The organism is Saccharothrix longispora, assembly GCF_030852425.1.
In the GTDB taxonomy this organism is placed as follows: domain Bacteria; phylum Actinomycetota; class Actinomycetes; order Mycobacteriales; family Pseudonocardiaceae; genus Actinosynnema; species Actinosynnema longispora.
Window position 1 is genome coordinate 115,344 of record NZ_NSDM01000012.1, and the last position, 111,714, is coordinate 227,057.

Genomic DNA, 111,714 nt, shown 5'->3' on the forward strand with positions numbered 1-111,714 from the left:
TCCTGCTCGGCCTGCGCGAGCAGATGGGCGGCCACCCGGACCACATCCGGGTCGAACACGTCGTGGACCCGACGTTGTCGGACGGCACGGACAACCACGAGGCGATTCTGCTGCACGACGCGGTAGCGGGAGGCACCGGCTACCTCGCCGAGAACGCCGACCCCGCCCGCCTGCGCGAGTTGCTCGTGCTGGCGTGGAACAGGGTCCGCGACTGCGAGTGCCGGCACGAGGAGCGACTCGCCTGTCACCGGTGCTTGCTGCCGTTCGCCGCCCCCGGTGCGATCCGGCGCGCCTCCCGCGCGTCGGCCGACCGGCACCTGCGCACCCTGCTCTCATTGACTCCCGACGCTTCGACCGCCGAAGGGATTGCGTGGACCGTGACCGAGGTGGCGCCCCACGAGGAGCCGGAGTCGCACCTGGAACGTGCCTTCCACCGGCTGCTTGTCGGCCGGTTGCGCCGCAGTGGCGCCGCCGTCACCGAGACACCGGGACCGACCGGCAACGTCGTCCGCTTCACGTTCCCCGGCGCGCACCGGCAGTGGACGCTCACCCCGCAGGTGAACGTCGCCGACTCGCGACCGGACTTCCTGTTGCAGACCACCGACATGAATGTGCCCGACGTGGCGATCTTCACCGACGGTCGGGCCTACCACGCCAGTCCCGCCTGCAACCGCCTCGCCGACGACGCGGCCAAGCGGGCGAACCTGCGCGACGCCGGCCTGATCGTCCTCGCCGTCACCATTCACGACCTCGCCACTGACGATGTCGTCCGCCATCCGGCGTGGTACAGCCCCGACCTCGCCGGCAATCTGATGAACGTGCCGCAATTCCAGGCGCCGCCGGAGGCGTACCGGGCGCTCGGCCGAGGGCCGGTGGACTGGCTCGTCGACTGGGTGACCGCTCCCAACCCGGACGCGGTCCGTGCCGTCGCCCGGGCCGTACCGATGTTCCTGTCCCCAGGAGCACAGGCGGTGCAGGTCCCCGACACCGCAAGTTTGGAGGAGGTGGCCCGGGCTGTCCTGCTCGACGAGCACCTCCCGAGCGGGGATCGCAAGGTCTACCTCCACCGCGCGGGTGCCCTCGCTGCCGTTATCGAGATGCTGCCCACGATGGTGGTGCGCGCAGCCTTTGTGCTCGACGACCGCGACGAGGTCCTCGACGACGCGCACACTGCCGCCTGGCGGGGCTGGCTGCGGCTGTCCAACGCCCTCGCGGCGCGGGACTGGCCCACCGTGGTGACCACGACCAGCCTCACCGCCCCGGCGGACAGCGCCGAAGAAGAAACCGACCAGCACGGCAGCCGACCGGCCGGTGCGTGGGCCGACGTGTACGACGCCGCCCAACCGGGGGTGGAACGCACGCTCGTGGCAGCCCTCGCCGCTCATGCGATCACTCCGCCCGTGGTCGGTGCTGAAGGCCCCGACGGCATTCCGCTCGACGTGTCCTGGCCCCGGTTGCGGGTCGTCGTCGGCTTCCCGCACATGACGCCGCAGGACCGTGCCGACCTGGCCGCAGCGGGTTGGCTGGTCGTGGACCCCTCACCAGAACTCGTCGTCGCCGCGGTAGCGGACGCCATCTCACACCGATCCGGGGAGCGATAGTGCCGACTATCATCATGGGCAAGCTCGCCAGCAAGATCGACGGCTCGATCCGTGCCAAGGCCATGACGTTCCTGCAGAAGCTCGGTGCTGACGACACCACTCCCGGTCTGCACGTCGAACCCATCCAGAAGGCCTCCGACCCTAGGGTCCGGACCGGTCGGGTCGACGGCTCCTGGCGGGCTGTCATGTTCCGCCTCGACAGCGGCGGCGAGCGCCACTACGTCATCCACGGCATCTGGCCGCACGACGACGCGAACGCCGTGGCGCAGCGCGTGCGGCTGAGCGTCAACCCGATCAACGGCCTGCCGCAGATCGAGGAAATCACCGTGCCGGTCGTGCCGGTCACACCCGGCACGACGCCACCGGTGAATCAGCCGCTGTTCGCCCGCATAGGTCACGACCGCAGCGCCCTGGTCGACACCCTCGGCCTGCCCGAGGAGGTCGTTGACCAGGCCTTCGCCGCCGCTGACGAGGACGCCGTGCTCGATCTCGCGCAGCGCCATGACGGGTGGATCGGCACCATCCTGGTCGACCTTGCCGCCGGTGACACGGTGGAGGCGATCGTCGCGCGCATGCAGCTGGAGAAGGCTCCTCCGTCCGGCGACACCGATACCGACGTCCTGAACTCGTTCAAACGGCCTGCCGCGGCACTCCAGTATGCCTTCATCGGTGACCAGGAGGAGCTGCGTCGTGTCATCGAGCAGGGCGACTTCGGTGCGTGGCGGATTTTCCTGCACCCCGAGCAGCGCCGTTACGTCGAACGCAGCTACAGCGGCCCGTTCCGACTGTCCGGGGGCGCGGGCACCGGCAAGACGGTGGTGCTCGTCCACCGGGCCCGCGCGCTGGCCCGGCGCGACCCGCAAGCCCGGATCGTGCTGACCACGTTCACCACCAACCTCGCCGAGGCGCTCGGCGACAGCCTCGCGCAGCTCGACCCGCGCATCCCTCGGACCAAGGCATTCGGCCAACCCGGCGTGCACGTCACGGGAGTGGACGCTCTCGCCTCCGCTGTGCTGCGCGGCGCGGGCAGCGGTCTGGCCACCGCCATGCGCGAGGTCCTCGGCGAGGAGCGCTCCGCACCGATCGTCCGCACTCCGGGGACCCGGTGGCGGGAGGCCATCGAGTCGACTGACACGTCGCTGCCGCACGAGCTGGTAAACGAGACGTTCCTGTCCACCGAATACGCCCACATCGTGTTGCCCAACAAAGTCCACGACGAGGCCGGTTACCTCCGGGTGCGCCGCCCCGGGCGAGGCGTGGCCCTCGACCGCGCCAAGCGCTCGGCGGTGTGGGCGCTGATCGCGGCGTACCGGGCGCAGAGCCGCATCGACGGCAGCCTCGACTTCACCGAGGCCGCTGCCGTCGCCGCCGCACACCTCGCCCATCAGGCCGAGAAGCACGCCGATCACGTCCTCGTCGACGAAGGCCAGGACCTCTCACCCAGCCACTGGCAGCTACTGCGCTCCCTCGTCGGACAGCACCCTGACGACCTCTTCATCGCTGAGGACACGCACCAGCGCATCTACGGCACTCGGGTGGTCCTCGGCCGGTACGGCGTGGCCATCGTCGGTCGCTCGCAGCGACTCACCCTGAACTACCGCACCACCGCCCAGAACCTGCAGTACGCGATGAGCATCATCGACAACGGGCAGTACGTCGATCTCGAAGACCAGCCCGAGGCCACCGGCTATCGCTCCGCCCGCACCGGCCCCGCCCCGACCATCGAAACCGTCGACTCCCTCGGCCAGGAGTTGCAGGCCATCGTCGGCCACGTCAAAGCCTGGCTGGAGGCTGGAGACACCCCTGACACCGTAGGGGTCCTCGTCCAGGACCGCTTCCACCGCGACCGAGTGGTGACGGCGCTGACCGAACAGGGCATCGACGCACGGGCGGTCGATCGTGAACGGCCACCCTCGGGACGGGTGCCGATCATGACCATGCACCGGGCCAAGGGCACCGAATTTTCCAAGGTTGTGCTGGCGGCCGGTCGGCCTTCGCCCGCAGAACTGGCCCGTTTGGAAGCGCTGGAGCCCTCTGAGCGGGCCGATGCCGAGCTGCGAGCCCGATCGTTGCGCTACGTGGCGGCGACCCGCGCTCGAGACGAACTTGTGGTTGTGAGTCGTTTGTGACGCCTGCACCATTGAATCGGTGTCGTTAATGCAGGCGCCGTGCGACAAACAAGGTCGAGTGTTCGACGGTTGAGTCCGGCATTGTTTCCGTCATTCATGCCACTACGCTGGAGCAGATCTGGAGCAGGCGGTGGAGTTGTGACGTTCAGGCTCGAGGCGCCGCAACCCACTGCGGACCGACCTCAGTGTGCAGGCGAGGACTGTAGGTGCGAACTGAACAGGTCGATCGCGGATGGGTAGACAAGCATGCGAAGCTCATGTCGATCGCCTTGCGCTTGGTCGGTAAGTCATTTACCGGGAGCTCCACCATGTCTCCGCCAATCGCAGCTCCACGTCACCAGGTTGGGAAAGGTCAACTGACCTTTATCTCAACCCAATTCACGATGGTTGGCGGGGGCGGTCGCGGTGTCACTCACAACCGCGCCGGTGAGCTGGAACACGGCATCCCGTAGGCGCAGTGCCGCTGAGACTGCTCGCTGTTGTTGTTCGATGTGGATGTCGGCAGCGTCGACCGTGCCCGCGATCTCTCGTTGCACCGTCATCGGCGGCAGCGGCACCACTAGCTCTCGCATGGTGCTCGTGCTGATGTTCGGGATTGCGGTGCCGTGGGAGCGGTTTCTGATCCACTCCTGGGCTTCGGGGGAGTTCAGGTAGTGCACGAGATATTTGGGATCGACCTCGTCGACCGACGGTCGTAGGCGAATGCGCATGCAACTTGGACCTAGGAGCCATCCGGCCTCTGTCTCTCGGACGAGTCCGTGCCGGCCGAGCGTTCCTGATCGTATGCATACAACGTCACCTGGGCGGAGTACGTACTTCGCAAGCTTGACGGCAGTCTTGGGGTCCACGGTGTCCAGGTCCTCATGGCTGAGGTAGCCGACTTTGATGTTGCGGGGCAACACAAGCCGCGTCCAGTTCTCGGTGAAGTGACCACGTGTGCGATCCACTGTGCCAGGTCCTGCCTGGACGTCGCAGATGTCGCCGAGAGGAACGTTCAGCCTCTCCTTGGAAGCATTATTGTGAAGCGTGGAAATGCGTATGGCGATGTCACGGCGGACCAAGTCCACCCGACTCGCTAGCTCGTCCAACTCTCGCTGCAAGGACTCGAACGCGGTTGACGCCGTAGCGGCAGGTGGGGCAGTTCCCTCGCTCATGTAGCGCCGAGGTTCGAGGTTGTAATTCTCCTGCTGAATCTCGGCGATGCCGACTGATCGACTGAAACCCTCGGAATCGCCGTGCTTCCATGAGTCGCCGAAGTCGTGCCAGTCGCGATAAGCTTGCACGATCTTGGTGCGAAGCTCGGTGTGTAGGATACCGCGGCCGTCTCTGTTCACCTCACCGCGAGCGGTCGTGGCGTCGATGAAGAGAATCTCTGATCTCTTCGGCTGGCTGGATTCCGGTCGTTGGAGTAGCCAGAGCGACACCGGAATCCCGGTGTTGATGAACAGGCCTGCGGGCAACGCGATGATACTCACGATCATGCCCGCATCGACCATCGCTCGTCTGATCTTGGCGTTTACTCCGCCGGTAAATGATGCGCCATTTGGCATGAGTACACCTGCGCGCCCGCCGGGCTTCAGGCGCATCACCGCGAGCTGGAGCCACGCGAAGTTGGCGTCACTCTTCGGTGGTGGGCCGAAGGGCCACGAGTTCCGCTTTGCCTCGTCGGACATTGGTAGGTTGAAAGGTGGATTAGCGAGAACGAGGTCGAACTGCTTGTCGGTGAACGCTCCGTCCCTCGTCAGAGGGTCACCAAGCCGCACGTCCGCCTTGCTGCCGTGCAAGGCAATGTTGAACAGCGACAGCCGCTGCGACCGGTCGTTCAGCGCTTGTCCGGACACCGATGCCGCTCCCCGCTGCGCCGCAGCCACCAAGAGCTCGCCGGAACCGCACGCCGGGTCGTACACCGTGTTCGATTCACGAGGATCGAGGACTTCGATCATGAAGTGAACCAGCGAATCAGGGGTGAAGTGACCGCCCCGACGTCCGAGATCCCGATGAAAGCTATTCAGCAAGGCATCGAAGAGAGTTTCTGGACCGACGGCTTGTAGATCGATCTGGTTAAAGAGATCGATCACCTGTAGCCACTGCTGTCCGCGGAGAGTGTCCTTGCCGTCAGGTATCAGCAGCGGAGTGCCCAGGTCGTCTGTCGGGGCGGAACGCAGCAGTCCACTCGCGTCGTTCCAGTGTCCTTGGGCGGTGACTTCCCGCCATAGTGCCGGGGCAGTGGAGCGAACGTAGAGGAGGCTCATCACGAACTCGGCAGCCGACGCTTGGTCCAGGTCGCCGCGCACCAGGTCCACGATCTGCCACAGCAGAGCAGGCGTGTCCCGAGGGACATCTGGCCGCGCCTGCGATGCCGTCGGCTGCCCAACCGGGACGGGCGCCCCACTGTTACGTCTGAACCTGTCTCCGTAGGTGGTGCCGGGAGTCTCCTCGGGTTGGAGTCCGTTGCGGGGGATCTTCCTCTGGTCGAGCCAGCGCGCGACCTCGGTGAGAGAGAACAGCTCCTGGCCGGCCACCACAACAGGGCTAGGGAAGTCGGTGTGCCGCTTGCGCCAGTTGCTGGCCGCGCTCACACCTACTCCCGCCAGTTTCGCGATGTCGGTGAGGGGAAGCCCTTGGCCACTCTCAGTCATGGATGCATCCTCGCTGATCAACGGAGCCAGAGCACATTCGGGACCTGGTCGATCTCGCGCATGGCCTGGCTCAGACCAGACGACAAGTAGTCGTACAGCCGGTAGAGTGCAACGTGATCGGCACGCAGATCACGTTCGTTGAGCGGCGCGTAGTGCATCACGAGATTGCGTAGATTCCGCAGGTTCTCGAGCTCAGCGTAAAGGTCGTCCCTGCGTTGTCCATAGTGCGGGAACGCGCGGTGCAGGGCCGGAACCCACAGGTCGCGGTCGTATGTTTCGCTGACAAGTGAGACCCAGAAGCCGAGCGTCAGCTTGGCCACGACCTTATTGGCGTTCTGTGCTGACTTCCGAACCGAGACCTTCTCTTGCGCCTTCTTCACCAGGTTCTGGCCGTGGCCGGTGAGTGGAGCCACCGCCCACCAGTCCTCGCGACCGAACTGAGCGGCCAGTTCGCTGTGCAAAGCGTTGCGCAGGGTGATCTCGGCGAAGTGCAGCAGCGGATAAAATGCCCCGCAGACGCGGACGGTCCACACGTACAAGCGGAAGGCAGCAGCTACATCACCCCCACATGCCTCCATGTACTTGCCGAAGCGCGCATCGGAGAGCGCCTTGGGGATCCAAGCGTGCGAGTCGTTGGTAGCGGTCATGGTGATCCCCCAAAATGCGCAGCACGGCAGCCCACGCCGTGGTATGGTGGTTAAGTAGGCCCCAGGTTCGCCTCTGCTTCGGCATGCCGCCTGGGGCATCGTCTTGCAACGGCACTCTGTTCAGAGTTGCCGATGACTTAACTGCGTTGGCCCAACGATAGCCAGGCGTGGGACGTATGGCAAGTACTTACCCGTACTCTAATCTGTGAAGTCGACTCTGTACGGCGTGGTACACCACGTGTATCGGCTGGTTGCGGAGTCTGTCAATGGCTCGCCGTCGAGTCAGTTCTCCTCGATTACCGCAGCTCAGAGGGGTCTCGCGACGCTCTGAGGCTGGCTAGTTCGATCACGTGACCGGCTAGATGCGAGATCAGAGTGCACACCAGGACGTCTTGAAACCTGCGTCCGACCGGTCGAAGTGTGAAGTGTCAGCGGTCCCTGCACACGCAACCACCATCTACGCTCGGATGACCCATGGACTCCAGGGTCCCAGGCGAGGTGAGGACGGCGGCATGCTATGGCCGGGCCCGCAGTTGGCCGAGAGGCTGACTGCGGCGTTGCAGGTCCGGCTCAAGTTTCGCACCGTGTGTGAGGGTTGAGTGTTCGACGGTTGAGTCGGTGCCTGTCGCCGTTTCACACTGGGGTGTGTGGAGCAAATCTGGAGCAACTGGCAGAGCCCGATGACGTGCGACGGCCTCGAACGGCGGTGAACGGCACCGGCTGACGTGCACGTTCTCTGTTTGCCCTGGTCAGGGAAACGGCCGGACCGCGCTGGCGGAGTGAGGCTCTGCTTCCTGTTGGCTGCACTTCTCCGCGGTCGGCGTGCATTGGCGGGTGTTGGGCGCGGTTCGTTGATGTGGTGGGGTCCGTGCGTCTCGGTTATGACTGAGCCATTTTCATCGTGACGGTGCAGGTCACGGTGCGGGCTGAGCAGTGGGGAGCGTGGTGGGCGAGGCTCTCGGTAAGACAGCAGTCGACCAAGATCTGATGCCCCAACCGGGAGCCTCGCCGTGCTGTCTTACCCTGCCGCGATTCCGCTGTCCAACCGCACCCTCGTCCGCCTGGCCGATCTCATCCGCGCCGAGCGGGCACGGCGCCGGTCCCGGTGGCGGCGGCTCGATCCCGGTCGTCAAGCACTGCTCGTGCTCGCGCACCTGCGCAACGGCGACACCCACACCCGCCTCGCCGTCGGGTTCGACATCTCCTGCAGCACCGCCTGGCGCTACGTCCGTGAAGCGGTGGACCTGCTCGCCGTCCTGGCCGACGACCTCCACGCCGCCGGCGAACGGGCCGCCCGCCTGGCCTACGCGATCCTGGACGGAACCCTGGTGCCAATCGACCGCGTCGCCGACCAGAAGCCGTACTACTCGGGCAAGCACCATCGCCACGGCGTCAACGTCCAAGTCCTCGCCGATCCGGCCGGGCGGCTGGTGTGGGCCTCGGCCGCGCTGCTCGGCGCCGTCCACGATCTGACCGCGGCCCGCACCCACGGCCTCGTCGAAGTGCTGTCAGCCAACAAGGTCACCACGTTCGCCGACAAGGCGTATCAGGGCGCGGGTGGCACGGTGCGCACGCCGTTCAAGCGCCACGCCACACGCCCCCACCTGTCACGCGGGCAGAAGGCGGTCAACCGGGCCCACGCCCGCATCCGCGCACTCGGCGAACGCGCCGTCTCGCTGCTCAAGGGCTGGAAGGTACTGGCCAAGCTGCGCTGCTGCCCACGTCGGGCCACCGCGATAGTCGCGGCCATCCTGGTCCTGCACCACATCGAGACCCGTCGCCACCCAGGATGAAAAGCGTTCACTGCAGCGCGCGGATTGTCTGGCTGACCGGACCCGGTAGGTGTGCTGAACCGCGCATCCCAATCTGCGGGGCGGTGGTCAGGTCGTGGGCGTGTCGTCGGTGGGAGGCCGGTGCAGGGCTTCGACCTTGGCGTGCAGGTGGCGCGCCGCCGGGTCGTCGTAGGTCGCGAGCAGGGCTGCTGCCTCGTCCAGGTGGGTTGCTGCGGCCTGTGAGTCACCAGTGGTGAGCAGGGCCGTCGCCAGGTTGTGCAGTGCGACGGCCAGTGCCCATCTCTCGTTGAATCGCCGGAACGTGTCCACCGCGTACCGGTGGAACTCGGTGGCGTCCTCGTGCCGGCCCAGGGCCTGGTACGCCTCGCCGGTCGCGTCGAGGGCGGCGGCCTCCCGGACGCGGTCGTCCAGACGCCGTTGAAGCGATGCGGCACGTTGGTAGGGCGCCAGGGCCTGGGCGGGAGTGTCGAGCGCGACCAGCACCCGGCCCTCCTCCAGTGACCAGAACGCCTCCCAGGCCGGGTTGCGGTGGTCGCGGGCGATGGTCAGTGCGTCCTGGATGAACTCGCGGGCTCGTGCGGCGTCGCCGAGGAGTCGGTGGGCGTGGCTCAGGCCGCGCAGCGCGTCGCCCTCGCCACCGGCGATGGACAGGCGGCGGTACCCGTCCAGTGCCGCGGTCAACAGTGGGACGGCTTCGGAGGGGCGGTCCAGGTCGATGAGGGCGTTGGCCGTGTTGGTGGAGACGGCGAGTCTGTAGTCGTCGTTCAGTTCGGCCGCGATCTCACCGGCGCGTTGGAAGAAGTCGAGTGCCGCTCGCGGTTGGTGGTCGCGCAGGAGTGCCAGGCCGAGCGCGTTGGTCGAGACCGCCTCGCCCCGGCGGTCGCCGATCTCGCGTCTGATCGTCAGTGCCCGCTTCTGGAGCTCGACGCCCTGCCTGCGGTCACCGTGTTGGACGTGGGCTTTGCCCAGGCTTTCCAAGGCGGTGGCCTCGCGTCCGGGGTCGCCGAGTCGGCGGGCCGCTGACAGCGCTGCCGTCGCGGTGGCGGTCCAGTCGTCGAAGTGGTTGTAGCGCGCGTGGACCTTGCGCAGGACGTCCGCCAGGAGCCACACCAGGTCGTCGGCCTCCCGTCGTTGCAGGGAGCGGACGAGGAAGGTCAGGTTCCGGCGTTCGCGCTCGTACCAGAGGACGGCCTGCTCGTGATCGGGGAACACCGGAGCCGGCAGCGGCCCGGGCAGGGCGGGCAGTTCGCGCTCGGCGGTCTCGGGGGCGAGTACACGGACCGCGTTGGCGGCGGTGTGGAGGTACCACAGCGCCAGGCGGTCGAGCGCTTCGGTGGTCGATCCGGGTGGTTCCTCGGCTCTTGCCTGGTCGTGTGCGTAGAGCCGGAGCAGGTCGTGGAACTCGTACCGGTCGGGTGCGGTGGGTTCGAGCAGGTGTGCTCCGGCGAGGTCGTCGAGCAGGCGGCGGGCGGTCGCCGCGGTGTCGCCGAGCAGCGCCGCGACCGCGTGCGGGCCGAAGTCCTCGCCGGGGTAGAGGCCGAGCAGTCGGAACAGGCGGCTCGCCGGCTGCGACAGCGCCCGGTACGACCACGCGAACACCGTCCGCACGGCGTCGGAGTCGTCGTCCGATGCGAGGGCGTCCCACAGGCTCGACTCGTCGCGCAGTTCGTCGACCAGGTCGCGCAGGGGTGTCCGGGGTCTGCCGGCGGCCCGCTCCGCCGCGATCCGCAGGGCCAGCGGCAAGCGGGCGCACAGCCTGGCGAGCTCTGCCAGGTCTCCTTCGTCGTCGTGGGGGCGGTGCTCGGCGAGCAGTTCGCGCAGCAGCGCGGTGGCTTCGTCGAGGGGAAGGACGTCCAGGCGCACCCGGTGCGCGCCGTCCCTGGAGACCAGGCCGGCGAGCGTGCTGCGGCTGGTGACCAGCACCAGGCAGCCGGCCGTGCCGGGCAGCAGCGGGCGAATCTGTCCCGGGGTTGCGGCGTTGTCCAGCAGAATCAGGAAGCGCTTGCCCGCCAGGAAGGACCGGAACAACGCCGATCGCGCGTCCAGGTCCGCGGGCACCCGGTTGCCGGGCACAGCCAAGGCGCGCAGGAAACGGTCCAGCGCCTCCGCCGGGCCGACCGGCGGCCCGGCGTCGTAGCCGCGCAGGTTGACGTACAACTGGCCGTCCGGGAAGTCGTCCGCCACCTGATGCGACCAGCGCACCGCCAGGGACGTCTTGCCCACACCAGCGGTGCCCGCCACGACGCACACCACGACGCGCCTCGCGGCCTCGGCGGACAGCTGCGTGAGCAGGTCGAGGGCTTCGGAGCGGTTGACGAAGCCCCGGACGTCGGCGGGCAGTTGGCGCGGCACCGGCGTGGGAGTCCGCCCGGCGCGGTGGAAGTGGACGCCCCCGCTGACGTCGCGGGCCAGCACCACGTCGTCCGCGGAGCCGCTCAGCTCGTTGCGGGACTCGTCGCCGGCGCGTGCGGCGTGCTCGTTCACGACGCGGTCAGCCGGTCGACGGCAGCCGCCGGGCCACCTCTCGGTGGAAGAACGCGCTGAGTTCCTCGCCCCGGTCGTACAGATCGGCGACGAGCGCCTTCCAGCGCCCGACCTCGTCGGGGACGACGCACTTCACCGCTCCGGCCAGTGCGCCCTGCTCGTCGTAGAGGACCTGGTAGGCGATCGGCCGCGCCAGCAGGAAGAGTTCGGGCAGCGTTGTCCTGCCGCTTTCGAACGGCTCGATCTGCTCGGGACCGACCACCCGGATTCTCCCGCCCACCTGGTGGCGGACGTGGAGGGAACTCAGCTCCCAGAGCAGGTAGGAGCTGATCGGCTGCTCCACCACCCGGACCCGCCGGACCTCCATGCCGTTGTCGGTGATCCTGCGCTCGTAGTCCGCGAGCTTCGCCCGGCGCTTCTCCAACAGGTCCAGGGAGGTCGTCCAGTCATTGCGGCGGGACGCCTCCCAGCTCGCGTTGTCGGACTCGACGAATTCCTGACGGCGTTCCAGCTTCCAACTCACGCCGCTGTTGTCGTGCCAGAACTCACGGTTGAAATCGGCGAGGTACTCGTCCGGGGTCAGTTTGGTCCCGGGGAACACGGTGGTCAGCTCACTCATCGGGGATGTCCGCCTTCGCGGCGCGGAGCATGACGCCCGGGATCACGACGAGCCTCTCGTCCGCGCCGATGTGCACGCCGTCGGGCAGCCGTGCGGCGTAGTCGTCGGTGAGGTCGCGACCGATGACCGCCACGTCGCCGTTGGTCAACTCCCAGACATCCGGGCAGGTGGGGTCTTCATCGGTGACGCCCAGTTGCAACGGGGATTTGCCCAGCCGTTTCTTGAACTGGGCCACTGGATCGGCTTCCCAGGCGCGACTCATGACATCCCCTTGCAATCTGGTGTAAACCAGGAACACTATGCGCGTGTAGTTGGGGTCGGACAACCTCGGCCCCTCACGGTAGAGCGTAGTGATCACCAGTCGCGGTCAGTCCGCAGAAATGCGGTTACCTCTACGTTTGGTCAGTATTCCACTACTGTGTGACAGTTCTCCGTGTTCCCTTGAGTGGAGACTTCGGCAAAAGCTCCATGCACCGGGTGGAGTCTGTTTAGATTTTTGGTCCAGTCAGGTGACACCCGGTTGGGACAAGTGGCCGGGCGGCGGTAGTGGTGCCAATCGTCCAGGAGAAGTCGTGGACGCCGACATCGGAACCCCGGACGGGCTGTGCGGCAGCCACGTCCGTTGCGTGGCTTCGCCGTTCCAGCGCCCGTACGCATGGGACGACGAGAACCGGTGGCGGCCGCTGTGGGACGGCATCGCCCGCGCCGCCGAGCTGCTCGACGACAGGACCGCCACGCCATAGGTGCCGTGCGCCGCATGCCCTTGGTGTCGTCCTGCGGCAGGAGGAGAGCGGCACAGGATTCGTCGGATCGCACTCGGTGATCGGCGAGGACGTCTCACTCGCTTGATCGCCTCGATCGGCAGCGCAGGTGTTCAGGAGTGGGTGACCGCTCGTTCGTGGATCAGGCCCACGTGCTGGCGTCCAGTTCGGCGAAGGCGAGCAGTTCGTCGACCGATTGGAAGGGAACGGGGTGTTGTCGGCGGGCGCGTTCGATCTGCTCGGCTGCGCGGTCGTCGAGTCCGCAGCACTGCGCGATGACGGAGGGTGGCGCGGTGTTGATGTCGACCAGGCCGCCGTCGTCGTACTGCCGTGGCAGGTCCGGTCGGCCGATCCGGAGGTCCCGTGCGAGTGCCGGGTCGCGTGCGACGAGCGTGCGGGCTTCCTCTCTCGTTTGGTCCGCAGGGCCAGTGCCGCGGTGACAGCGGTGACGCTTGGGGGGAGGAGTTCCGGGCTGTTCTATGACCAGGACGATCCAGCGGGCTTTCGATTTCCGGACGAGGCGACAGCCGCGGCATGGCACGAGCGAGGCTCGCGGTTGGTCGGGCGGTTGGCGTCGGCGCTGCGGTTGCGGACCGAGCTTCACGCTGCATGTGGGGGAACGCGTGTTCGACGGTTGAGTCCGGCCTCTTCGGCTATTCATGCCGCGGTGGGTGGAGCAGATCTGGAGCAGGCGGTGGAGTTGAACGACGTGCGACGGCTGCGAACGGCGGTGAACGGCACCGGCTGACGTGCTGGTTCTCTGTTTGTGCTGGTCAGGGCGTTTCTCGGACCGCGCTGGCAGAGTGAGGCTCTGCTTCCTGTTGGCTGCACTTCTCCGCGGTTGGCATGCATTGGCGCGTGTTGGGCGCAGTTCATTGATGTGGTGAGGGGACTTCACCCAAGGCCGGGTAGTCAGCGTTTTGCTGGTCACGCGACCGAGCTGCAGGAATCACGACGCAGGACAACGGAGTTCGTTGGTACAGGAAGTCGACCAGGACAGCTTGTCCCAAGGAGTTCCGTTGCCCTCTCATTGTGTCCTGCCGCCTGCGCTGACGGCCATCACCCGCACGATCACCGTGGCAGCGGGCCGGTTCGCTCCGGGCACCCGGGGGAACTGACGCGGGTGGTCCCGTTCGAACTCGTCGACGCGATCCCGGGGAAACCCGGCGCGTACAGCGTCGGGTACGGGACCTGCCCTCGCGGGTCGGTGTCTACTTCCTGCGCACCGTCATGGTTGACACCGCGCAATCCCGGCCCGGCACCGATCCCGACCGCTGCGGGTTCACCATCGCCCCGCACGCCGCCCGCGGCCAGGCCGTCCAGGCGACAGGAATCATCGTCGACGGCAACGAAGAATCCGGGGTCATCGCGCATCGTCTCCTGGCCGCGCTCCTTCCGCCCCGACACCCACGCGTGAGCACCCGCAAGGGCAGATCCCCGATCTCCCGCTACAGCGAACGCCGCGCCGACGGCAGACCCCACCGAAACCGCACCGTCACCGCCCTCGACATCGACGTCCTGGAACCCCCGGATCCGCAGCCCGCGCTACCCACCGCTTCCCGGGACGACCGCCATATCACCCCCCCGCCGAACGTCGCAGACACCGGATTCCGGTCCTGCCACAGGAAGATTCCACCCGTCTCCGGCGACCCCGCGACATCGCGGCCCACTTCGGCGACACCACCCTCGACACCATGTGCAGACAGCTCTCCCGATGGGCCGACAGCGGACTCATCCACAAGATCGGCCCCGGCCTCTACGCCGCCACGACATGGTCGCCGACTTCCCTGCAGGAGCACGGAAATCCTCAACTACCCGGCCTTGGGTCAAGTCCCTCTCGAGCGGAAGGGTCGACGGGTGGAGGGAATCGGCACGAGGCTCGATCACCTCCGGAAGCCGGGCGGGGACTTCGCGCCGGTCACGGCTGAGCCCCCGCGCCCACTGCGGCCACGTGGTCGGCTTCGGACGCCCTGCGTGCGGGACCGAGCGAGGCCAGCACGCCGGCCGACACCATCGTGACCAGGGCGACGCCCACTGCCTGCCAGGGGACCGTGGTGGCGGTCAAGGCTCGGTCCAGCATCAGGTGCTGCACCACCGCGCCGAGCCCCAGACCGGTCGACACGCCCAGCAGGCCACCGCAACCGGACAGGACGAGGCTTTCGGTGCGGATCAGGCGGCGGATGAGGGCCGGGGTGGCTCCGACGACGCGCAGCAGGCCGATCTCGCCGCGCCGCTCGACCACGGAGAGCGTCAGGGTGTTGACCACGCCGAGCAGCGCGATCAGCCCGGAGGCCGCGAGCAGTCCGTAGACGGCCAGCAGCAGTTGGTCCGTCGCCGCCGCCGTGATCTCGACCAGGCCCGCGACGTCGGTGACCAGGACTTCCTCCGCGTCGGCGAAGGCCCGGTCGGCCGAGGTGCGCAGCTGTGCGGGGGGTGTGTCCGCGGCGAGGGCCAGGTAGACGGCCTGGTACTCGTCGGACAGGCCGGAACCGGCTGTGGAGTCGGCCAGCAGGACGCCGTCCAGGACGTCGGTGGACCGGTAGACGCCGGTCACCGGGAGCCGTAGCGCGGTGTCGCCGACGCGGATGGCCAGCTCGTCGCCCACACCCAGGCCCAGTTGCCCGGCGTAGCCCTGCGGGAGGACCGCTCCTGTCGCCACGTCCGCCCGTCCGCTCACCACGGGAGGGTGGACGGCCGTGCCGATGCTGTCGGGGTCGACTCCGGTGACCGGCACGCGCACCTCGCCGACCAGCCCATCACCGAGGCGAAGGGCCGCCACCGGTCCCCGGCCGGGAAGTCCGCGGGCCCGCACCACGGTGTCGTGGTCGAGCCTGCTCCCGCCCGCGGGCAGCAGCACGACGCTCGTGGCGGGTAGTACCTCCTCGACTTCCTCTGCCGACGCGGCGGTGGCGGACTCGCCGAAGGTGGCGAAGGCGCAGACGAGGGTGAGTCCGATGGCCAGGGTGACGACAGTGGCCGCGCCGCGACGAGGATCCCGGGCGATGCCGCGGCCCACGAGCTTGGGAACGGTCCGGCGGGTCCGCTGCAGGGGGATCACGACCACCGACAGCAGAACGGGGGTGAGCAGGAGCAGCCCGAGCCAGGCCGACAACGCCGCGCCGACGCCCACGGCCGTGGCGTCGGAACCGGAGGCGACCGCCACACCGCCCACGCCGAGCGCGACCAGCCCGACTCCGACCCACACCGCCGCTCGGCGTGGGCGTGCCACCCCGTCGGTGGACGTGCTCACCGGGGGCACCGAGGCGCCGCGTCGAGCCGCACCGAGGGCGGCGAGCACCGTGACGAGCACCCCGACCGCGTACCCGGACACGACGGCCGTTGGGGGTACCGCGAATACGAGTGCCTGACCAGGAGGTCGCACCGCGACCGCCACGGGGTACGCCGCGGCCACGCCCACGGCCGTGCCGAGCGTGGCACCGGACAGGCCCACGGCGACCGCCTCCAGCAAAACCGCCCCCAGCACCTGCCCGCGCGTCGCGCCGACGGCACGGAGCAGGGCCAGCCGCCGGGTCCGCTGGGCGACCTGCACCGCGAACGCGTTGGCGATGACCAGCGCGGCGACCAGCGCCGCGATCGCGCCGAAGGCCAGCAGCGGCCCTCGGACCTCGTTGGACTTCCGCTGTGCCCACGACGCCACGCCGGCGGCGGCCTGGTCCCGCGTCACCACGCGGGTATTCGGCAGCGCCGCGGTCAGGTCGACGGCCACCCGGGCGGCGTCCGCGTCGGAGGACAGGACGACCTGTGCTTCCCGGTGGCGCTCGCCGAACAGGACACGGGCAGTGCCGGGGTCGAACGCCACGTCGGGGGAGATGTCGAAGCCGAACGGTCGGAACGCGAACACGCCCACGACGGTCGCCTCGTGCACGCGCCCGCCCCCGAGCCGCACGGTGGCGCGGGTTCCCGGGGCGAGACCTGTCAGCTCGTTCACGGCGACCTCGTCGCGCGAGCCGGGCGCCCGCCCCGTGACCAGCGCGAAGGCGGGGGAGTCGGTCCACCCGATCCCGCCGTTCTCGCCGCTGTCGGAGACGAGCTTGCCGTTCGCGCCCGGCACCGTGGCGTACCCGCGCGTGACAGCGGTCGCCGAGACCACCCCGCGGTGGGCGCGAACGCGGTCGAGGTCGGATTGGGTGAGCCCTTCGGTGGCGGGGGCGAACACCACCAGGTCGACGTCGGTGCGGTGGGCGCCACCGGTCAGGGAGCGCTCGGTGGAGTCCCCGACCACCCAGGCCAGCACGACGAGGGCCACGCTCGTCGCCACCGCGAGCAGCGTCAGCACCGTGCGCGTCCGGTGCGCCAGGAGTTCCCGCAGCGCGAGCCGCCTCATCGGACCACCTGCTCGTCGAACGCGCGCAGGCGCGTGAGCACCGCTGCCGCGGTCGGCTCGGCCATGTCCTCGACCACGCGGCCGTCGGCGAGGAACACCACCCGGTCGGCGTAGCCGGCGGCGACCGGGTCGTGCGTGACCATGACGACGGTCTGCCCCGCCGCGTCCACGCTGTCGCGCAGCAGCCGCAGCACCCCCGCGGAGGCCCGCGAGTCCAACGACCCGGTGGGTTCGTCGGCGAACACGACGTCCGGCCGCCCCACCAGCGCGCGGGCGCAGGCCACGCGCTGCCGCTGACCGCCGGAGAGCTGCGAGGGACGGTGGTCGAGCCGGTCGAGCACCCCGACCGCCCCGGCCACCGAGGTCAAGTCCTGCGGGGGCACGTCGCGTCCGGCGAGGTCCGCGGGCAGGGTGATGTTCTCGGCGGCGGTCAGCGTGGGCACCAGGTTGAACGACTGGAACACGAAACCGACGCGGTCACGGCGGAAGTGCGTCAACGCCGGCTCGCCCAGCCCGGTCACCTCGACGTCGTCGATCCACACCTGCCCCGCGTCGGGTCGGTCGAGTCCGGCCGCGCAGTGCAGCAGCGTCGACTTGCCCGAACCGGACGGTCCCATGACCGCGGTGAACCGGCCGCGGTCGAAGGCCACGTCCACGGCGTCCAGCGCCAGGACTTCGGCGTCCCCACCGCCGTAGCGCCTGGTCAGCCCGGTGACCCGAACCATGCTCGATGAATTGGTCATGCGGCGAGCCTGGAGCCGCGGCGACCGGCGGGCATCGGCCGGCCGGTCATCGGGGGCTTCGACAAAAGTCGCAGTCCGCGCGTGGTGACCCACGACGAACGGCTGAGGTGCGCACCCCGAGCCCGCGCTTAGGCTCGAGCTGTGGTCACCACGGATGCGGGTGGGACACCGGCGTCGCCTCGGTGGACCCGCCCACTCGTACCGGTCGTCGTCGTCGCCTGCTCGTTCGCCGGCCCCTTGACGCCCGCGGTCACCGTCAAGGCCGGGCTCACCCCGCACGTGCTGGTGCTGCTGTGCGCGGTGGCCTCCGGATTGGCCGCGACCGCGGTGCGGCGGGTTTGGTGGCCCGTGGCGGTGGTCGGATCGTTGGCGTGGCTGACGGCATCGATGTGGCCCGCTCTGGTGCTGGCCTCCTACACGGTCGGCACACGACAGCGGCGGACGAGTGCGCTGGTGGTCTGCGGAGCGCTGGGCGGCCTGGTGGTGGGCGCACCCCTCACCATCGGTTCCCTGGCCAAGAACAAGTACCTCTGGGAGGCGCCGCTGGTCTCGGTCGGACTCGCCGCGCTCGTGGTGTGGCTGCCGATGCTGCTGGGCTCCTGGCGGGTCGCCCGGAGGGAACTGCTGGACCAGTTCCGGGAACGCGCCGAGCGTGCCGAGCGCGAGCAGATCCTGCTGGCCCAGCAGGCGCGTGCGGACGAGCGGGCCCGCATCGGGCGGGAGCTGCACGACGTGGTCGCCCACCGGGTGAGCCTCATGGTGCTGCAAGCCGGAGCGCTGGAGGTCGGCACCGGCGACGAGCGGGCAGCGCACTGCGCGCAGGTGATCCGCGAGACCGGCCGTGACGTGCTCACCGAACTGCGCCAGGTCCTCGGCCTGTTGCGGACGCCCGGCGGTGACGTCCCCCTGACCCCGCTGCCCACGCTGGCCGACCTGGACGCGCTGCTGCGCGAGTCGAGGGCGGCGGGCATCCCGGTGGTCAGGCGGGAGGTCGGTGAGCTCACGGGCATCCCGGCCGCGATCGGCCGCACCGCCTACCGGGTGGTCCAGGAAGGGCTGACCAACGTGGCCAAGCACGCGGGCACCGCGGCGACCGCGGTGGAACTGCGCAGGACGCCCACCGAACTGGAGGTAGTCGTGCGCAACGACCGACCGGCCGTGGCCGTGGCCGCACCGCCCACGAGCGGCTACGGGCTGGTCGGGCTGCGCGAGCGCGTGGAGCTGCTGGGCGGGTGGCTGCGAGCCGAACCCGTTCCGGACGGCGGGTTCACCGTCTCGGCGCGCCTGCCGCTCGGGGCGCGGCCGTGATCCGGGTCGTCGTGGTCGACGACGAAGCCCTGATCCGCTCCGGCCTGCGGATGATCCTGGAGGCTTCCGGGGACATCAGCGTGGTCGCCGAGGCGGGCGACGGGGCCGAAGCGGTGCGCGTGGCCCGGAGCCACCGCCCGCACGTGGTGCTCCTGGATGTGCGGATGCCGGTCATGGACGGGTTGGCCGCCACCAGTCGGCTGATGCGCCTCGACCCGGCGCCCAAGGTGGTCATCCTGACCACCTTCGACCTCGACGAGTACGTGCACACCGCGCTGCGGCACGGCGCGGTCGGCTTCCTGCTCAAGGACACCCCGCCCCGCGACCTGGCCGAGGCCGTGCGCACGGTCGCCGCGGGCAACGCGATGCTGGCACCCGGCGTCACCCGCCGCCTCATCGCGGCCTTCGCCGCGCGGGAACCGGACGGTCGGGAACTGGCGAGCCGCCGGTTGGCCGCGTTGACCGCGCGGGAATTGCAGGTGGCGCGCCAGGTCGCCGCCGGCCACTCGAACGTCGGGATCGGAGCGCGGCTGACGATGTCGGAAGCCACGGTCAAGGCTCACATCAGCCGCGCCCTGGCCAAGCTGTCCCTGGCCAACCGCGTCCAACTCGCCATGCTCGTCCACGACGCGGGTCTTGATCGCGAGCCCGACCGGGGCTGAGCACCCCCGACGCCCCACCGCCGGGGGCGTACCAGCCGAACCGCCGACAGCCCTGAGCTTCCGGCGAGGTCGGCCCGGTGCCGGACCGCACTCGATGCGGTCCACTGCCCGATCACGACCAGGCGGGAAGGTACCCGGGGGTGGTGCGCCGAGCCGCCGGCGAAGGGAACGCACGTGCTACCACCGAGGCAGGCGGTCACCTGGCCGGCCGGTCTTCGGTGCCGAGCGCGACACCTGGACCCGGTCGGGCAACCAGCTCGCCACCTTCAACGACGCGATCGGCAAGGCGATCACGGTGAGCGGGGCCGACTGGGGCGGCGGGGTGGGCGACAAGGCCCGGCGCGCGTTGGCGGACACGGGCGACCGGGCCGGCGGGACGGGGACGACGGCGCGGCTCGCGGGCACGTTGTTCGCCCGGCAGTCGCGCGCCCTGAGCACGGCCAGGGCGACCGTGCCGCCACCGCCCGCCCACCCGTTCGACGCCCGCACCGTCCACGAACGACTGATGACGATCACCGATCCGGTGGTGTTCGGGCAGCAGCCGGCGGCCGATCGGGCGGCGTTCGACCGGCAGCGCGAGGACCACCCGGCCGCCGCGCGGGTCGTGGAGGCGTACGACCGGACGGTGGCGCGGACCGCTGCCGCGCAACCCGCGTTCGCCCCGTCACCCGAGGCCCCGCCCCGGCCGGAACCCGCGGCCCCGGCCGCGACCGGGGGACCCGTCGAAGCCGATCCGGGTCGAGGAGCGGGAGCGCGGCGCGGTGCCCCCCGCCGGTCGGGGGTCTTCCGGGTGACGACGACGATCCGGGCTCGGCGCGGGAACCGGTGCCGGACCGGGCGCGGGGTCCCGGGGAATCCCGGGCGGCGGGTCCACCGGGTTGCTCCCGCACGGCGGTGACGCCCAGGCCGGCCGAGCCGGCGGCACGGGCGCGGGCGGCACGGGCGCGCCCGGCCGTGGGGGTGCGGGAGCCGGGGTGGCGGGCGGCGCGGGCGGCGGCGCCGCGAGGGGGCAGGGCGACGAGGACGTCGAGCGGAACGCGCCGTCGTACCTCCTGGAGCCCGACCCCGACGGCATCGTCGGCAACGACCAGGTGGTCGCACCGCCCACGATCGGCGGGTAGGCGAGCGGCACCCGGACGTCGCCGCGCGTCCGGGTGCCTGCCGGTTAGTCCGCTCGGAGTAGCGGGTAGGCCGTCGGTGGTGCCGATCCAGGAAGGACTACCCGACGGTCATGACTGATGTGGCGAGCAAGGGACCCGAGCAGGGTGACGACCGCCCGGTGCTGACCAACCGGCAGGGGCACGAGGTCTACGACAACCAGAACCAGCGGACGGTCGGGGCGCGCGGGCCGGCCACGTTGGAGAACTACCAGTTCCTGGAGAAGATCAGCCACTTCGACCGTGAGCGGATTCCCGAACGGGTGGTGCACGCACGCGGGGTCACCGCCTTCGGGTACTTCGAGAGCTACGGGGCGTGGGGGGACGAGCCCGTGGAGAAGTACACGCGGGCGAAGTTGTTCCGGGGACGGGGCAAGCGGACCGACGTCGCGGTCCGGTTCTCCACGGTCATCGGCGGGCGGGACTCGTCGGAGTGCTCGCGGGACCCGCGCGGGTTCGCGGTGAAGTTCTACACCGAGGACGGGAACTGGGACCTGGTCGGCAACAACCTGGCCGTGTTCTTCATCCGCGACGCCATCAAGTTCCCCGATGTCATCCACGCCCTCAAGCCCGACCCGGTGACCTTCCGGCAGGAGCCGAACCGGATCTTCGACTTCATGTCGCAGACGCCGGAGTGCATGCACATGCTGGTCAACCTGTTCAGCCCGCGCGGCATCCCCGCCGACTACCGGCACATGCAGGGCTTCGGGGTGAACACCTACAAGTGGATCGACGCAGACGGCGGCTCGCACCTGGTCAAGTACCACTGGATGCCCAAGGTGGGCGTCAGGAGCATGACCGAGGCGGACGCGGCGGTCCTCCAGGCCACCGAGCTGGGCCACGCCACCAAGGACCTCTTCGACTCGATCGGGCGCGGCGAGCACCCGGAGTGGGAGCTGCTCGTCCAGCTGATGACCGACGACGAGCACGACGAGCTGGACTTCGACCCGCTGGACGACACGAAGGTGTGGCCGGAGGACCAGTTCCCGGCCAGGCCGGTCGGCCGCATGGTGCTCGACCGCACCGTCGACGACTTCTTCGCGGACAACGAGCAGATCGCGTTCGGCACCGGCGTGCTGGTCGACGGCCTGGACTTCTCCGACGACAAGATGCTGGTCGGCCGCACGTTCTCCTACAGCGACACGCAGCGCTACCGGGTCGGCCCCAACTACCTCCAGCTGCCGGTGAACCAGGCGCGCCACGCCGAGGTGCGCACGAACCAGCGCGACGGCCAGATGTCCTACGGCGTGGACGGCGGCGGCGGCAACCCGCACGTCAACTACGAGCCGTCGATCATCGACGGCCTGCGGGAGGGGCAGTACCCGACCCACGACGAGCAGGGGCCGGAGATCCGGGGCAGGTTGACCCGCAAGCGCATCCCCCGCACCGACGACTACCGCCAGGCCGGGCAGCGCTACCTGCTGATGGACGACTGGGAGCGCGACGACCTGGTGCACAACTTCGTGACCCTGCTGTCGCAGTGCGACCGGCCCATCCAGGAGCGGATGGTCTGGCACTTCCTCCTGGTCGAGGACGACCTGGGGCTGCGCGTCGGCGAGGGTCTGGGGATCGGCCCGAAGGACGTCGCGCACCTCGAACCGCTGGCGAGCCAGGACCTCACCGCGGAGGACCGCGGGAGGCTGGCGAACCTGGGCGCCAACGGTTCGAGGGACGTGTCCGGGCTCCGGATGACCCACTGCGTGCCGAACGAGCGGGTCCGCTTCAGCTGAGGCCCGCGGGTCTCAGCCGGTCGGCACCACCGACGGCACCACCGGCGAGGACTGCTGCGGGGCGGACTGCTGCGGGGCGGACTGCTGCGGGGCGGACGGGTCCACCGACGGGGCCGGCGTCGCGGACGGCGACCCGCTCGGGGTGGTGGTCGTCGGCACGACCACGGCGAACGGCGCGCCGCTCACCTCGCGGCAGCCGTTCTCGTCGCGCACCACGCGCGGACGGGGGTAGCGGTTGTCCTCGCGGTACTCGTCGCACCCCGACCACGACGTGTCGAGCGGCCGGCCGTCCTCGTCGTAGAGGTGGACGCCGGTGAGCGGTCGGCCGTTCTCGTCGAACACGTACACGTTGGTGGGCAGCACGGGCGCCGGGGCGTAGGAGACCTGGGTGGGCGGCCCGTCCGAGCGGTGGGCCAGGGAACCGAGGATGAGCAGCAGCACGCCGAGGGCGAAGCCGGAGGCGGGCACGCTGATCCACAGCCAGCGCCGGTCGGTGCGGGACTTGGGGCCCGCCAGCAGGCACAGGGCGCCGAACGCCAGGGACACCAGGATCGCCGACGGCTCGCTGAAGACCAGCGCGCCCGAGGCGGCCACCACCAGCGCGCGGACCACCCACCAGGCGGGTTGCAGCCCGCGCAGCGACTGCACGAGGCGCTCCGGGTCGGTGCGGGCGAGGGCCCGCCGCGCCGCCGCCAGCTCGGGCAGGCGCGCGGCCTTGTCCACGAGGTCGCGGCGGGTGAACACCAGGACCAGGGAGACGAGGCCGCACAGGCAGGCCAGGGCCAGGAGCAGTTCGCGCTCGAAGGCGCCGACGCCGATGACGAACGCGGCCGCGGTGCCCGCGGCGAGGCTCCACAGCGCGAACCTCGCGTCGGCCACCGCGCCGGTGGTGGTCGGCGGCGGGGTGGCGGTGCGGTCGGGGTAGCCGGCGGCGGCGCGCAGCTCCCGCGCGTACGCCTGCGGGGTGCCCAGCCGCCCGGTCAGCGCGGCGGTGGAGGAGGCGTCGCCCAGTTCCTCGGCGACCTCGGCCACGTGCGCCTCGGCGTCGTCCATGATCTCGCCCACCTCGGCCGGGGGCAGGTCGGACAGCTCGTCGCGCATGCGGGCCAGGTAGTCCCGCACCTCGGTGTTCGTCTGCGTGTTCATGCGGATTCCCCCACAAGGTCGTCGAGCGCCTGTGCGAACGACCTCCAGGTCCGGCCCGATTCGAGCAGGCGGGCCCGGCCGGGTTCGTTGAGGCTGTAGTACTTGCGGTGCGGGCCCTCTTCGCTGGGCACGACGTACGAGGTGAGCAGGCCGGCGTTGTAGAGCCGGCGCAGGGTGCCGTAGACCGACGCGTCGCCCACGCCGTCCAGCCCGCCCTGGCGCAGGCGGCGCAGCACGTCGTAGCCGTAGCCGTCCTCCTTGCGGAGCACGGCGAGGACGGCGAGGTCCAGCACCCCCTTGAGCAGCTGACTGGTGTCCATGACCCTCCCCGGTGGTGTGCGTCGGATACTACTACGGAATGCGCAGTACCGTGTAGAGGGTAGTAGAGCGGGGTGGGTGCTCCGTCCCGTCGGCGGACCCGGGTCAGCGGTCGACGGTCAGCGGCCGATGGTCAGCGGTCGATGGTCAGCGGTCGGCGGCGTGCGGGTGGGGGCCGTCGAACACGTCCACCTGCGGCAGGTCGTGACCCAGGCGGTCGCGCTTCGCGGTCAGGTAGGCGATGTTGTGGCGGTTCGGGGGCATCAGCAGCGGCACGCGGGCGGTCACCCGGATGCCGTGCGCCTCCAGCGCGGCGAGCTTGTCCGGGTTGTTCGACATGAGGCGCACCGAGCGCACGCGGAGGTGGCGCAGGACGTGCGCGGCGGGGGTGTAGTCGCGGACGTCCACCGGCAGGCCGAGCGTGGTCGCCGAGTCGAGGGTGTCGAGGCCCTGGTCCTGGAGCACGTGCGTGCGGACCTTGGACACCAAACCGATGCCGCGCCCCTCGTGACCGCGCAGGTACACCAGGATGCCGCCTCCCGCGGTGACGATGCGGTCCAGCGCCGCGTCGAGCTGGTCGCCGCACTCGCAGCGCATCGCGCGGAAGATGTCACCGGTCATGCACTCGGAGTGCACCCGTACCAGGACGTCGTCACGGGAACGGAGATCCCCGTGCACCAGCGCCATGTGCTCGTGACCGCTGTGCCGGAACGCGATCGCGCGGAACACGCCCCGGCGCGTGACCAGTTCGGACTCCGCGACGTCGGCCTCGTCGAAGACCCCGCCGTTCAAGGCTTGCTCGTGCATCCGGCTCCTCGTTCCCCGACACCGCCCGCGCCGTTCACTAGGCTCGGCGGCACTGCACCGTAACCCCCTCACCGGCGGAGGTCACCCTGTTCAGCATCACCGTTCGCGACCACGTGATGGTCGCCCACAGCTTCCGCGGCGAGGTGTTCGGTCCGGCACAGCGCCTGCACGGGGCGACGTTCGTGGTGGACGCGAGGTTCAAGCGGACCGATCTCGATCCGGACAACATCGTCGTCGACATCGGACTCGCGACCGAGGAGCTGCGGTCCGTCCTCGGTGCGCTGAACTACCGCAACCTCGACGAGGTCCCGGAGTTCGCCGGGATCAACACCTCCACGGAGTTCCTGGCCAAGCACATCGCGGACAGGCTCGTGGAGAGGGTGCACGCGGGGCGGCTCGGCGAGGGCGCGAAGGGCCTGAGCGGCGTCGAGGTGTCGCTGCACGAGTCGCACGTGGCGTGGGCGAGCTACGAACGGGCCCTGTGACGGTCCGCTTCGCGGTGCCGGCGGGCATCGACGACCCGGCGCGGCCCAGCGGCGGCAACGCCTACGACCGCCGGGTCGCCGACCTGCTCGGGCTGCGGGTGGTCGAGGTCGGCGGCGACCTGCCCCGGCCCGCGCGGGCGGACGACCTCGAGCGCGTGCTGCGGGACGTGCCGGACGGGGACGTCGTGCTGCTGGACGGGCTGGTGGCGTGCGGGGTGCCCGAGGTCGTCGTGCCGCACTCCCGGCGGGTGCGGGTCGTCGTCCTGGTGCACCTGCCGTTGGCCGACGAGACCGGGTTGCCCGCCGCGGTGGCGGCGGACCTCGACGCGCGCGAGCGGCGGGTGCTGCGGGCCGCGTCGGCGGTGGTCGCGACCGGTCCCGGGGCGGCGAGGGGGGTCGCCGCGCGCCACGGGCTCGGGCACGTGCACGTGGCGCCGCCCGGTGTCGACCCGGCTCCCGCGTCCCGCGGCACGGACGGTGCCTCGCGGTTGCTGTGCGTCGCCTCGCTGACCCCGCGCAAGGGTCACGACGTGCTGCTCGACGCGCTGGCGGGGAACGCCGACGCGCCGTGGACGTGCGCGTTCGTCGGCGCGGGGAGCCTGGGGCACGACCTGGGCGACCGGGTCGAGCTGCCCGGTCCGCTCACCGGTGACGCGCTGGCCGCGCAGTACGACCGGGCGGACCTGTTCGTGCTGGCCTCGCGCGCCGAGACCTACGGCATGGTGGTGACCGAGGCGCTGGCGCGCGGCGTGCCGGTCATCGCGAGTGCCGTGCCGGACGCGCTCGGTGACGGCGGTGTGCTGCTGCCCGCCGGTGACGCCGAGGCGTTCACGGGGGCGTTGCGGCGGTGGTTCGCGGACGCCGGGTGGCGCGCCGAGCTGCGGGGACGGGCCCTGCGCCGCCGAGCCGCACTGTCCACTTGGGAGGAAACGGCGGACGCGCTGGCGGGGGTGCTGGCTAGTCTGCGGCCATGAGCACCCCTGGCTTCGCCCCGGAATGGCTGGCACTGCGCGAGGGGGCCGACGCCGACGCGCGCTCGACGGCCCTGGTGGACCGACTCGTCGGGATCCATCTGAACCGGGACCCCCTCGTGGTACGTGATCTCGGGTGTGGGACGGGATCGCAGGGACGGTGGCTCGGCCGGCGGCTGGGCGGGGCGCAGCACTGGGTGCTGCACGACCGCGACCCCCGCCTGCTCGACCTGGCGAGGTCGGGCGTGACGGGGCCGGGGGTGACCGCCGAGACGCGGGAGGGCGACCTGACCGCGCTCACCGCCGCCGACCTGGCGGGCACGTCGCTCGTCACCGCGTCGGCGCTGCTCGACCTGCTGACGGCGGACCAGGTGCGCGGCCTCGCCGGGGCGTGCGCGGGAGCCGGGTGCCCGGCGCTGTTCACGCTGTCCGTGGTGGGCCGGGTCGAGTTCGCGGCGGCCGAGGCGCTGGACGCCGCGTTCGAGGCCGCGTTCAACGACCACCAGCGGCGCGGCGGGCTGCTCGGCCCGGACGCGGTGGGCGCCGCCGCGGCCGCGTTCGGGGAGCTGGGCGCGACCGTGACGACGAGCCCGAGCCCGTGGCGGCTGGGGCCGGAACGGGCGGCGCTGGCGCGGGAGTGGCTGCGCGGCTGGGTGGGCGCGGCCGTCGAGCAGGAACCCGGGCTGGCCGACGAAGCCCCCGACTACCTGCGGCGCAAGGCCGCCGACCCGCGCGTGGTCGTGCACCACGCGGACCTGCTGGCGGTGCCGTCGTGACGCGCCTGTGGCCGTGGCTGCGGCTCGTCCTCGCGGTCGGCGTCCTGGCGGCGCTGGGGTGGCGGCTCGGCACGGACGCGTTCCTCGACGGGTTGCGCGCCGTCACCGGCTGGTCGGTGGTGACGGCGCTGGGCATCGGGCTGCTGACGACGGTGCTCAGCGCGTGGCGGTGGTGCCTGATCGCCCGCCGGCTCGGCCTGCCGCTGACGCTGCGCGCGGCCGTCCCCGACTACTACCGGGGCCTGCTGCTCAACGCCGTGCTGCCCGCCGGGGTGCTCGGCGACGTGCACCGGGCGGTCGACCACGGCCGCCAGTCCGGCGACGTGGCGCGCGGCGTGCGGGCGGTGCTGTTCGAGCGGTCCGCCGGCCAGGTGGTGCTCGTCGCCGCCGGCCTGGTGGTGCTGGTGGCCGGCACGGCGGACGTCGACCTCTCCGGACCGGTGGCCGCCGGACCGGTGGTGGCCGGGCTGGTGGTGGCGGTCCTCCTCGCGACCGGGTCGCGGCGGGCGCGGCGGGCGCTGGCGGCGGTGTGGGCGGACGCGCGGGTCGGCCTGCTCGCGCCGGCCGTGCTGCCGAAGGTGCTGCTGGCCTCGGCGGCGACCCTCGCCGGGCACGTGGCGCTGTTCGCGGTCGCCGCCGACGCCGCCGGGGTGGACGCCCCCCTCGGCCAGGTGGCGGCGCTGGCCGTCCTCGCGCTGCTGGTGATGGCGGTGCCGGTCAACGTCGGCGGGTTCGGGCCGCGCGAGGCGTTCCTCGCGGTCGCGTTCGGCGCGGCCGGGCTGGGCGCCGCGCAGGGCCTGACCACCGGCGTGGTCTACGGCGCGCTCGCGCTGGTGGCCGGCCTGCCCGGCGTCGTGCCGCTGCTGCGCACCCGGTCAGAACAGCGCCAGGTAGCCCCCGAACGCCTCGACGAGCGCCGCGACGACCAGCTCGCCCTTGCGGGCCGACGCCAGTGACGGCCTGCCCACGACCCCCGACGCGGTGTACGCGGACATGCCGAGCGTCAGCAGGTGCCGGCGGTCGTCGGCGAGGTGGTCGGCCCCCTCGAAGCCGGGGCGGACCAGCTCCGGGTGGGCGTGCAGCAGGATCGACGTCTCCAGCTCGCCCGCGTGCATGTCGGCGTGGTTGGACGTCTCCACGCCCGCCGCGGCACGCGCCGCCGCCCAGTCCGCGCCGCTCGGGAACAGCGCCATGCCCTCGGACTCCTGCACGACGTTCGACAGGACGTAGTTGCCGCCGTGCGCGTTGACCAGCACCAGGTTCGGCACCCCCGACCGGCGCAGGGACTCCGCCACGTCCCCCACGACCGCGTGCAGGGTGCGGGCGGAGATGCTCACCGTGCCGGGCCACGCCCCGTGCTCGTGCGAGCAGGAGATCGTGACCGGCGGCAGCACCAGCACGGGGTGCGCGTCCGCGACGGCGCGGGCGACCGCGCACGCGACCAGCGTGTCCGTGGCCAGCGGCAGGTGCGGGCCGTGCTGCTCGTGGCTGCCGACGGGCAGCAGCGCGACGGTCGCCCCGCGGTCCCGCACGTCGGTCGTGGTGTCAGTCGGGAACATGCGCCGAACCGTAGCCAACACCGGTGGTCAGCGCCGGTAGTCCACGCGGTGGCACAGCGCGGGCAGCTCGCCGCTCGCCAGGCGCGGCAGCACGTCCGGCAGTTCGTCGAAGCTGCTCTCCCCGGTGATCAGCGCGTCGAACGCGGGGTCGGCGAGCAGTTCCAGCGCCAGCGCCATCCGCTCCGCGTACGTGCGGTCCGGGCGCGCCACCGTGCCGACCTGGCTGGCCCGCAACCGCAACCGCCGCGAGTGGAACGCCTCGCCCAGCGGCACCGACACCGGCCGGTCGCCGTACCAGCTCAGCTCCACCACCTCGCCCTCCGCCGCCGACAGCCGCAGCGACGTCGCCAGCCCGGCCCCGGTGGCCGACGCGTGCAGCACGAGGTCGAGGTCGCCCCGCGCGTCGTCGGGCAGCGCGAACGGCACGCCCAACGCCTCCGCCACCGCCGCCCGCGCCGGGTCGGTGTCCACCAGCTCCAGGCGCACGCCCGGGACGCGCCGCAGCAGCGCCGCCACCGCGCACCCCACCATCCCCGCGCCGACCACCGCGACCCGGTCGCCCACGCGCGGGCGGGCGTCCCACAGCGCGTTCACCGCCGTCTCCACGGTCCCCGCCAGCACGGCGCGCCCGGCGGGCACGTCGTCCGGCACGGGCGTCACCGCGTCGGCGGGCACCACGTAGTGCGTCTGGTGTGGATGGAGGCAGAACACCGTGCGCCCCAGGAGGGGACCCTCCTCGACGACGCCCACGTTCAGGTAGCCGTACTTGACCGGCCACGGGAACTCGCCGTCCTGGAACGGCGCGCGCATCACCGCGTGCTGGCTCTCCGGCACGCCACCGCGCAGCACCAGCGCTTCCGTGCCCCGGCTCACGCCCGAGAACAGCGTCCGCACCAGCACGTCACCGGGTCCGGGTCCGGGCAGTTCCGCGGACCGGATCTCACTTTTTCCCGATCCGGTGAACCACAGGGCCCTCCCGACGCGTGTCATCCAACAACCTCCGGAAAACGGGGCCCACAGCGACGAGGGGCACGATGACCACACTTCAGCACAGCGCGGCGCCGGCCGTGCGCGAACCCGCGCTCGGGAAGCCCTTGATGCGGGAACCTTCCCTCTGGGCGGGTGCGCAGGTGCTCCTGCTCGGCGTGCTGGACGGCACCGCCGGCCTCGGCCCGGTGGGCTGGGTCGCGGGCATCGCCCACGCCGTCGCCACCGCGACCCTGCTCGGCGGCGCGCTCCAGCGGTCCGCCACCGGCCTGGGGCCCGCCGACCGCGTCACGCTGGGGCGCGGCCTGCTGGTGGGCGGGGTGACCGCGCTCGTCGCCGGCGGTTCCGGCGCGACCGCGCTGCTCGTCGCGCTCGCCGCCGTGGCGCTGTCGCTGGACTTCGTCGACGGCCGGGTCGCCCGGCGCACCGGCACCGCGTCCGAGCTGGGCGCGCGGTTCGACATGGAGGTCGACGCGTTCCTCATCCTCGTGCTGAGCCTGCACGTCGCGCTCGCGCTCGGGCCGTGGGTGCTCGCGATCGGCGTGCTGAGGTACGCGTTCGTCGCCGCCTCGTGGGGGCTGACCTGGCTGCGCGCGCCGCTGCCGCCGAGCCGCGCGCGCAAGGTCGTGGCCGCCGTGCAGGGGATCGTGCTGGTGGTCGCCGCGTCCGGCCTCGCGCCGCCGGCCGGCGTCCTGGTGGGACTCGCGCTCGGCGCGCTCGTCTGGTCGTTCGGCCGTGATGTCGCCCGGCTGCGGCGGGACGCCGCCGTCCGGGTCGTGGGAAGGGGAGTGGCCCGTGTCTGACCGTGCCTCGACCGCGCGCGTCGCGGGCGACGTGGTGCTCTGGGTGGTCCAGGTGCTGCTGGCCGCGTACTTCGTCCACAGCGGGCTGTCGCTGTTCGGCGACGGGTACGTCGGCAAGTTCGAGAAGATCGGGTTCGGCCAGTGGCTGCGGTACGCGACGGGGGTGCTGGAGGTCGCCGGGGCGCTGGGCCTGCTCGTGCCGCGGCTGTGCGGCCCGGCGGCGCTCGGGCTGGTGGGCGTGATGGCGGGCGCGGTGTGCACCGAGCTGTTCGTCCTCGGGGACACCGGGGGCGCCGTGCTGCCGGCCGAGCTGCTCGTGGTGGCGGCGGTGATCGCGTTCTTCCGCCGCGACACCGTGCGCGACCTGGTCGGGGGGCCGCGGTCTCAGCGCTTGGGGAAGTAGCGCAGGACGGCGACGTCACCGAGCCTGGCGACCTCTTCGAGGTGGAAGCGGCGGGCCGGGCCGCCGGGGAACCCGGCCGGCTGGAGGAAGCGCGGGGCGGTGGCCTGCCCGATCAGCATGGGTGCGACCGCCATGCGGATCTCGTCGGCCAGCCCGGCGGAGAGGAAGCCGGTGTGGATCGCGCTGCCGCCCTCCACCATGAGCCGCCCCACGCCCCGGCCGCCCAGGTCGTCGAGCAGCGCGCCGAAGTCGACGCTCGGGCCGAGGGGCACGACGTCGGCGAGGTCGGCCAGCGCCGAGGCCGTCCGGTGGCCGGAATCCGTGGTGTAGACGACCTTGTCGCCGCCGCAGTGCCAGAACGCGCGGTCCCGGTCGAGCTCCCCGCTGCCGGTCACGACGACCTTGAGCGGGAACTCCGGCCGCCCGGCCCCGACGCGCCCGGCCCGCCGCTCGGGGCTGTTGACCAGCAGGCGGGGGTTGTCGCGGCGCACGGTGGCCGCGCCGACGAGGATCGCGTCGGACTCGGCGCGGACCCGGTCGACGTGGTCGAAGTCCTCGGCGTTGGACAGCGGGAACCGCTCGGTCCCGTCGTCGTCGATGTGGCCGTCCACGCTGACCGCGACGCTGAGCAGGACGTACGGGCGAGTCACGCCCCCAACCTACCCACGCGGGTCGTTCGCCGAACCCCCTCGACGAGAGCCGAGTGCCGAACCAGGAGGACCGCATGGCGGTGGCCGAGCCCGACCCCGGGTCCACGCCCGACCCCGGGGCCGCCCCCGGGTCGGGGACCGTCGGACCGGGGACCGCGGGCGTCGCCCGGGAAGCGCGGCCGGGGCGGGGGAGGCGGGTGGCGTCCGCCGCGCTGACCGGGTCCGCCGCGCTGCTGGTGGTGTTCGCCCTCCTCGCGCCGGCCGACCTCGACCGGTTCACCGCCGCCGCGTTCCTGCGCATCCCGGTGGAGGGCCTGCTGTTCGCGCTGCTCCTCCTGGTCCTCCCGCCGCGCGCCCGCGGCCCGGTGGCGTCGCTCGGCGGGGTCCTGCTGGGGCTGCTGCTCGTGGTCAAGGTCGCGGACATCGGGTTCGACCTGGTGCTGTACCGGCCGTTCGACCTCGTCCTCGACTGGCCGCTGCTCGCCCCCGCCGTCGACTACGTGGACGTCACCGCGGGTCGGTTCGCGGCCGTCGCGGCCGTGGTGGGGACCGTGCTGCTGATCGGCGCGGTGGTGCTGCTGACGGCCCGGTCGGTGCTGCGGCTGGGCCGCCGTGCCGCCGCGCACCGGGTGGGCGTGACGCGGGCGCTGGTCGCGGTGGCCGTCCTGTGGGTCGGGTTCGCGGCGCCCGGCGTGGGCTTCGAGCCCGGCGTGCCGGTGGCCTCGCGCAGCGCGGCGGCCTTCGTGGGCGACCACGCCCGCGCGGTGCGGGTCGGGCTGCGCGACCGGGAGGCGTTCGCGGCCGAGGCGTCGACCGACGCGTTCCGCGACGTGCCCGCCGACGAGCTGCTGACCTCGTTGCGCGGCAAGGACGTCGTGCTCGCGTTCGTGGAGAGCTACGGGCGCTCGGCGGTGGAGGACCCGGCGCTGGCGCCGGTCGTCGGGGCAGCCCTGGACGACGGCACGCGCCGCCTCGCCGCCGCCGGGTACGCCGCGCGCAGCGCCTACCTGACCTCGCCCACGGCGGGCGGCGGCAGCTGGCTCGCCCAGGCGACCCTGCTGTCCGGGCTGTGGGTGGACAACCAGCAGCGCTACCGCACCCTCGTGTCGAGCGACCGGCTCACGCTCAACGGCGCGTTCCGGCGCGCGGGATGGCGCTCGGTGGGCGTCGTCCCGGGCATCACCCGCGCCTGGCCGGAGGGGGAGTTCTTCCGCCACCACCGGATCTACGCCGCCGACGACCTCGGCTACCGGGGACCCCGGTTCGGCTACGCGACCATGCCCGACCAGTACGCCCTGTCGGCGTTCCAGGAGCGCGAGCGGCAACCCGGTCACGAGCCGGTGGTGGCCGTGGTCCCGCTGCTGTCCAGCCACGCCCCGTGGACGCCCCTGCCGACCCGGCTGCCGTGGGAGGACGTGGGCGACGGCGCGGTGTTCGCCGACATGGCGGCGGGCGAGGAGCCGCCGGACGCCGTCTTCGGCCGCGACCCGGACGTGGTGCGCGCCGACTACGCGAGGTCCGTCGCGTACGCGGTGGACACGGTGGTGTCCTACGTGGAGACCTACGGCGACGACGACACCGTGCTCGTCTTCCTCGGCGACCACCAGCCGGCGCAGGTGGTGACCGGGGAAGGCGCCTCGAAGGACGTGCCGATCACCGTCGTCACCCGCGACGCGTCCCTCCTGGCGCGCACCGACCCGTGGGGCTGGACCGACGGCCTCACGCCCGCGCCGGACGCGCCGGTGCGCCCGATGGACGCCTTCCGCGACCAGTTCCTCACCGCCTTCCGCTGACCCGCCGAGCCGGAGCGGCCCCGTGGTCCGGCCACCGGGTCGCGCCGGGCGTGAGGGGCGGTGGCCGGCGGCTACGTGCGCATCTCCTGCGTGCGCCACAGCACCAGCACGAAGTACGGCGTGCCGATCAGCGAGATCACCAGGCCGGCCGGGATCTGGGCGGGCGAGATGACGGTGCGGCCGACCGTGTCGGCGACGCTGACCAGCACCGCGCCGAGCACCGCCGCCACCGGCAGGACCCGCGCGTGCCGCCCGCCGACCAGCGAGCGCGCCAGGTGCGGCGCGACGAGCCCCACGAAGCCGACCACGCCGATCGCGGACACCGCGGTGGCCGCCAGCACGCCGGACGCCACCAGGACCACCAGCCGCGACCGCTCGACCCGCAGGCCGAGCACGCGCGGCGTGTCGTCGTCGAGGCTGTGCAGGTCCAGCTCGCGGTGCCGCGACCACAGCAGCGGCAGGAGCAGCGCCAGCGCCAGCAGGGTCGGCACGACCTGCTCCGGCGTGCGCCCGTAGGTGGACCCGGACATCCAGGTCAGCGCCTTCGCCGTGTTCCACGGGTCGGAGGTGGTGATGAGCAGGGTGATCAGGGCCGTTCCACCGGACCAGGTCGCGATGCCGATGACGACCAACCGGTCCGAGTCGAGCCCGGCCCGCCACGCCAGGCCGTAGACCAGCGCGAACGCGAGCGTCGCGCCCACCCCGGCGGCCCCGGCGACCTGCCACGCGCCGGCCACCGGCACCAGCGTGATCAACCCGATCGCGCCCAGGCCCGCGCCCGCCGTGATGCCGAGCAGGCCGGGTTCGGCGAGCGGGTTGCGGCTCACCGACTGGATGCCGCAGCCGGCCACGGCCAGCGCCGCGCCGGCCACCAGCGCCGCGAGCACCCTCGGCAGGCGCTGGTCCACCACGAACGTCAGGGCCGTCCCGGTGCGCCCGGACACCCAGTTCGCCAGGTCGCCCAGCAGCACCAGGCGGTCGCCGAGCATCAGCCCGACGACGGGCGCGGCCACCAGCAGCGCGCCCAGCGCCACCCACGTCACGACGAGCCGCCGCGTCGAACCGGCCACGCCGACCCGACCGGCGGGCGCCTGCCGCGGCGCGGCGCTCGACCGGGTGCGCCGCGCCAGCCACACCAGCACGACCGCGCCGAGCACGGTCGTGGTCACGCCGGTCGGCACGCGCACCGCCGCCGCCGAGCCCATCACGGCCCGCAGCAGCACGTCCGCGCCGAGCACGATCAGCACGCCGACCAGGCCCGACACCGGCACCAGCACGCGGTGCCGCCCGAAGCCCGGGACGAACCGCACCAGCAGCCGGGTGATCACCGGCGCGCTCAGCCCGACGAACCCGAGCGGCCCGGCCACGGTCACCGCCGCCGCCGTGAGCGCCACCGTCAGCAGCACCGCGCCGACGCGGGTGCGCCGCACCCTCAACCCGAGCACGGTGGCGTTGTCGTCGCCCAGGGCGAGGACGTCCAGCGACTTGCCCATCGCGACCAGCGCGACGACGGCGACCGCCACGACCGGCGTCATCTGCGCGGTCGCGTCCAGGTCGCTCACGGTCAGCGACCCGCTGCCCCAGCCGAACAGGCCGGTCGTCTCCTGCTCGAACAGGAGCAGCAGCAGGTACGTCGCCGACTGGAGGGTCAGCGCGACCGCCGACCCGACGAGCACCAGCCGGGGGCCGGCCGAACCGCCGCCGGACAGGGCCAGCACCACCACCGCCGCCGCGAGGCCGCCGACGAACGCCGCCGCGCCCGAGGACAGCACGGGCAGGCTCAGCCCGAACGCCGCGGTGGCGACCACGGCCAGGTGCGCGCCCGCGTTCACGGCGAGCGTGTCGGGCGAGGCCAGCGGGTTGCGCGCCACGGACTGCATGCCGGCGCCCGCGACGCCGAGGGCCACGCCGAGCAGCAGCGCGGTCAGCAGGCGCGGGACGCGGGAGCCCTCCAGCACGGCGAGGGTCTGCGCGTCACCGTCGCCCAGGACCGCGGCGAGCACGTCGAGCACGCCGGTGGACGACGTGCCCTGGGTGAGGTGGACGGCGGAGAGGACGGCGATGGCCGCCACGATCCCCGCCGTCGCGGCGGCGGTGCGGAACATCAGCCGGCGAGCGCGCTCGACAGTTGGTCGGCGACGCGCTCGACCGACTTGGGCCCGCCGAACGTCCAGGTGCCGGGCTCCAGCTTGTGGACCTTGCCCGAGGTGACGAACGGCAGCCGCTGCCACACCGGGTTGTCCGCGAGGCCGGTGGTGAACACGTCGTCCTCGGAGGCGCTGTAGAACAGGACGGTCTTCGGGTCGGTGAGCGCGGTCAGGCCCTCGACGTCGGTCTGCCCGAGGCCCCACTGGGCGTCGACCTCGCCGGTCCAGGCGTTGACCAGGCCCATCCGCTCGGCGACGTCGGAGACCAGCGAGCCCTTGCCGAACGGGCGGATGTTGACCGTGCTGCCCTTGAGCCAGCCGTCGGCCACGAGGAACGGGGTGCCCGCCAGGCCGCGCTCCTCGACGGACGCCTTCCCCTCGTCCAACGCGATGTTCATGTCGGCGAGGAGCTTGTCGCCCTCGGCCTCCTTGCCGACGGCCTTGGCGACGATCTCCAGGTCGTCGGCGAGCCGGTCGAAGTTGCGCGCCGCGTCGCTGCCCTTGGTGACGACGACCGGGACGTACTTCTCCAGTTGGCCGGCGAGCGTCGCGTCACGGCCCTCGGGCATCACGACGACGTCCGGGTCGAGCGCGACGATGGCGTCCACGCTCGGTTCGTTGCGCGTGCCGACGTCCTTGACGGTGTCGGCGAGCGGGACGGAGGCGTTCCACGTCTTGTAGCCGGCGACGTCGGCGACGCCCACCGGCATGACGCCCAGCGAGGCGGCGACCTCGGCCTCGGCCCACTCCAGGGCGACGACCTTCACGGCGGGCGCTTCCAGCTCCACGGCCTTGCCGCGGGCGTCGGTGACGGTGACCGGTCCGCCCGCGCTCGCGGTCGGCGTGCTCTCGGCCGGTGGCTCGGTGGTGCCGCACGCGGACAGCAGCACGGCCGCCGTCACGAGGGCAGGGGTCAGCAGGCGCATGGCGCTTACCTCTCTCGGGGGTTTCGGGATCAGGCGTGGCGGGGCGCGTGCCGGCCGAGCGGGCGGCAGTGGACGGCCCCGGTGACGGGGTCCTCGGCGACGTGCACCGCGACGCCGTAGGCGCGGGAGAGGTGGTCGGTGGTCAGCACGTCGCGCACGCCGCCCGCGGCGACCACGCGGCCCTCCGACAGCAGGACCACCTCGTCGGCGATGATCGCCGCGTGGTCGAGGTCGTGGAGCACCACGCCGACCGCCACGCCGTGGTCGTCGGCCAGGTCGCGCACCACGTCCAGCACCTCGACCTGGTAGCGCAGGTCGAGGTGGTTGGTCGGTTCGTCGAGCAGCAGCACGGAGGTCCGCTGGGCCAGGCACGAGGCGAGCCAGACGCGTTGCAGCTCGCCGCCGGACAGCTCGTCCACGCCGCGCCCGGCCATCGCGGAGACGCCGGTCAGCTCCATCGCGCGGGTGATCGCGGCGCTGCCGTCGGGGTCGACCCCGCGCCAGCCGGTCCGGTAGGGGTGGCGCCCGTAGGAGACGACGTCGCGCACCGACACCCCGGACGGCGTGGGCCGCTGCTGGGTCAGCAGGGTGACGTTGCGGGCGAACTCCTTGCCGGACAGCGCGGCGTGCCCCCACACCGACCGCTCGCCGAGCCGGACCTGCCCGTCGCGGGGCTTGTGGAGCCGCGCGAGCGAGCGCAGGACGGTCGACTTGCCGGACCCGTTGGGCCCCACCAGCGCCGTCACCGCTCCCGCGCGCAACTCCAGCGAGACCCCCTCGACCACCGCCCGGTCGTGGTGCGCGAGCACCAGCGACTCCCCGGCGAGCAGCGTGTCTCCCATTGACATGAGGCGAGCCTAACCTAAGCCGAACCTCACCCGTCCGGGCGTGATCCACCGCACTCGGCGGTTCGTCCGGGTGACGCGCGGGGTCAGCCGCGGAAGTGGCGGCGCGTGTCGGCCGCCAACGACGCGAACACCCGGTCGTCGAGCGCGGCCCCGGCGCGGCCGGCGCGCACGCCGGGCTCGTAGGCGAACGTCCAGGTGAACCGGCACCCGCCGCCCGCCGGCTCCACCAGGTAGTCCTCGCCGAACCGGCGGAACACCGGCAGGTTCGCCCCGTCCACCGTGAACGTCTGCCGCCGCCCCTCCTCCCAGCGGAAGAAGCGCTCGCGCAACCGCAGCACGCCCAGCACCGACGCCTGGCGCGTCGTGCCCACGCCGAACGGGCGCGGCGACGTGTACTCGACCGACGACATCAGCCGGCACCACCACAACGGGTTCGTCGCGGTCAGGCCGCGCCAGACACGTTCGGGTGACACCGGCAGGTCCAGCACGAAGGTGCGGCGCTCCGGCGCGGTCTCGAAGAACTCCGCGTCCACCGGCTCCATCAGGGGCACACCACCCAGTGTGCACCCGAACCCGGTCGGGCACCCGCTGCGCGGAGCGCGCGCACCGGGAGCACCAGCGCGTTGCGCCACCAGGGGGACGGGTGCGCTCGAACGTGTGGATCAGTGCGCCGAGGTCTTGGCCGCCCGGCCCGGCACTGGTTGCGTACACCCCCGACGCCACACGACCGAGAGGTGCGAGCAGATGCCGCAGCCGTTCCAGTTGCCGCACTTCTACACGCCCTACCCGGCGCGGCTGAACCCCAGCCTGGAACGCGCCCGCGCACACACCAAGGCGTGGGCCCACGAGATGGACATGATCGACGTGCCCCAGCACGGCACGGTGATCTGGACCGACGACGACCTCGACTCCCACGACTACGCCCTGCTGTGCGCCTACACGCACCCGGACGCGTCACCGGACGACCTCGACCTGGTCACCGACTGGTACGTGTGGGTCTTCTACTTCGACGACCACTTCGTCGAGCTCTACAAGCGCAACCCCGACGTCGCGGGCGCGAAGGCGTACCTCGACCGGTTGCCGCTGTTCATGCCGGTCGACGGCCCGATCACCGAGGAGCCGGCCAACCCGGTCGAGAAGGGCCTCAAGGACCTCTGGGAGCGCACCGTCCCGGCCCACTCGGCCGACTGGCGGCGCCGGTTCGCCGACAACACCGAGCACCTGCTCGACGAGTCGATGTGGGAGCTGCTGAACATCTCCGAGGGCCGCCTGTCCAACCCGATCGAGTACATCGAGATGCGCCGCAAGGTGGGTGGCGCGCCGTGGTCGGCCAACCTCGTCGAGCACGTCACCGGAATGGAGGTCCCGGCGCGCATCGCGCTGTCGCGGCCGATCGGCGTGCTGCGCGACACCTTCTCCGACGCCGTGCACCTGCGCAACGACCTGTTCTCCTACGAGCGCGAGGTGCTCGACGAGGGCGAGCTGAGCAACGGCGTGCTGGTGCTGGAGAAGTTCCTCGGCATCCCCACCCAGGAGGCCGCCGAGGCGGTCAACGACCTGCTCACGTCCCGCCTGCACCAGTTCGAGCACACCGCCGTCACCGAGGTCCCGCCGCTGCTCGACGAGCACGGCGTCGACCCGGCGGGCCGGCTCGCGGTGCTCGCCTACGTGAAGGGGTTGCAGGACTGGCAGGCCGGCGGCCACGAGTGGCACGCCCGCTCCAGCCGCTACATGAACGAGGGCGCGGTGACCGCCTCGCCCGTGCTCGGCGGCCCCACGGGCCTGGGCACCTCCGCGCTGCGCTCGCTCGTCGCCACCGCGCCGCGGCGGCTGCGCGGCTTCGTCCACGTCCCGTTCCGCGAGGTGCCGTCGCTGCCGAGGCCCGCGCTGGAGATGCCGTTCCCGCTGCGGGTCAGCCCGCACTGGAAGGAGGTGCTGGAGCGGGGGGTGGCCTGGACGCGCGAGACGGGCGCGTTCGACGACGTGCCGAGGGTGTGGACCGAGGAGCGGTACCGCGACATGGACCTCGCGCTGTGCTCGGCGGGCATCGACCCGGACGGCACCCCGGAGGAGCTGACCACGTCGGTGATGTGGCTGACCTTCGGCACGTACGGGGACGACCTCTACCCGGTCGTGCACGGCCGCACGCCCGACATGGCGGGCGCGAGGGCCACCGACGCGCGCCTGCGCCTGATGATGCCGCTGGAGGGACCGGCCCCGGTGGCGGTGACCCCGCTGGAGCGGATGCTCGCCTCGGCGTGGGCGCGCACCACGGAGGGGATGCCGGTGGAGAACCGGCGGCAGCTGTCCGACGCGGTGGGGGTCATGCTCGACGCCTGGCTGTGGGAGCTGAAGAACCAGCACGAGAACCGCGTGCCCGACCCGGTGGACTACGTCGAGATGCGGCGGCAGACGTTCGGGTCCGACCTGACGATGAGCCTGGCGAGGCTCGGCCACGGCCGCCTGGTGCCGCCGGAGATCTACCGGACGCGCGCCGTCAGGAACATCGAGAACTCGGCCATCGACTACGCGACGCTGCTCAACGACCTGTACTCGTACCGCAAGGAGGTGCAGTACGAGGGCGAGGTCCACAACCTCGGGGTGGTCGTGGAGAACTTCCTGGACGTCGACCGCGACCGGGCGCGGGCCGTCGTGACCGACCTGGCCAACGCGCGCCTGCGCCAGTTCCGGCACTCGGTGGCGCACGAGCTGCCCGCCCTGTTCGAGGAGTTCGCCCTGGACGGGGAGGCCCGCGCCGCGCTCACCGCCCACGTCGCCGAGCTGGAGGACTGGATGGCGGGAATCCTGAACTGGCACGAGAACGTGGTGCGGTACCACGACGCGGACCTGCTGAAGCACCACGGCCGGCCGCGGGTGGCGCTGTCGCCGACGGCGCTGCGCGGCCCGACGGGACTCGGCACGGCCTCCACGCGCCTGCTGGTCGGCAAGGGCTGACCCGCCCGGGTCCGCCGGGGTCAGCCCACGACCCTGGCGGCGGCCACCGGCCGCCGGTCCGCGGGGTAGGTGCCCGCGGACGAGGTGTTGACGCTCCACCGGTAGCGGGTGAACTCGCCGGTCTCGTCCGAGGCGTAGAACATCATGTGCCCGTAGCCAGCGCCGTCGGTCCGCGCGCCCGCGTTGAAGATCCGGTTGTCCGGGTACCGCCGGTAGTCGCCCACCCCGTACAGGCCGTGCGGCTCGGACGTGCAGTCGGCCACCTCCACCGCGTACTGCGTCTCGCCGGGGAAGTTCAGCCTGCGGCCCGGCGCGGTGTAGGTGCCCTTGAGCGAGCGCACCATCACCACGTGCCCGGTGTTGGTGTCCTGGTCGTTGCGGTAGTCCACCGCGATCAGGTCACCCGGCCGCAGGTCCGCGACCCGGGTGACCCGCTCGAAGTGCGGCACGTCCCGCTCGGCGAACACCCGGCGGTAGTCGCGCGCGAACGGGCTGGCCAGGCCGAAGTGGGTGCGGAAGAACCGGCCCGTCGCCCACCGGTAGGTGCGCTTGAGCACCGCGGTCTGGAACGACGCGCACTGGCTCCGGTTGACCCAGTCCGCGGCGTCGCCGGGGGCGCCCCAGCGGACCACGTTCGGCTGGTGCGGCTCCTTGTAGGTGTTGTTGGCCAGCGGGCACGTGGGCAGCGACAGGTAGCCGATCAGCTGCTCGGCCTCCAGCAGGTGCGGTGTGGACGTCCGGTGTGGACGCCGGTCGGGGAGCGGCACCGCCCTGGTGGCGACGGCCGTTCCCCCGCGCGGCGCTCTGCCAGACAGGTCCATCGTGCGACTCCCCTTCCGATCACGGGCCCGCACACCGTAGTCGAAGGGGAGCCGCGGCACCGGGATGTCGGCGCCCGTGCACGCGCCGGTCAGCGGAGGTACACCAGCATGACCGTGGTGAGGACCGAGCAGAAGGCGAGCACGGTGGCGAACCCGGTCAGGACGGCCCCGGCCGAGACGAGCAGCTTCGTCAGGATGCCGAGCACCCGGCGCAGCAACCGGGCCATGCCCAGGACCAGCGCCATGGCGCCCGTCATGATCATCACGGCCAGCGGCGTGTAGGAGGTGGTCGCGGTGGACTGTGCTAAGGCGGCGAGCGTGTTCATGGCAACCCCCGGATGGCTTCCTGGGTGAACTTCAGCTATGCCTACTGAAGTTCAGTGAACCTCAGTAAGTTGAGAGTAAGACCACATGTGCTTGATTGACAAGGCCCTTTCCGGGTTCCGGCTCGTTGTTTTTTCCGGTGTGGTGTATGTTCTCCGCTTCAGCTACTGAGCTGAAGTTCACTGAAGGGCGTGCGGACGTGGTCGTTCCGGGTGATCCCAGCTCACTGGCTCGCCGTCTGAAGGCGCTGCGCAAGGCCGAGTGGCCCGAGGTGGGCATCACGCAGAGCGAGCTGGCGACCGCCTTCAGCGCCGAGAAACCGACGAGCGTGCCCCTGCTGTCCTCGTGGGAGAGCAGCTCGAAGCCCAAGGTCCCGCCCCTGTCGCGACTGGCCGCCTACGCCACGTTCTTCGCGACCCGGCGCTCCGTCGCCACCCGCCCCTACCGGCTGCTCCCGCCCCACGAGCTGACCGAGGACGAGCTGGCCCGCCGCGAGGAGCTGCTGGAGGAGCTGACCGACCTCCACGAGAGCACCGGGCGGGGCGGGGCGCGGCCGGACGGCGCAGGCGGCGAACGCGGGTTCTGGTACTTCGACGACCGGTACGACATCACCATCGTGGTCGCGCAGCTGCCGGAGGAGATGCGGGCGAGGATGCCCTACTCCGACCCCACGCAACCGGACTACGTCGAGCTGTACACCTACGCCGACCTGGACGCGCTGATCGAGCTGTACGGCCACATCCGGGCCGTGAACCCGAACAGCCAGGTCAACTTCCGCACCGCCTCCAGCCTCACGCACGACGACTACACCACGCACCTGGTGCTGCTCGGCGGCGTGGACTGGAACCTGGCCACCCGTGAGCTGCTGGACCGCCTCGACATGCCGATCGCCCAGGTGGGCAGGCACGACGAGTCCGACGCCGGCGGTTTCCTGGTGCGCGAGCCGGACGGCGGGGAACGCCTCTTCGCGCCGAAGCTCGGCGGGGGAGCGGGCCGCGAGGAGCTGCAGGAGGACGTCGCGCACTTCTACCGCGGCGTCAACCCGCTCAACGCCAGGCGCACCGTGACCATCTGCAACGGCATGTACGGCCGGGGGACCCTCGGCGTCGTGCGCACCCTGACCGACACCCGGTTCCGCGACCGCAACACCGCCTACCTGGTGGAGCGCTTCGGGGACAGCGATTCCTACAGCATCCTGACCAGGGTGTTCGTGGTGAACGGCCAGGTCGTCACCCCTGATTGGACCCAGTCGGCGTTCCGGCTCTTCGAATGGCCGGAGGGCCGGGGTTGACCGTCGCGACGCGCGCGCCCGTGAAGCACCACGAGTCGCACGGGAAGCTCCTGACCACCGTGGACGTGGGCGACTGCCCACCCGGCTCGGTGGACGCGATCGTCGTGCCGACGAACCGCCCGGCGTCCTGCCTGGACACCGCCCTGGGGGTGGCGGCCGACCTGGGGCGCCCGCTCGTGGTGCTCACCAGCGGCAGCGCGCAGCCCGAGCGCCTGGCGAAGTCGGCACGCGCCGGGGGCGTCGAACTGCTCGTCGTCGACGTGACCGCCCTGCCGCGCACCGCCCTGCCCCGGTTGGCGACCACCGAGGTGCTGCGCGGCACCGAGTTCGAACGCGGCACCGACACCAGCCTCAAGCGCAACCTCGGGTTGCTCGTCGCGCGCGTCGCGGGTTGGCGGCGGGTGGCCTTCCTGGACGACGACATCAAGGTGCCCGCACCCGGCGACCTCGACGCGGCGGCCGGGCTGCTGTCGGCCGGGTACGCGGCGGTCGGCCTCGCCGTCGGCGGGTTCCCCGACAACTCGGTCGTCTGCCACGCCCACCGCGCCACCGGCGGCGCGCAGGACACGTTCATCGGCGGGGGAGCGCTCGTCATCGGCCGGGAGTCGATGTCGTCGTTCTTCCCGACGATCTACAACGAGGACTGGTTCTTCCTGCTGGACGACGAGGGCCTGCGCCGCTCCGCGATCACCGGGCGGGTCGTGCAGAAGCCCTACGACCCGTTCGCGAACGAGGTCCGCGCGCAGGTCGAGGAGTTCGGCGACTGCCTGGCCGAGGGCGTGTTCGCGCTGCTGGACGACGACGGCGGCTTCGGCGCGGCGACCGACGAGGACTACTGGTGGGACTTCCTGCTGGGCCGGCTCGACCTCATCGACGGCATCCTGGGGCGGATCAAGGTCCGCGACCACGAGTCGATGCGGATGGAGATCGCCCTGCGGGCCGCCCGCAAGCGCTGCGACGCGATCCCGCCGTCGCTGTGCGTGCGGTACCTCGAGGCACTGGCGCAGGACCGCCGCACCTGGGCCGCGCACGTCGCCACCCGCCCGGTCGGCGCGACCGACCTCAGGGGCGCGCTCCCCACCCTCGGTCTGGCGGCGCACGGCACGTACGTCGCCCGTTGACCGGCGCTCCCACGTGGCGGAACGCCCGGCTCGGGCCGCCGACCGCCGGTTAAGCTCGTCCGCCGGGACCGCGGACGCGCAGGAGGCAGTGGATGACGAGCACCGATGGCCGGCAGAAGTGGCTGACCGTCGCCGAGGAGCTGGCCACCGGGCTGCGGGTCGACGCGGCCGAGCGCGACCGGCGGGGCGCCGAACCCGTCGCCGAGGTCGAGGCGCTGCGGAGGTCCGGGGTGCTCGGCATCCGCGAGTGGCCCGTGCAGCAGGCGGTCACCAGGGTCGTCGGCGCGGCGGACGCCAACATCGGGCACCTGCTCGGCTACCACTACCTCCAGGTGTGGCGGCAGGGCCTGTTCGACGGCCCGCCCGCCGAGGCGCCCGACGACATCTCCGGCGCGGACCTCTTGTGGGCCGGGGTCAGCAACCCCCTCGACGCCGCCCTCCGGTTGACCCCGGTCGACGGCGGGTTCGCGGTCGGCGGGCGCAAGACGTTCGCCACCGGGGCGTCCGTGGCCGACCGGCTGGTGGTCAGCGCGACCCGGGCCGACACCGGCGACAAGCTGACCTTCACGGTCGACGCGAAGGCCGACGGCATCACCTACGCGGGCGACTGGGACAACATCGGCCAGCGCCTCACCGCCAGCGGCGGCGTCGTGTTCGACGAGGTCTTCGTGCCCGCCGGGCGGGTGCTCGGCGGCGAGGCCACCACCCCGCGGCTGTCGCTGGCCGCGCTCGGCTTCCAGCTCGTCCTCGCCCAGCTCTACGTGGCGCTGGCCGAGGGCGCCCTCGCCGAGGCCGCCCGCTACACCCGCACCACCACCCGCCCGTGGTTCCTCAGCGGTGTCGACGCGGCGACCGACGACCCGTACATCCTCGCCGCCTACGGCGAGCTGGTCGCCGACGCCAGGGCCGCCGGCCTCCTCGCCGACCACGCCTCGGCGCTGCTGCACGCGGCCTCCGAGCGCGGAGCCGACCTCACCGCCGACGAACGCGCCGACGCCGCCGTCGCCGTCTCCTCGGCCAAGGTCGTGGCCACCCGGGTCGCCAACACCACCACCGCCCGCGTGTTCGAGCTGTGCGGGGCCCGCGCCACGGCCGCCGGCTACGCGTTCGACCGCTTCTGGCGCAACGCCCGCACGCTCACCCTGCACGACCCCGTCGCCTACAAGGCCCGCGAGGTCGGCGCGCACTTCCTCACCGGCGAGCAGCCGCCGTTCACCGGGTACAGCTGATGGAGCCGCTCCTCGCCCGCAGCGTGCGCCTGGAGGACGACGGCGTGCACGTCCTCGACCGCCGCGACTTCCCGTTCGAGCGCACGTGGGTCCGCTGCACGACGGTCGCCGAGGTCGCCAAGGCCATCGAGGACATGGTCACCCAGTCCTCCGGCCCGTACTTCGCCGCCCTGTGGGGCATGGTGCTCGCCGCCCGCGAGGCCCGCGGCCTGCCGCGCGACGAGGCCCGCGCCCACCTGGACAGGGCCGGACGGCTGCTGGTGGAGACCCGCAGGACCAACAACCACCTGCGCAAGGCCGTCGCCGCGGTGCTCGACGGCGTGGACGCGCACGACGACCTCGAAGCCGGGGCGCTGGCGGGCGCGCGGGCGGGCGACGAGCGCTACCGGGCGCGCAGCCGCAGCCTGGGCCGGCACACCGCCGCCCTGCTGCCCGACGACGGCGCGGTGCTCACCCACTGCTGGGCCGACCTGTACCTGACCGAGACCGTCACCGCCGCCCGGGGCATGGGCAAGCGCTTGCGGTTCGTCTGCACCGAGACCCGCCCGTACCTCCAGGGCGCCCGCCTCACCGCCGAGACGCTGGGCGAGATGGGCGTCGACACCACCCTGATCACCGACGGCATGGGCGCGGCCGTGATGTCCACCGGCGACGTCGACGTGCTGCTCACCGCCGCCGACCGGGTCACCATGGACGGGCACGTGGTGAACAAGGTCGGCACGCTCGGCCTCGCCGTCGCCGCGCACGCGTTCGACGTGCCGTTCCTCGCCATGGTGCAGGCGCCCGACCGGCTCGCGCCGACGAAGGACGACGTGCCGATCGAGCACCGGTCCGGCGACGACGTGCTGCACACCCTGGGCCGCCGCACGGCCACCGACCGGGCGCGCGGCCTGTACCCGGCGTTCGACGTCACCCCGCCGCGGTTCGTGACGAGCGTGGTCACCGACCGCGGTGCGTACCCTCCCGGTCGGCTGGCCGACTACTACGACGAGGACGTTCATGACTGAGTGGGTTGTGCTGGACATCGAGGGCACGCTCAGTGCCACCGACCAGGTCCTGGTGACCCTGTACGACTACGCGCGGCCCCGGCTCGGCCCGTGGATCGACGAGCACGGCGACGACCCGGCCGTGCGCGAGGCCGTGGCGCAGGTCCGCGAGCTGTCCGGGGTGGCCGGCGGCACGGACGAGCTGGTCGCCGTCCTGCACGGCTGGATGGACGCGGACCGCAAGGTCACGCCGCTGAAGGCGTTGCAGGGCCTGATCTGGCAGCGCGGCTACGCCGAGGGCGACCTGGTGGCCGAGTTCTTCCCCGACGTCGTGCCCGCGCTGCGGAAGTGGCACGACGAGGGCGTGCGGCTCGCCGTGTTCTCCTCCGGCTCGGTCGCCGGCCAGGTGGCGTTCTTCGCCCACACCACCGACGGGGACCTGACGCCGCTGTTCGAGCACCACTTCGACACCGCGAACGCGGGACCGAAGCGCGAGGCGTCCTCGTACCTGGAGATCGCCTCCGTGCTCGGGGCCGAGGACCCCGGCACGATCACCTTCTACTCCGACGTCCCGGCCGAGCTGCACGCCGCCGCCGAGGCCGGCTGGCGGACCGTCGGCGTGGCGCGCGAGGGCGAGCCGCACGGCGGCGACGACTTCGCCCCGCACCGCACCGTGGCCGCCCTGTGACGGCCGACGTCCGCGCGGCGGGGGAGGCGCTGGCCGCCGAGTGCGCCCGCTACACCGCGATGGGCTGGATGCGCGGCACGTCCGGCAACCTGTCGGTGGTCGTGGGCCGCGACCCGCTGACCCTCGCGGTGACCGTCAGCGGCAAGGACAAGGGCGAGCTGACCGCCGACGACGTCGTGCTGGTCGACGCGCGCGGCGGGACGGACGACCCGGTGCGGGTGCCGTCCGCCGAGGCCGGTCTGCACGGCCGGATCGCGGCGGTCTCCGGCGCGGGCGCCGTCGTCCACGTGCACGCGCTGGCGCCCGTGGTGGCCGCCGAGCGCTGGCCGGGCGGCGTCGAGCTGCGCGACCTGGAGATGCTCAAGGGCTTCGGCCGGCGCGCGGACGACGTGGTGACCGTGCCCGTCGTGCCGAACAGCCAGGACATGGGCGTGCTCGGCGACGCGTTCGAGGCCGGGTTCCGCGCGGACGTGCCCGCCTTGCTCGTGGCGCGGCACGGGGTGTACGTGTGGGGTGACGACCTCTCCCGGGCCCGGCACCGGCTGGAGTGCCTGGAGTGGCTGCTGCGCTTCAAGGTCGAGACAGGAGGCGTGCGATGACGTTGCTCACCGTGTGGCCGGACACCGATCCCGCGAACCCGGTGCTCCGCACCTCCGACCCGGTGGAGGTCGCCGACGCGTTGAAGCGGCTCGGCGTGCGGTACGAGCGGTGGCCCGTCGTGCCCGGTGTCACCCGGGAGAACGCCCTGGAGGTGTACGCCGAGCAGGTCGCGCGCGTCACCGAGACCGAGGGCTACGTGCTGGTCGACGCCATGGAGATGGCCCCGTCGGACGACCCGGCGTGGCTGGAGGAGGCCGGGCGGGCGCGGCTGAGGTTCCTCGCCGAGCACACCCACGACGACGACGAGGACCGGTTCTTCGCGCGCGGCGCCGGCGTGTTCTACCTGCACGTCGGGGGCAGGGTGCACGGCGTGCTGTGCGAGGAGGGCGACCTGCTCAGCGTCCCCGCGAACACCACCCACTGGTTCGACATGGGGACCCGGCCCGACTACGTGTCGATCCGGTTCTTCCACGACGACGACGGCTGGGTCGGCAACTTCACCGGCAGCGACGTGGCCGCGTCCTTCCCCACGTTCGACCAGCTCATGGCGGGTCACCGAGCGAGCTGAGCTCGGCGGCCAGGTTGACCCGGGCGCGCCGCCCCCACCGGTCGCGCGCCCGCGCCGTCGCGTAGAGCGGGTCGCGGTCCAGCAGCGAGCGCAGCACCCGGCCCCGGCCCGCGCGCCACGCCGCGTCGTCCACGTGCGCGTACTCGGCCCGGACGGCCGCCCGGTACCGCTCGTAGGCGTCCGGGGCCGAGCCGAGGACCGCCAGGTCGGCGTCGAGGAGCAGGCGGGTCAGGTCGTCGTCCGACGCGTGGTCGGTGGTGGCGAGCACGATCCCCGCCACCCGGTCGGCCGCCGGCAGCCCCGCGAGGCGTGCGCGCGCCCACTCGGCGCTGCGCCGCTCGTCCTCGCCGGGCACGCCGTCGTAGACCACGTCGTGCGCCAGGGCCGCGAGGGTGAGCACGGCCCGCTCGCGGTCGGTCCGGCCGGCCGCCAGGTCCAGCACGTCGCGCACGACGGCCAGCACGTGCGCCGTGCCGTGGTAGCCGCGGTGCGGTTCGGCGTACCGCTCGTCCAGGTCGACCGGCTCCGGCCCCACGTCCCCGCCCAGCACGCGCACGGCGTCGCGCCACAGCCCCGCCAGCTCACCCACCCGGCACCCCCTCGACGGCCGCCCCGGCCCCGGCGCCGATCGTGCCACGGCGCAGGTCGAGCACCCGTGACCAGCCGACCGCGAACAGCCGCCGCAGCTCCGTCCAGAACTCCGGGTCCGCGGCCCCGAGGGGGAGCACCCCGGCGGACGACGGGCTCGGGTTCGCGCACGCCACGTCCCAGCCGACCGGCCCGCGCCCGGTGTCCTCGAAGTCGTTCCAGACCGGCCCGGACGCGGTGACCAGCAGGTTGCGCGGGTGCGCGTCGCCGTGCAGCTCGGCGAGCGCCGCCGCGAACGACGCCGGGTCGAGCAGCGCGCCCGGCTCGTGCGGCACGTGCCGGGCGAACGCGACGACCAGCCCGTCGTGCCGGACCACGCCCGGTCCGACGGGCTCGACCACCGGCACGCCCCGCGCGGCGAGGAACCGGCTCACCGCGTCGGCCCGCCGGAAGTGCCCGGCCACGTCCGGGCGAACGGCCGCCGTGACCGCGGCCACCCGGGCGACCACCGGCGCGAGCCGCAGGTGCACGAGCAGGTTGCCGCCGTTCCGCAGCACCACCGGGTCGTCGCACGGCAGCCCCGACCGGTGGGCCAGGACCCGGAGCCGCGCCAGGGCGGAGACGACGTCCACACCCGAGGTTGGCACGCCGCCGCGCCGCGGCATAACGAATTGGTGGAGCGTGAATCACCCGGATGGTCCTGGGCGATGATTCGGCGGACGGTCCAGTACCGTCCGCCGATCGGCCCCTCGACCGCACGGAGCGCACCATGAACCTGATCGTCCGCGGCCTGACCGGAGCAGCGCTCCTGCTGGCCCTGGTGACCGGCACCGCCGCCGCCACCCCGCCCGGGCAGGCCCCGCCCCAACCGGGGGACGACCGGGCGACCGCCCACGTGGACAACGTCGACATCGGCCGGCCCGGGAACGCCTGCGAGGTCGTGGGCCTGCCGGGTGGCGAGGGCACCCTGCCCGCCGGCACGTTCACCAGCGACGGGACGTACCTCGACGTCATCGCCCTGCCCGAGGGCTTCACCATCACCGGCGTGGTGGTGAAGGGCGGCGACGCCTACAACGTCTACCCGAACCTCGGCGACCTGCCGTGGGCCGACCTGCACGCCCCCCTGAACAACGGCGGCAACGTGCCGGAGATCAGCCACTGGTTCGCCTGCTTGTCCGAGCGGACCACCACCACGACCACCACCGCCCCCACCACCACGACCGCCGGCTCCACGACCGCCACCACCACGACGACCACGACCGCCGCGGCCGGTACGACCACGGACGTCGCGGGCACCACCACGACCACGCCCGCCCCGGCCGTCGTGCCCGGTGAGTCGCCCGACGAGCTGGCCTCCACCGGCTTCGACGGCACGTGGCTCCTGATCTCGGGCCTCGTCCTGGTCGCGGCCGGTCTCGCGGTCGTGCTCACGCTGCGGTCCCGCCGCCGGCCCTGACCGCGCATAACGAATCGATCGCACATCGAAGCGCGCGGACGGCGGCGAGCGATTGCACGGTCGGGAGCGGTTTCCCCGCGCCGATCAGCTCACCCAGTCGTGCGGAGCGTGTGCGATGCACCTGACAACCCGCGTCCTCGGCGGAACGGCACTCCTGCTCGCCCTCGGACTGGTCGGCGGCCCCGCCGCCCTGGCCGATCCGGGGCCGAGCGCACCGGTGTCCGCCGTCCGGTCCGAGGACCCGACCCCCACGCCCGAGCCGGGCCCGGAGCTGCCCGAGCCCGGTCCCGACCTGCCGACGGCCGAGCCGGGAGCCGAGGTGTCGGAGCGGCCCCCCGACCCGGGCACGGCGGAACCGGACGTCCCGGCCCCGCCTCCGCCGCCCGCCGTCGTGTCCGGCGACAGACCCGTGACCAGCCCCGGCTCACCGGTCGGCGGCACCGCACCCGGCCCGCGCGAGGCGACGCGGGCCACGTCGCCACCCCCGACGCCGGCCCTGGCCACCACGCCGGCGGCGGCCCCGGTCGCCGAGGCGCCGCCGGCGGGCCCGCCGGCGGCGGGCCACCGGTCCGGCGCCCTGGCCCGCACGGGGGCGGACCCGTTCGTCCCGCTGCTGCTGTCCCTGGTCCTGATCGGCACGGGCACGACCCTGGTGGCCGCCACCCGCCCGCGTCGACCCTGACCCGTTCGGGCACCCGCGGCCGGGTCCGCCGCGCCCGACGGACCCGACCGCGGCGTGCCCGCTCCACGCGGTCGACGCTTGTGACCTGCGCTACCTCACTTGATCCAGCAGCCGGCCCAGCCGAGACCCCCGGAACGCAGCCGTCTACGATCCGGGGAGCCGGTGGCGCTCCCCGCCGGTCAAGCCAGTACCAGACAGTGCAGGAGGCACCGTGACGGCCGTAGCCCCGCAGCCGATCGCTACGCGGCCCTTCGGGACTCGCAAGGCGGTCAAGGGTTCGTTCCTGCTGCGGATGTTCCGCACCACGGACCACAAGCAGATCGGGTTGATGTACCTGGTCACCTCGTTCGCCTTCTTCATGGTGGGCGGCGCGATGGCCATGCTGATGAGGACCGAACTGGCCCGACCGGGCATGCAGTTCCTCTCGTCCGAGCAGTACAACCAGCTGTTCACCATGCACGGCACGGTGATGCTGCTGCTCTACGCGACCCCGATCGTGTTCGGTTTCGCCAACTTCATCCTGCCGCTCCAGATCGGCTCGCCCGACGTGGCGTTCCCGCGGCTCAACGCGTTCTCGTACTGGCTGTACCTGTTCGGCGGCCTGATCGTCATGGCGGGCTTCATCACGCCGGGCGGCGCGGCCGACTTCGGCTGGTTCGCCTACACGCCGCTGTCGAACGCCATCCACTCGCCCGGCGCCGGCGCCGACCTGTGGATCTCCGGCCTGGTCGTCGGTGGTCTCGGCACCATCCTCGGCGCGGTCAACATGATCACCACGGTGGTCTGCCTCCGGGCGCCCGGCATGACCATGTTCCGCATGCCGATCTTCACCTGGAACATCCTGGTGACCTCGGTGCTCGTGCTGCTGGCGTTCCCGATCCTGACCGCCGCGCTGCTGGGCCTGCTGGCCGACCGCCACCTGGGCGCCCACGTGTTCGACCCCGCCAACGGCGGCGTGATCCTGTGGCAGCACCTGTTCTGGTTCTTCGGCCACCCCGAGGTCTACATCGTCGCGCTGCCGTTCTTCGGCATCGTGTCCGAGATCTTCCCGGTGTTCAGCCGCAAGCCGATCTTCGGCTACAACGGCCTGGTCTACGCGACGCTCGGCATCGCGGCCCTCTCGGTCGCCGTGTGGGCGCACCACATGTACGCCACCGGCGCCGTGCTGCTGCCGTTCTTCGCGTTCATGACGTTCCTCATCGCCGTGCCGACCGGCATCAAGTTCTTCAACTGGATCGGCACGATGTGGAAGGGGCAGTTGACGTTCGAGACGCCCATGCTGTTCAGCATCGGCTTCATCGTCACGTTCCTCTTCGGCGGTCTGTCGGGCATCCTGCTGGCCGCGCCGGCGATCGACTTCCACGTGTCGGACACGTACTTCGTGGTCGCCCACTTCCACTACGTGCTCTACGGCACGATCGTGTTCGCCACGTTCGCGGGCATCTACTTCTGGTTCCCGAAGTTCACCGGCCGGATGATGGACGAGCCGCTGGGCAAGCTCCACTTCTGGACCACGTTCATCGGCTTCCACGGCACGTTCCTGGTGCAGCACTGGCTGGGCAACGAGGGCATGCCGCGCCGGTACGCCGACTACCTGGCGACCGACGGCTTCACCACGCTGAACGTGATCTCCACGATCGGCGCGTACGTCCTGGGCGCCTCGACGCTGCCGTTCATCTGGAACGTGTTCAAGTCCTACCGCTACGGCGAGACCGTGCACGTGGACGACCCGTGGGGCTTCGGCAACTCGCTGGAGTGGGCGACGTCCTGCCCGCCGCCGCGGCACAACTTCACCGAGCTGCCCCGCATCCGCTCGGCCCGCCCGGCGTTCGAGCTGCACTACCCGCACATGATCGAGCGCCTGCACGACGAGGCGCACGTGACGTTCACCGGCAAGGCCATCTCGCACGAGAAGGCCCTGAAGGCGCCGTCCGAGAAGGCCGCCGAGGCGGTCCAGTCGGGTACCGCGTCCGAGGGCACCGAGGGCGACCACCGGTAACCTGATCGCAGGTTCGACGACGAGCCCCGACGACCGCCGCCGGTCGCCGGGGCTCGCCGCTGTCCGCCCCCAGCCCACCGCTGTCCCGGCACAGGCATAGGAGCCGTCGTGACCAAGCCCAGCGCCACGCCCGTCCTGATCACGGTCACCGGACCGGACAAGCCGGGGGTGTCCTCGGTGCTGTTCGCGGTGCTCACCCGGCACGGCGTGGAGATCCTCGACGTCGAGCAGGTCGTCATCCGCGGTCGGCTGGTGCTCGGGGTGCTCGTCGCCGCCGACCGCGACCCGGAGGGCCTCCAGGAGGCCGTCGAGCAGGCCATGGCGACGGTGTCCATGCAGGTGGAGGTGGAGGTCGGGGCCGACTCGAAGCGCACCGCCCGGCTGGAGTCGAGCCACGTGGTCATCGTGATCGGCCGGCCGGTGACGGCGCGCGCGTTCACCGGGGTGGCGCGGCGCCTCGCGGCGCTCGGCGTGAACATCGACGCCATCCGCGGCGTCGCGGACTACCCGGTGACCGGTCTGGAGCTGCGGGTGTCGGTGGCGCACGACACCGAGGAGAGCGACGCGGACCTGCGCTCGGCGCTGGCCGAGGTGTCGTCGCGCAACGGGCTGGACGTCGCCGTGGAGCGGGCGGGCCTGACCCGGCGGGCGAAGCGGCTGGTCGTGTTCGACGTCGACTCCACGCTCATCCAGGGCGAGGTGATCGAGATGCTCGCCGCGCACGTCGGGGTGGAACCGCAGGTCAAGGAGATCACCGAGGCCGCGATGCGCGGTGAGCTGGACTTCACGGAGTCGCTGCGGCGCCGGGTGGCGCTGCTGGAGGGCCTCGACGAGTCGGTGCTGGACGAGGTGGCGGCGTCGCTGGAGCTGACGCCGGGCGCGCGCACGACCGTGCGGACGCTCAAGAGGCTCGGCTTCACCTGCGGCGTGGTGTCCGGCGGGTTCACCCGGGTCATCCGGAGCCTCGTGGAGGAGCTGGACCTGGACTTCTGCGCTGCCAACGAGCTGGAGGTCGTCGACGGCAAGCTCACCGGGCGGGTCGTGGGCGAGGTCGTGGACCGGGCGGGCAAGGCGGTGGCGCTGCGGCGGTTCGCCGAGCGGCAGGGCATCCCGCTGGCGCAGACCGTGGCCGTCGGCGACGGCGCGAACGACATCGACATGCTCGGCGCGGCCGGGCTGGGCATCGCGTTCAACGCCAAGCCCGCGCTGCGGGAGGTCGCGGACACCGCGCTGTCGCACCCCTTCCTGGACGCGGTGCTGTTCGTCCTCGGCGTCACCAGGGCCGAGGTGGAGGCCGCGGACGCGGCGGACGGGCTGGAGCTGAACCGGCTGTGAACGACGTCCTGCGGATGCTCGTCGACCGGCACTACGCCACCGACGAGGAGGACCCGGCCGCGGTGCGGGCCATGCCGGTCGTGCTGCGGATCGAGAAGGCCGACCCGCCGTCGCGGACCGAGGTGCTGGAGGCCGCCGCCGCGGCGGCGGTCGCGGTGTGCCTGGACGAGCGCGCCGCGCCCGGCGGCGAGTGGCACGACGAGCTGGTGGCGTGGGTGCGCGGGCGCATCCGGAAGGTGTCGCGGCGGGCGCGGGGCGCGCACTGGGAGGCCGTGCTGGCGCTGCCCGGTGTGACGGTCACCGTGGGCGGCGCGCAGGTGCGGGCGTTCGTGCCGGGGAAGGTGTCCGAGCTGCCCCGGGAGCTGAGCCGGTTGCAGGTCTCCGGCAGCGAGCTGCCCGCCGACGAGCCGGGGCCGGTGCCGCCCGGCGCGCACGAGCTGTGGCTGAACCCGCGGGTGGGGATGACGGCGGGGAAGGCCGCGGCGCAGGTCGGGCACGCCTCGATGCTCCTCGCGCCGCACCTGTCGCCGGTCGAGCTGGAGGAGTGGGCGGAGCTGGAGTACCGGTGCGCCGTGCGCACGCCGTCCGCCGCGGACTGGGACGCCCTGGTGGCCCGTCCGGACGTGGTGGTCGTCCGTGACGCGGGGTACACGGAGGTCGCTCCCGGCACCGCCACCGTGGCGGTCAACCGCGCGTAGGTGTTTCGTTTGTCCGCATTGCGGCAACCATGGGTGACGTGGGCCTGCTGGATGTTGTGGACGAGAAGCTCGGCGACGGGCTGGAGACCCTGCTGTGCGCGCACCACTCGCGGAGGCTGCGCAAGCTGGGCTGGGACGTGACCTCCGGTGACGGCTGGTGGACGCCCCACCGGCCGGTGCGGACCGGCAACCGGGTCGAGGTGCTGGTCGACGGGCACGAGGTGCTCCCGGCCATCGCCGAGGCGATCACGTCGGCGAAGCGGTTCGTGCACATCGCGGGCTGGTGCACCAGCCCCGACTTCCGGTTGACCCGCGAGGAGGGCTCGCCGACGCTGCGCGACCTGCTCGCCTCGGTGGCGACCCGCGTGCCCGTGCGGCTGCTGCTGTGGGCGGGGCCGCCGGTGCCGATGTTCCAGCCCACCCGCAAGCGGGTCCTCGCCCACCAGGCCGAGTTCACCCGCGACAGCGCCGTGTCGTGCGTGATCGACGCGCGGGAGCGCACGCTGCACTGCCACCACGAGAAGATCGTGGTGGTGGACGACGAGGTGGCGTTCGTCGGCGGCATGGACCTCACCGCGATCGAGGGCGACCGCCACGACACGTCCCGGCACCCCGCCCGCGACCCCATCGGCTGGCACGACCTGGGCACCCGGCTGCGCGGCCCGGTCGTCGCGGACGTCGCCGACCACTTCCGCTCCCGGTGGCAGGAGATCGCCGGGGAGGAGCTGCCCGAGCCGTCCGTGCCGGAACCGGCGGGCACGTCGTCCGCGCAGCTCGTGCGCACCATCCCGGAGCGCACCTACGACTTCGCGGCCAACGGCGAGTTCAGCCTGCTCGACTCCTACCTGCGCGCGCTGCGGTCCGCCGAGCGCCTGGTGTACCTGGAGAACCAGTTCCTCTGGTCGCCCGAGGTCACCGAGGTGCTGATCGAGAAGCTGGCGAACCCGCCGCACCCCGACTTCCGGGTCGTCCTCGTGCTGCCGCGCAAGCCCAGCAACGGCGCGGACACCACCCGCGGCCAGCTCGGCCGCCTGCTCGACGCCGACGACGGCGGGCGGCGACTCGTCGCGGGCACGCTCACCTCGCACGACGGCGAGACCTCGTGCCCGGTGTACGTGCACGCCAAGCTGGCCATCGTGGACGACCGCTGGCTCAGCCTCGGGTCGGCCAACCTCAACGAGCACTCGCTGTTCAACGACACCGAGGTCAACGTCGTGACCGACGACGACGCCGTGGCCCGCGACACCCGCCTGCGGCTGTGGTCCGAGCACCTCCAGCGCCCGGTGGAGGACGTGTCCGGCCCGGCGCACGAGGTCGTCGACGGGCTGTGGCGCGAGGTCCTGGAGTCGGACGGCGAGCACCGGGTGACCGCCCTGCCCGGCGTGTCACGCCGCGCGGGCCGCCTCCAGGGACCGCTGCGGGGCCTGCTCGTCGACGGCTGACCGGTCGTGTGACGTCACCCCGCGGGCGACCAGGCGGGCCCGCCTGGTCGCCCGCGGACCGGGCCGGCCCCCGTCCTGCTGCTCCGGACCGCCCGCGCCGCCGCCACGCCCCCGTGCCGAGCACCGGACCGACGACCGCCACCGACGACGTGACCCGTGACCCGCGTCCACCGACCGCTACGGGTTCGCGGCGTCCAGGCGCTTGAGCGCCGCCCGCACGACCTCCGGGTCGTAGGTGGTCCAGAACGGCGGCAGCGAGGCGCGCAGGAAACCGCCGTAGCGGGCGGTCGCCAGGCGCGGGTCCAGGACGGCCACCACGCCCTTGTCGCTCATCGAGCGCAGCAGGCGGCCCGCGCCCTGCGCCAGCAGCAGGGCGGCGTGCGTGGCGGCCACGGTGAGGAAACCGTTGCCGCCGCGCGACTCCACGGCCTTCTGCCGCGCGGAGGCCAGCGGGTCGTCCGGGCGCGGGAACGGGATGCGGTCCATGATCACGAGCTGGAGCGCCGGACCGGGCACGTCCACGCCCTGCCACAGCGACAGCGTGCCGAACAGGCACGTCTCCGGGCTCTCCGAGAACCGCTTCACCAGCTGGCCGGTCGAGTCGTCGCCCTGGCACAGCACCGGGTAGGACAGCTTGCCGCGCAACGCCTCCGCCGCCGCCTTCGCCGCGCGCATCGACGAGAACAGGCCCAGCGTGCGCCCGCCCGCGGCGTTGACCAGGCCCTCGATCTCGTCCACGTACGCCGGGGGCAGGCCGTCGCGGCCCGGCGGCGGCAGGTGGCGGGCGACGTAGAGGATGCCGCTGCTGCCGTGCTCGAACGGCGAGCCCACGTCCAGGCCGGTCCACTTCACCGCGCCCAGGTCGGACGGCGGCTCCTTGTCGGTCGCCGTGCCCCCGGCCTTCACCGCCTGCGACGAGGCGGGCAGCCCCCACTGCCGGGCCAGCGTGTCGAACGTGCCGCCGAGGGTGAGCGTCGCCGACGTCAGCACGGTCGTGCGCTTGCCGAACAGCCGCTCCCGCAGCAGCCCGCCGACGCCCAGCGGCGCGACCCGCAGCGACGGCGCCTTGCCGCGGTCGGCGAAGTCGCCCGACACCCAGACCACGTCGTGGTCGTCGTCGAACGCCCCCAGCACGCGCGCCGCGCAGTCGTGCACCTCGTCGAGCAGGGACAGCGCCAGCTTGCGCGCCGTCGCGCCCTCCGGGTCCTCCTTGCGCTCCGGCCCCAGCGACGTGATGCACGCGTGCGCGGCGTCCTTGGTGGCGCGCAGCGCGCCCGCCAGCGCCTGCGGCAGCGAGTCCAGCCTGCCCGGCGGCACGTCCTCCAGGATCATCGCGAGCCCGTCGGACGCCTCCGCCATCCGGTCGGCCACGGACTGGTCGATGAGCCGGCCGCAGCGGCGGGCGGCGGTGGCCACCAGCGCCCCGCTCAGCTCCTCGGTCGCGACCGAGGTGACCCGGTCGACCAGGTCGTGCGCCTCGTCGATCACCACCACGTCGTGGTCGGGCAGCACCTGGTAGCCCTCCAGGGCGTCCACGGCGAGCATCGCGTGGTTGGTGACGACGACGTCCGCCCGGCCCGCCTCGGCACGCGCCCTCTCCGCGAAGCAGTCCGTGCCGATCGGGCACTTGGCCACCCCCAGGCACTCGCGCGCGGTCACCGACACCTGCCGCCACGCCTGGTCGGTGACGCCCGGCACCAGCTCGTCGCGGTCACCGGTCTCGGTGTCGGAGGACCACTCGTGCAGCCGCTTCACCTCGCGGCCCACCCTGGACACCGCGAACGGGTCGAACAGGGCCGCTTCCCCGGGCTCCTCGGGCGCGCCGGTGTGCAGGCGGTGCATGCACAGGTAGTTGCGGCGCCCCTTGAGGATCGCGAAGCGCGGCTCGCGGCCCAGTTCCTTCTTCAGCGCCTTCGCGAGCCTCGGCAGGTCGCGGTCCACCAGCTGCCGCTGGAGCGCGATCGTGGCGGTGGAGATGACGACCGTGGACTCCTCGGCCACGGCGTGCCGCAGCGACGGCACGAGGTAGGCCAGGGACTTGCCGGTGCCGGTGCCCGCCTGCACGGCCAGGTGCTCGCCGGTCCGGATCGCGCGCTCGACGGCCTCGGCCATGTCGACCTGGCCTGGTCGCTCGGCCCCGCCCACGGCCTCCACGGCCACGGCGAGCAGGGTGCGGGTGTCGGGGATGGAGGCGGTGGCGGGCACGGCGAAGACCGTACCCGCCGGCACCGTCAGACCTCGGCGAGCACCCGCCTGCCCAGTTCCACGGCCGCTTCCCGGTGCGCGGCGGTCAGCTCCACGTCCGCGCCCCGCCGCGCCGCGACCAGGTCGAGCAGTTCCCCGGCCAGGTCCGGCCAGTGCGCGGCGGCCAGCTCGCCCGCCCGGGACTTGGACACGATCCCCCCGGTGCGGATGGTGTGCCACTGCCGCGCCGGGCCGAACGCGATCCACAGCACGCCCTGCGGGAAGCCCGGTCCGGTCGCGGCGGCGGCCAGCTCCACCAGCGGCCGCCAGTACTCGACGAGGTTGCGCCGGCAGTAGTCCTCGACCTCGGCGCGGGTCACCTCGAACGACGGCCGCGCGCCGCGCAGCGTGGTCGAGTGCTCGTTGAGCTGGAGCAGCACCACGGGCGTGACCTCGCCGCCGGACACGCGGAACTCGCCGTCCCGCGCCCACGGCCCGGGCTCGCCGTCGACGAGGTAGACGACGTCGAGGTCGAGGGTCTGCGCGGCGGCCAGCGCGGCGAGGTCGGCGGGCGTCGGCGGGCGGGACAGCTCGACCACGAGGTCGAGGTCGGAGCCCGGCTGGTGGTCGTCGAGCGCGGCGGAACCCACCACGTGCGCGGCGGCCACCAGGCCGGGGGCCGACTCGTCCAGCGCCCTTAAGTGCGCGTCGTTCACTTGCGCTTGACCAGCTTCACCAGCGCCCACGCGGCGGGCAGCAGGCCGGCGGCCAGGGCGATCTTGAGCACGTCGCCCAGCAGGAACGGGGTCACGCCGAGCTGGAGCGCCTTGCCGAACCCGACGCCGGCGGCGGCCATCAGCCACGGCACGCCGCACGCGTAGATCGCGAGGTTGCCCAGGGCCATCGTGCCGACGGTCCGCAGCGGGGTCCGGTCGCCGCCGCGCGCCGCGAGGTGGCCGACCAGCGCGCCCGCGAGCACGAAGCCGACGACGTAGCCGAGGGAGGCGGGCAGGCCGGAGGAGGCGCCCTGGAACCACGGCACGCCGGCGACGCCCGCCACCAGGTACAGCGCCATCGACGCGCCGCCGCGCCGCCAGCCCAGGGCCGCGCCGACGAGCAGGGCGGCGAACGTCTGGCCGGTGATCGGCACGGGGCTGCCCGGCACCGGCAGCGCCACCTGGGCGGCCAGGCCGGTCAGGCCGGCGCCCGCCACGACCAGGGCGATGTCGCGCGCGAGCGCGCCGGGGACCAGGTCGGCGAGCACCGCGCGACGGCCGGGAACGGCGAGGACGGACACTTGGGGACCTCCAGAGGATCGACTTCGTCCCGGAGGTTAACCGGCGGTCACAGCTCCGGTCTTCGTCGGAAGCCGACAAAGTCGGGCACGTCACGCGGTGCGTCCCACACCGTGGTCGGTCCGGTCGGCAGGGGCCGCCCCAAGGTCATCGGACGCCCGTACGGCGAACCCGGTCCCGGATCGGGTGAGGACGCGACGTCCACCGAGGGGCGACGTCCACCGACCGTGGGCGTGGCTGGGCGCATCGGGTGGAGTCGATCATCCATTAAGGGCAGTAACCCTTAATGCGATCGAAGGAAAGCCGATAGGGGCAATTGCTCGGCAGATCATCCGGAGGAGGGGGCACAACGTGGAGGAAGTCCTGCTGCTCGCGGGGACCCGTCCCGAAGCGGTGAAGATCGCACCGGTGGCCCTGGCGCTGGCCGACCACCCGGTGCTGCGGCCCGTCATCGTCCGCGGCGGACAGCACGCCGGCGTGGTCGACCAGGCGCTGCGCGCGTTCGGCCTGCGCCCCGACGTGGAGCTGGACGTGCCGCGGCCCACCGGCGGCCAGGCCGAGCCGGTGGCCGGCCTGCTGCCCGAGCTGGACCGGGTGCTGACCACCCGCGAGCCGTCCGCCGTCCTCGTGCAGGGCGGCACGACCTCGGCGAAGGGCTGGCGACCGCGCCATCGTGGTCACCGGCAGCACCGCCGTGGACGCCGTCCAGCGCACCGCCGTCGCCGACCCGCCCGCCCGCGACCCCCGCCTCGCCCTGCTGGAGCAGGTCCTCGACGAGCGCTCCGAGCGGCTCGTGCTGGTCACCGCGCACCGGCGCGAGTCGTGGGGCGAACCGCCGGAGCGCGTGCTGCGCGCCGTGCGGGCCGTCGTCGACCGGCACCCCGACGTGCGCGTGCTGCTGCCCCCGCACCCGAACCCGGCCGTCCGCCCGGCGCTCGTGGACGTCCTGGGCGGCCACGAGCGGATCGTGGTGACCGGCCCGCTGGACCACTCCGACCTGGTGCGCGCCCTGCGGCGGGCCGCGCTCGTGCTCACCGACTCCGGCGGTCTCCCGGAGGAGGCGCCGTCGTTCGGCGTGCCCCGTGCCGGTGCTGCGCGACAGGACCGAGCGGACGTCGGCGGTCGACTCGGGCTCCGCGTGCTCGTCGGCACCCATCCCGTCCGCGTCCTCGCCCGCCGGACGGCTTCTCCGCCGCACCGCTCCCGGTCCGCGTCCCCGTTCGCGGCCCACGGTCATTCCTCACCCGACCGGGTATCGGACTTTCCTCGACCAGGTGATGTACGGGCGAGATCCGCCGCACACGCGGGCCGGTCTCCGATCATTCGAGCACGAGACGAAGGGCATCCACCATGAACCACTACCGAGCGCGCCGGGTCGGGGCGCTGACCGCGGCGCTCGCGCTCGGCCTGCTCACGGCACCGCCGGCGTGGGCCACCCCGGCGGGCGTCGCGTCCGTCGGCTCCGCCGACTTCACCAAGGCGGGCACCCGCATCGCGATCGCACCCCTGGCCGCCTGCGCCGTGGACGGCACCACCACCGCCGCGTCCGAGCCCGTGACCCGCGCCGGAATCCGCTTCGGGGAGGGCGGCTCCAGCTGCACCACCACCGTCGTCGACCCGGCCGCGGACCGCACGACCACCACGTCCGAGGCGACCGGCCGGGACTTCGAGCTGTCCGCGCTGGTGTCCGCCGGCGGTCCGCGCCTGCGGATCGCCGAGTGGAAGACCTCCTGCTCGGCGACCGACCGCACCACCCAGGTCGGGTGGGGCGCGAACGGCCTCGGCGGCTTCGCGGGCCTGCCCGAGCAGGTGCCGAACAACCACGTGCACGAGGTGCGGAAGGCCGACGGCACCGTTCTCGCGCGGGCCACGTTCGGCGAGACGGTCATGCCCGAGCCGAACGACGGCAGCATCGCCATCACCCTGCTGCACATCCGCTTCACCGAGGCGTCCGGCGTGACCGGCGACGTGGTCGTCGGCTCGGCTGCCTGCTCGCCCACCCCGTGACACGGCTCCGGGGGGTCGCCCGGCGAGGTGACCCCCCGGACCGGGTCAGGCCACGGTCGGCGTGCCCCGCAGCGCCACGCCCGCCTCGCCCAGCCGCGCCAGCGCGGAGTCCACCGTCGGCCGGGCCACGCCCGCCGTCAGGTCCAGCAGCACGGTCGTGCCGAAGCCCGCCGCCGCCGCGTCCAGGGCCGTCGCCCGCACGCAGTGGTCCGTCGCGATGCCCACGACGTCCACCTCGGTCACGTCCCGCGCCCGCAGCCAGTCCACCAGCGACTCGCCGCCGCCCGCCGTGCCCTCGAAGCCCGAGTAGGCCGCGGCGTACGCGCCCTTGGAGAACACCGCCTCCACCGCCGTCACGTCCAGCTCCGGGTGGAACGACGCGCCCGCCGTCCCGGCCACGCAGTGCACCGGCCACGAGTCCACGAAGTCCGGCGTCTCGCTGAAGTGGTCGCCCGGGTCGACGTGGTAGTCCCGCGTCGCCACCACGTGGTCGTACGACCCGGACGCGATGTGCGCCGAGATCGCCGCCGCCACCGCCGCGCCGCCCGCCACCGCCAGCGACCCGCCCTCGCAGAAGTCGTTCTGCACGTCCACCACGACCAGTGCCTTGCTCATGTCCAACCCCTCTCAGAGGAACGTCGTCGGGATCGCGGGCTCGCCGCGGGACAGCTTCAGGCCCTCCCACGGCACGGTCACCAGGGCGGCGCGCAGCCGTTCCCGGCTCTCCGCCAGGGTGTCCAAGCCTTCCACCCGCCGCCCCTCCCGGACCAGCGCCACCGGCAGCAACCGGTCGTGGTCGCCGGGCTCGGGCCGCTCGTCGTGCGGGAACACGACCTCCTCCAGCGCGGTGCCCGTCTCCTTGTGCCGCCGCAGCGCGTTCTTGCGCCCGCCGCGCGACTCCTTGTGCGAGCTGCGCTTCGCCACCGGCCGCCCCTCGACCTCGACGAGCTTGTAGACCATGCCCGCGGTCGGCGCGCCCGAGCCCGTGACCAGGGACGTGCCCACGCCGTAGGCGTCGACGGGCTCGGCCCGCAGCATCGCGATCGCGTACTCGTCCAGGTCGCCGGACACCACGATCCGGGTCTTCCGCGCGCCCAGCGAGTCGAGCTGGTCCCGCGCCTGCCGCGCCAGCACGCCCAGGTCGCCCGAGTCGATCCGCACCGCGCCCAGCTCGGGCCCGGCCACCTCGACGGCCGTCCTGATGCCGTTGGTGATGTCGTAGGTGTCGACCAGCAGCGTGGTGTCGACGCCCAGCGCGTCCACCTGCGCGCGGAACGCCTCCTCCTCGGTGTCGTGCAGCAGGGTGAACGCGTGCGCGCACGTCCCGGCGGTCGGGATGCCGTGCCGCCGGGCCGCCTCCAGGTTCGACGTCGCGGTGAAGCCCGCCAGGTACGCGGCGCGCGCCGACGACACGGCCGCCTCCTCGTGCGTGCGGCGCGAACCCATCTCGATCATCCGGCGGCCGTTCGCGGCGCCCACCATCCGGGCGGCGGCCGAGGCGATGGCGCTGTCGTGGTTCAGGATCGACAGGGCCAGCGTCTCCAGCACCACGCCCACCCCGAACGGGGCGCGCACGGACAGGACCGGCGAGCCCGGGAAGTACAGCTCGCCCTCCGGGTAACCGTCGACGTCACCGGTGAAGCGGTAGTCGGCCAGCCAGTCCAGGGTCGCGCGGTCGACCACGCCCGTGCGGTCCAGCAGTTCCAGCTCGTCCGGGCCGAACGTGAACGAGGTGATGGCGTCGAGCAGCCTCCCGGTGCCCGCGACCACGCCGTAGCGCCTTCCCTCGGGCAGCCTGCGGGCGAAGACCTCGAAGACGCACGGCCGGTCCGCGGTGCCGTCGCGCAACGCCGCGGCCAGCATCGTCAGCTCGTAGTGGTCGGTGAACAGGGACGTCGACATGGCCAGAGCCTAAGCCGATCGGCGGAGACGGACCTGTGGGCTCCGCCACGGACCGGCCCATGACACCATTGGCGGTATGACCACGCCCGTCGAGCAGGAGCGGACGCAGGTTGAGCCGACCGCCGAGGAGGTCCGCTCCGAGGACCGCCCCTGGCAGACCCTGGTCTGGAACGACCCGGTCAACCTGATGTCCTACGTGACGTACGTGTTGCAGAAGCTGTTCGGCTACAGCCGCGACCACGCGACGAAGCTGATGCTGGACGTCCACCACAAGGGCAGGGCGATCGTGTCGTCCGGGAGCAAGGACAAGGTGGAGGCCGACGTGGCGAAGCTGCACGCGGCGGGGCTCTGGGCGACCATGCAGCGTTCGTCGTGAAGAAGTGGAGCCGCACCGGCGACCAGGTGCTCGGCCGGTTCGACCGGCAGGAGGCCGCCGTGGTGCGCGGCCTGGTCAGCCAGATCCAGGACATGCTCGCCGCCCGCGCCGACGAGGCGCCGCAGGACGAGCTGGCCGAGCTGACCGGCATCCGCACCGGTCCCTCCACGCCGCCCGACGACCCGATCCTCGGCCGGCTGCTGCCCGACTTCCACCGCCTCGACCCCGACGCGCCCGACCCGTCGGACGTCGACTCGGCCAACGCCCTGCGCTCGCTGCACGAGCCCGAGCTGCTGGACCTGAAGACCGGTGTGGCCGCCGTGGTGCTGGACACGTGCCCGGCGGACGGCGGCGAGGTGCGGTTGGGGCTGGAGCAGGCGGAGGCGTGGCTGTCGGCGCTCAACGACGTCCGCCTGGCCCTGGGCACGGCGCTGGACGTGCAGGAGGACATGCCCGAGGAGCTGCCGCCCGACGACCCGCGCTCGCCCCACCTGGGCGTCTACCACTGGCTCACCTGGGTCCAGGAGACCCTGGTCGAAGCGGTCATGGACTGATGCTCGTCGGCCGGGCGCCCGGCGTCGTGGTGCTGCTCGCGCCGGGTGGCGCGGTGGCGGGCGTCGACGTCCGTGGCGCGCCGGTCGGCACGCGCGAGCTGGACCTGCTGGACCCCACGACGCTGGTGCGGCACGTGCACGCGGTCGTGCTGTGCGGTGGCGGGCTCGCCGCGGCGGAGGAGGTCGTGGGGTGGCTGGCGGCGCGCGAGGTGGGGTTCCCGGTGGGCGCCGCGCCGTCCGAGGTGGTGCCGATCGTGCCCGCCGCCGCCGCCCTGGGGCTGGCCGCGGGGGACGGGCGCGCCGCCTGCGAGGCCGCCCGGGAGGAGCCGCCGGCGGCCGTGGCGCTGGTCGGCGACACGGCGGTGGGATTGGTGGTGGTCGAGGCCGACCTGACCCAGGCCGAGTGCCGGCGGGTGGCCGTGTCGGCCCGGGACGGGTTCGCGCGGGCCGGGGTGCTCGTGCCCGCCACGGTGTTCGCGGTGGCCTCGGGGATCGTCTCCGAGGCGCCCCTGGACGTGCTGTGCGCCCGGGCCGCCGAGGCGCTGGAAGGCGCGGTCGCGGTCGGCTGACCCCCGGCGGACCGGTCCGCCGGGGCACGTTCCGACATCGGGACGGCGGGGTACCCGACCCCCATGTCTGGCGTGCGGAAGCTGCTCAAGTGGGTCGAGACCAGTCCAGCGGTGGACAAGGCGGCCGGTGCGCTGGCCGAACTGGTGCCCGCCGCCCTGCGGCGGCAGGAGGTGACGAACCTCCTGCGCAAGCGCGCCCTGGGCAGGCCGGTGCACCCGGCCGTCGTGGTGCTGCCCATGAGCTTCTACGCCGCCTCCGCCGCCCTCGACCTGGCGCCCGGCGGGAGCACCGCGTCCCGTGCGCTCATCGGGGCCGGCCTGGCCACCGCGCCCGCCGCGCTGGCCACCGAGCTGGCCGAGTACGGGACCCTGGGCCGGGCCGAGCGGCGCACGGCGTTCGTGCACCTCGCGGCCAACGCGACGGCCACCGCGTGCTACCTCACGTCGTTCCGCCTGCGCGGGCACGGGTTCGGGCTGGTCGCGCGGGTCGTGTCGGCGGTGGGGCTCGCGGCGCTGGCCACCGGCGGGGCCCTCAGCGCCCACCAGGCCCTGATCAGGTCCCCCGAGGCGGTGGCCGCGAGCGGCGGCCGGCCGGCCGAGGAGCCGGTGTAGCGGCGCTTCCCACAGGGCGGAACACCTTCCGCCACCACGTAGGATGAGGGACGTGCTGGTGATTCGCCGTGACCTCGTGGACGCGATGGTGGCGCACGCCCGTCGCGACCACCCGGACGAGGCGTGCGGGATCATCGCTGGTCCGGAGGGGTCCGACCGCCCCGAGCGGTTCATCGCGATGGACAACGCCGAGCGCTCGCCCACGTTCTACCGCTTCGACTCGATGGAGCAGCTCCGGGTGCACCGCGAGCTGGAGCGCAACGACGAAGAGACGATCGTCGTGTACCACTCGCACACCTCCACCGAGGCGTACCCGTCGCGCACCGACGTCTCCTACGCGTCCGAGCCGAACGCGCACTACGTCCTGGTCTCCACCCGCGACCCGGAGCAGCACGAGCTGCGCTCCTACCGCATCGTGGACGGCGTGGTGACCGAGGAACCGGTCGAGGTCGTCGAGTCGTACATGTTCGCGCACACCGGCTCCGACGACACGCCCGACTGTCCCTGAGCACCAGCAGCACCCGCGAGCACCAGGGCGGCTCGCGCCGCGCGTTCTTCGTCGCACGTCACCGAACCACGCTCCTCGGAGGTCCCAGCATGGCCGTCACCGTCTCCATCCCCACGATCCTGCGCACCCACACCGGTGGGCAGAAGTCCGTCGAGGCCGCGGGCGCCACGCTCGCCGAGGTCATCGACGACCTGGAGACCAACCACGGTGGCCTGAAGCAGCGCCTGGTCAAGGAGGGCGCGCTCCACCGGTTCGTCAACGTCTACGTCAACGACGAGGACGTGCGCTTCGCGGGTGGCCTGGAGGCCGCCGTGAAGGACGGCGACACCGTGACGATCCTGCCCGCCGTCGCGGGCGGCTGATCCACCCGTGGCCAGGTACGACTCCCTGCTCGACGCGGTCGGCGGCACCCCCCTGGTGGGGCTGCCGCGGCTGTCGCCGTCGAAGGACGTGCGGCTGTGGGCGAAGCTGGAGGACCGGAACCCGACCGGCTCGATCAAGGACCGCCCGGTCCTGATGATGATCGAGGAGGCCGAGCGCTCGGGCGTGCTCACGCCGGGCTGCACGATCCTGGAGCCGACGTCGGGCAACACGGGCATCGCCCTGGCCATGGCGGCGAAGCTCAAGGGCTACGGCCTGGTGTGCGTGATGCCGGAGAACACCTCGGCGGAGCGCAAGCAGCTGCTCCAGGCGTACGGCGCGCGGATCGTGTTCTCGCCCGCCGCCGGCGGCTCCAACCAGGCCGTGGCCACCGCCAAGGAACTCGCCGCGCAGAACCCCGACTGGGTGATGCTCTACCAGTACGGCAACCCGGCGAACCCCGGCGCGCACTACCACGGCACCGGGCCGGAGCTGCTGAAGGACCTGCCGACGATCACGCACTTCGTCGCGGGCCTGGGCACCACCGGCACCCTCGTCGGCGTCGGCCGCTACCTGCGCGAGCACAAGCCCGACGTGCAGGTCATCGCGGCCGAGCCCCGGTACGGCGAGCTGGTGTACGGCCTGCGCAACCTCGACGAGGGGTTCGTGCCGGAGCTGTACGACGCCGAGGTGCTGACCGGCCGCTACTCGGTGGGCTCCTACGACGCCCTGCGCCGCACCCGGCAGCTGCTGGAGGTGGAGGGCATCTTCGCGGGCATCTCCACCGGCGCGATCCTGCACGCGGCGCTGGCCGCGGCGGAGAAGGCGGTGGCGAGGGGCGAGCCGGCGGACGTGGCGTTCGTGGTGTGCGACGCGGGCTGGAAGTACCTGTCCACCGGCGCGTACGCGGGCACGTTGGACGAGGCGGCGGAACGCCTCGACGGCCACCTCTGGGCCTGATCGGACAGCGGAAGGGGCCCCCGCCGGGCAAAGCGGGGGCCCCTTCGTCGTGCGCCCGGGCCGGGACGGGCTCAGGCGACGGTGCAGGCCGCGCCGTTGAGGGTGAACGCGGACGGTTTTCCGGTGTTGCCGTTGTGGTTGGCCTGGAGGCCGATGCCGACCGACGCGCCGGCGTTGATGGTCGGGTTGTAGTTGACGTTGCGGGCCGTCACCGCGCCGCTGGTGGGCGAGTAGGTGGCGCTCCAGCCACCGGTGATGGTCTGGCCGCTCGGCAGCGTGAAGGCCAGCTCCCAGCCGTTGACCGCGGTGGCGCCGGTGTTGGCGATGGTGATGTTCGCGGTGAGGCCGGTGTTCCACGCGTTGACCGAGTACGTGACGCGGCAGGCCCCGCCGGGCGGGGGCGTGGTCGTCGTCGTGGTCGTCGTGGTGGTCGTCGTGCTGGTGGTGCTGGTCGTGGGGTCGGTCCGGTCCAGGCCGAAGAACTGGATGGCCCGCAGCGCCATGCCCGAGCCCAGCACGTTGTGCCCGGTGCCCTGCAAGGAGATCGCCTCGACCACCGTCCCGTAGCGGGTGCGGGTCCAGCCCGACTGCGGGCTGTCCGTGGACGTCGGCGTGGTCGACAGGCCGTGGACGTTGGTCCACTGCTCGATCTCTTCGGTGAAGTTCGGGTAGCGCAGCGTGTCGTCGGCGGTGCCGTGCCACAGCTGCACCCGCGGCCGCGCGCCCGAGTAGCCCGGGTAGGCGGCGCGCACCAGGTTGCCCCACTCCTGCGGGGTCTTGTCGACCTGCCCGTTGGCGCACGCGCTGTTCCACGACGAGCCGTCGGTCGTGGCGAAGCAGCTCGCCGGGACGCCCGCGAACGCCGCACCGGCCGCGAACACGTCCGGGTAGTTGGCGAGCATGACGTTCGTGGTCATCGCGCCCGAGGACACGCCGGTGACGAACACCCGGGACGCGTCGCCGTTGTGGCGCTGGAGCGCGTACCGGACCATCGACACGAGACCGACCGGGTCGCTGCCGCCGTCGCGGCGCAGGGCCTGCGGCGAGGACACGTCGTAGCAGCCGCCCGACCGGGTGGCCGTCGGGTAGATCACGATGAACCCGTACTGGTCGGCGAGCCGGGCGAACTCCGTGCCGGAGTAGAACGCCTGGCCCGTGCCGGTGCAGTAGTGCACGGCCAGCAGCACGGGCGGGCGGGCCTGGGTGCGGTCGGGCACGTAGATCTGCATGCGGAGGTTGCTGGGGTTCGCGCCGAACCCGGTGACCTCGGTGAGCGTCGCGGCCGACGCCTGCGGTGCCGCGACGACGGCCAGCACGAACGCCGCGGTCGCGGCGACGGCGGCCAGGACCGCGCTCAGCTTCGCCCTCACGGCGCTACCACCCGTCCGTTGTCGTCGATGCGGCCCGGGCACAGCCCCTTGGCGGCCAGGCCCCGCACGATCCGCGGCACCGCGTCGACCGTGCTCTGGTACCCGTCGTGCATCAGGACGATCGCCCCCGCGTTCGCGGCGGTCACCGTGCGGACTATGGAGTCCGTCGACGCGCCGTTCCAGTCCTGCGAGTCGACCGACCAGGTGACCTGGGTCAGGCCGAGCTTGCGCGCCTCGTTCTGCACGGTCGCGTTCGTCGCGCCGTAGGGCGGGCGGAACAGCGTCGGGGTCCGGCCGGTGGCGTTGCGGATCGCGTTCTGCGTGTCACCGAGTTCCTTGGCCACGGCCGCCGCGCCCAGGTTCGTCAGGTACGGGTGCGACCACGAGTGGTTCGCGATCCACATGCCCGCCGACGTGGTCTCGCGCGCCAGGTGCGCCTGCTGCTGCACGCGCGACCCCAGGTCGAAGAACGTCGCCCGAGCGCCCGCCGAGCGCAGCGCGTTCAGCAGGGGGCGGGTGAACTGCGCGCTGGGCCCGTCGTCGTAGGTGAGGGCCACGTACCCGCCGCACGCGGGAGCGGCCTCCGCCGCGACGGGGGCCGCCGTCGTGGAGACCGCCGCTGTGGGGACCACCGCCAGCACGGCGGCGGCGAGAAGGGTTCTCAAGAGCATCGTTGCTCCTCGAAACGGTGAAGGTCATCGCACTATGTGTCCGGCCGGTCGGCGCTGACAACGGGTTTCGCGGAAGTTGCGAATCTCAAATGGCGTAGTGAGCTGCTGGAACCGGACATGCACCCATTCGGTCGGGTGCGGCGGTAGCGGAAACTTTCGTAGGCTCGCCCGGTGCAGCCGACCGACGACGACCGCGCCCTGCTGGCCACCGCCCTCGCCGCGGCCCGCGCGCGCACGAGGTGGCGCCACCACACGGTGGCCGCCGCCGGCCGCGCCCCGGACGGGCGCGTCTTCACCGGCCTCAACGTCTTCCACTTCACGGGTGGCCCGTGCGCCGAGCTGGTCGTCCTCGGCGCCGCCGCGGCGGAGGGCGTCTACGAGCTGGACGCGATCGCCGCCGCCGACACCACCGGCGTGATCACCCCGTGCGGGCGCTGCCGCCAGGTCCTGTCGGACCTCGTGCCCGACGTGCGCGTCGTCGTGGGCGTCGACGAGGTCGTCCCGGTGACCGTGCTGCTGCCCGGCGCCTACCGCTGGTCGGAACACCTGGCGGACCTGGAGCGGCGCAGCCGGGAACCGTAGCCGGTCCGCCGGCGGTCCCCGCCCCACCGTTCCCGCCGGCGTCAGCCGCCCACCAGGTCCAGCACCCGCTCCAGTTCCCGCGCGACCTGCTCGCGCGGCAGCGGGGCGAGCGCGATGGCGCCACCCGCCTCCAGGTCCTCCTTGGCGTAGACCTCCACCGGGATCTCCCGGTGCGGCCCCTGGAGGACCAGGGAGACCGTGGTGCCGCCGGTCGGGGCCACCACGCGGTGCAGCACGTCGGTGGTCAGCAGGTAGCTGCTGCCGCTGCTCAGCTCCGCGTCGAACGTGCACCGCAGCCGCGCCTCGCCGGTGGGCGACATCGAGTACGTCCGGCCCCCGTCGTGGCCGTGGTAGAGGTAGCCGCGGAAGTCCTCGCCCCGCGCGTCGTGCGCGAACTCCTGGAAGCGGTAGCCGCCCGCGAGGACCGCCGAGGCGAAGTCCCAGCGGTGGCCGTGGACGTTCTCCGTCGCCGCCGGGTATTCCGGCGCGGGGCGCCACACGTGCAGCCTCAGCTGGAATTGCGGATCGGCCAGCAGGACGATCTTCAAGAAGCCGTTCGGGTGTCGGTACGCGCGATCGGGCACCTCCGCCGCCGCGTGGTGCGCGAGCAGTGGGCGCAGGAATTCCGGCGCCGCCACCCGGCGCAGGCAATCGACCAGGGCGGAGTCGTCGCCCGACCGGTAGTCGGTCACGAACCCCGCGATGTCGCGCAGTTCCATGAATGCCGCCGTCCGTTCAGCCCAGGGCGATGTGGGCGTTGCGATATGCCGCTTCACCGGTGACCTCGCGCACCACCGGCAGGAATTCCGGAATCGCCACCTCGTCGTCCCGCCGGTCGACCTGCACCTCCAGCAGCCAGCACGCGCGGCTCACCGGGTCGGTGATGTGGTCGACCTCGTACACGTGGTCACCCCACGGGAACGTGGTGCGCGTCTTGCGGATGACGTGCCTGGCGCCGTCACGCCCGGCCTTCAGCCGTTCGTACTCGGCGCCGTCGATCCCGACCTCCTCGACGGTCCGCTCGCCGCCGCGCGCGGGGGTCAGGCTCGCGTACTCGTAGCTGACCCGACCGCCGTCCACGCGCCGCCTGATCCGCTTCTCGACCGCTTCGGTAACCCGCAGATAGACCTGTTCGAACTCGATCCTGCGCAGTGCCCCGGCATCCGCCGACGGCCAATCGGGTTCCGCGCCGAGGAGGAACTTGCGCTCGATCTCGACCGACACCCGCACCCCCGGTTGATGCATTCGAGTGAACCCATCCGCCAGTGATATTGGCAGCTCCGCCGCGTCGCCTTTCCGCATTTTTGCCGACTGCGGGCTGCTATCGTTCCGCGCATGCAATTGACGGTGCTCGGGTGTTCGGGCAGCGCGCCCGGACCGCGACTGCCGACGTCCGGCTACCTGGTGTCGGCGGGCGGGGTCCGCATCGTGCTGGAGCTCGGCGGCGGCGTGTTCGGCGCGTTGACGCGCCACTGCGACCCGTTCGACCTCGACGCCGTGCTGCTGTCGCACCTGCACCTCGACCACTGCGCGGACTTCAGCGCGCTCACCGTCCACCGCCGGGGGCACCCGGAGCCGCCGTTCGACGTGCGCGAGCGCCGGCTGCCCGTGTTCGCCCCCTCGCACGCCCCGTCCCGGCTGGCCGCCGCGCACGCCGCCGACCGGGCCGAGTTGGCGCGGCTGGACCTGCGCACGACGTTCGACTTCGTGCCGCTCAAGCCCGGCCGCTACGAGGTGGGCGACGTGGTCGTCGAGGTGGCCGCCGCGAAGCACATCTGCGAGGCGTACGCGTTCCGCCTCACGCACGGCGGCTCGTCGCTGGTCTTCACCGGCGACACGGTGCCGTGCCGGGAGCTGGTCGAACTGGCCCGGGGCGCGGACCTGCTGCTCGCCGACGCCGCGTGGCGCGCGCAGGCGGGCCGCGCCAACTACCTGCACATGAGCGGGCGCGAGGCGGGCGAGGTCGCGCGGGAGGCGGGCGTCGGGCGGCTCGTGCTCACCCACGTGCTGCCGTGGTCGGACAGCGCGGGCGTGCTCGCCGACGCGGCCGAGGCGTTCCCCGGCCCCGTGGCGCTCGCCGCGCCCGACGAGGTGTACGAGGTCTGACCCGGCCGGCGAACGGACCGACCTCAGCCGGCGAACGCGGGGGACGGCAGGCCCTCGCCCGCGCCCGGCAGCACGAGCACCGACCCGGCCAGCTCGCTCAGCGCGTCCCCGCTCAGCCCGGTGCGCGCCGTCGTCACGTACAGGTCGGTGAAGTCGTGCCCGCCGAAGCAGCACGCCGTGGGCCGGCCCACGGGCAGTTCGACCTCCGCGTCCAGCTTCCCCGCCGGGGTGTACCGGCGCACCGCCGAACCACCCCACAGCGCCACCCATACCGCGCCCGACGCGTCCACGGTCAGCCCGTCCGGCACGCCCCGGTCCACGGCGACGAGCGGGCGGCGGTCGCGCGCCTCACCGGTGTCGCGGTCGTAGTCCAGCACGTCGACCCGCCGCTCCGAGGAGTCGACGTAGTACATCAGCGAGCCGTCCGGGCTCCAGCCGATGCCGTTGCTCACGCCCACGCCGTCGAGCACGACCTTCGCGTCGCCGCTCGGCTCCACGCGGGCCAGCCACCCGCCGGGGTCCTCGTCGTAGCGCATCGTGCCCGCCCACAGCCGGCCCGCCGGGTCGATCGCCGCGTCGTTGCCGCGCACGCCGTCCCGCGCCCAGTACACCAGCCACGTCTTGGTGCCGTCGCGGTCGACGAGCGCCACGCCGTCGCGCAGGTTGAGCACCAGCCCGCCGCGCGTGCGGGGCTTGGCCGCACCCACGTGCTGGGGCACCTCCAGCACCGCGTCGTCCCCGTTGTGGGGGCTGTAGCGGTGGACCTCGCTGCCGAGCACGTCCACCCACAGCAGGGTCCCGCTGGAGTGGTCCCACGTGGGCGCTTCGCCCAGGGCGGCTTCGGTCCTCACCGCGACATCGATCGGCACCGGGACAGCCTACGGGGCGTTACGGAGCGCAAGAGCGCTCTCACACGGGAAGGGGGAACCCCGCGCCGGAACCACCGCACCCCCGCCCGGTCCGCGCGTAACCTGGACCGCGTGGACCCCACCGGCCCCTTCGCCTCACCGGCGCCCGCGCCGGTCCCCGCCACGCCCAAGGCGGCCAAGCCGCTGTCCAAGCGGGTCGTGCCGCCGAGCCCCGTGCTCTCCGCCGCGGTCGTGCTCGGCTTCGTCGGCCTGCTCTACGTGGTCGAGGCGCTGGACTTCGTCCTCGGCGGGCGGCTCGACGACGGCGTCATCCCGCGCGACTTCTCCGAGTGGGACAACATCCTCTGGTACCCGTTCCTGCACGGCGACTGGGCGCACCTGACCGGCAACGCGGTGCCGCTGCTGGTCCTGGGCTTCCTGGCCACCTCGGGCGGGATCAAGCAGTTCTTCCAGGTCACCGCGGTCATCTGGCTCACCAGTGGCCTCGGCGTCTGGCTCTTCGGCTCCTACGCCAGCCACATCGGCGCGTCCGGCCTGGTCTTCGGCTTCCTGGTGTTCCTGCTGGTGCGCGGCGTGTTCGCGCGCAGCCCGCTCCAGATCCTCCTCGCGGTCGTGGTGTTCGCCCTCTACGGCGCGGCGCTGTGGGGCGTCCTGCCGGGCCAACCCGGCATCTCCTGGGAGGGGCACCTGTTCGGCGCGCTCGGCGGCCTGCTGGCCGCGTGGGGCGTCTCGCGGGACGCCCGGGCCGGGAACGCGAGGGCCGCGGCTAGTCTCGGGGCGTGAGCACAGCCGACTCGCCCATCGGGATCTTCGACTCCGGCGTCGGCGGGCTGACCGTGGCGCGGGCGATCATGGACCAGCTGCCCGGCGAGCGGATCAGGTACGTGGGCGACACGGCGCGCGCCCCCTACGGCCCGCTGCCCATCGCCGAGGTGCGCCGCAACGCGCTCGCCGTCGCCGACCAGCTCGTCGAGGACGGCGTGAAGCTGCTCGTCATCGCCTGCAACACCGCCTCCGCCGCGTGCCTGCGCGACGCCCGCGAGCGCTACGACGTGCCCGTGGTCGAGGTCGTGCTGCCCGCCGTGCGCCGTGCCGTGGCGGCCACCCGCACCGGCCGCGTCGGCGTGATCGGCACGCAGGGCACCGTGACCTCCGGCGCCTACCAGGACACGTTCGCCGCCGCGCGCGACATCCGGGTGACCGCCGCCGCGTGCCCGAGGTTCGTCGACTTCGTGGAGCGCGGGATCACCTCCGGCCGCCAGGTCCTCGGCCTCGCGCAGGCGTACCTGGAACCGCTCCAGCGGGCCGAGGTCGACACGCTCGTGCTGGGCTGCACGCACTACCCGCTGCTGACCGGCGTGCTCCAGATCGTGATGGGCGACGGCGTGACGCTCGTCTCCAGCGCGGAGGAGACGGTGAAGGACGTCGTGCGCGTGCTCACCGAGCGCGACCTGTTCCGCGACGGCCCCCCGGACCAGCGGTTCGCCTGCACGGGACCCGTCGAACCGTTCGCCCGGCTGGCCCGGCGATTCCTGCCCCGGTTGGAAAGCGCCTCCTTCCACGCCCACGCGTGACCTGGCAGGCTCCACGGGTGCTGTTGACCATCCTCGGCTGCTCGGGCAGCCTGCCGGGCCCGCACGGGCCGGCGTCCGGCTACCTCGTCGAGGCGGATGGCTGCCGACTCGCGATCGAACTGGGCGGTGGTGTGCTCGCGGCGCTCCAGGCGCACCACGACCCGTTCTCGTTGGACGCGCTGCTGTTCTCCCACCTGCACCCGGACCACTGCGCCGACTTCACCACCCTGGCCGTCACCCGCCGCTACCACACGCACCCGCCCCACGACACGCGTGCGCGCAAGCTGCCCGTGCACGCGCCGGTCGAGGCGCCCGAGAGGTTCGCGCGCGCCTACGCCGAGACCGCCGAGGAACTGCTCACCACCGACCTGTCGGACGTGTTCGAGTTCCACGCCCTCGCCGACCGCGGCGTGACGCGCGTCGGGCCGTTCGAGATCACCGCCGTCCGGGTCGAGCACCCCACCGAGTCCTACGGGTTCCGCATCGCCGCCGGGCGGACCACCCTCGCGTACACCGGCGACACCGGGCCGTGCGACCAGCTGCGGTTCCTCGCTCAGGACGCGGACGTGCTGCTGTCCGAGGCGACGTGGACGCACACCGGGGACCGGCCGCCCGGCAGGCACCTGTCCGGCGTGCAGGCGGGTTCGCTCGCGGCGGCGGCCGGGGTGGGCCGGCTGCTGCTCACGCACGTCGCGCCGTGGACCGACCGGGAGGCCGTGCTGGCCGAGGCGCGCAGCCGGTTCGAGGGCCCCGCGGAACTCGTCTCACCGGGCGCGAAGTACGTGGTTGACGAGCCGGTGACCCGGGTAATCGGCGGCCATGGCAACTGACGTCGTCGACCTCATCCTGGCGGACCACCGCAGGTTCGAGGAGCTGTTCCGCGCCCTGCGCGACCGGGGGTCCGACCGGTCGACGCTGCTCGGCGAGCTGGCCGCGTTGCTCATCGCCCACGCCGAAGCCGAGGAGAGCGAGGTGTACCCGGCGCTCAAGCGCTACAAGGAGGTCGACGACGACGAAGTCGACCACGGCGCCGAGGAGCACGCCGAGGGGCACCAGGCCCTGCTCGCCCTGATGGAGATCCCCGACACCGAGTCCGAGGAGTGGGAGGGCAAGCTCGAAGAACTGGTCGAGGCGCTCAACCACCACATCGACGAGGAGGAGCGCACCATCCTCAACGACGCCCGCGAGCAGGTCGCCGAGGAGCGCCGCGCGGAGCTGGGGGAGAAGTTCCTGGAGATCCGCCAGGACCGCATCGACGACGACTGCGGGGACCTGGAGTACGTGCGCAAGGTGGCGCACGCCACGGCCGACCGGATCGACTAGCTTTTCCCCCGTGTCCAACGTCGAGGTCCGCCGCACCGGCCGGCACGAGTTCACCGCGACCAACGACCGGGGCGCGTCGGTGCGCGTCGGTCGGAAGGGCGCCGAGGGCGCGTTCACGCCCGTCGAACTGCTGCTGGCCGCTGCGGCGGGCTGCGCGGCGGTGACGGTGGAGACGCTGGTCACCCGTCGCGTCGACGGCGACCTGGTGGCGCGCGCCGACGACGTGCGGCCCGAGGGCGCGCACCAGCTGGGCGCCGTCCCGGTCACCCTCGACTACGACGTCTCGTCCCTGGACGACGCGCAGCGCGCGGTCCTGGAGACCGCCGTCCGCCGCGCGGTCGCCGAGCTGTGCACCGTGACCCGCACCCTGAAGCAGTCCTCGCCCACCCCCCTGAACCTCCCCTGACCGCGGGAGTCCAACCCCCAGGTCGGGCGAGTCCGACGTCCAGGACCCGTGAGGTCTTCACTCGCGAGTCGACAACTCACGGGTCCTGGACGTAGAACTCTCGGATCCTGGGGGTTGGACTCCCGGGTCAGGAGGTGGCCACGCCGTTCCAGACGGCGGACGAGCCGCTGTGGCCGATGCGGACCACCTGGACGGTGGTGGCCACGCCGGCGGCGACGACGAGGACGCTCACGACCACCGCGATCCGCCGCCACGTCCTCGGCACGGGCGTCGTGCTCTCCGTCGCCGCGCTGCGCTCCCGGTCGGCGAGCCGACCCGCGACCAGCAGCGCCACGACCACCACCCCGAAGCCCAGCGCGAACGGCAGCAGGTCGTTGCCCAGCTCCGCGTGCCGGTCGATCTGCGGGTTGCCCAGGTCGGCCATCCGCGCGTACAGCTGGTCGCCGGAGGCCTGGGCCAGTGGCACCGAGCCCACGCCCATCAGCGTCACCCCCGCCAGGGGCCACGAGTACTTCTGCCGCCACCGCGGCACGACGGCCGCCGCGACCGAGCCCAGGGCGGCCAGCGGCAGCAGCACCACCACCGCGTGGACCAGCAACGGGTGCGCCGGTGGACCGAAGATGGTCACCAGGTCGTCTGCGAGTGCCATGCCTCTCCCTACGCCGGTGGGCTGTCCCCGGGTTCCGCGCAATAGGGTAGTGCCGTGCTGAGGACCGATGGCAGGAACGACGACGCGCTGCGCGACATCCGGATCACCCGCGGCTTCCAGCAGTGGCCCGCGGGATCGGTGTTGATCGAGTTCGGGAACACCCGCGTGCTGTGCGCGGCCAGCGTGACCGAGGGCGTGCCGCGGTGGCGGTCCGGCTCGGGCCTGGGCTGGGTGACCGCCGAGTACGCGATGCTGCCGTCGGCGACGCACAGCCGCAGCGACCGCGAGTCGGTGAAGGGCCGGATCGGGGGACGCACGCACGAGATCAGTCGCCTGATCGGGCGTTCCCTGCGCGCGTGCATCGACCTGGCCGCGCTGGGCGAGAACACCATCGTCATCGACTGCGACGTGATCCAGGCCGACGGCGGGACCCGCACCGCGGCGATCACCGGCGCGTACGTGGCCCTGGCCGACGCCGTCACCTGGCTGGGCGCGGCCAAGCGCCTCGCCGACCCGCAGCCGCTGTCGTGCGCCGTGTCGGCGGTGTCGGTCGGCGTGGTCGACGGCCGGGTGCGCCTCGACCTGCCGTACGAGGAGGACTCGCGCGCCGAGGTCGACATGAACGTCGTCGCGACCGACGCGGGCACCCTGATCGAGGTGCAGGGCACCGGGGAGGGCGCCACGTTCGCCCGCTCGACCCTCGACCGGATGCTCGACCTGGCGCTGGCCGGCTGCGCCGAGCTGAACCGCGTGCAGGCCGAGGCGCTGGCCCTGCCCTACCCCGGCGTGCTGCCCGAGCCGAAGGCGAAGAAGAAGTGAAGCTGCTGCTGGCGTCCCGCAACAAGAAGAAGCTCGGCGAGCTGCGCCGCATCCTGCTGGCCGAGGGACTGGACGGCATCGAGGTCGTCGGCCTGGACGACGTGCCCGGGTTCCCGGAGGCCCCGGAGACCGAGCCGACGTTCGAGGGCAACGCCCTGGCCAAGGCGCGGGACGCGTACAACGCCACCGGCCTGCCGTCGGTCGCCGACGACTCGGGCATCGCCATCGACGCCCTGAACGGCATGCCCGGCGTCCTGTCGGCCCGCTGGTCGGGTGCGCACGGCGACGACGAGGCCAACACGCGGCTCGTCCTGGGGCAGCTCCGCGACGTCCCGGACGAGCGGCGCGGCGCGGCGTTCGTCTGCACGGCGGCGTTCGTGAACGGCGACGTCGAGACGGTGGTGCGCGGCGAGTGGCGGGGCACGATCACCCGCGAGCCGCGCGGGACCAACGGCTTCGGCTACGACCCGGTCTTCGTGCCCGAGGGCCACGACGTGACGTCGGCCGAGCTGTCCCCGGAGGAGAAGGACGCCCTCTCCCACCGGGGACGCGCGCTGCGCCTGCTGCTGCCGCACCTGCGGGAGCCGGCCCGGGGGTAGTCCGTCGCGCGGCCGCCGACCCGGTGGTCAGGAGGTCGGCAGCTCGCGCAGCAGCTTGGCCACGTGCCCGGTCGCCCGCACGTTGTAGAGGGCCTTCACGACCCTGCCGTCCGGACCCACCAGGAACGTCGACCGGATCACGCCCATCACCGTGCGGCCGTAGTTCTGCTTCTCCCCGTACGCGCCCCACCCGGTGAGCACGGCGCGGTCGACGTCGGACAGCAGCGGGAAGTTGAGGCCCTCCGCCTCGGCGAACTTCGCCAGCTTCTCCGGCTTGTCGGGGGAGATGCCCACGACGTCGTAGCCGGACGCGGCCAGGTCGCCGATGCTGTCGCGGAAGTCGCACGCCTGCTTGGTGCAGCCCGGCGTGCTCGCGGCCGGGTAGAAGTACACGACCACGGATCGGCCGAGGTAGTCGGACAGCGAGACGGGCTTGCCCGTGCTGTCGGGCAGGGTGAACGCCGGGGCCTGGTCGCCGGGCGACAGGCGCTTCTGCTCGGTCATCGCACAGACGCTACAAGAGCCGCCGCGCGGTCAGCCGGTGCCCTCGAACACCGCGCGCGGCTCCTGCCCCGCGCCGTTCGGCTCGACCGCGACCCGGATGGGCACGGTGTGCTCGGGCACGGCGAACGCCACGGTCAGCACGGTCTCGCCACCGGCCGCGACCTCGGCGACCGCGGCGGCCACGCCGCCCAGCCCCTGCACGGAGTCGCGCACCTCGGCCGCCTGCTCGCCGTTGACGGAGGCGCGCACGACGAGCTGGTTCGTGCGGTACGGCACGGTGGTGCCGTTGACCAGGGTCAGGGTGAACACGGCGGTGCGCGGCGACTTCGGGAACGAGGTGTCGCTCGGCTTCAGCGACGAGGGCGGCGACACGGTGACGGCCATGCCATTGGCCCACACCCGCTGCGCGCCGAACGCGGTGTGCGGCGAGGTGGCGGACGAGTCCTGCGCGGCCACTTCGGACGGTGGCTCGACGGCGGGCAGCCCGGTGTGGTCGGCGCACCCGGCCAGGGCGAGGACGAGGCACGCGCCGGCGGCCAGTCTGGCGATTTCCACGAACCTCCCCTTCCTGCCCCGGCGGTGGGCTGATTGCGTCCAGCCACCACCATGGCGGGGAGGAGGGGGGAGCGGGGGCCGATCCAGGGCCTTGAAGCGCACCTGGTGCCTGCCCGTGGCCAAGCCGTGATGACGCGCGGCTGCCCGCGTGGGCGGCGCCACAGCGGGCGGCACCCACGCGGGTCGGCGGCGGCCGAAACCCCGAACGGCGGACCGCCCGGGAGTTGACGAGCGCGTCGGGGGGCGTGCGCGCTCATACCGATCATCGCGGTCCGGTGGCGAACCGCTACACCTCTACTTCGGTCTTCACTCGTTCGGATGAACGTTGGGCGATCTGGGCGAGGAGTTCGTAGGACCGGAGCCGGTCGGACTGCTCGGCGACCATCGTGGTCACCATCAGCTCGTCGGCGGCGGTGTCGGCGAGCAGCGCCTCCAGCCCCGCCTCCACGGTCGAGGGCGACCCGATGACCTGCGAGGCCATCCGGTCCTCGACGATCAGCCGCTCCACGTCGGTGTACGGGTAGGCGTCGGCCTCCTCGTTGGTGGCCATCGGCCCGGGCCGGCCGCTGCGCAGCCGGAGGAACGACAGGGCGCCGGGCTGGGCGAGGTACCGCGCCCGCTCGTCGGTGTCGGCGACCAGCACCGAGGCGCACACCAGCGCGTACGGCTCGGACAGCCGCGCGGACGGCCGGAACCGCTCGCGGTACAGGGCCAGGGCGGGCAGCGTGTTCTCGGCGCTGAAGTGGTGGGCGAACGCGAACGGCAGCCCGAGCAGGCCCGCGACCTGCGCGCTGTACCCGCTCGACCCGAGCAGGAACACGTCCGGCTTGTTGCCCTGCGCGGGCACGGCCAGCAGCTGCTCGGTGCCGTCGAAGTACCCGTTCAGCTCGGCCAGCTGCTGCGGGAAGTCGTCGACCGACAGCGGGCCGGTGGTGCGGCGCAGCGCCTGCGCGGTGCGCTGGTCGGTCCCCGGCGCGCGGCCGATGCCGAGGTCGATGCGACCGGGGTGCAGGGCGGAGAGCGTGCCGAACTGCTCGGCCACGACCAGCGGCGGGTGGTTGGGCAGCATCACGCCGCCGGAGCCGACCCGCAGCGTCGTGGTGGCGTCGGCGACGTGGCCGATGAGGATCGCGGGGGAGGAGCTGGCGATGCCGGGCATGTTGTGGTGCTCGGCGAGCCAGAACCGGGTGAAGCCGAGCCTCTCGACGAGCCGGGCCAGCTCACGGGTGTGCGCGAGGGCCGTGCGCGCGTCCGTGCCCGTGGTGATCGTGGCCAGGTCGAGTGCGGACAGCGGCACGTCGCGGAGTCGGCTCATGCCCGTGGACAACGCCCGGGGCGCCGGATGTCTTCCGCCGCCCGGTGTGACCGTCGCGACCGCGCCCGCGGGAAGCGCGCCGGCGTCGAGGGCGTTGACCAGGACATGGACGTGGTGGTCATCGGCGCAGGTCAGGCGGGCTTGTCCACCGCCCACTTCCTCGGGCGGGCCGGCCTGGACCACCTCGTCCTGGACGCCGAGGACGGACCCGGCGGCGCGTGGCGGCACCGCTGGCCGACGTTGCGCATGGCCACCGTGCACGCGATCCACGACCTGCCGGGGACGCCGTTCGCCGAACCCGACCCGGACGCGCCCGCCAACGAGGCGCTGCCCGCCTACTTCGCCGAGTTCGAGCGTCGCGAGGGCCTGGACGTGCTCCGCCCGGTCCGGGTGCGCGCCGTCCGCGACCACGTCCCCGGCGACCGGCGCGGCCCGCTCGACGTCGAGACCGACCGGGGCACCTTCACCGCCGACGCCCTGGTCAACGCCACCGGCACGTGGACGCGCCCGTTCGTGCCCCGCTACCCCGGCCAGGAGCTGTTCCGGGGACGGCAGCTGCACTCCTCCCGGTACCCCGGGCCCGGGGAGTTCGCCGGCGAGCACGTCATCGTCGTCGGCGGCGGCACGTCCGCGGTGCAGCAGCTGCTGGAGATCGCCGCGCACGGCGGCACCACGACGTGGGTGACCCGCCGCGAGCCCGAGTTCTCCGACGAGCCGTTCGGTCCCGGGATCGGCCGCGCCGCCGTGGCGAGGGTCGAGGAGCGCGTCCGCCGCGGCCTGCCGCCGCGCAGCGTGGTCAGCGTGACCGGCCTGAGCCTCACCCCGGCCGTCCGCGAGGGGCTGCGCACCGGCGTGCTGGCGCGCAGGCCGCTGTTCGCCCGGATCACGGAGGACGGCGTGGTGTGGCCGGACGGCCGGTCCGAGCGCGCCGACGCGATCCTGTGGGCCACCGGTTTCCGCGCCGCCCTCGACCACCTCGCGCCGCTGCGGCTGCGCGCGCCCGGCGGCGGCGTCGTGCTGGACGGCACCCGCGTCGTGGCCGACCCCCGCGTGCACCTCGTCGGCTACGGCCCGTCGGCCAGCACGATCGGCGCGTCCCGCGCGGGCCGGGCCGCCGCCCGCGAGATCAGGGACCTGCTGTCCGCGCGGCGGGCCGCTTGACCCCCTGCCCGCCGGACCGCCACCCGCCGAGCTTCTGCCCGACGACCCGCAGGCCCACGTCCAGCTTGTAGCGCAGCACGTCGAGCCTGCCCACGTCGCACCGCGCCAGGAACTCCCGCGCCGCCCCCTCCTCGAAGAACCACGGGAACAGCGACGACGGGTCGTTGAACCCCTCGAACAGCTGCTCCCCGATGCCCTCCCGCCGCGACGCCGCGAGCAGCACGTCCTGCTGGAAGTCCCGCAGCGGCGCCAGCAGGCCGTTGGTGAAGTCGCTCGCGAACCGGCCGCGCTCCCACCACTCGTCGAACCGGTCGGTCAGCCACGACGCGGTGTAGGGCCCGTCGAACGCGGTCAGCCGCTCGGCGAAGAAGCGGGCCATCCGGGTCGCGTTGTTCGCGCCCTGCCCGGTCAGCGGGTCGTTGAGCACGACCGCGTCGCCGAGGCCCAGCACGTGCCGCCCGGACGGCAGCACGGCCACCGGCCGGCGCACCACAGGCACGACCTCGCCCTCGATCCACGTCACCGGGCTGGTCGCCCGCGCGGGCCGCAGGAACGCCGACTCGTGCGGCAGCAGGTCGTCCACCAGGCCCTTGAGCACGTCCACGCCCTCGTCGGCCGACGTGACGCCGCGGAACCGGTCCGCCGGTCCGCCGGGCGCGGCCTCCAGCACGACGCTGCGCGACTCGCCCACGTCCTTGTCGTGGAACGGCACCCAGAACACCTCCACGGTGCCCGGCAGGAACGAGAACACGCCCCCGCGGTGCTCGGGGCGGGCCTCCATGTCGTAGCCGTGGACGTTGACCATGAACAGCCTGCGCTGCGCCCGGGAGTGCGCGCACCGCGTCGGGTCGCGCTCGAACAGCCCGGTCAGCGACCGGCACCCGGCGGCCACCACCACCAGGTCGTGCGACGCCGCCAGCCGGTCGAGGTCCGCGACGGTCACCTCGCCGACCACCACCTCCGCCCCGCGCCGGGCCAGCTCGGCGAGCCCCTCGGCGAACTTCAGCCGCTGGTCCACGGCCAGCGCGGGTTTGCGCAGCGGCGCGTCCACGGAGAACGCCACCCCGCCGGTCGCGGTGAACAGGTCGAGGTGGATGCGGCGCATCCGGTACGCCTCGGGGTGGAAGTCGAGTCCCAGTTCGGCCTCGTACTCGACCTGGTCGCCGAACAGGCAGGCGGTGGGCCGGCCCCGGTCGGCGAGGAGTTCGTCCGCGGTCCGGTCGGAGTGGATCGTCACCCGCCTGCCCGCCCGCAGCAACGCCGCGGCTAGTACGAGACCCGCCTGACCAGCACCGATGACCGCTATTCCGCCCACGACTACGGATCCTCGGTGGACTCGCGCGTTCCGGCCAATAGCACGATCGGGTCTTATAGCCTGATGTAGGTGCACAGGGCGTTGCGCGTTGTCGTCGGTTTGTCACTCGGATTCCTCACCGCGGGTGTGAACGTGCTGGTCGTGGCGTTCGCCCGGAAGTGGGCCCGCCCGGTGGCGCGAGCGGAACGCCGACGTCTCGCCTGGGCGCTGGACCTGGGCACCGCCGAGCCGACGCAGGAGCAGGCGGTCCGGTACCTCGCGGTGCGCTGGCTCGTCGGCCTGTTCGGCGGGGTCGTGCTGGCGTGGCTCTACTACGGCCTGGCGATGGTCGGGGTGATCACGTACCGGCTGGTCGCGGGCGCCACGGGCCCCGAGCTGAACGCCGACGACGACTGGGTCGAGTACCTGTGGACGGCCCTGGTCGGCGTGGTCCTGCTCTACATCGAGGTGCAGGGGATCATCGGCGTCGCCGCGCTGGAGGAGAAGGTCGCGCACCGGTTCCTCGGGCCGAGCGAGGCCGAGCTGCTGCGCCGCCGCATCGACGAGCTGGCCACCAGCCGGGCGGGCATCGTCGCGGCGGTGGACGCCGAGCGCCGCCGCATCGAGCGGGACCTGCACGACGGCGTCCAGCAGCGGCTCGTCGCGCTGGGCATGCTCCTCGGCCGCGCCCGCCGCAACCCCGACCACGCCGCCGACCTGCTCGTGCAGGCGCACGAGGAGTCCCGGCACGTGCTGGAGGACCTGCGCGAGGTGGCCTGGCGGGTCTACCCGTCGGCGCTGGACTCGCTGGGCCTGGTCGAGGCGCTGGAGGCGGTGGCGGACCGCTCGGTCATCCCGGTGCGGATCAGCTGCCCCGCGCTGACCGTCGCGCCGCAGGTGGGGACCGCGGTGTACTTCGTGGTGTGCGAGGCGGTGACGAACGCGGCCAAGCACTCGGGTGCGACGATGATCGACGTGGACGTCGACGAGGACGGCGGCGCGGTGCGCGTGCGGGTCGTCGACGACGGTGTCGGGGGAGCGGACCCGGCGGGCGGCGGGCTGGCCGGCCTGTCCCGACGGGTGCTGGCGCTGGACGGCGAGTTCACCGTGACCAGCCCGGCCGGCGGCCCCACCGAGATCAGGGCGGGCATCCCGTGCGCGTGATCCTGGCCGAGGACTCCACGCTGCTGCGCGAGGGCCTGGTGCGCCTCCTGGTCGAGGAGGGGCACGAGGTGCTCGCCGCCGTCGGCGACGCGCGGGCGCTGCTCGACGCGGTGGCCGCGCACCGGCCGGACGTCGTGGTGACCGACGTGCGGATGCCCCCGACGAACACCGACGAGGGCCTGAAGGCCGCGCTGGAGGTCCGCGAGCGGTTCCCCGGCGTCGGCGTGCTGGTGCTGTCGCAGTACGTCGAGCAGCGCTACGCCGTCGACCTGCTCACCGGGCACGCCGACGGCGTGGGCTACCTGCTGAAGGACCGCGTGGTCCAGGTGGAGGAGTTCCTCGACGCGCTGCGCCGGGTGGGCGCGGGCGGCGCCGCGTTCGACCCGGAGGTGGTGCGCCGGTTGCTGGCCCGCACGACGAGCCCGCTGGACGTGCTGACCGCGCGGGAGCGGGACGTGCTGGCGCACATGGCCGAGGGGCACACGAACAACGCGATCGCGGATCGGCTGCACGTGTCGCGCAGCGCGGTGGAGAAGCACATCAACTCGATCTTCGACAAGCTGGGGCTGTCCGCCGACGGCGGCTACAGCCGCCGGGTCCTGGCCGTGCTGCGCTACTTGCGCGCGTGATCCTTCTTCTGCTGCAACACCCGGGACACGACGAACCAGACGACGGCGATCACCACGAGGCCGAGCACGACCTTCGACACGACGCCCAGGTACTGGTCGACGAGGTGGTAGTTCGCGCCGAGCAGGTAGCCCGCGAGGATCAGGGCGGTGTTCCAGATCAGGCTGCCCGCCGCGGTGAGCAGGGTGAACTGGAGGATCGGCATCCGCTCCACGCCCGCCGGGATGGAGATGAGGCTGCGGAAGACCGGCACCATCCGGCCGAAGAACACGGTGGCCTTGCCGTGCCGGTTGAACCACTGCTCGGACCTGTCCACGTCGGACACCTTCATCAGCGGCATCCTGCCCGCGATGCGGCGGATGCGGTCGCGGCCCAGCGCGGCGCCCAGGTAGTACAGCAGCAGCGCGCCCACCACCGACCCCGCGGTGGTCCACAGGATCGCGGCGACGAGACCCATCCGACCCTGGCTCGCGGTGAACCCGGCCAGCGGCAGGAACAGTTCGCTGGGCAGCGGCGGGAACAGGTTCTCCAGCGCGATGGCCAGGCCGGCGCCCGGCGCGCCGAGCGTTTCCATCAGGTCGGTGACCCACGAGACGATGTCCATATTGTCCACATTACGAACGCACCGGCGTGCCCACCATGAAGCCGGCCGCACGGTCGGGTGCGGAAAACCTCAGTGCGGCCGCGCGGCGAACGCGGCCAACCCCTCGGCGTACCGGCGGATCACGGCGCGCAGGACCAGCCGGTAGAGCCACCCCGTGCCGCGGACGTCGGGTTCGAACGACGAGCACCAGCGGATCACCGTCCCGCCGCCGTCCGGCGCGAGCTCGATGGAGGCCCGGTAGTCGTGGATCGCGAGGCCCGACAGCAGCACGTAGCCCACCCGCCGGTTCGGCGTCAGTTCGACGATCTCCTCCCTCGTGAGGGCCTTGCGGCCTTTGTTGTGGAATACCCGGATCTCGCCGACTCCACGCGCGTCGCCTTCGCGTTCCCGCTCCCGGCGCACGACCGGCGACCAGTCGGGCCAGGTGGAGCTGTCCGCGGCCAGCCGGTACACCGCCTCCGGCGGCGCCGCGCTGCGCGCCCGCACGTCCACTTTCTGTACCATGCGGTACATGTACCATTTGGTACATGTCGGGACAAGGGACCGCGCGGCGGCGGTTGCTGGACGCGGTCGTGGCGCACCTGGCCGAGCACGGGCTGGGCGAGGTCAGCCTGCGGTCGCTGGCGACCGCGGTCGGCACCAGCCACCGGATGCTGCTCTACCACTTCGGGTCCAAGGAGGGCCTGCTCGTCGAGGTGGTCAAGGCCGTGGAGGCGCGGCAGCGGGAGGTGCTGGCGGGGCTGCCGGCGGACGACCCGGCCCGGGCCGCCCGGGAGTTCTGGCGCGTGCTCACCGACCCCGCGCTGCGTGCCCACGAACGGCTGTTCTTCGAGCTCTACGGGCAGGCCGCGCGGGGCAGGCCCGGCACGACGGCGCTGCTGGACGGCATCGTGTCGGACTGGGTGGAGCCGGTGGCGGCGGCCGAGCGGGCCCGGGGGTTCCCGCCGGACGTGGCGACCGCCCGCGCCCGGCTCGGCCTCGCCGTGGCGCGCGGCCTGCTGCTCGACCTCGTGGCCACCGGCGACCGCGAGGGGGTGGACGCGGCCATGGAGCAGTTCATCCGGCTGGTGAACCCCGACTAGGCTTCGCGGGCGTGAAGCGCATCCCCGTGGTCGTGGTGGCGGGATTCCTCGGCTCCGGCAAGACGACGCTGCTCAACCACCTCCTCACCGCCGCGCGCGGCACCCGGATCGGCGTGGTGGTCAACGACTTCGGCGCCATCGGCGTGGACGCGATGAGCGTGGCCGGGCAGGTCGACTCCACGGTGTCGCTCAGCGGCGGCTGCCTGTGCTGCGCGATCGACGTGAGCGAGCTGGACGGCATGCTGGCCAAGCTCGACTCGCTGGTCGACGTCATCGTGATCGAGGCCAGCGGCCTGGCCGAGCCGCAGGCCATGGCCCGCATGGTGCTGGCGAGCGAGAACCCGCGGCTGTCGTACGGCGGGCTCGTGCTGCTGGTGGACGCCGCCGAGCCGCCCGCCGACCTGGCGCGGCACCTGCGCGTCGCGGACCTCGTGGTGCTCAACAAGGTCGACCGGGTGGCCGACCCGGACGCCGTGGCCGCCGGGGTGGACCGGCTCAAGCCCGGCGTGCCCGTGGTGCGGGCGGCGTTCGGGCGGGTGGACCCCGAGCTGCTGTTCGACCGCCGGGAGCGCACCGCCGTCGGCCAGCTGTCCTTCGACGACCTGCTGGCCGAGTCGGACGGGCACGCCGAGCACGACCACGTGCGCTACGAGAGCGTCGAGTTCACCGCCGACGCCGTGAACCCCGCGCGGCTCATGGCGTTCCTCGACGCGAGGCCCGCCGGGCTGTACCGGATCAAGGGGTTCGTGTCGTTCGACGTGCCCGGCCACCGGCAGCGGTTCTCCCTGCACACCGTGGGCGCGTTCCTGCGGTTCGAGCGCTCGGCGTGGCCGGGTGCGCGGCGCACCGAGCTGGTGCTGATCGGCACCGGTCTCGACGTGGCCGGGGTCCGCGACGCACTGGCCGCGTGCGTCGAGCCCGACCCGTCCTCCGTGGACCCGCAGTCGATGCTGGAGGTCCTGCGCTACCTGGCGTGAGCGGGCCCCCGGCCGGTGTCGGGGGCGCTGCTGCGACGTGGGCCCGGAGAGACTCGAACTCTCACTGGCACGGACCTAAACCGTGTGCCTCTGCCAATTGGGCTACGAGCCCGCCGGCCGCAGCTTATCGGCACGCGCCGGCGGGCCGGTCCCGAGGGACCGTTCCGCCGGTCCGCTCAACGGCTCGGACGCCTCTCAACTACGGTTGTGGCCAGACCGCAGCTAGGAGGAGATGTGGCCCGCGACCCCGACACCATCCAGCGCGAGATCGAGCAGGCTCGCGACGCGCTGGCCGCGACGCTGGACGAACTGGGCACCAGGGCGAACCCCCAGCGCTTCGTCGAGTCCGGCAAGGAGAGCGTGCGCGCGAAGCTCGACGAACCCAAGATCCGGTACTCGCTGATCGCGGTGGCCGTGCTCATCGGGTTCGCCCTGCTGCGCAAGCTGTTCCGGTGATCCACTCGTTCCGGTGACCTACTGCCCCTTGGCGACGAGGGGCAGCAGCACCTGCTCGACCACGCGGTCGACGAACGGGACGTCCAGCGGGTCGCCGGTGAGCATCAACCGGTAGATCAGCGCGGCGCCCGCGATCTCCACCGCCATGCCGCGCGGCGCGTCGGGGCGCAGTTCGCCCCGGCCGTCCGCGCGCTCCAGGATGCCGCGCAGCACGTCGCGCTGCGCCGTCAGGAACGTCTCGCGGAACGCGGAGGCCAGCTCCGGCTCGTGCGGCAGCTCGCCGACCAGCGCCTGCGCCGCCTTGCCGCTCGGCCCGGACAGGAACGCGGCGAACGCGGCGAGGAACTCCCGCAGGTCACCCGCCAGCGAACCGGTGTCCGGCTCGGCGAGGTTCTGCTGCGCCAGTTGCGTGCAGGTGTCGATCACCAGGTCGAGCTTCGACTCCCACCGCCGGTAGATGGTGGCCTTGCCGGCACGCGCCCGAGCGGCGACGGCGTCCATCGTCAACGCCCGGTAGCCGACCTCCGCCATCACCTCCAACGCCGCCTGGCGCAGCGCGTCGTCCCGTGACGCGTCCCTCGGTCTACCCCGTTGCGGGGTGGTTCTGGTCGTCTCGCTGTACACCGGTGTCGCCATCTCGCGCTCCCGTCGCCTCTTTGGCCGGACATCCTAGGCCGGTTGAATCGGTCCTAGGCGTCGATCACCTGGTCGTGAGTGGTGCTCGCTTCACGCCTCCGCTGTGCCGGTGGCGCGAGCCCCGCACGGGTGTGCAGGTACGCCACCGAGAACGCGAGCGCGTCGCCGTCGAGCAGGTGCACCACGGTGCGGTCGGCGTAGCGGCCCGCGATCTCGTCCGCGAACTGGTCGGCGGCGAGCCGCGCCGCGATGAGGCCGGGCGCCGTCGCGGCGAGCTCTCTGCCGTCGGCGCGCACGACGACGGCCCAGTCGTCGCCGTCGCGCCGGTAGTTCGCGGTGATGGGGAGTTTGGACATGCCTGCGCCCTCCGTCGGTCCTCTGTCCCCATCTGACCGGCGTTTCGGGCCGAGCACGTCGTCTGTCCCTCTAACGAGTGAGAGGTTCCGGGGGTTGCCTCCCACCTGCGGGGGATGGCGTCCCGACGCCATTCGCCGGGCGTCGGGACGCCGAACGAACCATTACCCGGTCGTGTACTGAGGGTGCGTGATCGTTAACGGCGGGAATTGAGGTGCCGATAGGCCGAACGGAGCAACATCGTCAGCCTTGGAGGTCTGCGTGAGTCGTCGAACCGCCGTCGCGGTGAGCCTGTCGCTCGGTCTGCTGCTCGTGCCGGGGGTGGCGCTGGCGTCCCCGTGGTCGCCGCCCGCCGATCCGCCGGGGCGGGGTGACGTCTGCGATCGCGGCGAGCCGCCGTGTCACACCACCACCACCACCACCACCCGGCCGACCACCACCACCCGGCCGACCACCACCACCCGGCCGACCACCACCACCCGGCCGACCACGACGACCACCGGGGTCTCGGGCACGTCCGCGACCTCGACCACGACGACCACCACGCAGGTCTCCGGCACCTCGGCGACGTCCACGACCACGACCACGACCGCCGTGTCGGGCACGTCGGCGACGTCGTCCACGACCGACCCGGTCACGTCCGCGACGTCCACCGGCCCCACCACGGGGCAGCTCGCGTCCACCACCACCGCCGCCGTCGCGCCGGCCGGGGGGCGGTCCGTCCTGGTCGCGGCCTCGGACGAGCGGCGGGCGTTGGCCGACACGGGCGCCACCCCGGCGCTGACGGCCCTCGCCGGCCTGGCGACCGTGCTGGCGGGTGCCGTCCTGCTCCTCTTCGGCCGCCGCAGGCGAGGCGCCTGAACCCCTACCCCAGCCGGGCCGCCACGCCACGCCACACCACGTCCATGACGTAGCGGGTGGCCCGCTCGGGGCCGATGTCGGGACGGCGCTCGCACCACAGGGCCAGCCGCTCGGTGGACCCGACCACGATCTCGGCGAACGCCTCCGCCTCCACCGCGTCGACGTCCGGGGCGAAGGCGAGCAGCACCGCCGCGATCAGGTCGGTCTGCTGCCGCCGGATGCCCTCGACCTCCTCGACGGCGGACGGCACCGTGATCGCCGCCTCGTGGCGCAGCAGCGACCACGACTGCTTGTGCCCGGCGATGAACTCGAAGAAGGCGAGCAGGCCGCGCCGCAGGACCTCCTCGGGGCCGTCCGCGCCGGCGATGGCCTGCTGCGTGCGCTCCAGCAGTTCGGTGCGCGCGCGGTGGATGCAGCCGATGAGCAGGCCCTCCTTGGAGCCGTAGTACTCGTACAGCATCGGCTTGGACACGCCGACCCGTTCGGCGATCTCGTCCATCGACGCCGCCAGGTACCCGCGCTCGGCGAAGACGGTCTCGGCGACGTCGAGCATCTGCGCCTTGCGCTGCGCCTTGGGCATCCGGCGGCGCTTCGGCCGGGCGTCGGCACGTTCGGCGTCGGCGCGCCCCGCGGAAGTCACGAACCGCAGACTACCGGAGGTAACTTACTTCGAGTAACCTACTGAGCAGTATGTAGCCGGACTTGGAGGACGGGCATGCACCGAGAGGTCAAGGTCCTGGTCATCGGCACGGGTTTCTCCGGCCTGGGCATGGCGATCGAGCTCAAGCGCAGCGGGGAGCGCGACTTCGTCGTGCTGGAGAAGGCGTCCGACCTCGGTGGCACCTGGCGGGACAACTCCTACCCGGGCTGCGCGTGCGACGTGCCGTCGCACATGTACTCGTTCTCCTTCGAGCTGAACCCGCGCTGGTCGCGCATGTTCGCCAAGCAGCCGGAGATCCGGGACTACCTGCACCGCGTGGCCGAGAAGTACCGCCTGCGCGAGCACATCCGGTTCGACAGCGAGGTGGCCGGCGCCCGGTGGGACGAGGACGCCAAGGTCTGGCACGTCTCCACCGGGAACGGCGACACCTACACCGCGAAGGCCGTGGTGGCGGGCGTCGGGGCGCTGCACATCCCGAACGTCCCGGTGCTGCCCGGCATCGAGAAGTTCGAGGGCAGGGCGTTCCACTCGGCCCGGTGGGACCACGAGCACGACCTCGCGGGGCGGAAGGTCGCCGTCGTCGGCACCGGCGCGAGCGCGATCCAGTTCGTGCCGCGGATCGCCGACCAGGTCGGCCGCATGACGATCTTCCAGCGCACGCCGCCGTGGATCATGCCCAAGATGGACCGGTCCATCAGCGGCTGGGAGCAGAGGCTGTTCGGCGCGCTGCCGTTCACCCAACGCCTGTACCGCGACTACGTCTACTGGGTGCGCGAGTCCAGCGCGCTGGGCTTCGCGGTGAACCCGAAGATCATGGAGTTCGCCCAGGGCGTCGCCCGCCGCCACCTGCGCGGTCAGGTCGAGGACCCGGCGCTGCGGGAGAAGCTGACGCCCGACTACACCATGGGGTGCAAGCGCGTGCTGATCTCCAACGACTTCTACCCGGCGCTGAACAGGCCCACCGTGGACCTCGTGACCGACGGCATCGCCGAGGTGCGCGAGCACTCGATCGTGGACAACGCGGGCGTCGAGCACGAGGTCGACACGATCATCTACGGCACCGGCTTCCACGTGGTCGACTCGTACGACTACCTCGACATCACCGGCAAGGGCGGCGTCGACCTGTCGAAGAAGTGGCGCGAGGAGGGCATCGAGACCTACTACGGCATCACGGTCTCCGGGTTCCCCAACTTCTTCTTCCTGCTCGGCCCGAACACCGGCCTCGGTCACAACTCGGTGGTGTTCATGATCGAGTCGCAGATCCGCTACGTCCGCCAGTGCCTGGACCTGCTGGACCGGCACCGCGCGGACGAGTTGGACGTGCGACCGGACGTACAGGCGCGGTTCAACCGGCAGTTGCAGCGCAAGCTCACCAAGGGCGTGTGGACCGAGGGCGGCTGCAAGAGCTGGTACCTGGACGCGCGGGGCGTCAACCGCACCGTGTGGCCCGGCTTCACCTGGCGCTACTGGATGCGCACCAGGACCGTGAACCCGGCCGACTACACCCTGACCAGGGCCCGCCGCGCCAAAGTCCACGCCTGACCCGAGTCGTACGTTCAGGCCGCGCGTGTCGTACGTTCACGCCGCGCGTGTCGTACGTTCAGGCCCGGTGTGTCGAACGTTCAGGGCCTTCGAGTCCCCACTTCCGGAGGGGGAACTCGGGGGTCCTGAAGTTACGACTCGCCGAGCGCGAACGTACGACACGCGCGGGCTGAACGTACGACACGCGTGGTGCGAACGTACGACTCGCGGGTCAGAGGCCGGCGGCCTTGGTGCGCTCGGCGCGCAGGCGGGTCACGTCGGCCAGTTCGAGCGGGGCCGGCTTGACGCCCGTCGCCCACTCGATCAGCAGGTCGGCGATCTGCGGGTTGCGCGGCAGCACGGGACCGTGCAGGTAGGTGCACAGGATGCGCCCCTGCACCGCGCCCTCCACCGAGCCGTCGTTGCCGGTGCCCACCTTGACGTGCGCCAGCGGCTGCGCGGACGGCCCGAGCACGGTGCGGCCCTGGTGGTTCTCGAAACCCGTCAGGACCCCTTCGAACAGGCCGTTCGCGGGCGTCGCGACCACCTCGCCGATCGCCCGGCTGCCACCCGCGTGCGACGTCGAGTCGATCAGGCCCAGACCGGGGTGCGTGACCTGGTCGGCCCGGGTGAACGACTCGCCGAAGATCTGGATGCCCGCGCACACGCCGAGGACCACCGCGCCGCGCGCCGCCGCCCGCTGCATGCCCGGGTGCTCCCGCAGGTGCCGCACGGCCAGCGTCTGCGCGGTGTCCTCGCCGCCGCCGACCACGTAGATGTCGCACGAGTCGGGCACCGGCTCGCCGAACCGCACCGTGACGATCTCCGCGGCGATGCCGCGCCACGTCATGCGCTTCTCCAGCACGACCGCGTTGCCGAAGTCGCCGTAGGTGCCGAGCAGGTCGGGCAGCACCAGGGCGATCTGGACCTTGGACGTCGTCACTCGGCGGCCCTCGCGTTCAGGTCCCGGAAAGCGGTGTAGTTGGCGATGACCTCGACGGGGCCCGGCGGCATCTCGTCGATCGCCTTGAGCGGGTCGGGCACGATCGTGTGCTGCACCTCGGCGTAGGTGAGCCGCACGGCCAGGTCGGTGGCGCGCTCGCCGGACGCGATGACCCGGCGGCCCTGCAACCTCTCGAACGGCACGTCCCACAGCCACGACAGGTCGCGGCCGTCGGCCTCCTGCGCGTTGATCACCAGCACGGCCGGGTGGTCGGCCTCGCGCACCACGGTCAGCGTCTCGCTCCAGCCCGCCGGGTTCTTGGACAGCAGCAACCGGGCGCGGTGGCCAGACCGCTGGATCGTCCGGTACCGGCCCGCCACGTTGGACACGCCGCGCAACCGCTGCACGGCCTCCTCGACCGGCACGCCGAGCGCGACCGCCGCCGCGGCGGCCATCACCGCGTTGGCCTGGTTGAACTTGCCGGGCAGCCGCAGCGACAGCTCGACCTTCGCGCCGTTCGGCGTCACCAGCCGGCCGTCACCGGTGATCCAGTTCGGCCGCGGCCGGGCGAGGTCGCAGCCGGTGCAGTACCAGTGCTCGCCCTCCCAGCGGATCGGGTCGCCGCAGCGCGGGCACGAGGCCGCGTCGTTGTGCCAGCCCGTCCCGGTCGCCACCCACACCACGTTCGCGCAGTCGCGGGCGGCCGAGGTGACCATGATGTCGTCGCAGTTGGCGACCACGGTCCCGGTCACCGCCCCGAGGGCGGCGCGCAGCGACCGCTCGATCGTGCGGACCTCGCCGACCCGGTCGAGCTGGTCGCGCGACAGGTTCAGCAGCACGGCCACGGCGGGCGACGCCGCCCGCACGACCTCGGGGAAGTACCCCTCGTCGACCTCCAGCACCGCGTACGGCGCGTCGGGCTGCTTGGACAGCGCGGTCACGTGCCCGTCGGGCATGTTCGCGCCACCGTGGTTGGTGGCCACCTCGCCCAGGTAGGACACGGCGCGGCTGAGCATCATCGTGCTGGTGGTCTTGCCGTTGGTCCCGGTCACCAGTGCGACGGCACGACCCTGGGTGAGGTGCGCCAACGCCTGCGGGTCCAGCCGCAGCGCGACCCGGCCGCCGATCATGCCACCGGCGCCGAGGCCCATCTTCTGCGACAGCTTCGAGCTCATGTTGCCCAGTCGCACGGCGGCTGCGGTGCGCAGCGGCAGGCGGGCTGGGTCTGCACCTGGAGTGTTCGGCAAGCGACTTCCTGCACGGTCAGGGGTGGGGAGAGTGCCCCGATGCTACCGGGGGCGGTTGCCGTCCAGCTCCCGCAGGGTCCTGATCAGGTCCACCGTGCTGAGCTGGCACAACTGCGCCATGTACTCCAGCGCGGGCAGGTCCAGGTGCACCTCGGGGGAGTGCCCCGGCACGAGCTGCGCCAGCCGGCCCTGCGCCCACCGCCGCAGCGGCAGCAGCTGCGGTCGCGTGTCGGCGACGACCGCGCTGAGGTTCACCGCCAGGTGGCCCGCCGGCGCGTCCCCGAACACACGTTCGTGTACCCGGGCCAAGACCTGGTGCGCGGGGACGCCCAGGGCGACGCAGATCTCGACCAACCGGACCACCGAGCACTGGCGCGTGCCCAGCTCGTAGGTGGCCAGGGTTTGCAGCGAGATGTCGCTCTGCAGCCGTCGGTTGAGCTCCTTGCGGGTCCATCCGCGCTGCTTGCGCAGGCTGCGCAGCTCGTCGCCGAGCACGCGCTGGTACGCCGCTGTGTCGATCTGCACCGTCGATCCTCCGTCCGCGGGGGCCCCGACAGACCCCACGCAGATGGAAAGCGCGATACGGCGATTGCTTACGCGAGTTGTCCCATTTAACGCCCGATCGGGCTAATGGAGTGGTACCGAAAGTAGTGTTTCACGGGGTCAGGGCACGGGTGACGCCCTGCTCCGCCGGGCCGAGGAACCGGGGGTCCGGCCGGGCGACGACGCCGTCCCACATCGCCTTGCCCGCCGCGAACACCTCCCGGAAGTGGCCGTAGGCGGTCGTCGTGGCCCAGCCCCGCGACGTGTCGTGGCCGACGCCGTGCGCCTCCAGGCCCGCCGACCGGCACAGCGCCACGGCGCGCGGCAGGTGGAACCCCTGCGTCACCACGGTCAGCCGCTCGACGCCGAAGACCCGCTTCGCCCGCGTGCACGAGTCCCACGTGTCCAGTCCCGCGTAGTCGGCCACGACCACCCGCTCGGGCACGCCGCGGCTGACGAGGTAGTCGCGCATCGCGCTCGGCTCGTCGTAGTCGGTCCTGCTGTTGTCGCCGCTGACCAGCAGGACCTCCACCTTGCCGGTCCGGTACAGCTGCGCCGCCACGTCCAGCCGGCCGGCCAGGAACGGCGTCGGCTTGCCCGACCGGGTCAGGCCGGCGCCCAGCACCAGCGCCACCGGCGCCTCGGGCACGTCCGCCGCGCCGTGCACGTACGGGGCGCTGCTGGTGCGCACCCACACCCACGGCGTGGCCGCCAGCACCGCCAGCAGCCCGGTCACGACCAGCGCGAGCCGCCACCGCCGCCGCAGCAGCCGTGCGCCGGCCGCCGGCAGTGCGCGCACCCGTTCCGCGAAGTCCCCCACGAACGCCCCCGAGTCCTGTCAGTTGACGCAGCGCACCCCGTCGGCGGTGATGGGCTGCTCCGGCGTGGTCGTGTCCGGCGGCTGCCGCCTGGCGCCGTCCAGGCCGACCAGGGGCCCGCCGGTGAGGCCCTGCACGCCGGGGCCGTCGTAGTCGTCGCCCAGGAGCACCAGCGCCTGCCCGGCGGGCACCTCGGGGTCCTCCTCGACGTCGATGCCGCCGAGGAAGTCGGCGACGGCCGCCGCGCCCGCCTCGCCGCCCGTGCCGTGGCGGACCACGGAGGACAGCACCTCCTCGGTGGCGTTGCCCGAGCCGCCGCCGACGTAGCCCTCGGCGACGAGGGACCTCAGCACGCGGCCGGCCAGCCCGCCGATGCCGGAGGCGTTGCGCACCTCGACGGTCACCGTGCCGGGGTCGACGGTCGGTGCGGTGGAGGAGCCCACCGCGGTCGGGTCGGAGCCCAGGTTCTTGAAGAACTTCTTCACGTCGCGCTCGTTCACCTCGACCGCGAGGCCGTCCTCGGGCGTCTGGAGTTCCGGGTCCCCGGTCGGGATCGTCTCGAACTTCAGGTTGCCGCCGGTCAGGTCCTTCATCTGGGTGGCGAACCGCAGCACGTCCCAGCCCTCGTCGAGCACGATGGACTTGCTCAGCGCATCGATCAGGTCGTTGAGCTTGCCCGGGTCGGACAGCGTGCCCGCGGACAGGACCTGCTTGGCCAGGCCCGCCATGAACACCTGCTGGCGCACGATCCGGTCGAGGTCGCCGCGCAGCAGCCCGTACCGCTGGCGCACGAACGCCAGCGCCTCGCGGCCCTGGATCTTCTGCGGCCCCGCGGCGAAGTCCGCGCCCGAGAACTCGTCCTGGGTGGCCTGGTTGAGGCACACGTCCACGCCGCCGACGGCCTTGGTGATCTCGTAGAACCCGACCAGGTTGATCTCGGCGTAGTGGTCGACGGTGACGCCGGTGAGGTCCTGGATGGTCGCGATGAGGTTCTTCGCGCCGTCCTTGCGGGACTTGACGTCCAGCTGGGCCGGGTCGGACTCGCCCTCGCGCTTGAGGCGCTCGATGGCGGACTCCTTGCCGTACCCGTACGCGGAGTTGATCTTGTGGCGGCCGTAGCCGCCCGCGATCTTCACGTACGAGTCGCGCGGGAACGACACCGCGACGGCCTTGCCGCCGTCGTTCGGCACGTGCATCAGGATCAGCGTGTCGGTGTTCAGCCCGCCCGCCGTCTCGTCACCCGCCTGGAGCTCGTCCAGGATCTCCCGGGGCAGCGGGTTGCCCTTCGCGTCGGTGCGGCTGTCCATGCCCACCATCAGGATGTCGACCGAGCCGTCGGCGGGCTTCTCGCCGCCGCCCTCCAGGCCGATCACGTCCGTGGTGCTGATGTTGTCGATCAGCGCCTGGAAGTTGGCGTACGCGTACCCCGTGCCGAGCAGCACGGCGACCGAGGTGACGGCCAGGATCGTGCGCCCGATGAGCGCGCCGCCGCTCACCGTCGAGGTGGTCGTCGGGCGCTTGCGCGCGGGGGCGGGCGCGGTGCGGGCGGGCGCGGCCCGGCCTTCGGCGCCGTCGCGGTCGGCGCGGGCCCGTTCGGCGGGGCGCGGTCGTTCGGGGCGCGGTCGTTCGGCGGGGCGCGGTCGTTCGCCGGAGCGGTCCGGCGCGGGGACGCGACCGGCCGCGGGCCGACGGCGCTCGCCCGGGCGCTCGTCCCCCGCCGGGCGCGCACCGGACCGCCCGGCGGCGGGCGCGGGGCGTTCGCGGCGCGGCGGCGGCTCGGGGCGACCGGCCGGCTTGACCGGCTCGACGTGCTCGGTGGCCTCGTCGGCGGACGCGCGGGGGCGCGCGGGACGCCCCGGCGGCGGGTCGAGGCGACGGCGCGGGTCGGGTTCGAACGGGGCGCCACCACCCCCGCCGCGTCTGGGCTGACCTGCGGAGGAGCTCCGAGGGGGAACTGGTCGCCCGCGGAACCCGTCGGGCTCGCCTGGCCCCGGCGGCCGGTTGTCCACTCCCACTCCTCCCTGGTACCCGGGTACGCCCCCAAGGACGCCTCAGGGGGCGCCCGGGTTGCGCACAGCGTCGCACAGGCCGTCCCGGTGACGTCGTGATACCGGGTTTGGCCGCGCCCTGACCAGCGCGGTAACCCGATTGTGAGGTCGGGTGCACCGCGTTCGTAGACTGTGCCCCCGTGCTGACCATGCAGGACGCGCTGCTCGCGCTGACCAGGTACTGGACCGACCGGGGCTGCATCGTCGTGCAGCCGTACAACACGGAGGTCGGCGCCGGTACGTTGAACCCCGCCACCGTGCTGCGGGTGCTCGGTCCCGAGCCGTGGCGGGTGTCCTACGTCGAGCCCAGCGTGCGGCCCGACGACGCGCGGTACGGCGAGAACCCGAACCGGCTCCAGACCCACACCCAGTTCCAGGTGATCCTCAAGCCCGACCCGGGCGACCCCCAGGAGCTGTACCTGGGCAGCCTCGAAGCCCTCGGCATCGACGTGCGCGCCCACGACGTGCGGTTCGTGGAGGACAACTGGGCCTCGCCCGCGCTCGGCGCGTGGGGCCTGGGCTGGGAGGTGTGGCTCGACGGCCTGGAGATCACCCAGTTCACCTACTTCCAGCAGGCCGGCGGCATGTCGCTGGACCCGGTGTCGGTGGAGATCACCTACGGCATCGAGCGCATCATGATGGCGCTCCAGGGCGTCGACCACTTCAAGGACATCGCCTACGCGCCCGGCATCTCCTACGGCGAGGCGTTCGGCCAGGCCGAGTACGAGATGAGCCGCTACTACCTCGACGACGCCGACGTCGAGGCGACCAAGCGGATGTTCGAGGAGTACGCGGCCGAGGCGCGCCGCATGCTCGACGCCCGCCTGCCCGTGCCCGCGCACAACTACGTGCTGAAGTGCTCGCACGCGTTCAACGTGCTCGACGCGCGCGGCGCGATCAGCACCACGGAGCGGGCCCGCGCGTTCGGTCGGATGCGGGGGCTGGCCCGCGAGGTCGCCCAGCTGTGGGCTGCCCGCCGCGAGGAGCTGGGCCACCCGCTCGGCCTGGCCGAGGCACCCGCGCCGGCCGTGCTGCCGGAGGCGTTCGCCGAGGTCACGGGCTCGAACACGCTGCTGTTCGAGATCGGCGTCGAGGAGCTGCCGCCGCACGAGGTGACCCGCACGGTCGAGGCGGTCGCGAAGGCGGTGACCGAGAAGCTCGGCGCCACCCGCCTCGCGCACGGCGACGTCGAGGTGCACGGCACGCCGCGCCGCGTCGTCGTGCTCGTGCCGGGCGTCGCGGCGCGCGAGCCGGACGCCGAGAAAACCGTGCGCGGACCCCGCGTGTCGGCGGCGTTCGACGCCGACGGCAACCCGACCAAGGCCGCCCAGGGCTTCGCCCGGGGGCAGGGCGTCGACGTGTCCGAGCTGGGCCGCGTCACCGAGAACGGCGTCGAGCACGTCGCCCTCGCGCGCACCGACCCGGGCCGCGGCGCGGTGGAGGTCCTCAGCGGACTGCTCGGCGAGGTCGTGGCCGAGCTGCGCGCCGAGAAGAACATGAAGTGGAACGACCCGAAGCTGTCGTTCACCCGCCCGATCCGCTGGCTGCTCGCGCTGCTCGGCACGACACCGGTCCCGGTGGCCGTGTCGTCCCTGGCCGCCGAGCCGAGGACCCGCGTGCACCGCACGGCCGACACCCCCGTCGTGGAGGTGTCCACGGCGGACGGCTACCCGGAGTTCCTCGCCGGGCACGGGATCGACGTGTCGGCCGACGCGCGCCGGGCGGCGATCGTGGCGCGGGCCGAGGAGCTGGCGGCGTCCGTCGGCGGGGTCGTGGACTTCGACGGGGTGCTCGACGAGGTCACCAACCTGGTGGAGCGGCCGACGCCGATCCTCGGGTCCTTCGAGGAGCGCTACCTGGAGCTGCCCGCGCAGATCCTGACCACGGTGATGCGCAAGCACCAGCGCTACCTGCCGGTCCGGGCGGCCGACGGGTCGCTGCTGCCGCACTTCGTGGCCGTCGCCAACGGCGAGGTCGACGAGGACCTGGTGCGCGCGGGCAACGAGGGCGTGCTGCGGGCGCGCTACGAGGACGCCGCGTTCTTCTGGCGGGCGGACCTGCGCACGCCGCTCGCGGACATGAAGTCCGGGTTGGCCAAGCTCACGTTCGCCGACAAGCTCGGCTCGATGGCCGACCGGGCGGCCCGCATCGCGGTGCTCGCCGGGCGGTTGGCCGAGGAGGTCGGCGCGGCCGACGGGACGCTGGCACGGGCCGGAGAGCTGGCCAAGTTCGACCTGGGCTCGCAGATGGTCATCGAGCTGTCGAGCCTCGCGGGCGTGATGGCCCGCGAGTACGCCGAGCGCGCGGGGGAGACCCCGGAGGTGGCGGCGGCGCTGTTCGAGATGGAGCTGCCCCGGTCGGCGGGCGACGCGCTGCCGTCGTCCACGCCGGGCGCGCTGCTGTCGCTGGCGGACCGGTTCGACCTGCTGGCGGGCCTGTTCGGGATCGGCGCGAACCCGACCGGCAGCTCCGACCCGTTCGGCCTGCGGCGGGCGGCGCTGGGCGCGGTGAGCGTGCTGCGGGCGTTCCCGGAGCTGAAGGGCATCACGCTGCCCAAGGCGCTGGCGCTGGCCGCCCGCGGCGTCGCGGAGCAGGGGCCGGAGCTGTCGGCGGAGTCCCTGGAGGTGGCGCGCGAGTTCGCCGTGCGGCGCTACGAGCAGCAGCTGCTCGACGCCGGCCACGACCACCGGTTCGTCAACGCCGTGCTGCCGCTGGCCGACGCGCCCGCGGTCGCCGACACCACGCTGGCCGAGCTGACCTCGCTGGCCGGTGACCCGGACTTCGCCGCCCTGGTCGCCGCGCTCCAGCGGGTGCGGCGGATCGTGCCCGCCGACACCGCGGGCGAGTACGACCCGCAGGTGCTCACCGAGCCGGCCGAGGTGGCGCTGCACGAGGCGCTCGTCGAGGTGCCCGCCGGCGTGACCGGGCTCGCCGCGTTCGCCGCGGCGGCGTCCGGGCTCACCGCGCCGGTGAACACGTTCTTCGACGAGGTGCTGGTCATGGCCGAGGACGAGCGGGTCAAGCGCGCCCGGCTCGGCCTGCTGGCCGCGATCCGCGACCTGGCCGCGCCGGTGCTGGACTGGCAGGCGCTGGGCACCGCCCTGGGCTGAGCCCCGGTGGCAGGTCCCTCGACCTGCGGACATGCGAAAGTCCCCGCCCCCCGGTCGAACCGGGAGGCGGGGATTTCCGCATACCTACATGTCGCGGTTGTCCTCGGCGTGGACCACCTGGGAGTAGGTGGGCGACTTCGAGGCAGCCACGACCTGGTCGTGGGCCGGCGAGACCTGTGCTGCGGCGGCCGGCCCGGCGCCCAGGGCGAGCAGGGCCGCGGCGATCGCGGCCACCAGCGCTGCGGGGACGATTCTCACGCTGTCTTCTCCTCACACAACCGGCCAAGGTTCGGCAGGCGACACCTTCGCACAAAAATAGCAGGAAGACGAGCCCTGCTTTGACCGTGCCGGCTCCGTAGTCAATCGGGTGCGGAGGGTGATATTTCGCCCGAAAGTAACGTCTCGACCAGCGGGTTCGATGTCCCGTGAGGGGCTCCGGCGCGGCTGGTGCGGACCATTTGGAGCCGGCTCGTTGCTACGTCTTGACGAACCCGTACGCCGGGGGATGGAATTCCGCAACATTCTGTTTTCCGGTCATCGACGTCCATGTGCCCGTGCAAGGGGTTGGCGAATGCGAAGGCTAACCGCAGCCGTGTCCAGCGGCCTGCTCGTCCTGTCCGTCGCCTCGTGCTCCGACGCACCCGACCCGCTCGCCCCGGCGACCGGCACGCCCGCCGGGAAACCGGTCGTCGGCGTCATCCTGCCGGACAGGTCGTCGTCGGACCGCTGGGACGAGCAGGACGCGCCGCTGCTGAACCAGGCGTTCAGCTTCGCGGGCATCGAGGGCGACATCCAGAACGCCGACGGCGACGAGGCGAAGTTCGCGAGCATCGCGGACGAGATGATCGCCCGCGGCGTGAAGGTGCTGATGACGACGCCGCTGTCGCCCGAGGGCGGCGCGGCCGTCGAGCGGAAGGCCCGGGACGCGAACATCCCGGTCATCAACTACGACCGGATCAGCCTCGGCGGGTTCGCCGAGTACTACGTCTCGTTCGACAACCTCAACGTGGGCGAGCTCCAGGCGGAGGGCCTGCTGCGCTGCCTGGGCGAGAAGCCGGGCGCGAGCATCATCGAGATCCAGGGCGCGCCGCAGGACAACAACGCGACCCTGTTCGCCGACGGCCAGCGCCGCAAGCTCGGCCCGAAGTACGACAGCGGCGCGCTGGAGCTGGTCGACAGCAAGGCCATCGACAAGTGGGACCCGGTGATCGGCAAGGCGACGTTCGAGCAGATCCTCAACGGCAACGGCGGCAAGGTCGACGGCGTGGTGGCCGCCAACGACGGCCTCGCCGGCGCGGTCATCGAGGTGCTCAAGGCCAGGGGCCTGGCCGGCAAGGTGCCGGTGACCGGCCAGGACGCCACGCTGGAGGGCCTGCGCGCGGTCCTGCGCGGCGAGCAGTGCATGACGGTCTACAAGCCCATCCGCGACGAGGCGGAGGCCGCCGCCCGGTTGGCCATCGCGGTGGCGCGCGGCGACCTGGCCGGCGCGGACGACCTGGCCACCGGCAACACCCGTGACCTGGTGTCGCGGCGGGACGTGAAGTCGGTGCTGCTCGGTGCCGACCTGGTCGCCCGCGACAACGTGCGCGCCCTGGTCGGCGAGGGCGCGGTGAAGCCGGCCGAGCTGTGCGACGGGGACACCGCGGACGACTGCGCCGAACTGGGCATCCTGGTCAACTGACCCGCGAGTCGAACGTCCAGGACCCGCGAGTCGAACGTCCAGGACCCCTGAACTCCACGTTCACGGCGCGCACCGCCGGCCAGGAGCGCGTGACTCGCGGGGTCAGTCGTCCGGGTCCAGGTCGTGGCGGCCGGAGATGAACTCCTGCACGCGGATCTTGGCCCGGATCAGGGGTTGCCGGAAGCGGGCCTCGCGGCGGTACGCGCGGCGCAGCTTGCGCGAGCCCTCGGTGTAGCGCCAGCGCGCCCACGGCGATCCCGGGCGGGCCAGGCGCACGGCCCCGATCTCGGGCAGCACGGGCACCAGCAGCCCGAGCAGGCCGGTCCACACCTTGCCCTTGAGCAGCGCCACGACGGCGAACCCGAGGTTCACCAGGATCAGCACCACGCGCAGCGGCCGACCCTCGCCGTAGAACTCGTCGTAGCCGAGCGGCCGGGCGCCGAGCAGCAGCAGGCCGGTCATGCCGACGGCCAGGAACACCGCGTCGACCGACAGCCGGCCGTCCTTGGTCCAGTACACGTCCCGCAGGTGCAGGATCAGCGCGAACTCGTCCAGCACGAGCGCCGCGCCCACGCCGAGCAGCGCGGCAGCGGCAACCCGCAGGCCGTGCTCGTCGTCCGGCACGGCCAGCCCGGTCACCCCGCCGAGCATCATGAACACCGCGCCGAACACGACGTGGTGGATGTGGGTGCCGCCGGGTGTGAAGTTGCCCGGCCACCAGCGCACACCGGCCCGGATCATGCGGACGCTGATCCGGATGAACACGAACGTCAGCACCAGGCCGAGGAAGAAGAACAGCAACCTGGACTGGGGCAGGTCGAGCGGGTACATCACCCCATCTTCACCCCGGAGGGCTACGTGAAGCTGACGCCACCCTGGATGTCGCCTGCTTGCAGCACGTTCCCGTGCACCGTGCCCGAGATCTGGTTGACCACCCGGCCGGTCTGGGTGACGGACCCGTACTCGCGGCCCAGCGCCTCGGCGAAGCCCGGATCAGCGGACGTGGTCCGCTCCAGCGCCTCGCTCAACGCCCTGACCTGTGGCGAGTCCTCGGGTTGGCCCTCGGCGGCGGTCAGTGCCGCGCTCGCCTCGGGATCTCCCGCGAACCTGGCCCGGACCAGGTCGTACAAGCCGGCCACCGCTCGCGTGGCGAGCGAGGCGGCGATGGAGACCAGCATCGGCTCCGGCATGGCAGACCCCCTGTGATCGAGCCCGGACCCACCGTAGCAGCGCGACTCGCCGCATTCTGCCGCTCGACTGCGGGCGGCAGGTCGTGGTTGACTGTCTGCGGTCGTACCTTTCTGTGTTCGTGTTCCACCACGCTCGCGGAACGGAGTTGCGGGCGCTGAACACTCCTCCTGGAGGGCCGGAGCCCGCAGCAGCGGACCCGGTGGTCGCAAGCGCGATCCGGCACCTGTTAGAGGAGAAGTAGCAAGATGGCAGTTCAGGGCACCGTCAAGTGGTTCAACGCGGAGAAGGGCTTCGGCTTCATCTCCCCGGACAACGGTGGCGCCGACGTGTTCGTGCACTACTCGGAGATCCAGAGCAACGGTTACCGCACGCTCGAGGAGAACCAGCGGGTGGAGTTCGAGATCGGCCAGGGCCAGAAGGGCCCGCAGGCGCAGGCGGTTCGACCGCTCTGACCCTCTCCGGGTCCTCGCCGACCCGGAACCGGATTCGGGCCGCCACTCCGGCGACGGGGTGGCGGCCCGTTTTCGCGCCCTTCGGCCGGCTTCAGCTGGTCAACGCCGGTTCCGCGGCGGCGCCGGTGGTGGTGCCGTCGGGTGCGCAGCCGTGCTCGCCGTAGAGCCGCTGACCGACCAGGCGCGCGCCGTCGAACAGGAAGAACGCGGTGGTGCGCACCCGGAACGGCCGTCCGGCGGGCTGCCCGCCGCCCAGGTAGGTGCCCTCCACCTCCAGCTCCGCGATCGCCGCGTCGTCGGCGTGGTGCAGTGCCACGAGCGTGCTGCGCCGGTCGGGGACCGCGCGGAGCACCCGCGCGTAGTACCCGGCCACCTCCTCCCGGCCCTCGAACACCTGGCCGGTCGAGACGACCTCGCACCGCGGGTGGTCGAAGGCCCCCACGGCGGTGTCGAACTCGTGTTCGTTCTCCGAATCGAGCAGTTCCAGCACGATCGCCTCGCGCAGGGCGCGCAGTGCCTTGGACGCGGTCACGACCCGCGACCCCCTCTCGAACCGGTAGGAAGCGACCCAACACCGGTCCCGCCCGACCAGTCAAGACGCTGCCCTCCGCCGGCTCCGCCGTCCCGCCGCGGTTCCCCCGCCGGCGCGGGCGCCCTCGTCCGATCGGCCCAGCCGGCCCGCCGACGCCCGTCGGCGTGCGCGACGGCCGGTCGGGCGCACTCGCGCCCGACCGCGCCGGCCGCCGTTCACGGGCGCATCTCGTACACCCCCGACAGCGCCGCCACCGCCTGCCACACCCGGTCGAACCGCCCGTCGTCCACGACCGGTTTGCGCACCACGCCCAGCGCCCACGCCTGCTGCGCCCCCGTGGACGACGCCTTGCCGTGCAGGGCGACGGCGTAGGCGGAGAAGTCGCGCACCAGGACGTCGAAGACCTGGTCCAGCAGGTCGTCGCCCACGCCCGCGATCGCCGCCTGCTCCAGCACCAGCTGCCCGTACACGACGAGCGTGAACAGGTGGCCGAGGTTGAGCAGGAAGTCCAGGTCCCGTTGCTGGTCCTCGTCCGGGGCCGCCCCGGTGAGCAGGTCGCGCAGGGCCCGCGCCTGCTCGTGGAACAGCGCCGCGTTCGGTACGCGGGCGTGCTCGCGGTAGGGGGCCTCCCAGTCGTGGAAGCGGACCTTCCCGAGGCCGCGGGCCGGTCCCTGGCGCCAGAAGAACGCGTCGTCGGCCGGGTCGTGCCGGGTCGGCACCGCCTCGTGCTCGGCGGGGGCGAACAGGTGGTTGGGCATGAACTTCAGCACGAGGGCGAGGTTGACGTGGACCGTGCCCTCCAGCTTCGGCAGCGCCCGGATGTCGCGGGCCGCCATCGAGAAGTAGGTGTCCTTCTCGAAGCCCTTGGCCGCGATCACGTCCCACAGCAGGTCGACGACCCGCTCACCCTCGCTGGTGACCTTCATCTTGGTGATGGGGTTGAACAGCAGGTAGCGGCGGTCCTCGGGGGACGCGCTGCGGAAGTAGTCCACGGCGCGGTCCGAGAACAGCTTCATCGCGGCCAGGCGGGCGTAGGCGTCGACGAAGTTCTGCCGTACGTGCGGGAACTCGGTGACGCGCTTGCCGTAGAGCACCCGGTTGTGGGCGTGGGTCACGCTCTCGTGGAACGCGTGCTCGCCGATGCCGATGGACGCCGTGCACAGGTTGAACTTGCCGACGTTCACCGTGTTCAGGGCGGCGCTGAAAGCGTCCGCGCCGGTGTGCAGGACGTCCTCGGCGCGCACCGGGTAGTCCTCCAGCCGGAACTCGCTGACGAACATCTGCGAGTCGACCACGTTCTTGACCAGGTGGAACGCCTCGTGCTGCGAGTCGACGGCGAAGAACACGTACCCGTCGGGGCCCTCCACGTCGGCGCGGCGGCCGAACACCGAGACCATGCCCGCGACGTTGCCGTTGCCGATGTAGTACTTGCCGCCGTTGGCGACGAAGCCCGTGCCGGTGGGCGTGAGCACCATGTCGGTGGAGTAGACGTCCGCGCCGTGCTCCTTCTCGGACAGGCCGAACGCGAACACCGCGCCGTCGTCCAGGAGCGCCGCGGCCTTCGCGCGGGCGGCGGCGTTGTCGCTCATCCAGATCGGGCCGAGGCCGAGGACGGTGACCTGCCAGGCGTACCAGTACTGGAGGCCGTAGAAGCCCAGCACCTCGCTCAACGCGGCGTTGCGGGCGGCGTCCCAGCGCTTGTCGGGGTTCCCGCCGGCCTCGGCGGCCGGGGTGCAGAAGGTCGCGAACAGCTTCTCGCGCGCGACGAAGTCGAGGAACTCGGCGTACCAGACCCTGGCCTGGTCGTCGGCGATCAGCCGGCGCTTGCCGCGCTCCTCGAACCAGTCGATGACCGCGCGCAGCAGGCGGCGGCTCTCGGGGTCCAGGTGACCGGCGTCGTAGGTGTCGGGGTTGAACAGCACCGGGGTTCTCCCTTCGTCGTCGCCGCACGTTACCAGTGAGTAACTTGCTGGGCCGCCGGGCTCTCGTCCCGGGAGCCGCCGGACGCCCTCCGCTGTGCCGTTCGTCACAGTGGAAGGAGGGTCACGCCCTCGCCGGGGCGCGTCGGTGCCCGGCGCTCACCGCTCGGTCCCGCGCGGCGACCTCCCGATGAGCCGGTAGAGCGGGCGGAGGTCGTCGGTCAGCGATCGGCCGTCCACCACGAGCGGGTCGAGCTGGTCGAGCAGGGCGTCCGGGCGCGTGGGCACCGGCTCCGCGACCTCCGGCACCGCCGCGGACGTCGTCCGGCGCACCCAGAACCCGGCGAACCCGTCGACCTCCGGCTCCGGGTCCGGCACGGGTACGGGCGCCGGCTCCTCGTGCGGCAGGGGGGCGCGCAGCTCCCGCAGCCGGTCCAGCAGGTCCTCCCGCGACCGGCCGCGCCAGGCGAGGATCTCGAACGGGTCGGTGTCGAACGACTCGGCGAGCAGGTAGCAGGTCGCCGCGAGGTGCTTGCACGGCACCTCCCAGTCCGGGCACGTGCAGTCCATCGACATCTCGCGCAGCGTGCTCGGGAACAGCGCGAGCCCCAGGTCGGCGAACACGTCCTCGATCTCCGGCGGCATCTCGCCCGCCAGCAGCTTCGCCGCGAAGACCGCGCGGTCGGCCAGCGCGTGCTCGATGCGCGACCACTCCTGGTCGGTGAACTTCCGCACCCCGACCCGCGCCCGGTACGGCTCGCGTCGCGTCCCCATCACCAGCGCCACGACCAGGCTCGTCGACAGCGACAGGCTCATCACCTGCCCGGTCCGCGCGTACCCCCGTCCGCGCGCCAGCCGCCCACCCATGCCGAACGACTCCAGCACCTCCACGAACCGCCGCGACCACCACGTCCGGGCCACGTCGCCGCGCTTGCTGCGCAGCGTCAGGCCGCCCTCGACGCGGATCGCCCGGCGCGCGGACGGCCGTTCGCCGTGCCAGTCGCGATCAGGCACCGACGGCCTCCCCGGACAGCGCGAACAGCTCGCGCAACTCGTTCGTGGACAACTCGGTCAACCAGTCCTCGCCCGCGCCGACCACGAGCTGCGCCAGCCCCCGCTTCTCCTCGATCATCCGGTCGATGCGCTCCTCCAGCGTCCCGACGGTGACGAACTTGCGCACCTGCACGTGGTTGCGCTGACCGATCCGGAACGCCCGGTCGGTCGCCTGGTCCTCCACCGCCGGGTTCCACCACCGGTCGAGGTGCACGACGTGGTTGGCGGCCGTCAGGTTCAGCCCCGTGCCGCCCGCCTTGAGCGACAGCACGAAGATCGACGGCCCGTCCTCCCCCTGGAACCGCCGCACCATCTCGTCCCGCCGGCCCTTCGGCGTCCCGCCGTGCAGGAAGAGCACCTCGGTGTCGAACCGGGCGGCCAGGTGCGGCACGACCAGCGAGCCGAACCCGGTGAACTGGGTGAAGCACAACGCCTTGTCGCCGTCGGCCAGCGCCTCGTCGAGGATCTCCTCCAGCCGCGCGACCTTGCCCGAGCGGCCCGCGACGCGCGACCCGTCACCGAGGAGCTGCGCCGGGTGGTTGCAGACCTGCTTGAGCCGCGACATCGTGGCCAGCACCAGGCCCTTGCGCTTGACGCCCTCCGCCTCGGCGATGCGCCCGAGCATGTCGTCCACCACGGCCTGGTACAGCGACGCCTGCTCGGGCGTGAGCGTGCACAGCTGCTTGACCTCGATCTTGTCCGGCAGGTCGGTGATGACCCGAGGGTCGGTCTTGAGGCGGCGCAGCACGAACGGCCCGGTGATCCGCCGCAGCCGCACGGCCGCCTCCTCGTCGTGGTGGCGTTCGATCGGCACCGCGAAGCGGGCGCGGAACGCGCTGATCGTGCCCAGCACACCGGGGTTGACGAAGTCCATGACGGACCACAGCTCGGCCAGCCGGTTCTCCACCGGCGTGCCGGTCAGCGCCACCCGGTGCCGCGCGGGCAGCGACCGCACCACCTGCGACTGCCTCGTCGAGCTGTTCTTGACGTTCTGCGCCTCGTCGAGCACCACCCGGTCCCACTGGACCCCGGCGAGCGCGCCGGCGTCGCGCGAGACCACCGCGTACGTCGTGATGACCAGGTCGCAGTCGACGTCGAGCACCCGGCCCGCGCCGTGGTAGACCCGCACCTCCAGCCCGGGCGTGAACCGCGCCGCCTCGCGCTGCCAGTTGCCGACCACGGACATCGGGCACACCAGCAGCGTCGGCAGCCGCGCCCCGTGCTGCCGGTTGTGGGCCTCCAGGGCCAGCAGCTGCACCGTCTTGCCCAGCCCCATGTCGTCGGCCAGGCACGCGCCCAACCCGAGCCGGTCGAGGAACGCGAGCCACGCCAACCCGCGCCGCTGGTAGGGGCGCAGGTCGGCCACCAGGCCCGCCGGGTGCTCCACCGGTTCCAGCTGGTGCTCCACCCGGCCCGACAGCAGGTCGCCCAACCAGCCCGTGGCGTCGACGCCGGCGAGCGGCAACGGCAGCTCGGCGTCCTCGGCGTTCACCAGCAGCACCTGGGCGGCCGTCATCTGCCCGCCGCCGCGCTCCAGGAACGCGAGCCCCGCCGCCAACCGCTCGCGGTCGACGTGCACCCACTGCCCGCGCACGCGGACCAGCGGCACCTTGGCGCGGGCCAACGCGGTCAGCTCGGACTCGCTCAGCACCTCGTCCCCGAGCGCCAGCTCCCAGCGGTAGTCGACGAGCACCTTGAGCCCGAGCTCGCTCTCCTTCGCGACCACGCCCGCCGTGCCCCGGCTCTCGGCCTCCAGCCGCAACCCCAACCGACGGGGCTGCCGCCACCACGAGGGCAGCAGCACCCCGAACCCGGCCTGCGCCAGCAGCGCCGCGTGCTCGAGGAACTCGTGGGCGCCCTCGACGTCCAGCTCCACCTCGGCCGGTCGCTTGGCCCGGAGCGCCCGGTCGAGCGCCGGGTACAGTCGGCTCGCCCGACCGAGGTCGCCGAGCAGCACGTCCTCGGCCCGGTCGACCCACCGCCGCAGCACGGCCGCCTTGCCCCGCCACACCTGCTCGGCGTGCACCAGGACGCTCGGCTCGTCCACGGCCTGGAGCAGGAACTCCAACCGCCAGCCGTCCTCCAGGTGACCGCCGTGGTCGGGCGAGCTGAGCCGGAAGCACGTCCGGACAGGACTCTCGCGCAACCCCCGGGACCGCCACTGGTCGAGCGCGTCACGCAGCCGGCCGACCCCGCCGTCCGCGTCACCGCCCACCTCGCCGTGCGCGCCCACGACGTCCGGCGGGCCGGCCAGCGCCCGCACGAACGCCCCGATCACACCGCCCCGCCGGGAGCCGGTCCCGGCGTCGGGCAGCGCGGCCCGCACGTCCCGGTCCACGAGCGCGTCGAGGACCCCGGGGACGACGTCCTCCGCGCCGCCCGCGGCCAGGAAGGCCGGCGGCGTCTCCGCCACCAGCGCCGCCCACCGGGTCGAGTCGGCTCCGGACAGCGCGGCACGCCACCGGGCACGCCCCCGGTCGTCGATCGAGGGCAGCACCCGGCCCCGCCGGACGAGGGCGCGCCCGAACCGCACCACGTCGTTCAGGAAGCGCGCGGAAGCGCCCAGTCGGCAGTCGGCGAGCCCGTCGGCGACCTCGCCGTCCCACCGGACGACGGGCACCTCCCACTCCCGCCACCGCACGACCCCGCGGCCGGACCCCTCGCGCACCAACCCGGGAGAGGCCACCGGCCCGGAGGCGAAGGAGGGCAACCGGACCGTCATCGCCCCGCCCGGGACGCCCCCGACCAGCGACCGCAGCTCGTCGCCGTCGACCGCGAACGGGTGGGCCACCACCCGCCGGCCCGGACGCCCCTCGACGCGGGCGGGCAGCACCGAACCCTCGGCCCAGAGGGCCACCCGCCCACCACTCACGCCCACGGCGTGCAGCACGAACACGGGGCCACTCTAGGCACCGCCCCCGACACCACCCGGCCCGCCGCGTCCGCTCCCGGGAACACGTGGCCGGTCGGGTGGTGCCGGTGGCCGGTCACCGGTACTGGTGGGCCCTGGAGCGGGTCAGCGCGGTGACGCCCACGCCGGCCAGGCCGACCTGGAGGGCCGCCTCGACCCAGTCGACACCGCTCGTGTCGGACACGCCCAGCACCGAGGCCGCGAAGGTCCCCACGAGAGCCGCCGCGATGCCCACCAGCAGGGTCATGAGCATCGAGATCCTCTGCCTGCCCGGCACGACCAACCGCCCCAGGCCGCCGACGACCACACCGATGACGAGCGCCGAGATGAGCCCGGTGATCTCCACGAGACGTCCTTTCCCCGATCTTCGAAGTCCACGTCGAGCATCACCCCGCCCCCGTCCCGCGCGAATCGGGTGTGTCCCCGACCCGGCCCTGATCCCGACCCTGGACGCCGAACACCTCGGCGGCCCGCTCCGACAGCGCCCGCCCCGGCACGTCGGGGTCGCACCCGACCTTCGCCAGCCTCGACCTGAGCGACGCGGGCGAGCGCTCCAGCCGCCGGGCGAGGTCGCGGATCAGCCCGGCCGTCCCCGCGTCCGGGGCCGCGCCCAGCCAGGCCGCGCGCAGCGACTCCTCCGCCTCCGCCGTCCACGGCTGGTCGGCGTTGGCCGGACGGCCCCGCGCCGACCCGGGGGACGGGGCGCCCAGCGTGCCCAGGGCGTCGAGCACCTGGCCCAGCAGCTTGCCTATCCGCGCCCCGGCGTCCGCGGGCAGGCGCAGGGCGCCCTCGGCCACCAGCGCGCCCGCCGTGTCGGTGCCGGCGAGCTCCAGGCGCAGCTCCGGGTCCGCGGTCGCCACCAGGCGGTAGGTGGTGGAGCCGATGCGGACCGAGTTCTCGTACGTGGTCGTCGTCATGGTGACGACGTTAGCGAGGGGGTCCGACAATCCGGGGTCGGCGGCAGAGGTCGCAGGACCTGTCCGCCGGGGATTCACCCGTCAGGTACGGCTTGAGGTGCTCGGCGATGGCCCGCGCCAGCGACGGCGGCACGGCGTTGCCGATCTGGCGGGCCACCTCGACCTTCGACCCGCACCACTCGAAGGAGTCGGGGAACGACTGGAGCCGCGCGGCCTCCAGGTGCGTGATCGGCCGGTCCACGCGGTGCCCGGACAGCCCGGG

Annotated in this window: 119 protein-coding genes, 1 tRNA gene and 1 pseudogene (2 of these 121 running past the window's edge); 61 read left to right on the forward strand and 60 right to left on the reverse strand. The window is 72.7% G+C overall.

From position 1 onward, the window contains the following. Both CKY47_RS25975 and CKY47_RS25980 read left to right on the forward strand, forming a co-directional pair. Positions 1-1,601, forward strand: the end of a protein-coding gene (locus tag CKY47_RS25975) for a DEAD/DEAH box helicase (protein ID WP_306748818.1). 4,738 nt of this gene lie to the left of the window's left edge; only the last 1,601 of its 6,339 coding nucleotides appear in the window; its start codon lies beyond the left edge, outside the window; the stop codon is at positions 1,599-1,601. Then, on the forward strand, positions 1,601-3,730 hold the full coding sequence (locus tag CKY47_RS25980; protein WP_306748820.1) for a UvrD-helicase domain-containing protein: 2,130 nt from the start codon (positions 1,601-1,603) through the stop codon (positions 3,728-3,730). Before CKY47_RS25975 ends, CKY47_RS25980 begins: the two co-directional genes overlap by 1 nt. 368 nt (positions 3,731-4,098) lie before the next feature. Here the strand turns inward: CKY47_RS25980 and CKY47_RS25985 are convergent, their stop codons facing one another. Then, positions 4,099-6,369 (reverse strand): N-6 DNA methylase, encoded by a 2,271-nt coding sequence (locus CKY47_RS25985; protein WP_306748821.1) that lies wholly within the window; start codon positions 6,367-6,369, stop codon positions 4,099-4,101. Between the two features lie 17 nt (positions 6,370-6,386). Next, a complete protein-coding gene (locus CKY47_RS25990) occupies positions 6,387-7,016 on the reverse strand; it encodes a hypothetical protein (protein WP_306748822.1) in 630 nt (209 codons plus the stop codon). A gap of 1,010 nt (positions 7,017-8,026) precedes the next feature. Here CKY47_RS25990 and CKY47_RS25995 point away from each other — a divergent pair. Further along, positions 8,027-8,809: a transposase family protein gene (locus CKY47_RS25995; protein WP_306748824.1), complete on the forward strand. Its 783-nt coding sequence runs from the start codon at positions 8,027-8,029 to the stop codon at positions 8,807-8,809. Between the two features lie 87 nt (positions 8,810-8,896). On the opposite strand, the gene CKY47_RS26000 is transcribed toward CKY47_RS25995, so the two are convergent. The 3 genes from CKY47_RS26000 to CKY47_RS26010 are packed head-to-tail and all read right to left on the reverse strand — an operon-like array spanning position 8,897 to position 12,270. Continuing rightward, a complete protein-coding gene (locus CKY47_RS26000) occupies positions 8,897-11,293 on the reverse strand; it encodes an ATP-binding protein (RefSeq protein WP_306748826.1) in 2,397 nt (798 codons plus the stop codon). A 7-nt stretch (positions 11,294-11,300) separates the two neighbouring features. After that, a complete protein-coding gene (locus CKY47_RS26005; protein WP_306748827.1) occupies positions 11,301-11,912 on the reverse strand; it encodes a DUF6879 family protein in 612 nt (203 codons plus the stop codon). Beyond that, the gene (locus tag CKY47_RS26010; RefSeq protein ID WP_306748828.1) at positions 11,905-12,270 is read right to left on the reverse strand and encodes a hypothetical protein; all 366 of its coding nucleotides are present in this window, start codon (positions 12,268-12,270) and stop codon (positions 11,905-11,907) included. Before CKY47_RS26010 ends, CKY47_RS26005 begins: the two co-directional genes overlap by 8 nt. A 214-nt stretch (positions 12,271-12,484) precedes the next feature. Between CKY47_RS26010 and CKY47_RS26015 the strand changes: the two genes are divergently transcribed. Then, on the forward strand, positions 12,485-12,655 hold the full coding sequence (locus CKY47_RS26015; RefSeq protein WP_306748829.1) for a hypothetical protein: 171 nt from the start codon (positions 12,485-12,487) through the stop codon (positions 12,653-12,655). 160 nt (positions 12,656-12,815) lie between these two features. Here the strand turns inward: CKY47_RS26015 and CKY47_RS36980 are convergent, their stop codons facing one another. Continuing rightward, entirely contained in the window at positions 12,816-12,950 is a 135-nt protein-coding gene (locus tag CKY47_RS36980) for a hypothetical protein (protein ID WP_371320737.1), read from the reverse strand. Here CKY47_RS36980 and CKY47_RS26020 point away from each other — a divergent pair. Further along, the gene (locus tag CKY47_RS26020; protein ID WP_306748830.1) at positions 12,885-13,421 is read left to right on the forward strand and encodes a hypothetical protein; all 537 of its coding nucleotides are present in this window, start codon (positions 12,885-12,887) and stop codon (positions 13,419-13,421) included. The genes CKY47_RS36980 and CKY47_RS26020 overlap by 66 nt on opposite strands. 289 nt (positions 13,422-13,710) lie before the next feature. Beyond that, positions 13,711-13,894, forward strand: a pseudogene (locus tag CKY47_RS36985) (transposase domain-containing protein); the annotation flags it as partial. Between the two features lie 697 nt (positions 13,895-14,591). On the opposite strand, the gene CKY47_RS26025 reads toward CKY47_RS36985, so the two are convergent. Both CKY47_RS26025 and CKY47_RS26030 read right to left on the reverse strand, forming a co-directional pair. Next, positions 14,592-17,018, reverse strand: coding sequence for an FtsX-like permease family protein (locus tag CKY47_RS26025; protein ID WP_306748831.1), 2,427 nt, complete (start codon positions 17,016-17,018; stop codon positions 14,592-14,594). Next, a complete protein-coding gene (locus CKY47_RS26030) occupies positions 17,015-17,761 on the reverse strand; it encodes an ABC transporter ATP-binding protein (protein WP_306748832.1) in 747 nt (248 codons plus the stop codon). The genes CKY47_RS26025 and CKY47_RS26030 overlap by 4 nt, the downstream gene beginning before the upstream one ends. 141 nt (positions 17,762-17,902) lie before the next feature. Here CKY47_RS26030 and CKY47_RS26035 point away from each other — a divergent pair, with 141 nt between their 5' ends. The 5 genes from CKY47_RS26035 to CKY47_RS26055 all read left to right on the forward strand — a co-directional run bounded on the left by CKY47_RS26035 (position 17,903) and on the right by CKY47_RS26055 (position 22,618). Next, complete coding sequence (locus CKY47_RS26035) at positions 17,903-19,069, forward strand: sensor histidine kinase (protein ID WP_306748833.1); 1,167 nt, start codon at positions 17,903-17,905, stop codon at positions 19,067-19,069. Next, entirely contained in the window at positions 19,066-19,731 is a 666-nt protein-coding gene (locus tag CKY47_RS26040; protein WP_306748834.1) for a response regulator, read from the forward strand. Before CKY47_RS26035 ends, CKY47_RS26040 begins: the two co-directional genes overlap by 4 nt. A gap of 295 nt (positions 19,732-20,026) precedes the next feature. After that, on the forward strand, positions 20,027-20,629 hold the full coding sequence (locus tag CKY47_RS26045) for a hypothetical protein (RefSeq protein ID WP_306748835.1): 603 nt from the start codon (positions 20,027-20,029) through the stop codon (positions 20,627-20,629). Next, complete coding sequence (locus CKY47_RS26050) at positions 20,610-20,852, forward strand: hypothetical protein (protein ID WP_306748836.1); 243 nt, start codon at positions 20,610-20,612, stop codon at positions 20,850-20,852. The genes CKY47_RS26045 and CKY47_RS26050 overlap by 20 nt, the downstream gene beginning before the upstream one ends. 110 nt (positions 20,853-20,962) lie before the next feature. Then, the gene (locus tag CKY47_RS26055) at positions 20,963-22,618 is read left to right on the forward strand and encodes a catalase (protein WP_306748837.1); all 1,656 of its coding nucleotides are present in this window, start codon (positions 20,963-20,965) and stop codon (positions 22,616-22,618) included. A gap of 12 nt (positions 22,619-22,630) precedes the next feature. On the opposite strand, the gene CKY47_RS26060 is transcribed toward CKY47_RS26055, so the two are convergent. The 3 genes from CKY47_RS26060 to CKY47_RS26070 form a co-directional block, all read right to left on the reverse strand. Next, positions 22,631-23,764, reverse strand: coding sequence for an HAAS signaling domain-containing protein (locus CKY47_RS26060; protein WP_306748838.1), 1,134 nt, complete (start codon positions 23,762-23,764; stop codon positions 22,631-22,633). Then, entirely contained in the window at positions 23,761-24,084 is a 324-nt protein-coding gene (locus CKY47_RS26065) for a PadR family transcriptional regulator (protein ID WP_306748839.1), read from the reverse strand. The genes CKY47_RS26060 and CKY47_RS26065 overlap by 4 nt, the downstream gene beginning before the upstream one ends. A 145-nt stretch (positions 24,085-24,229) precedes the next feature. Continuing rightward, positions 24,230-24,889, reverse strand: coding sequence for a GTP cyclohydrolase II (locus tag CKY47_RS26070; protein ID WP_306748840.1), 660 nt, complete (start codon positions 24,887-24,889; stop codon positions 24,230-24,232). A gap of 86 nt (positions 24,890-24,975) precedes the next feature. On the opposite strand from CKY47_RS26070, the gene CKY47_RS26075 reads away from it, so the two are divergent. Genes CKY47_RS26075 through CKY47_RS26090 form a run of 4 tightly spaced genes read left to right on the forward strand, consistent with a single transcriptional unit; the run spans position 24,976 to position 28,077 of the window. Then, entirely contained in the window at positions 24,976-25,374 is a 399-nt protein-coding gene (locus CKY47_RS26075) for a 6-pyruvoyl trahydropterin synthase family protein (protein ID WP_306749096.1), read from the forward strand. Then, positions 25,371-26,348, forward strand: a complete 978-nt coding sequence (locus CKY47_RS26080; protein ID WP_306748841.1) for a glycosyltransferase family 4 protein — start codon at positions 25,371-25,373, stop codon at positions 26,346-26,348. The genes CKY47_RS26075 and CKY47_RS26080 overlap by 4 nt, the downstream gene beginning before the upstream one ends. Further along, positions 26,345-27,121 carry a class I SAM-dependent methyltransferase gene (locus tag CKY47_RS26085; RefSeq protein WP_306748842.1) on the forward strand — a complete coding sequence of 259 codons (777 nt, stop codon included), beginning with the start codon at positions 26,345-26,347 and terminating at the stop codon, positions 27,119-27,121. Before CKY47_RS26080 ends, CKY47_RS26085 begins: the two co-directional genes overlap by 4 nt. Further along, positions 27,118-28,077: a lysylphosphatidylglycerol synthase transmembrane domain-containing protein gene (locus tag CKY47_RS26090; RefSeq protein ID WP_306748844.1), complete on the forward strand. Its 960-nt coding sequence runs from the start codon at positions 27,118-27,120 to the stop codon at positions 28,075-28,077. The genes CKY47_RS26085 and CKY47_RS26090 overlap by 4 nt, the downstream gene beginning before the upstream one ends. Here CKY47_RS26090 and CKY47_RS26095 read toward each other — a convergent pair. Beyond that, positions 27,997-28,680: a creatininase family protein gene (locus CKY47_RS26095; RefSeq protein ID WP_306748845.1), complete on the reverse strand. Its 684-nt coding sequence runs from the start codon at positions 28,678-28,680 to the stop codon at positions 27,997-27,999. The genes CKY47_RS26090 and CKY47_RS26095 overlap by 81 nt on opposite strands. Positions 28,681-28,707: 27 nt before the next feature. Next, positions 28,708-29,670 (reverse strand): zinc-dependent alcohol dehydrogenase, encoded by a 963-nt coding sequence (locus CKY47_RS26100; protein WP_306748846.1) that lies wholly within the window; start codon positions 29,668-29,670, stop codon positions 28,708-28,710. A gap of 44 nt (positions 29,671-29,714) precedes the next feature. On the opposite strand from CKY47_RS26100, the gene CKY47_RS26105 reads away from it, so the two are divergent. Continuing rightward, the gene (locus CKY47_RS26105; protein ID WP_371320735.1) at positions 29,715-30,470 is read left to right on the forward strand and encodes a CDP-alcohol phosphatidyltransferase family protein; all 756 of its coding nucleotides are present in this window, start codon (positions 29,715-29,717) and stop codon (positions 30,468-30,470) included. Continuing rightward, on the forward strand, positions 30,463-30,873 hold the full coding sequence (locus tag CKY47_RS26110) for a DoxX family protein (protein ID WP_306748847.1): 411 nt from the start codon (positions 30,463-30,465) through the stop codon (positions 30,871-30,873). Before CKY47_RS26105 ends, CKY47_RS26110 begins: the two co-directional genes overlap by 8 nt. On the opposite strand, the gene CKY47_RS26115 is transcribed toward CKY47_RS26110, so the two are convergent. Further along, positions 30,855-31,523, reverse strand: a complete 669-nt coding sequence (locus tag CKY47_RS26115; protein WP_306748848.1) for a RibD family protein — start codon at positions 31,521-31,523, stop codon at positions 30,855-30,857. The two genes, CKY47_RS26110 and CKY47_RS26115, sit on opposite strands and share 19 nt — an antisense overlap. 53 nt (positions 31,524-31,576) lie before the next feature. Here CKY47_RS26115 and CKY47_RS26120 point away from each other — a divergent pair, with 53 nt between their 5' ends. Then, positions 31,577-33,316 carry a sulfatase-like hydrolase/transferase gene (locus CKY47_RS26120; protein ID WP_306748849.1) on the forward strand — a complete coding sequence of 580 codons (1,740 nt, stop codon included), beginning with the start codon at positions 31,577-31,579 and terminating at the stop codon, positions 33,314-33,316. A 71-nt stretch (positions 33,317-33,387) separates the two neighbouring features. Here CKY47_RS26120 and CKY47_RS26125 read toward each other — a convergent pair whose 3' ends face one another. The 4 genes from CKY47_RS26125 to CKY47_RS26140 form a co-directional block, all read right to left on the reverse strand. Next, positions 33,388-35,421 carry an iron ABC transporter permease gene (locus CKY47_RS26125; RefSeq protein ID WP_306748850.1) on the reverse strand — a complete coding sequence of 678 codons (2,034 nt, stop codon included), beginning with the start codon at positions 35,419-35,421 and terminating at the stop codon, positions 33,388-33,390. Next, positions 35,421-36,389: an ABC transporter substrate-binding protein gene (locus CKY47_RS26130; RefSeq protein WP_306748851.1), complete on the reverse strand. Its 969-nt coding sequence runs from the start codon at positions 36,387-36,389 to the stop codon at positions 35,421-35,423. The genes CKY47_RS26125 and CKY47_RS26130 overlap by 1 nt, the downstream gene beginning before the upstream one ends. 29 nt (positions 36,390-36,418) lie before the next feature. Continuing rightward, positions 36,419-37,237, reverse strand: a complete 819-nt coding sequence (locus CKY47_RS26135) for an ABC transporter ATP-binding protein (RefSeq protein WP_306748852.1) — start codon at positions 37,235-37,237, stop codon at positions 36,419-36,421. Between the two features lie 83 nt (positions 37,238-37,320). Continuing rightward, positions 37,321-37,779, reverse strand: coding sequence for an SRPBCC family protein (locus tag CKY47_RS26140; RefSeq protein WP_306749098.1), 459 nt, complete (start codon positions 37,777-37,779; stop codon positions 37,321-37,323). Positions 37,780-37,981: 202 nt separating this feature from the next. Here CKY47_RS26140 and CKY47_RS26145 point away from each other — a divergent pair, with 202 nt between their 5' ends. Beyond that, positions 37,982-40,192, forward strand: coding sequence for a terpene synthase family protein (locus tag CKY47_RS26145; protein WP_306748853.1), 2,211 nt, complete (start codon positions 37,982-37,984; stop codon positions 40,190-40,192). Positions 40,193-40,212: 20 nt separating this feature from the next. On the opposite strand, the gene CKY47_RS26150 is transcribed toward CKY47_RS26145, so the two are convergent. Both CKY47_RS26150 and CKY47_RS26155 read right to left on the reverse strand, forming a co-directional pair. Next, on the reverse strand, positions 40,213-41,013 hold the full coding sequence (locus CKY47_RS26150; protein WP_306748854.1) for a hypothetical protein: 801 nt from the start codon (positions 41,011-41,013) through the stop codon (positions 40,213-40,215). An 89-nt stretch (positions 41,014-41,102) separates the two neighbouring features. Further along, positions 41,103-41,339 (reverse strand): hypothetical protein, encoded by a 237-nt coding sequence (locus CKY47_RS26155; protein ID WP_306748856.1) that lies wholly within the window; start codon positions 41,337-41,339, stop codon positions 41,103-41,105. Positions 41,340-41,536: 197 nt separating this feature from the next. Between CKY47_RS26155 and CKY47_RS26160 the strand changes: the two genes are divergently transcribed. The 7 genes from CKY47_RS26160 to CKY47_RS26190 all read left to right on the forward strand — a co-directional run bounded on the left by CKY47_RS26160 (position 41,537) and on the right by CKY47_RS26190 (position 47,820). After that, entirely contained in the window at positions 41,537-42,628 is a 1,092-nt protein-coding gene (locus tag CKY47_RS26160) for an XRE family transcriptional regulator (protein WP_306748857.1), read from the forward strand. 20 nt (positions 42,629-42,648) lie between these two features. Then, a complete protein-coding gene (locus tag CKY47_RS26165; protein WP_306748858.1) occupies positions 42,649-43,749 on the forward strand; it encodes a phosphoheptose isomerase family protein in 1,101 nt (366 codons plus the stop codon). Between the two features lie 92 nt (positions 43,750-43,841). Beyond that, positions 43,842-44,978 (forward strand): acyl-CoA dehydrogenase family protein, encoded by a 1,137-nt coding sequence (locus CKY47_RS26170; RefSeq protein ID WP_306748860.1) that lies wholly within the window; start codon positions 43,842-43,844, stop codon positions 44,976-44,978. Next, complete coding sequence (locus CKY47_RS26175; RefSeq protein WP_306748861.1) at positions 44,978-45,985, forward strand: s-methyl-5-thioribose-1-phosphate isomerase; 1,008 nt, start codon at positions 44,978-44,980, stop codon at positions 45,983-45,985. Before CKY47_RS26170 ends, CKY47_RS26175 begins: the two co-directional genes overlap by 1 nt. After that, positions 45,978-46,652, forward strand: a complete 675-nt coding sequence (gene mtnC / locus CKY47_RS26180; protein ID WP_306748862.1) for an acireductone synthase — start codon at positions 45,978-45,980, stop codon at positions 46,650-46,652. Before CKY47_RS26175 ends, mtnC begins: the two co-directional genes overlap by 8 nt. After that, positions 46,649-47,251, forward strand: a complete 603-nt coding sequence (mtnB, locus tag CKY47_RS26185) for a methylthioribulose 1-phosphate dehydratase (protein ID WP_306748863.1) — start codon at positions 46,649-46,651, stop codon at positions 47,249-47,251. The genes mtnC and mtnB overlap by 4 nt, the downstream gene beginning before the upstream one ends. Next, the gene (locus tag CKY47_RS26190; protein ID WP_306748865.1) at positions 47,248-47,820 is read left to right on the forward strand and encodes a 1,2-dihydroxy-3-keto-5-methylthiopentene dioxygenase; all 573 of its coding nucleotides are present in this window, start codon (positions 47,248-47,250) and stop codon (positions 47,818-47,820) included. Before mtnB ends, CKY47_RS26190 begins: the two co-directional genes overlap by 4 nt. Here the strand turns inward: CKY47_RS26190 and CKY47_RS26195 are convergent. Next, complete coding sequence (locus tag CKY47_RS26195; RefSeq protein ID WP_306748866.1) at positions 47,795-48,409, reverse strand: HD domain-containing protein; 615 nt, start codon at positions 48,407-48,409, stop codon at positions 47,795-47,797. The two genes, CKY47_RS26190 and CKY47_RS26195, sit on opposite strands and share 26 nt — an antisense overlap. Further along, positions 48,402-49,055: a phosphotransferase family protein gene (locus CKY47_RS26200; protein WP_306748868.1), complete on the reverse strand. Its 654-nt coding sequence runs from the start codon at positions 49,053-49,055 to the stop codon at positions 48,402-48,404. Before CKY47_RS26200 ends, CKY47_RS26195 begins: the two co-directional genes overlap by 8 nt. A gap of 122 nt (positions 49,056-49,177) precedes the next feature. On the opposite strand from CKY47_RS26200, the gene CKY47_RS26205 reads away from it, so the two are divergent. From CKY47_RS26205 to CKY47_RS26230, 6 genes are all read left to right on the forward strand, one after another. Then, entirely contained in the window at positions 49,178-49,864 is a 687-nt protein-coding gene (locus CKY47_RS26205; protein WP_306748869.1) for an LPXTG cell wall anchor domain-containing protein, read from the forward strand. Between the two features lie 115 nt (positions 49,865-49,979). Then, positions 49,980-50,546, forward strand: a complete 567-nt coding sequence (locus CKY47_RS26210; RefSeq protein ID WP_306748870.1) for a hypothetical protein — start codon at positions 49,980-49,982, stop codon at positions 50,544-50,546. Positions 50,547-50,757: 211 nt separating this feature from the next. Further along, positions 50,758-52,545 (forward strand): aa3-type cytochrome oxidase subunit I, encoded by a 1,788-nt coding sequence (gene ctaD / locus CKY47_RS26215; RefSeq protein ID WP_306748872.1) that lies wholly within the window; start codon positions 50,758-50,760, stop codon positions 52,543-52,545. A 108-nt stretch (positions 52,546-52,653) separates the two neighbouring features. Then, positions 52,654-53,880 (forward strand): phosphoserine phosphatase SerB, encoded by a 1,227-nt coding sequence (gene serB / locus CKY47_RS26220; RefSeq protein WP_306748873.1) that lies wholly within the window; start codon positions 52,654-52,656, stop codon positions 53,878-53,880. Between the two features lie 14 nt (positions 53,881-53,894). Further along, complete coding sequence (locus CKY47_RS26225; RefSeq protein ID WP_306749099.1) at positions 53,895-54,578, forward strand: peptidyl-tRNA hydrolase; 684 nt, start codon at positions 53,895-53,897, stop codon at positions 54,576-54,578. Positions 54,579-54,607: 29 nt separating this feature from the next. Then, positions 54,608-56,020 (forward strand): phospholipase D-like domain-containing protein, encoded by a 1,413-nt coding sequence (locus CKY47_RS26230; protein WP_306748874.1) that lies wholly within the window; start codon positions 54,608-54,610, stop codon positions 56,018-56,020. A 177-nt stretch (positions 56,021-56,197) separates the two neighbouring features. On the opposite strand, the gene CKY47_RS26235 is transcribed toward CKY47_RS26230, so the two are convergent. The 4 genes from CKY47_RS26235 to CKY47_RS26250 all read right to left on the reverse strand — a co-directional run bounded on the left by CKY47_RS26235 (position 56,198) and on the right by CKY47_RS26250 (position 60,180). Then, positions 56,198-58,225 carry an ATP-dependent DNA helicase gene (locus CKY47_RS26235; protein ID WP_306749100.1) on the reverse strand — a complete coding sequence of 676 codons (2,028 nt, stop codon included), beginning with the start codon at positions 58,223-58,225 and terminating at the stop codon, positions 56,198-56,200. A 26-nt stretch (positions 58,226-58,251) separates the two neighbouring features. Further along, positions 58,252-58,920 carry a nucleotidyltransferase domain-containing protein gene (locus tag CKY47_RS26240; RefSeq protein ID WP_306748875.1) on the reverse strand — a complete coding sequence of 223 codons (669 nt, stop codon included), beginning with the start codon at positions 58,918-58,920 and terminating at the stop codon, positions 58,252-58,254. Then, complete coding sequence (locus CKY47_RS26245; RefSeq protein WP_306748877.1) at positions 58,917-59,501, reverse strand: biotin transporter BioY; 585 nt, start codon at positions 59,499-59,501, stop codon at positions 58,917-58,919. Before CKY47_RS26245 ends, CKY47_RS26240 begins: the two co-directional genes overlap by 4 nt. Positions 59,502-59,766: 265 nt before the next feature. Continuing rightward, complete coding sequence (locus CKY47_RS26250; protein WP_306748878.1) at positions 59,767-60,180, reverse strand: hypothetical protein; 414 nt, start codon at positions 60,178-60,180, stop codon at positions 59,767-59,769. Between CKY47_RS26250 and CKY47_RS26255 the strand changes: the two genes are divergently transcribed. Then, on the forward strand, positions 60,173-60,853 hold the full coding sequence (locus CKY47_RS26255) for a UDP-N-acetylglucosamine 2-epimerase (RefSeq protein ID WP_306748879.1): 681 nt from the start codon (positions 60,173-60,175) through the stop codon (positions 60,851-60,853). The genes CKY47_RS26250 and CKY47_RS26255 overlap by 8 nt on opposite strands. Next, on the forward strand, positions 60,850-61,506 hold the full coding sequence (locus tag CKY47_RS26260) for a hypothetical protein (protein ID WP_306748880.1): 657 nt from the start codon (positions 60,850-60,852) through the stop codon (positions 61,504-61,506). Before CKY47_RS26255 ends, CKY47_RS26260 begins: the two co-directional genes overlap by 4 nt. 45 nt (positions 61,507-61,551) lie before the next feature. Here the strand turns inward: CKY47_RS26260 and CKY47_RS26265 are convergent, their stop codons facing one another. Together CKY47_RS26265 and CKY47_RS26270 are read right to left on the reverse strand one after the other, a co-directional pair. Next, entirely contained in the window at positions 61,552-62,121 is a 570-nt protein-coding gene (locus CKY47_RS26265) for an isochorismatase family protein (RefSeq protein WP_306748882.1), read from the reverse strand. A gap of 12 nt (positions 62,122-62,133) precedes the next feature. Further along, positions 62,134-63,408, reverse strand: coding sequence for a nicotinate phosphoribosyltransferase (locus CKY47_RS26270; RefSeq protein ID WP_306748884.1), 1,275 nt, complete (start codon positions 63,406-63,408; stop codon positions 62,134-62,136). A 76-nt stretch (positions 63,409-63,484) separates the two neighbouring features. Between CKY47_RS26270 and clpS the strand changes: the two genes are divergently transcribed. The 7 genes from clpS to CKY47_RS26305 all read left to right on the forward strand — a co-directional run bounded on the left by clpS (position 63,485) and on the right by CKY47_RS26305 (position 67,347). After that, on the forward strand, positions 63,485-63,784 hold the full coding sequence (gene clpS / locus CKY47_RS26275) for an ATP-dependent Clp protease adapter ClpS (RefSeq protein ID WP_306748887.1): 300 nt from the start codon (positions 63,485-63,487) through the stop codon (positions 63,782-63,784). Continuing rightward, a complete protein-coding gene (locus tag CKY47_RS26280) occupies positions 63,781-64,338 on the forward strand; it encodes a DUF2017 domain-containing protein (protein WP_306748888.1) in 558 nt (185 codons plus the stop codon). The genes clpS and CKY47_RS26280 overlap by 4 nt, the downstream gene beginning before the upstream one ends. Beyond that, complete coding sequence (locus CKY47_RS26285; RefSeq protein WP_306748889.1) at positions 64,338-64,907, forward strand: peptidase S58, DmpA; 570 nt, start codon at positions 64,338-64,340, stop codon at positions 64,905-64,907. The genes CKY47_RS26280 and CKY47_RS26285 overlap by 1 nt, the downstream gene beginning before the upstream one ends. 63 nt (positions 64,908-64,970) lie before the next feature. Next, the gene (locus CKY47_RS26290; protein ID WP_306748891.1) at positions 64,971-65,519 is read left to right on the forward strand and encodes a DUF2231 domain-containing protein; all 549 of its coding nucleotides are present in this window, start codon (positions 64,971-64,973) and stop codon (positions 65,517-65,519) included. A 52-nt stretch (positions 65,520-65,571) separates the two neighbouring features. After that, positions 65,572-66,027 carry a M67 family metallopeptidase gene (locus tag CKY47_RS26295; protein WP_306748892.1) on the forward strand — a complete coding sequence of 152 codons (456 nt, stop codon included), beginning with the start codon at positions 65,572-65,574 and terminating at the stop codon, positions 66,025-66,027. A gap of 89 nt (positions 66,028-66,116) precedes the next feature. After that, entirely contained in the window at positions 66,117-66,389 is a 273-nt protein-coding gene (locus CKY47_RS26300; RefSeq protein WP_106615251.1) for a MoaD/ThiS family protein, read from the forward strand. 7 nt (positions 66,390-66,396) lie between these two features. Continuing rightward, positions 66,397-67,347 carry a PLP-dependent cysteine synthase family protein gene (locus tag CKY47_RS26305; protein WP_306748896.1) on the forward strand — a complete coding sequence of 317 codons (951 nt, stop codon included), beginning with the start codon at positions 66,397-66,399 and terminating at the stop codon, positions 67,345-67,347. Between the two features lie 71 nt (positions 67,348-67,418). On the opposite strand, the gene CKY47_RS26310 is transcribed toward CKY47_RS26305, so the two are convergent. Both CKY47_RS26310 and CKY47_RS26315 read right to left on the reverse strand, forming a co-directional pair. After that, positions 67,419-68,717, reverse strand: coding sequence for an extracellular catalytic domain type 1 short-chain-length polyhydroxyalkanoate depolymerase (locus CKY47_RS26310; protein ID WP_306748897.1), 1,299 nt, complete (start codon positions 68,715-68,717; stop codon positions 67,419-67,421). Beyond that, entirely contained in the window at positions 68,714-69,388 is a 675-nt protein-coding gene (locus CKY47_RS26315) for a polysaccharide deacetylase family protein (RefSeq protein ID WP_306748900.1), read from the reverse strand. Before CKY47_RS26315 ends, CKY47_RS26310 begins: the two co-directional genes overlap by 4 nt. A gap of 171 nt (positions 69,389-69,559) precedes the next feature. Between CKY47_RS26315 and CKY47_RS26320 the strand changes: the two genes are divergently transcribed. After that, complete coding sequence (locus CKY47_RS26320) at positions 69,560-69,970, forward strand: cytidine deaminase family protein (protein ID WP_306748903.1); 411 nt, start codon at positions 69,560-69,562, stop codon at positions 69,968-69,970. Positions 69,971-70,011: 41 nt separating this feature from the next. Here the strand turns inward: CKY47_RS26320 and CKY47_RS26325 are convergent, their stop codons facing one another. Together CKY47_RS26325 and CKY47_RS26330 are read right to left on the reverse strand one after the other, a co-directional pair. Further along, positions 70,012-70,689 (reverse strand): hypothetical protein, encoded by a 678-nt coding sequence (locus CKY47_RS26325; protein ID WP_306748904.1) that lies wholly within the window; start codon positions 70,687-70,689, stop codon positions 70,012-70,014. A gap of 16 nt (positions 70,690-70,705) precedes the next feature. After that, complete coding sequence (locus CKY47_RS26330; protein WP_306748905.1) at positions 70,706-71,272, reverse strand: CYTH domain-containing protein; 567 nt, start codon at positions 71,270-71,272, stop codon at positions 70,706-70,708. 33 nt (positions 71,273-71,305) lie between these two features. Between CKY47_RS26330 and CKY47_RS26335 the strand changes: the two genes are divergently transcribed. Further along, positions 71,306-72,076, forward strand: a complete 771-nt coding sequence (locus CKY47_RS26335; RefSeq protein ID WP_306748906.1) for an MBL fold metallo-hydrolase — start codon at positions 71,306-71,308, stop codon at positions 72,074-72,076. A 23-nt stretch (positions 72,077-72,099) separates the two neighbouring features. Here CKY47_RS26335 and CKY47_RS26340 read toward each other — a convergent pair whose 3' ends face one another. Continuing rightward, entirely contained in the window at positions 72,100-72,945 is an 846-nt protein-coding gene (locus CKY47_RS26340; RefSeq protein ID WP_306748908.1) for an SMP-30/gluconolactonase/LRE family protein, read from the reverse strand. Between the two features lie 111 nt (positions 72,946-73,056). Here CKY47_RS26340 and CKY47_RS26345 point away from each other — a divergent pair, with 111 nt between their 5' ends. Genes CKY47_RS26345 through CKY47_RS26365 form a run of 5 tightly spaced genes read left to right on the forward strand, consistent with a single transcriptional unit; the run spans position 73,057 to position 76,248 of the window. Continuing rightward, complete coding sequence (locus tag CKY47_RS26345) at positions 73,057-73,728, forward strand: rhomboid family intramembrane serine protease (protein ID WP_306748909.1); 672 nt, start codon at positions 73,057-73,059, stop codon at positions 73,726-73,728. Continuing rightward, the gene (gene murI, locus CKY47_RS26350) at positions 73,725-74,519 is read left to right on the forward strand and encodes a glutamate racemase (protein WP_306748910.1); all 795 of its coding nucleotides are present in this window, start codon (positions 73,725-73,727) and stop codon (positions 74,517-74,519) included. Before CKY47_RS26345 ends, murI begins: the two co-directional genes overlap by 4 nt. Before the next feature lie 17 nt (positions 74,520-74,536). After that, positions 74,537-75,349 (forward strand): MBL fold metallo-hydrolase, encoded by an 813-nt coding sequence (locus tag CKY47_RS26355; RefSeq protein WP_306748911.1) that lies wholly within the window; start codon positions 74,537-74,539, stop codon positions 75,347-75,349. Next, positions 75,339-75,842 (forward strand): hemerythrin domain-containing protein, encoded by a 504-nt coding sequence (locus CKY47_RS26360; RefSeq protein ID WP_306748912.1) that lies wholly within the window; start codon positions 75,339-75,341, stop codon positions 75,840-75,842. The genes CKY47_RS26355 and CKY47_RS26360 overlap by 11 nt, the downstream gene beginning before the upstream one ends. Positions 75,843-75,852: 10 nt before the next feature. Continuing rightward, complete coding sequence (locus CKY47_RS26365) at positions 75,853-76,248, forward strand: OsmC family protein (protein ID WP_306748913.1); 396 nt, start codon at positions 75,853-75,855, stop codon at positions 76,246-76,248. A gap of 127 nt (positions 76,249-76,375) precedes the next feature. Here CKY47_RS26365 and CKY47_RS26370 read toward each other — a convergent pair whose 3' ends face one another. Beyond that, on the reverse strand, positions 76,376-76,897 hold the full coding sequence (locus tag CKY47_RS26370; RefSeq protein ID WP_306748914.1) for a DUF2231 domain-containing protein: 522 nt from the start codon (positions 76,895-76,897) through the stop codon (positions 76,376-76,378). Between the two features lie 54 nt (positions 76,898-76,951). Here CKY47_RS26370 and rph point away from each other — a divergent pair, with 54 nt between their 5' ends. Together rph and rdgB are read left to right on the forward strand one after the other, a co-directional pair. Continuing rightward, positions 76,952-77,716, forward strand: coding sequence for a ribonuclease PH (gene rph / locus CKY47_RS26375; protein ID WP_306748916.1), 765 nt, complete (start codon positions 76,952-76,954; stop codon positions 77,714-77,716). Next, the gene (gene rdgB, locus CKY47_RS26380; RefSeq protein ID WP_306748917.1) at positions 77,713-78,315 is read left to right on the forward strand and encodes an RdgB/HAM1 family non-canonical purine NTP pyrophosphatase; all 603 of its coding nucleotides are present in this window, start codon (positions 77,713-77,715) and stop codon (positions 78,313-78,315) included. Before rph ends, rdgB begins: the two co-directional genes overlap by 4 nt. A 27-nt stretch (positions 78,316-78,342) precedes the next feature. Here rdgB and bcp read toward each other — a convergent pair whose 3' ends face one another. From bcp to CKY47_RS26395, 3 genes are all read right to left on the reverse strand, one after another. Next, positions 78,343-78,819 carry a thioredoxin-dependent thiol peroxidase gene (gene bcp / locus CKY47_RS26385; protein ID WP_306748919.1) on the reverse strand — a complete coding sequence of 159 codons (477 nt, stop codon included), beginning with the start codon at positions 78,817-78,819 and terminating at the stop codon, positions 78,343-78,345. Between the two features lie 30 nt (positions 78,820-78,849). Further along, positions 78,850-79,374, reverse strand: a complete 525-nt coding sequence (locus CKY47_RS26390) for a hypothetical protein (protein WP_306748920.1) — start codon at positions 79,372-79,374, stop codon at positions 78,850-78,852. A gap of 286 nt (positions 79,375-79,660) precedes the next feature. Then, complete coding sequence (locus CKY47_RS26395) at positions 79,661-80,689, reverse strand: LLM class flavin-dependent oxidoreductase (RefSeq protein WP_306748921.1); 1,029 nt, start codon at positions 80,687-80,689, stop codon at positions 79,661-79,663. Between the two features lie 105 nt (positions 80,690-80,794). Here CKY47_RS26395 and CKY47_RS26400 point away from each other — a divergent pair, with 105 nt between their 5' ends. Further along, positions 80,795-81,850, forward strand: a complete 1,056-nt coding sequence (locus CKY47_RS26400) for an FAD-dependent oxidoreductase (RefSeq protein WP_306748922.1) — start codon at positions 80,795-80,797, stop codon at positions 81,848-81,850. On the opposite strand, the gene CKY47_RS26405 is transcribed toward CKY47_RS26400, so the two are convergent. Further along, the gene (locus tag CKY47_RS26405) at positions 81,816-83,087 is read right to left on the reverse strand and encodes a styrene monooxygenase/indole monooxygenase family protein (RefSeq protein ID WP_306748923.1); all 1,272 of its coding nucleotides are present in this window, start codon (positions 83,085-83,087) and stop codon (positions 81,816-81,818) included. The two genes, CKY47_RS26400 and CKY47_RS26405, sit on opposite strands and share 35 nt — an antisense overlap. Before the next feature lie 177 nt (positions 83,088-83,264). Here CKY47_RS26405 and CKY47_RS26410 point away from each other — a divergent pair, with 177 nt between their 5' ends. After that, the gene (locus tag CKY47_RS26410) at positions 83,265-84,308 is read left to right on the forward strand and encodes a sensor histidine kinase (protein ID WP_306748924.1); all 1,044 of its coding nucleotides are present in this window, start codon (positions 83,265-83,267) and stop codon (positions 84,306-84,308) included. After that, positions 84,299-84,937, forward strand: a complete 639-nt coding sequence (locus CKY47_RS26415; protein WP_306748925.1) for a response regulator transcription factor — start codon at positions 84,299-84,301, stop codon at positions 84,935-84,937. Before CKY47_RS26410 ends, CKY47_RS26415 begins: the two co-directional genes overlap by 10 nt. On the opposite strand, the gene CKY47_RS26420 is transcribed toward CKY47_RS26415, so the two are convergent. Next, complete coding sequence (locus tag CKY47_RS26420) at positions 84,922-85,539, reverse strand: DedA family protein (RefSeq protein ID WP_306748927.1); 618 nt, start codon at positions 85,537-85,539, stop codon at positions 84,922-84,924. The genes CKY47_RS26415 and CKY47_RS26420 overlap by 16 nt on opposite strands. A 69-nt stretch (positions 85,540-85,608) precedes the next feature. Further along, positions 85,609-86,043, reverse strand: a complete 435-nt coding sequence (locus CKY47_RS26425) for an SRPBCC family protein (protein WP_306748928.1) — start codon at positions 86,041-86,043, stop codon at positions 85,609-85,611. A 23-nt stretch (positions 86,044-86,066) separates the two neighbouring features. On the opposite strand from CKY47_RS26425, the gene CKY47_RS26430 reads away from it, so the two are divergent. After that, positions 86,067-86,621 carry a TetR/AcrR family transcriptional regulator gene (locus CKY47_RS26430; protein WP_306748929.1) on the forward strand — a complete coding sequence of 185 codons (555 nt, stop codon included), beginning with the start codon at positions 86,067-86,069 and terminating at the stop codon, positions 86,619-86,621. Between the two features lie 11 nt (positions 86,622-86,632). Beyond that, the gene (locus tag CKY47_RS26435; RefSeq protein ID WP_306748932.1) at positions 86,633-87,598 is read left to right on the forward strand and encodes a CobW family GTP-binding protein; all 966 of its coding nucleotides are present in this window, start codon (positions 86,633-86,635) and stop codon (positions 87,596-87,598) included. Positions 87,599-87,636: 38 nt separating this feature from the next. Here the strand turns inward: CKY47_RS26435 and CKY47_RS26440 are convergent. Continuing rightward, positions 87,637-87,710: transfer RNA gene (locus tag CKY47_RS26440), tRNA-Leu, on the reverse strand. A gap of 122 nt (positions 87,711-87,832) precedes the next feature. Between CKY47_RS26440 and CKY47_RS26445 the strand changes: the two genes are divergently transcribed. Then, a complete protein-coding gene (locus CKY47_RS26445; RefSeq protein ID WP_306748933.1) occupies positions 87,833-88,054 on the forward strand; it encodes a DUF3618 domain-containing protein in 222 nt (73 codons plus the stop codon). A gap of 18 nt (positions 88,055-88,072) precedes the next feature. On the opposite strand, the gene CKY47_RS26450 is transcribed toward CKY47_RS26445, so the two are convergent. The 3 genes from CKY47_RS26450 to CKY47_RS26460 form a co-directional block, all read right to left on the reverse strand. Further along, complete coding sequence (locus tag CKY47_RS26450) at positions 88,073-88,690, reverse strand: TetR/AcrR family transcriptional regulator (protein WP_306748934.1); 618 nt, start codon at positions 88,688-88,690, stop codon at positions 88,073-88,075. 53 nt (positions 88,691-88,743) lie between these two features. Beyond that, positions 88,744-89,046, reverse strand: coding sequence for a hypothetical protein (locus CKY47_RS26455; protein WP_306748935.1), 303 nt, complete (start codon positions 89,044-89,046; stop codon positions 88,744-88,746). A gap of 399 nt (positions 89,047-89,445) precedes the next feature. After that, on the reverse strand, positions 89,446-89,808 hold the full coding sequence (locus CKY47_RS26460) for a hypothetical protein (RefSeq protein WP_306748936.1): 363 nt from the start codon (positions 89,806-89,808) through the stop codon (positions 89,446-89,448). Between CKY47_RS26460 and CKY47_RS26465 the strand changes: the two genes are divergently transcribed. After that, positions 89,798-89,905, forward strand: a complete 108-nt coding sequence (locus tag CKY47_RS26465) for an LPXTG cell wall anchor domain-containing protein (protein WP_306748938.1) — start codon at positions 89,798-89,800, stop codon at positions 89,903-89,905. The two genes, CKY47_RS26460 and CKY47_RS26465, sit on opposite strands and share 11 nt — an antisense overlap. 4 nt (positions 89,906-89,909) lie before the next feature. On the opposite strand, the gene CKY47_RS26470 is transcribed toward CKY47_RS26465, so the two are convergent. Further along, positions 89,910-90,485 carry a TetR/AcrR family transcriptional regulator gene (locus CKY47_RS26470; protein WP_306749104.1) on the reverse strand — a complete coding sequence of 192 codons (576 nt, stop codon included), beginning with the start codon at positions 90,483-90,485 and terminating at the stop codon, positions 89,910-89,912. Positions 90,486-90,620: 135 nt separating this feature from the next. On the opposite strand from CKY47_RS26470, the gene CKY47_RS26475 reads away from it, so the two are divergent. Then, positions 90,621-92,108 carry a flavin-containing monooxygenase gene (locus CKY47_RS26475; protein ID WP_306748939.1) on the forward strand — a complete coding sequence of 496 codons (1,488 nt, stop codon included), beginning with the start codon at positions 90,621-90,623 and terminating at the stop codon, positions 92,106-92,108. A gap of 211 nt (positions 92,109-92,319) precedes the next feature. Here CKY47_RS26475 and CKY47_RS26480 read toward each other — a convergent pair whose 3' ends face one another. The 5 genes from CKY47_RS26480 to CKY47_RS26500 all read right to left on the reverse strand — a co-directional run bounded on the left by CKY47_RS26480 (position 92,320) and on the right by CKY47_RS26500 (position 97,647). Beyond that, positions 92,320-93,030: a type 1 glutamine amidotransferase gene (locus CKY47_RS26480; RefSeq protein ID WP_306748940.1), complete on the reverse strand. Its 711-nt coding sequence runs from the start codon at positions 93,028-93,030 to the stop codon at positions 92,320-92,322. Next, positions 93,027-94,220, reverse strand: coding sequence for a Mur ligase family protein (locus tag CKY47_RS26485; RefSeq protein ID WP_306748941.1), 1,194 nt, complete (start codon positions 94,218-94,220; stop codon positions 93,027-93,029). Before CKY47_RS26485 ends, CKY47_RS26480 begins: the two co-directional genes overlap by 4 nt. Positions 94,221-94,319: 99 nt before the next feature. Next, on the reverse strand, positions 94,320-94,802 hold the full coding sequence (locus CKY47_RS26490; RefSeq protein WP_306748942.1) for a helix-turn-helix domain-containing protein: 483 nt from the start codon (positions 94,800-94,802) through the stop codon (positions 94,320-94,322). A gap of 130 nt (positions 94,803-94,932) precedes the next feature. Continuing rightward, positions 94,933-95,640, reverse strand: coding sequence for a SanA/YdcF family protein (locus tag CKY47_RS26495; RefSeq protein WP_306748943.1), 708 nt, complete (start codon positions 95,638-95,640; stop codon positions 94,933-94,935). Between the two features lie 18 nt (positions 95,641-95,658). Continuing rightward, complete coding sequence (locus tag CKY47_RS26500; RefSeq protein WP_306748944.1) at positions 95,659-97,647, reverse strand: LCP family protein; 1,989 nt, start codon at positions 97,645-97,647, stop codon at positions 95,659-95,661. 188 nt (positions 97,648-97,835) lie between these two features. Here CKY47_RS26500 and CKY47_RS26505 point away from each other — a divergent pair, with 188 nt between their 5' ends. Beyond that, positions 97,836-100,796: a glycine--tRNA ligase gene (locus tag CKY47_RS26505; RefSeq protein WP_306749105.1), complete on the forward strand. Its 2,961-nt coding sequence runs from the start codon at positions 97,836-97,838 to the stop codon at positions 100,794-100,796. 84 nt (positions 100,797-100,880) lie between these two features. On the opposite strand, the gene CKY47_RS26510 is transcribed toward CKY47_RS26505, so the two are convergent. Then, complete coding sequence (locus CKY47_RS26510; RefSeq protein WP_306748945.1) at positions 100,881-101,054, reverse strand: hypothetical protein; 174 nt, start codon at positions 101,052-101,054, stop codon at positions 100,881-100,883. A 313-nt stretch (positions 101,055-101,367) separates the two neighbouring features. Here CKY47_RS26510 and CKY47_RS26515 point away from each other — a divergent pair, with 313 nt between their 5' ends. After that, positions 101,368-102,477 carry a sugar ABC transporter substrate-binding protein gene (locus tag CKY47_RS26515; protein WP_306748946.1) on the forward strand — a complete coding sequence of 370 codons (1,110 nt, stop codon included), beginning with the start codon at positions 101,368-101,370 and terminating at the stop codon, positions 102,475-102,477. Between the two features lie 102 nt (positions 102,478-102,579). Here the strand turns inward: CKY47_RS26515 and CKY47_RS26520 are convergent, their stop codons facing one another. Beyond that, positions 102,580-103,308: a hypothetical protein gene (locus CKY47_RS26520; protein ID WP_306748947.1), complete on the reverse strand. Its 729-nt coding sequence runs from the start codon at positions 103,306-103,308 to the stop codon at positions 102,580-102,582. A 23-nt stretch (positions 103,309-103,331) separates the two neighbouring features. Continuing rightward, positions 103,332-103,667: a hypothetical protein gene (locus CKY47_RS26525; protein WP_306748948.1), complete on the reverse strand. Its 336-nt coding sequence runs from the start codon at positions 103,665-103,667 to the stop codon at positions 103,332-103,334. A gap of 246 nt (positions 103,668-103,913) precedes the next feature. Between CKY47_RS26525 and cspE the strand changes: the two genes are divergently transcribed. Continuing rightward, a complete protein-coding gene (gene cspE / locus CKY47_RS26530; RefSeq protein WP_015098655.1) occupies positions 103,914-104,120 on the forward strand; it encodes a transcription antiterminator/RNA stability regulator CspE in 207 nt (68 codons plus the stop codon). A gap of 91 nt (positions 104,121-104,211) precedes the next feature. Here cspE and CKY47_RS26535 read toward each other — a convergent pair whose 3' ends face one another. The 7 genes from CKY47_RS26535 to CKY47_RS26565 form a co-directional block, all read right to left on the reverse strand. Continuing rightward, positions 104,212-104,652, reverse strand: coding sequence for a nuclear transport factor 2 family protein (locus CKY47_RS26535; RefSeq protein ID WP_306748949.1), 441 nt, complete (start codon positions 104,650-104,652; stop codon positions 104,212-104,214). Between the two features lie 215 nt (positions 104,653-104,867). Further along, positions 104,868-106,574 carry an acyl-CoA dehydrogenase family protein gene (locus CKY47_RS26540; protein ID WP_306748950.1) on the reverse strand — a complete coding sequence of 569 codons (1,707 nt, stop codon included), beginning with the start codon at positions 106,572-106,574 and terminating at the stop codon, positions 104,868-104,870. A 156-nt stretch (positions 106,575-106,730) separates the two neighbouring features. Further along, a complete protein-coding gene (locus CKY47_RS26545; protein WP_306748951.1) occupies positions 106,731-107,585 on the reverse strand; it encodes an SWIM zinc finger family protein in 855 nt (284 codons plus the stop codon). Next, positions 107,578-110,520: a DEAD/DEAH box helicase gene (locus CKY47_RS26550; RefSeq protein WP_306748952.1), complete on the reverse strand. Its 2,943-nt coding sequence runs from the start codon at positions 110,518-110,520 to the stop codon at positions 107,578-107,580. Before CKY47_RS26550 ends, CKY47_RS26545 begins: the two co-directional genes overlap by 8 nt. Positions 110,521-110,611: 91 nt before the next feature. After that, positions 110,612-110,881 carry a GlsB/YeaQ/YmgE family stress response membrane protein gene (locus CKY47_RS26555; protein ID WP_306748953.1) on the reverse strand — a complete coding sequence of 90 codons (270 nt, stop codon included), beginning with the start codon at positions 110,879-110,881 and terminating at the stop codon, positions 110,612-110,614. Positions 110,882-110,921: 40 nt separating this feature from the next. Next, positions 110,922-111,452, reverse strand: coding sequence for a hypothetical protein (locus CKY47_RS26560; protein WP_306748954.1), 531 nt, complete (start codon positions 111,450-111,452; stop codon positions 110,922-110,924). A 10-nt stretch (positions 111,453-111,462) separates the two neighbouring features. Then, positions 111,463-111,714 carry the 3' portion of a DNA cytosine methyltransferase gene (locus CKY47_RS26565; RefSeq protein WP_306749107.1) on the reverse strand. Its footprint extends 864 nt past the window's final position, so only the last 252 of its 1,116 coding nucleotides appear in the window; its start codon lies off the right edge, out of view; its stop codon occupies positions 111,463-111,465.

Bases quoted from the DNA above. Each gene is read 5' to 3' on its own strand.
- CKY47_RS26130 (WP_306748851.1), bottom strand. From the start codon at position 36,389: ATGCGCCTGCTGACCCCTGCCCTCGTGACGGCGGCCGTGCTGCTGTCC.
- CKY47_RS26290 (WP_306748891.1), top strand. From the start codon at position 64,971: ATGTCTGGCGTGCGGAAGCTGCTCAAGTGGGTCGAGACCAGTCCAGCG.
- CKY47_RS26470 (WP_306749104.1), bottom strand. From the start codon at position 90,485: ATGCCCAAGGCGCAGCGCAAGGCGCAGATGCTCGACGTCGCCGAGACC.
- CKY47_RS26400 (WP_306748922.1), top strand. From the start codon at position 80,795: ATGGACGTGGTGGTCATCGGCGCAGGTCAGGCGGGCTTGTCCACCGCC.
- CKY47_RS26300 (WP_106615251.1), top strand. From the start codon at position 66,117: ATGGCCGTCACCGTCTCCATCCCCACGATCCTGCGCACCCACACCGGT.
- CKY47_RS26395 (WP_306748921.1), bottom strand. From the start codon at position 80,689: ATGAGCCGACTCCGCGACGTGCCGCTGTCCGCACTCGACCTGGCCACG.
- bcp (WP_306748919.1), bottom strand. From the start codon at position 78,819: ATGACCGAGCAGAAGCGCCTGTCGCCCGGCGACCAGGCCCCGGCGTTC.
- CKY47_RS26230 (WP_306748874.1), top strand. From the start codon at position 54,608: ATGGGTGACGTGGGCCTGCTGGATGTTGTGGACGAGAAGCTCGGCGAC.
- CKY47_RS26105 (WP_371320735.1), top strand. From the start codon at position 29,715: ATGACCACACTTCAGCACAGCGCGGCGCCGGCCGTGCGCGAACCCGCG.
- CKY47_RS26425 (WP_306748928.1), bottom strand. From the start codon at position 86,043: ATGGTACAGAAAGTGGACGTGCGGGCGCGCAGCGCGGCGCCGCCGGAG.
- CKY47_RS26175 (WP_306748861.1), top strand. From the start codon at position 44,978: ATGGAGCCGCTCCTCGCCCGCAGCGTGCGCCTGGAGGACGACGGCGTG.
- CKY47_RS26025 (WP_306748831.1), bottom strand. From the start codon at position 17,018: ATGAGGCGGCTCGCGCTGCGGGAACTCCTGGCGCACCGGACGCGCACG.
- CKY47_RS26060 (WP_306748838.1), bottom strand. From the start codon at position 23,764: ATGAACACGCAGACGAACACCGAGGTGCGGGACTACCTGGCCCGCATG.
- CKY47_RS26190 (WP_306748865.1), top strand. From the start codon at position 47,248: ATGACGTTGCTCACCGTGTGGCCGGACACCGATCCCGCGAACCCGGTG.
- CKY47_RS26505 (WP_306749105.1), top strand. From the start codon at position 97,836: ATGCAGGACGCGCTGCTCGCGCTGACCAGGTACTGGACCGACCGGGGC.
- CKY47_RS26170 (WP_306748860.1), top strand. From the start codon at position 43,842: ATGACGAGCACCGATGGCCGGCAGAAGTGGCTGACCGTCGCCGAGGAG.
- CKY47_RS26265 (WP_306748882.1), bottom strand. From the start codon at position 62,121: ATGAGCAAGGCACTGGTCGTGGTGGACGTGCAGAACGACTTCTGCGAG.
- CKY47_RS26030 (WP_306748832.1), bottom strand. From the start codon at position 17,761: ATGACCAATTCATCGAGCATGGTTCGGGTCACCGGGCTGACCAGGCGC.
- CKY47_RS26335 (WP_306748906.1), top strand. From the start codon at position 71,306: ATGCAATTGACGGTGCTCGGGTGTTCGGGCAGCGCGCCCGGACCGCGA.
- CKY47_RS26065 (WP_306748839.1), bottom strand. From the start codon at position 24,084: ATGGACACCAGTCAGCTGCTCAAGGGGGTGCTGGACCTCGCCGTCCTC.
- CKY47_RS26205 (WP_306748869.1), top strand. From the start codon at position 49,178: ATGAACCTGATCGTCCGCGGCCTGACCGGAGCAGCGCTCCTGCTGGCC.
- mtnC (WP_306748862.1), top strand. From the start codon at position 45,978: ATGACTGAGTGGGTTGTGCTGGACATCGAGGGCACGCTCAGTGCCACC.
- CKY47_RS26225 (WP_306749099.1), top strand. From the start codon at position 53,895: ATGCTCGTCGACCGGCACTACGCCACCGACGAGGAGGACCCGGCCGCG.
- CKY47_RS26560 (WP_306748954.1), bottom strand. From the start codon at position 111,452: ATGACGACGACCACGTACGAGAACTCGGTCCGCATCGGCTCCACCACC.
- CKY47_RS26330 (WP_306748905.1), bottom strand. From the start codon at position 71,272: ATGCGGAAAGGCGACGCGGCGGAGCTGCCAATATCACTGGCGGATGGG.
- CKY47_RS25985 (WP_306748821.1), bottom strand. From the start codon at position 6,369: ATGACTGAGAGTGGCCAAGGGCTTCCCCTCACCGACATCGCGAAACTG.
- cspE (WP_015098655.1), top strand. From the start codon at position 103,914: ATGGCAGTTCAGGGCACCGTCAAGTGGTTCAACGCGGAGAAGGGCTTC.
- CKY47_RS26210 (WP_306748870.1), top strand. From the start codon at position 49,980: ATGCACCTGACAACCCGCGTCCTCGGCGGAACGGCACTCCTGCTCGCC.
- CKY47_RS26095 (WP_306748845.1), bottom strand. From the start codon at position 28,680: ATGTTCCCGACTGACACCACGACCGACGTGCGGGACCGCGGGGCGACC.
- CKY47_RS26260 (WP_306748880.1), top strand. From the start codon at position 60,850: ATGAACCACTACCGAGCGCGCCGGGTCGGGGCGCTGACCGCGGCGCTC.
- CKY47_RS26070 (WP_306748840.1), bottom strand. From the start codon at position 24,889: ATGCACGAGCAAGCCTTGAACGGCGGGGTCTTCGACGAGGCCGACGTC.
- CKY47_RS26150 (WP_306748854.1), bottom strand. From the start codon at position 41,013: ATGGACCTGTCTGGCAGAGCGCCGCGCGGGGGAACGGCCGTCGCCACC.
- CKY47_RS26085 (WP_306748842.1), top strand. From the start codon at position 26,345: ATGAGCACCCCTGGCTTCGCCCCGGAATGGCTGGCACTGCGCGAGGGG.
- CKY47_RS26135 (WP_306748852.1), bottom strand. From the start codon at position 37,237: ATGTCAATGGGAGACACGCTGCTCGCCGGGGAGTCGCTGGTGCTCGCG.
- CKY47_RS26420 (WP_306748927.1), bottom strand. From the start codon at position 85,539: ATGGACATCGTCTCGTGGGTCACCGACCTGATGGAAACGCTCGGCGCG.
- CKY47_RS26455 (WP_306748935.1), bottom strand. From the start codon at position 89,046: ATGTCCAAACTCCCCATCACCGCGAACTACCGGCGCGACGGCGACGAC.
- clpS (WP_306748887.1), top strand. From the start codon at position 63,485: ATGACCACGCCCGTCGAGCAGGAGCGGACGCAGGTTGAGCCGACCGCC.
- CKY47_RS26430 (WP_306748929.1), top strand. From the start codon at position 86,067: ATGTCGGGACAAGGGACCGCGCGGCGGCGGTTGCTGGACGCGGTCGTG.
- CKY47_RS26155 (WP_306748856.1), bottom strand. From the start codon at position 41,339: ATGAACACGCTCGCCGCCTTAGCACAGTCCACCGCGACCACCTCCTAC.
- CKY47_RS26520 (WP_306748947.1), bottom strand. From the start codon at position 103,308: ATGTACCCGCTCGACCTGCCCCAGTCCAGGTTGCTGTTCTTCTTCCTC.
- CKY47_RS26270 (WP_306748884.1), bottom strand. From the start codon at position 63,408: ATGTCGACGTCCCTGTTCACCGACCACTACGAGCTGACGATGCTGGCC.
- CKY47_RS26055 (WP_306748837.1), top strand. From the start codon at position 20,963: ATGACTGATGTGGCGAGCAAGGGACCCGAGCAGGGTGACGACCGCCCG.
- CKY47_RS26315 (WP_306748900.1), bottom strand. From the start codon at position 69,388: ATGCTCTTGAGAACCCTTCTCGCCGCCGCCGTGCTGGCGGTGGTCCCC.
- CKY47_RS26125 (WP_306748850.1), bottom strand. From the start codon at position 35,421: ATGTTCCGCACCGCCGCCGCGACGGCGGGGATCGTGGCGGCCATCGCC.
- CKY47_RS26005 (WP_306748827.1), bottom strand. From the start codon at position 11,912: ATGAGTGAGCTGACCACCGTGTTCCCCGGGACCAAACTGACCCCGGAC.
- CKY47_RS26515 (WP_306748946.1), top strand. From the start codon at position 101,368: ATGCGAAGGCTAACCGCAGCCGTGTCCAGCGGCCTGCTCGTCCTGTCC.
- CKY47_RS26370 (WP_306748914.1), bottom strand. From the start codon at position 76,897: ATGGCACTCGCAGACGACCTGGTGACCATCTTCGGTCCACCGGCGCAC.
- CKY47_RS25990 (WP_306748822.1), bottom strand. From the start codon at position 7,016: ATGACCGCTACCAACGACTCGCACGCTTGGATCCCCAAGGCGCTCTCC.
- CKY47_RS26285 (WP_306748889.1), top strand. From the start codon at position 64,338: ATGCTCGTCGGCCGGGCGCCCGGCGTCGTGGTGCTGCTCGCGCCGGGT.
- CKY47_RS26525 (WP_306748948.1), bottom strand. From the start codon at position 103,667: ATGCCGGAGCCGATGCTGGTCTCCATCGCCGCCTCGCTCGCCACGCGA.
- CKY47_RS26145 (WP_306748853.1), top strand. From the start codon at position 37,982: ATGCCGCAGCCGTTCCAGTTGCCGCACTTCTACACGCCCTACCCGGCG.
- CKY47_RS26475 (WP_306748939.1), top strand. From the start codon at position 90,621: ATGCACCGAGAGGTCAAGGTCCTGGTCATCGGCACGGGTTTCTCCGGC.
- CKY47_RS26360 (WP_306748912.1), top strand. From the start codon at position 75,339: ATGGCAACTGACGTCGTCGACCTCATCCTGGCGGACCACCGCAGGTTC.
- CKY47_RS26450 (WP_306748934.1), bottom strand. From the start codon at position 88,690: ATGGCGACACCGGTGTACAGCGAGACGACCAGAACCACCCCGCAACGG.
- CKY47_RS26140 (WP_306749098.1), bottom strand. From the start codon at position 37,779: ATGGAGCCGGTGGACGCGGAGTTCTTCGAGACCGCGCCGGAGCGCCGC.
- CKY47_RS26100 (WP_306748846.1), bottom strand. From the start codon at position 29,670: ATGACACGCGTCGGGAGGGCCCTGTGGTTCACCGGATCGGGAAAAAGT.
- CKY47_RS26325 (WP_306748904.1), bottom strand. From the start codon at position 70,689: ATGGAACTGCGCGACATCGCGGGGTTCGTGACCGACTACCGGTCGGGC.